Here is a 111,650-nt window from a genome sequence, read left to right on the forward strand (position 1 = left end):
GGCGCGGGCGTTGGGGGTCTGGCATCAAGGGCGTGAGAGCGGTGTGGCAGGGCGGGCGCTGGCCGGTGTGGCTCGTCGCTGGGGGCCAGGGCGGTCGTCCGTCGGCCCTCGGGAGAAGGGTTCGGGGCCGAACTGGAGATCCGGGTCGAATTAGCGTCGTATATCGGGGCTAACTCGACCCGGACCTCCATTTCGAGGTCCGGGTCGCTGAAGCGTCGTATATGCAGCTCCTAGCGACCCGGATCCCCGAAACCCGAAGCTTCGGGCCCGAATTGCCCCGGAGGTCACTGCCGTGGCCGAGCAATCGACTGGATGCGCGGTGCCCGCCAGCGCCGGCATCACCCCAGCGACGAACCACACCCCCAGCGCCGGCCCTGCCTCGACGGCCTCACGCCCTTGATGCCAAACCCCCAACGCCTCGCGCCGCCCGACACCGCCTGAGGTGAAACGCTCGGCGGCTCGCTCAGCCTTCGTCGTCGGAGTCCACCGGCGACGTGGTGGTCGTCGACGGCGGCGGCTCGGTGGTAGTGGTCGTCGCCGAAGGGGTCTCGCCGCCGGAGTCAGAGCCGGAGCTCGACCCGGAGTCGGTCGTGGTCGTGGTGGTCGAGCCAGAACCCGAGCCCGAGCCGCGGCCGGAAGACTTACTCGACCCCGATCCCGAGCCGGAGCCGGAGCCGCTCGACTCGCCACCGCCCTTGCTCGCGTCCTCGCCCTTACCCCCGCGGTGGGACGTCGGAGGCTCAGACGACGGTGAGCGGTCGCCCTTCTTCCCACGCTCCGACGACCCGCGCTTGTCGCCCTTCTCCTGCCGGCCACGGCGTGGCGGCGTGGCGCCACGATCAGCGTCGCGGCCGCGGTGCGAGTCCCGCTCGGACCGATCATCGTCGTGGGAGTCCGAGCCACCACGGCCGCGATGAGAAGTCGTCACCGGTGCGACGGGCGCCGCAGGCGACGAAACGGGCGCCTTGGCCTTCGGGCCGCCGCCGTCCCGCGGCGCCGAGCGGCGCTCGCGCCGCGGAGCCGGCGAGGACGCCTTCTTCTTCACCGGCGCTGGCGCCGCGGTCGCCGCGGCAGGCGTCGCCTCCGCCGGCACCGCCACGACAACCTCACTCGCCCGCTTGACCACCCGCTCAGCAGAGCGCTCCGCGGCCCGAGGGAGCTCCGCCGCGCCGGCGCTCACGCTTGCGCCCGACCCTCGGTGCACGACGTGCTCCGTCCCGACCGCGGCGCCGCCCACTAGCGCGCCCGTAGCGGCGAGGCCGGCGGTCAGCTTGGCCAAAGACGCCCCAGCGCCGGCGGTGGCGGCGGCGTCGACCCAGCCGGATCCGCCCGCCGCGCTCGCCGACGCCCACTCCGCCAGCCGAACCACGAGCGGGTACGGCGTCACGGCCGTCACCGCTGTGCGCACGGCGACGCGCGCTCGCATCAGGTGCTGGCGCGCGCTGCCCTTGGTCACGCCGAGCGCGGCGGCGATCTCCTCGTGCGAGCGGCCTTCGAGCTCCCGCAGGACCAGCGCCGCGCGCTGGCGCTCGGGCAGCGCCTGGAGCGCGGCCAAGGTGGAGCGGAACCGCTCGGACCGCTCAAAAGACTCGGCCGGCCCGGCCGCGGCGGCACTCGCGCCACCGCCGCGTGAAGCTGCCAACTCGTACTCATCCAAGGGCACGTCGTCTCTCACCGCACGCAGCACGTTCAGCGATGCGTTGTGGGCGATCCGGTACAGCCAAGAGCGAAGGTTGCGCACGTCGTCGATCCGTTGCAGGGCGTCGTGGGCGTTGATGAGCGCCTGCTGCACCGCGTCTTCGGCCCGCGATGGGCCGACGATCCCGGTGCAGTAGCGCAGCAAGGGCGTCCGGTAGCGATCGACGATCGCGTCGAAGGCGGATTCGTGACCGGAGCCCGCGAGCTCCGCCAGCCGCTCGTCGCTCTGCAGGCGCAGCAGCGACGCTCCCGCCAGACGGGCGGGGTGGCGCAAGGCAGACGACTTCATCGATGTCCTGACCCAGTTCCTCCGACGGCGATCACCCGATCGTACTTCCCTCAAACCCCACCCCGCCCACGGCCCGGGGGCCATTCGGGCCGCGGCGGAGCAGGATGTCGGTCGCTAGGAGACGACGATGACCTTCTTCCAGATCACCGTGTCGCCCTTCAGCGACAGGCGAGCGTCGGAGACCTTGGCTCCGGCGATGAGCTTGTCGGTGCCGCAACGGCCCTGGCTGTTATCCGGGACGGTCGCCGGCGGCGTGGTCGTGGACGGCGGCGCGGTGGTGGTCGCGTCGTCATCGCCGTGCTTGCCCTTGCCCGGGCCATCGTGCGAGGCCTTGGCGGCGGGCGTCACCGGTGCCGCTGCGGTGCGGCAGATGATCACGCTCCGGTCGGTGACGTCGGCCGTGAACGTCCGGCCGCTGGGCAGCGAGAGCGTCAGCTCGCCGTTGGCGAACGACTGAATCGTCGCGACCGCCGTGCCGGTCACGTCACGCGGGTGCTTCTTCTTGTGGTGGTGCTTCTTGCCGTGCTTGCCACCGTGATGCCCGTCGCCATGAGCGACGGCCACCGCCGGAGCGGCGAGCAGGGCCAGTGCGCCAACGGCGCCGACGATGCGGGTGCGGAGCATGTGCGTCCCCTCCTGTCTCGTGTGCGGTTCACCGTGCTGACACACCCCGCGAGGAAAGATCACGAAATCCGGCCAGGCACCCCGCTGACCGCCTGAGCGACCGGTAGCGTTGGGCGTGTATGGCAAGTGAACCGTCCGTCGTCACCGTTACCGGCCCCGATCGTTCCGCTCTGCTGACGGACCTGACGCTGCGCTTCGGCCACATCGAGCTGGTCAGCGAGCGCGAGATCGTCCTGCCCGGCGGCGGCCGCGGCCACGAGCTGACCGTGCGCCACCGGCCGTTCACCTCCGAGCTGGGCGGCGTCGTCCCACCGCCTCCGCCGCCCGCGCCGCTTCAGGCCGCGCCCGAGCCGCCGACGCAGCTGCACGTCGCGCCGGAGCCGGTCGCCGCGCCGCCGGAGCCGCCCGCGCTCGTGCCCGACCTCGCGCCGCCTGCGCCCACCGCCGTGCCCACGCCCGGCGCCGCGCCGCCCGCGCCGGATCCGGCCGCCGCCGAGCGCGCCCTTGCCGAGGCCCGCGAGCAGGCTGAGGCGCTGCTTGCCGAGGCACGCGAGCAGGCGCAGCAGGCGCTGGACCAGGGCCGCGCCGACGCCGAGCAGCTCCGCGCCGACGCCCGCAACGAGGCCGCGCGCGTCGCCGCCCTGGCCGCGGAGGAGCAGGCCGCCGCGGTTGCCGCCGCCCGCGCCCAGGTCGAAACCGAGTTGGAGGCCGCTCGCGCCGAGCACCAGCGCGCGCTCGCCGAGCACCAGGCCGGCGAGGAGCAGCGCGTCCAGGCCGCGGTCGCCGCCCGCGTGCGTGACCTGGACAACGCGTCCGACGGCCGTCGCGTCGGCGCCGAGCACGAGGCGCGCCGCGTGATCCAGGCCGCTCAGGAGGAGGCCGTCCGCATCAAGCAGACGGCCGAGAAGGACGTCACCGAGGCGCGCGTCGAGGCCCGCGGCATCACGCGCGAAGCCCGCGAGCAGGCCGACGCGCTCCTGCGTGAGGCCCGCGCCCAGGCCGACCTGGCCGGCGTCGAGTCCAAGGCCCTGTCCGAAGCGGTCCGCGACGCCCAGCACCGCCTACGCGAGCTGAGCAGCCAAATCACCTCGCAGCTCCAGGCCGCCCAGAAGGACCTCAACGACCGGACGTCGCTGCACTCCGTCCAAGCACGGATCCGCGCCGGCGGCAACGAGGGCAGCGCGGTCGAGATCGCCGAGCACCTCTCGAAGATCCTGCGCGGCGCGGGCAGCGCCGAGGAGCAGTAAGCCCCTGCTCAACCGCACCCAGGCGCGGCTCTGGGCCCAGAAGTGGCGCTGGTACGAGCAGAACCACTTCCCCTGGAACCGCGCCCGGATCCACTACGAGCTGGCCAAGCGCGAGTCGTTCGCGCGCTGGCCGATCCACGGCAACGTCCTCGAGATGCTGCTCCAGGACCGCCTGAGCCTCGGCCCCAACGTGATGTTCGAGCCCAACGTCTGGCTGACGGCGCCCGGCGACGCCCGCATCCGCATCGGCGGCGGCTCGTTCCTCAACATGGGGGTGATGGTCGCCGCGACGCACGAGGTGACGATCGGCAACCACTGCATGTTCGCTAACGGCTGCTTCGTCACCGACGGCAACCACCGCTTCGACGACCCGGAGGCGCCCGTGCCGTGGCAGGGCTTCACGTCCAAGGGCCCGACGCGGATCGGCGACAACGTGTGGTGCGGCGCCAACGTCGTCGTCACCTCCGGCGTCACCATCGGCGAGCGCTGCGTGATCGGCGCCAACTCGGTCGTCACGACCGACATCCCCGCCTTCTCGATCGCCGCCGGCGCGCCCGCCCGCGTGCTCAAGACGATCACCTACAAGTAGGCCAGACCTACTTGTGGATGATCACGGTGACGCCGAAGACGACGACGCCGACGAAGCCGATCGTCGCCGCGACGCCCAGCGCGCTGTAGGCCACCGCGCGCCCTCCGGCGCCGCTCTGGCGCGCCTCGCCCGCGCGCGCCCAGCCGACGATCATCAAGGCGTAGGTGATCGACACCGCCAGCCCTGCCAGCGGCGCGACGTACAGCAGCTCGCCGATCTTGTCCCACTCGATCGTGGCGCCGATCACGACGACGGCACCTCCGCCGTGGCCGTGGGCGCGGTGATCGCCGGGCCGCGGCGCAGGCGCGACCCGAACGCGGCCGCGATCAGGCCGATGACCAGCAGCGCGACGAGCACGACGCCGACCGCGTCACTGCCAAAGATCTGCGTCAGCCCGTAGGCGACGCCGCCGATCACCGCAGAGCACGGCAGCGTCAGCAGCCACGCCAGCGCGATGTTCCCGGCGACGCCCCAGCGGACGGCGCTCAGGCGCTTCGCCGCGCCCGCGCCCATCACGCCGCCGCTGATCACGTGCGTCGTGGAGAGCGGGAAGCCGAGATGCGACGCGGTCAGCACGATCGCCGCGCCGGAGCCCTGCGCGCTGAAGCCCTGGGCCGGGTCCATCTTGATGATCCGCGAGCCCATCGTTCGGATGATCCGCCAACCGCCGGAGTAGGTGCCGAGCGAGATCGCGCTGGCGCTGCACACCACGACCCACGTCGGCACGTGGAAGTCGTTGGCCGCGATGTCGCCGTGGGCGATCAGCGCGAGCGTGATGATGCCCATCGTCTTCTGCGCGTCGTTGGTCCCGTGCGCGAGCGAGAACAGCGAGCCGGTGATGATCTGCCCGAGCCGGTAGCCGCGGTTGACGACGCCTGGTCGCTGCCGGCCCACCACGCGGTAGGCCACCAGGATCGAGATCCCGGCGACGATGAACGCCAGCGTCGGCGCGATCAGCGCGGGCAGGATGACCTTCTCGACGACGCCGTCGCCCTCGATCACGTCGGCGCCCTTGGCGACGAACGCGCTGCCGATCATCCCGCCGATCAGCGCGTGCGAGGACGACGACGGCAGCCCGAACCACCAGGTCGCGAGGTTCCAGGCGATCGCGCCGATCAGGCCGCCGAAGACGATCGTCGGCGTGACCGCGTCGGCTTCGACGATGCCCTTGGCGACCGTCGCGGCGACTTCAAGCGAGATGAACGCGCCCGCGAAGTTCAGGACCGCGCTCATCAGCACGGCGGCGCGCGGGGACATCGCGCGCGTCGAGATCGACGTGGCGATGGCGTTGGCGGTGTCGTGGAAGCCGTTGGTGAAGTCGAACGCCAGCGCCGTGGCGACCACGATGTACAGGACGATGTCGGAGTCCATGGACTACAACTACGAGTTCTTGATGACAATGCCCTCGAGCACGTTGGCAACGTGCTCGCAAGCGTCGATCGCCTGCTCGAGGCGCTCGTAGATGTCCTTCCAGCGGATCACGACCATGGGGTCGATCCCGTGATCGAAGAGCGACGCCATCGCCTCGCGCGAGACGCGGTCGCCGTCGTTCTCCAGGCGGTTGATCTCGACCGTGTAGTGGCTGAGGTCCTGGAAGCCGCGCATCCGCGGCAGCGCCTCCGACACCTGGCGCGTCGCCTGGACCAGGATGTGCGACAACCGCACGGCCTGCTCCATCGGCGCCTCGATCCGGTAGAGGCCCATGTAGTCGGCGACCTCCTCGGTGTAGTCGATGATGTCGTCGAGGGCCGAGGCGAGCGCGAGGATGTCCTCGCGGTCGATCGGCGTGACGAACGTCGCGTTGAGGCGGTGGATGATGTCGTGCGTGATCCGGTCGCCCTCCTGCTCGCACACGAGGATGTCGCGCGCCAGCCCCTTGCGATCCGGCCAGGCGGCCAGCATCTGATCCAAGAGGTCGGCGGCGCGGGCGATGTTCTGCCCGGCCTCCTCGAAGAGATCGAAGAACTCGCGGTCCTTCGGGGCAAAGACCTGAGACAGACGGGCCACGGGCGGCAGAGTAGCGCGTGAACACGATGTGAAAGCACGCGGCCCCCGCCCCGGAGGGCGGAGGCCGCTTGAAGTGCCTAGGAGGACAGCGACGCCTTGAAGGCCGCCAGCTCCTCGTCCGGGATCGAGTAGCCGTGGTCGGGACCGGGGTAGCGCTTGGTGCGCACGTCGTCGGCGTAAGCCGCGACGCCGGAGACCATCTCGTCGAGGATGTCGGCGTAGCGCTGCACGAAGCGGGCGCCGCGACCCTCGCGGATACCGAGCAGGTCGTGGAACACGAGCACCTGCCCGTCCGTGGACGGACCCGCGCCGATGCCGATCACCAGCGCGTCCATCTTCGGCATGACGGTCTCGGCGACGGCGCTCGGAATCGCCTCGAAGACGACGCTGAAACAGCCCGCCTCCTGCAGCGCGAGCGCTTGACGGGCGACCTCGGTCGCCGCCTCGGCCGTCCGGCCCTGGGCGCGGTAGCCGCCGAGCGCCGTCGAGGTCTGCGGCGTCAGGCCGACGTGGCCCATGACCGGGATCCCGGCCTGGACGATCGCGCGGGCCCGTGCGACCGACACCTCGCCGCCGCCTTCGAGCTTGACGGCGTCCGCGCCGGCTTCCTTGACGAACCGGAACGCGGTCTCGACCGCTTGGGCATCGGAGACCTCGTAGGACCCGAACGGCAGGTCGGCGACCATGAACGGGGTGGTCAGGCCGCGGCGGACCGCCTTGGCCAGGACCATCAGCTCGTCGAGGGTCACCGCGACCGTCGACGGGTAGCCGAGGACGGTCATCGCGCCGGAGTCGCCGACCAGGACGAGGTCGACGCCGGCCTTGTCGACGGCCAGCGCCGACGGGTAGTCGTAGGCGGTGACCATGACCAGCGGCTCGCCGAGGCGCTTCTTCTCGGCGATTCGCGGGAGCGTCACCGGCAGGCGCGAGGCGTCGGCCGGGACGGTGATGCTGCGCATCGTGGACATGCTTTCCATTGCCTCCTGTGGATCTGACTCGGTTGACGCCCTCTAGCTGAGGAGGGTCGCCACCGCCGCATCCACGTCGATGATGGTGTTGGTGTCCTTCTCGACGTGGACGACCTTGGGCTCGTAGCGCTCCAGGTCGGCCTCGTCGTACTGCCCATATGAGATGACGATGATGGTGTCACCGCGGTGCACGAGACGTGCCGCGGCGCCGTTGACCTTCATCGCGCCCGAGCCACGCTCGCCCGCGATGGTGTAGGTCTCGAAGCGGGCGCCGTTGTCGACGTCCACCACGTGCACCTGCTCGTGCTCCAGGATGTCGGCTGCTTCGAGCAGATCTGGATCGATCGTGATCGACCCGACGTAGTGCAGATCGCAATCCGAGACGGTCGCTCGGTGGATCTTTGACTTGAGCATGACGCGCTGCATGAGCGCTCAGTGCCTCCCGTTCGCAGCGCCGTTCGATGACGGCGGCGCGAGGATCGTGTTGTCGATGAGTCGTACCCGTCCGACGTGCGCCGCGACCGCCAGGAGCGTCTCCTGGTCGACCGCGGACACGGGGGACAGGTCTTCGGGATCGACGAGCGCGAGGTACTCGGGCTCGACGTCGAAGGGGGTCATCGCGGCGCGGGCCGCGGTCAGGATCTGTCGGGCGTCGGCCGTTCCGGCGGCGACGGTGCCCTCAGCGGCGCGCAGCGCGCGGGACAGCGCGAGCGCGCGCTGTCGGTCGTCCGCCTCGAGACGGACGTTGCGCGAGGACAGCGCAAGGCCGTCGGGCTCGCGCACGGTGGCGCCGATCTCGATGCGGACCGGCAGGTCGAGGTCCGTCACCAGACGGCGAATCACAAGCGCCTGCTGGGCGTCCTTTTGGCCGAAGAGCGCGACGTCCGGCCCGACCATGTTCAGCAGCTTGGTTACGACGGTCGTCACGCCGTGGAAGTGCTCGGCGCCGCGGTGGGCGCCCTCGAGCGACTCGGTGAGCGGGCCGGCGACGCGGACCTGCGTCGCGAAGCCGGGCGGGTAGACCTCGTCCGGCGTGGGGGCGAAGAGGAGGTCGGCGCCGGCGTCGGCGGCCAGCTCGGCGTCGCGAGCCTCGTCGCGGGGGTAGTTGTCCAGGTCGGACGGGTCGTTGAACTGCGCGGGGTTGACGAACAGCGAGACGACGACCTGGTCGGCCTGGTGGCGCGCGGCGCGGATGAGGCTGAGGTGGCCGTCGTGGAGGTAGCCCATCGTCGGGACGAGCGCGACGGACTCGCCGGGGCGGCGGGTGGCGCGCAGCTCGGCGACGGTGCGGATGGTCCTCATGACGCCGCCAGCTCCCTGGTGGAGTCGGAGAGGGCGTCGAAGAGCGCCACCGATTCGGGGCTGCGAGCGAGGACGGCTTCGCGCTGGCGGGCGACTGTCGCCTCATCGCCGCGGGCGATCGGGCCGGTGAGCGCGGAGCGGGGGCCTTCGGCGGCCCAGTTCTCGACGGTCGCCCGGACCAGCGGCGCGAGCGCGGCCCGGTCCACGTTGCCTACGCGCTCGGCGGTCCACTCGAGCGTGATCAGGAAGTTCGAGGCGATCGAGGCGGCCGCGTGGTAGGCGGCGCGGTCGTCGTCGGCGACCTCGAAGGGCGTCATGCCGAGCGTGCGGGCGAGCTGTTCAGCGGTGGCGCGTGCGGCGTCGTCGCTGCCGGCGACCGCGGCGTGAGCGCCCTGGAACACCGCGCCGCGCGTGGTGATCGTCATCAGCGGGTGCAGGCTGAAGGCGCGCGTGTGGCCGGACGCGAGCAGCGGCTGGAGGGTCGTCGCGCCGGAGCAGTGGCCGACCAGGACGCCCTCCGCGATACAGGAGGCGGCGTTGGCGATCTCGGCGTCTGGGACCGCGAGGATCACGAGGTCGGCGCCGTCCGCGGAGGCGCCGCGACCCAGCGGGCCGTCGACCGGCATGCCGGCAGCGCGCAGCGCATCGGCGAGCGCCGTTCCGAGGCGGCCGTGACCAACGACCGCGCAGGCGGGAAGGACAGGAGTCATGAGCGAAGCGTCTTCGGTCCAGCTCCGGACGGCCCGGATGCCGGTCGCGAACTTTGCGTTCAGCGCGCAGTGTATCCACGCAGATTGCGGGATGGAACACCCCGTGGTCCGGCCATCGGTCTAGTGTCCAGGCCGTGGTGTCGGCCGACGAGCGACGCGAGGCCCTGAAGGGCCTCTTCCACGAGGCGCGCAACTGCACGCGCTGCCCGCAACTGGCGCAGACGCGCCACACCGTCGTGTTCGGCGGCGGGAACGCCAACGCCGACCTGATGTTCGTTGGCGAAGCGCCCGGGCGCAACGAGGACGAGCGCGGTCTGCCGTTCGTCGGACAGGCCGGGAAGCTGCTCGACCAGCTGCTTGGCGAGATCGGGCTGACGCGCAACCAGGTCTTCGTCACCAACGTGCTGCGCTGCCGGCCGCCGGGCAACCGGGACCCGCATCCGGTCGAGATCGAGAACTGCCAGGAGTGGCTGTTCGGGACGATCGAGCAGGTGCAGCCGACGATCATCTGCACGCTCGGGAACTTCGCGACCAAGCTGCTGCGCGGCGACCCGACGGGGATCATGCGGATCCACGGACGGGCCGAGGAGCGCCTGGTCGGGCCGCGGCGCGTGCGCCTCTTCCCGGTCTTTCACCCGGCCGCCGCGTTGTACACGCCCGCCAACGTCGAGGTGTTGCGGCGCGACTTCCAGCAGATCCCGGGGCTGCTGGCGCTGGGCGCGCCGGAGCAGCCGCCGCCGCTGGTGGAGGCGCCGCTGGAAGTGGCGGAGGCCGAGGTGGTCGAGGCCGACGCGGTGGACGAGCCGCGCGAGCCCGGCCCGCCGACGCTCGCCGAGGAGCTGGAAGCGGTCGTCGCGCCCGCCGCGTCGCCGCCACCGGGCGGGGAAGAGCCCGAGCCCGAGCCCCAGGGCGACCAGCTGGGGTTGTTCTAGGACATGCCGCGCCAGGTCGCGCTGCTGCGCGGGGTCAACGTCGGGCCGACGACGAAGGTCGCGATGGCCGACCTGCGCGAGGCCTTCTCCGAGCTGGGCTTCACGGAGATCAAGACCTACGTGAACTCCGGGAACGTCGTCTTCAACGGCCGCAAGGCGAGCCTGACGAAGGTCGAGAAGGCGATCGCGGCGATCGCCGGCTGGGACGTCCCGGTCGTCCTGCGCACCCAGGACGAGCTCAACGACATCCTGAAGGCCAACCCGCTGAAGGACGTCGCCAGCAACGCCTCGCGCTACCTGGTGCTCTTCGGCGACGGCAAGCTCGACGCATCCAAGGCCTCCGACCTCGACCCGAAGGACCTCGCGCCCGAGGCCTTCGCGATCCGCGGCCGCGAGGCCTACCTCTGGCTCCCCAACGGCGTCCAGAACTCACCCCTCGCCAAGGCCATGAACGAGAAGCGCTTCGGCGTACGCCTGACCGGCCGCAATTGGCGGACGGTCGAGAAGCTCTCGGCGCTGTAGCGGCGACGAGTGGCACCTGACCCGCGCGCATATCGCGGGTTTCACGCGTTTGGCGGGCGCTCTAGGCGTCGAAGAGCGTCCGCGAGTCCGGTCCCTGGTGGGTCTCGGCCATCGCGGTGATCGCGTCGACGGTGCGGCGGAGCTCGTCGACGTAGGGCTGGGCGGCGGGGCCGAGGCGGTCGCGTTCGCGTTCGAAGGCGGCGGCGAGCTCGCGGTAGTAGACGCGGGTCGCGAGACCGAGGCCTTGGCCGAAGCGGGCCCAGAGGTCGTCGCCGTGCGTGCGGTAGTCGGTGAGGATCGAGCGGGCGTTGTGGATCTTGTCGGCCAGCGACACGCGCAGGGCGGCGGGCGACTTGTCGGCGAACGCGTCGACGTAGGCGCGCTTGCGCTGGTACCAGCCGGGCCGCTCGTCGGGGTCGAGCGTGTCGCTGTTGGCGGCGACGATCGCGGCGACCTCGACGCCGAACTCCCGCGTGATCTCCTCCAGCGCGTCGCGCCCGCCGCCGTCTTCGACTACGTCGTGAAGCAGCCCGCCGATCGCCTCGTCCTCGTCGCCGTGCATCTCCAGCACCAGCGACGCGACCGCCAGGATGTGGGCCGCGTACGGGATCGGCGTGCCCTTGCGCAGCTGCCGCGCGTGGTGGCGCGTCGCGTAGTGCAGCGCCGCGTCAAAGCGCGCGGTCAGCAGCGGCGTGTCGGTGAACTCCTCGGGCACGGGCGCGGATCAGCGTGCCACGCGGCGCGGCCGGGCGCTGAGGTCTGCCAGCAGCGCGTCCCACGCGGCGGAGTTGGGCGGCGTGCGCGCCGGGACGCCGGGCGGGAGCGGGACGGCGTCGAGGATCGCGACGTCGGCGGGGGCGGAGGGGACCGCGGCGAGCGCCTCGCGCGCCGCCTCAGGCGTGCCGCGCGTGAGGGCGAAGACGAGCACGCCACGCGAAGCGAGCAGCGCGGCGGCGACCGGGACGGTCGTCTCCGCCTCCGTTGCGCGGGCGTCGAGGATCGCTGCGCCGCCGGTCGCCGCGGCGGGGAGGTAGAGCGTGCCGGCGACGCCGTCCTTCCACCGCCGCGCACGCACGCCCTCGGCCAGGAGCGTGCGCTTGAGCGTGCGGGACGCCGTGGCGCCCTCGGGATCCTCCACGCGGACGTCGAGGTCGACCGGGCGCAGCGAGCGCAGGGCGGCGACGTCGCCCGCGGAGGCCTTCGCCGGCGTCCACGCCAGCGCGTCGACGCGCGTGCCGCTCGCCCGCCAGACGAAGCCGTCGTCGTCGCGTACCCGGGCGCGCCAGGTCAGCGCCGCGTTGGGCGGCGCGCCGCCGACTTCGAGCAGCAGGGGATCGTCGAGGAGGCCGGGTGCGGCCCCGCGGAGTTCCAGCATCGACCCCCAAGCATGGCGGTCAGGCCTGGCGAGCGGCGTCCACGTCGCGCGAGAAGCGCTCGCCGCCGCCTCCGCCGCCCAGTGCGGGGAGGACCTCTTCGCCGTAGCGCCGGATCGAGGTGATGGGGTCGAGGTCGCCGATGCCCTGCAGGCAGATCACGCTGACGGCGTCGTCGATCGCGATCATCTCCTTGATGCGGCGGATGTGCTCGTCGACGTCCGCGCTGACCAGAAAGCCCTCGTGCGCGAACTCCTCATCGCTCATCCGCTCCTCCGCGGACCGCGCCATCTTCTCGAGGTCGTGGTCGGACTCGAGGTAGTACTCGGGGAACTGCGTGGTCTTCCACTTCTTGGTGTGCTTGATCAGCGCGGCCTCGTCGTCACCGAGCGCGAAGCCCGCCTGCAAGATGATGTCCCCGACCTCGCGCCCGTTCTCCGCGCACGCCTTCTTGTAGGCCTCGATCACCTCAGGCGCGCTCTCGGGATCGCCGAGCGTCCACAGGCCGTCGCCGTACTTGCCGGCGATCGCCGCCGCGTCCGGCCCGAACGCGCTGACGATCATCCGCGGCCGCGTCGGCGCCATGGTCATCAACTTCGCGTTGTCCAACTTGAACCAGCCGCCGTCCATCGTGACGGTCTCGCCGTCCCACAGGCGCGTGATCGCCTCAAGGCCGCTCTCGAACCGCCGCAGCATCTCGCCGGGCTCCGGCCAGTCCAGCCCGAGCGGCACCTCGCTCAGCGCCTCCGCCGAGCCCACGCCCAGCACCACGCGGCCGGGGTACAGCTCCTCCAAGTTCATGAAGTACTGCGCGACGACCGCCGGGTGGTAGTGATGCAAGATCGGCGTGACGCTGGTGAACAGCGGCTTGTCGGTGACGACCTGGCCGGCGGCCGGCAGGAACACCCACGCGGCGCTGCCCTTGCCCTCCGGGAACCACGAGTGGAAGTGATCCGACGAGCCGATCGCGTCAAAGCCTGCGCGGTCGGCGGCCTTCGCGTGCTCGAGCATCTCCGACGGGGTGAACTCCTCCGTCGCTGCGGCGAACCAGAACTGGGTCATGCGTTTGCGCTACCCGCGACGGGCGGCGCGCAAAGCGCGTAGCTGCGCCCATTCGCGGCCGGCGTCGCGGCGCAGCGCGGCTCGGCCGGCGCCGCGCGTGGCGAACGTCAGCGCCTGGGCGGCGTCGTCCAGCGAGACGGCGCGCGCGCCGAGGTTGGCGCGCACCACCTCCCGCCGCCGCACGGCCAGCAGCTCATGCGGCTCGCCGCCGTACGCAGGCCCCGTCGAGTGGCCGCCGCGGTGCTCCATCGTCACGCCCGGATGCAGGATCGTCGGGACGCCGGCCGCTCGTGCGCGCAGGCAAAGGTCTAGGTCTTCGTAGAACAGGAACTGGGCGGGATCGAACGGGCCGAGGCGACGCAGGGTGTCGGTACGCGCAGCGACGGCGGCGGCGATCGCCCAGCCGACGGGACGGTCGTCGGGCGCGTCGGCGCGCCACGGGTCGGCGGCGTGGCGCAGCGGCCCAGGCAGCGCGCGGGGATGCACGATGGCCGGGAGGAGCGCCGAGACACGTCCCGGGACCGGATGTGCGCTGCGCTGAACCGACCCGTCCGGGTTGAGCAGCCGTGGCACGTGCAGCGCGTCCTCGCGGCGGGCGTGGCGGGTGAGCTTCTCGATCGCCGTGACGTCACCGACCACGATGTCCGGGTTCAGCAGGAGCGTGACGCTCGCGTCGATCCGCTCCAACCCGATGTTGTTGGCCGCGCCGAAGCCGACGTCGCCGGCCTCGACCACCTCGGCGCCCCAATCACGCGCGAGCTGCGGGCCGTCGTCCTGGGACCCCGCGTCGACCACGACCACCTGCGGCGCGACCGCGACCGCGGCCAGCGACCCGAGCAGCCGCCGCAGGTCGTCGGCGGAGTCGTGCAGGACGACGACGATCCCGGTGCCGCTCACGGTCCGGCCGCCCCTTCGAGCACCGCGCGCAGCTCGGTGGCCGCCTCGGCCCACGTGCGCGTCGGTGGGATCTCGGAGACCAAGCGCGCGCGCTCGGGAGCGTCGAGCGCCTGGAGCGCCTCGGCCAGCGCGCCGGAGTCCCCCGGCGGCACCCGCAGCGTCCCGGGCAGGCGCAGCGTGGGGAGGTCGGAGACGATCGAAGGCGTTCCGTGCGCGGCGGCCTCACGCGGCGTCAGGCCGAAGCCCTCCAGCAGCGACGGCAGGACGATCGCGCGCGCCCCCGCATAGAGCGAATGCAGCTCAGCATCGCTGACGTGCCCGAGCAGCGTCGCGCCTGGAACTGGTTCGCGGCCCTCGCCGGCGACGAGCAGCTCGACGCCATCACGCGCCAGCCCCGCCCGCGCCCAGGCCGCCGCGAGCACGTCGAGCCCCTTGCGCGGCTCCAGCGCGCCGACGTACAAGAAGTACTCGCCGCCGCGCGCCGTAGCCGCCTCCTCAGGCGGCGCGTCGATCCCCGGCTCGACCACCCACGCGTTGACGCCCCACCGCGCGCGCACCTGCTCGGCCACCGACGGCGCATCGCACACGACCGCCCGCGCGCCCCGCGCGATCGCCGCCGGCCGCGCCGCGCGGTGCCACAGGCGCTCGTAGCGCGTGAAGTCCTGCGGCCGGTCCTCCCACGAGAGGTCGTGGACGGTCAACACGTAGGGGTCGCCGGCCGCGACCGGCGCCGGGGCGGGCAGCCACACGACGTCGACGTCGTCGCCCAGCAGCGTGTCGACCCGCGGGAACCCGGCCACCGCGCCCGCGAGGTGCACGACCCGCGACGGCGCGCGCGTACGCACGATCTCCACGCCCTCCACCGACTCCACCGGCTCGCGGCCGGGAACGAGCGCGCGCACGCCGACGCCATCGAGCGCAGCCAGGGCCTCGACCATCCTGCGCGTGAACCGCGCGACGCCGCGCCGAGCGGCCAGCGCGCGGGCGTCGACCCCGACGAGCATCGGGCCGCACGCTATCGCGACGAAGAAATCGCCACATCCGTGATCCGAGAAGCGGGGTTGGCACGAAACCCCAAGCGTGAGGATCGCCGTCATCGGCGCCGGGATCTCCGGCCTGGTCGCCGCCTACCAGTCGCATCGCGCGGGGCATGACGTCCATGTCTTCGAGGCGGGCGCGTACGCAGGCGGGCACACGAACACGATCCGGGTCGATGAGCCGGAGGCGACGCTCGACGTCGACACCGGGTTCATCGTGTTCAACGACCGCAACTACCCCAACTTCGAGCGGCTGCTCGAGCAGCTCGGCGTGGCGTGGCAGCCGTCGGACATGTCCTTCGGCGTGGGCGACGAGCGCGGCGACTTCGAGTATGCGTCGACCTCCCCGAACGGGCTGTACGCCAAGCGCGCGCATCTCGCCTCACCGGCGTTTCACCGGATGGTGCTCGACGTGCGGCGCTTCCAGCGCGAAGCCAAGACCTTGCTGGAGTCCGACGCGGACCCGTCGCTGGCGGAGTGGCTGGACCAGGTCGGCTTCAGCGAGGCCTTCGTCGAGCGCCTGATCGTGCCGCAAGCCGCGGCCGTCTGGTCGGCGGATCCCGCGCAGATGTGGACCTTCCCGGCACGCTTCCTGATCCAGTTCTTCGACAACCACGGGATGTTCGAGCTGCGCGACCGGCCGCAATGGCGGGTGATCCAGGGCGGCTCCAAGCGCTACGTGGAGGCGCTCACGCAGCCGTTCGCCGATCGCATCCGACTGAGCACGCCGGTGCGCGCGGTGGTCCGCGACGAGGACGGCGGCGTCACCGTCGACGGCGAGCGCTTCGATCACGTCGTGCTCGCCACCCACGCCGACACGACCCTGAAGATCCTCGGCGACGACGCCACGCCGCAAGAGCGCGAGCTGCTCTCCGCGTTCCCCTACGCGCCCAACGAAGCGGTCCTGCACCACGACCGCCGCCTGCTGCCGCGCCGCCGCCGCGCGTGGGCGAGCTGGAACTATCACTTGCTCGACGAGCCCTCCGGCAAGCCGACCGTCACCTACCACATGAACCGCCTGCAGTCGCTGCCCAGCGCGCGGCGGCAGTGGTGCGTGACGCTCAACCGGACCGAGGCGATCGACCCGGAGACGATCGTGCGCCGCATCCAGTACGCGCACCCCGTCTTCACGCAGGAGGGAATGGCCGCGCAGGGCCGTGTCGCGGAGATCTCCGGCGGGCGCAGCCGCACGCACTTCGCCGGCGCCTACTGGGGCTGGGGCTTTCACGAGGACGGTGTCGTCTCGGGTTTGCGGGTGGCCCGCGAGCTGGGTATCGAGACGCCATGAGCGTGGTCTACGAGGGCACCGTGCGCCACCGGCGCTTCGCCGTCCGGCCGCGCGAGTTCGCCCACAAGATCTCGATGGTCTTCGAGCCGAGCGAGTCGGCGGCGGTGCGCGAGGCCGTCGGCCCCGAGGCGGATGGCGCGATCTACGTGCTCACGCAGCGGCGCGTGCTTGGCGTCGGCTTCAACCCGGTGTCCTTCTACTTCGCCTATGACTTGGTCGGCGCGCTGCGCGCCGTCGTCGCCGAGGTCACCTCCACGCCCTGGGGCGAGACCGCGCGGTACGTCATGTCCACCGACCCGGACGCGCCGATCCAGCGCGTCGACGTCGCCAAGCGCATGCACGTCTCGCCGTTTCAGCCGATGAACCAGCGCTACGCATGGACGACGACGCAGCCCGGCGAGCGCCTCTCCGTCCACATCGCCGCACGCGAAGGCGACCGCACGGTCTTCGACGCGACCCTCAACCTCCGCCGGCGCCCGGCGACCCGTCGCGCGCTGGCCCGCCACGCGCTGCTGCGCCTCCGGGTGCTGCCGCTGATCTACGGCCACGCCGTCGTCCTGGCGCTGAAGCGCGTCCCGATTCACCCCCACCCGCAGGAGTCCCACGCCCCGTGACCGCCGTCGCCCGCCGTACCGTCCTCGCCATCCTCGCGCGCAGCGTCCGCACCGGACGCCTCACGCTCGTCGAGCCCGACGGCACCCGCCACGCCTTCGGTCGCGGCGCGCCCGAGGCGACCGTCGCCATCCACGACCTGCGTGCGTACCGCATGACCTTGCTCGGCGGCAGCCGCGGGATGGCCGAGGCCTATCGCGACGGGCTCTGGGACTCACCGGACCTGACCGCGGTCGTCCGCGTCGCTGCGCGCAACGTCGCCGGCCTGGACGCGCTGCGCCGTCGCCTGACGCCGCTGCGCGAGCCGTTCCAGCGCGGCCGCGCCGCGTTCGTGCGCAACACGCCGCGCCGCGCGCGCCAGGACATCGAGGCGCACTACGACCTTGGCAACGATCTGTTCTCGCTCTTCCTCGACCCCACCATGATGTACTCGAGCGCGGTCTTCGACCGCCCGCACATGACGCTGGAGGAGGCGTCGGTCGCCAAGTTGGACATGATCTGCGACAAGCTCGCGATCGGGCCCGACGACCACGTGCTGGAGATCGGCACGGGCTGGGGCGGGTTCGCGCTGCACGCCGCGAGCACGCGCGGCTGCCGCGTGACGACGACCACGATCTCGCGCGAGCAGCACGACCACGCGGTCGCGCGCGTCGAAGCCGCCGGGCTCCAGGATCGTGTCACGGTGTTGATGGAGGACTACCGCGACCTCAAGGGTCAGTACAGCAAGTTGGTGTCGATCGAGATGATCGAGGCGGTGGGGTGGAAGGACTTCGACACGTACTTCCGCGTGTGCAGCGAGCGGCTGGCCGACGACGGCTCGATGTTGTTGCAGGCGATCGTCATGGACGATCGCGCCTACGCCGTCGAGCGCGCCAGCCGGTCCTTCATCCGGACGCTGATCTTCCCGAACGGGTGCCTGCCGTCGCGCGAGGTGATCGCGCGCTGCGTCGCGCGGTCGACCGACCTGCACGCGGTGCACCTGGAGGACCTGACCCCGCACTACGCCGAGACGCTGCGGCGCTGGGGCGTGAGCTTCGAGGCAGCCGAGAGCGAGTTGGAGGCCTTGGGCTACGACGAGCGCTTCCGCCGGCTGTGGCGGTTGTACCTGGCCTACTGCGAGGCGGGCTTCGCCGAGCGGCGGATCGGGCTGGTCCAGACCGTGCTGGCCAAGCCGCACTGGCGCCCGGAGACATCAGCGGTGCCGGCCGCGACCGAGGTGGCGGCATGAGCGAGCGCACCGTCGTCCGCGCGCGGACCACCGCGACCGTCGCCGTCTTCGGCCTGCGGATCGCCTACGGGGTGGCGCTCGTCGCCGCGCCGGAGCGCCTGGCGCGCCGCTGGCTCGGCCCCGCCGCCGCGACCCCGCCCACCCAGGTGCCCTTGCGCGCGCTCGGCGTCCGCGAGGTCATCCTGCACGTGGGGGCGCTGGAGGCCGCGCTGAACGACCGCCCTGTCCGGCCCTGGCTGGCGGCCTCTGCCGCGGGCGACCTCTCCGACATCGTCGCGACCCTCGTCGCCCGCCGCGGCCTGCCCGGCGGAGCGCCCGCGGCGACCGCGATCGTCGCCGGCGCCTCGGCGGCGCTCTCGGCCGGCCTGGCCGCCATCACACCCCGTTGACAAATACACTCGCCGACGCATGTCGCCGTCGGAACCCAGGGTCGCGCTCGTCCACGATTTCCTCTTGGACCTGCGCGGCGCCGAGCGCGTGTTCCTGGTCTTGGCGGACATGTTCCCCGAGGCGGACATCTTCACGGCGGTCTACGACGAGGCCGGGACGGAGGGGCGGTTTGCGCACCGCAACGTCCACACCACGTTCCTGCAGAAGCTGAAGCCCAACGCGACGTCGTTCCGGCGGCTGCTGCCGCTGTACCCGTACGCCATGGAGGCGCTCGACCTGTCCGGGTACGACCTCGTGCTCAGCAGCTCGAGCGCGTGGGCGCACGGCGTGCTGCCCTCGCCTGACGCTGTCCACGTCTGCTACTGCCACAACCCGTTCCGCTATGCCTGGAACGCGCGCGAGACGACGCTGCGCACGCAGCCGCCGATCGTCCGGCCCGCCCTACGGGTCGTGCTGCAGCGCTGGCGGCAATGGGACTGGATCGCCGCGCAGCGCGTCGACCGCTACATCGCCAACTCCGAGACGACGCGGCGCCGGGTCGCGCGGTACTTCACGCGTGAGGCGGAGGTCGTCTACCCGCCGGTCGAGGTCGGCCGCTTCGCGCCGGGCGTCGTCGGCGAGCACTACGCCGTGCTCTCGGAGCTGATGCCGCACAAGCGGATCGACCTGGCGGTGCGCGCGTTCAGCGAGCTCGGCCGGCCGCTGGTCGTCATCGGCGACGGGCCGGATGCCCGGCGCCTACAGCGGCTCGCAGGGCCGAACGTGCGCTTCACGGGGCGCGTGAGCGACGCGGAGGTCGCGCGGCTGCTGGCGACGTCGCGCGCGCTGGTCGTGACCGCGACCGAGGAGTTCGGGATCGCCGCCGTCGAGGCGCAGGCCGCGGGCCGGCCGGTCATCGCGCTCGACGAGGGCGGCGTGACGGAGTCGGTGCAGGAGGGCCGCACCGGCGTGTTCTACGACGAGGCGACGCCCGCGGCGCTGGCGAAGGCGGTGGCGGCGTTCGATCCGCTCTCGGTCGATCCGGCCGACTGCGTGGCCAACGCGCAGCGCTTCTCGGTCGACGCGTTCACGCAGGAGATCCGCGCGAACGTCGACCAGGCGCTGGCGGCGGGCCCGAGCCCGCGTGGCGACCGCCGCCGCCCGGCGCGCGGCCTGGCGCTCGCCGGGCGCCGCGCCGCGTGAGGGTCGCCCTCATCGTCCCCAACAAGGACGGGCGCCGCTGGCTGCCCGGGATGCTCGCGTCCGTGCGGGCGCAGACGCGCGCGGCGGATCGGGTGGTCGTCGTGGACGACGGCTCGCGCGACGACAGCGTCGCGTGGTTGCGCTCCGAGGGCGTCGAGGTGCTGGAGCGGGGCGCGAGCGGCGGCTTCGCAGCGGCGGTGAACGCGGGCTGGCGGTTCGTGGGCGCGGACTCCGACGCGATCGCGCTGGTCAACACCGACGTCGAGCTGGCGCCGGACTGGCTGGAGCGCACGACGGTCGCGCTGGCGGCGGACGACGGCGCCGCTGCCGTCGCCTGCAAGATGGTGGGGATGGACGACGCGGGCCTGATCGATGACGCGGGCGACGTCCTGCGCCGCGACGGCGTCTGCGAGCAGCGCGGCCGCGGGCACCGGGACGCCGGCCAGTTCGACGCGCCCGGCGAGATCTGGGGCGCCTGCGCGGGCGCGGCGCTCTATCGGCGGGCCGCGGTGGACGCGGTCGGCGGCTTCGACGAGTCCTACGGGATGTACTTGGAGGACGTCGACTTGTCCTTGCGGTTGCGCCTCGCCGGCTGGACGACGCGCTATGAGCCCGCGGTCGCGCGCCACGCCGGCGCGGGCAGCGGCAGCGCGGTCGGGTACTTCGTCGCGCGCAACACCATCATCTTGGCCGCTCGCTGGTTTCCGGCGAAGTGGTGGCCCTACGTCGCCTACCGCCAGGCCTCCTGGCTCGCCGACGCCGCCCGCCGCGGTCCGGGCGCGCTGAAGCAGCACCTCCGCGGCCTGCTCGCCGCGCTGCCGCTCCTGCCCGGCGCCTTGCGCGCCCGCCACGGCGTCGCCGGCACGCAGCACGCGGCCATGGAGCGCGCCGTCCCGCACCGTCCCTGGCGCGGCCCGCTGGCCGGTGGTCATCCGGAGGGGCGGGAGTGAGCGGCGAGACGCGCCCGCGGCGGCCCTCGTCCGACGGCTTCTTCCGCGTCCACGTCGAGGCGACGCCGATCCGGCTGTTCGTCCTGGCGTTCCTCGCCTTCGCGTTCGCGACGATCGACCTGAAGGCCGGGATCGGCCCGCACGACGAGGGGCTGATGGTGCAGTGGGGGCGGCGGATCGGCGCGGGGGAGTGGCCGTACCGCGACTTCTGGTGCAACTACATGCCGGGCGCGCCGTTGTTGCAGGCGTTGCTCGGCGACTCGCTGGTCACGTGGCGGTGGGTGCGGGCGGCGATCGCGGGGATCGCGGCGTTGCTCGCCTACCTGCTCGTACGGCGTGAGACGACCAACGACCGCTGGGCGCTGGCCGCGTGGGCGGGCGTCGCGGCGGCGATGGCGTGGCCGCTGACGCCGGGGCCGAACGCGCCGGCCGTGGCGCTGGCGCTCGGCGCGCTGCTTGCGGGCCGCAAGCGCAGCGGGGTCGCGGGCGGGCTCGCCGCCCTCGCGTTCCTCTTCCGGCCCGAGGTCGGCGTCGCGGCAGCGATCGGGGCCTACATCTTGGGTGGGCGCGCGCACGGCGGGAGGCGCGTCTGGCTCGTTTTCGGCGGCGTCGCGTTGGCGGGGATGCTGCCGTTCCTGGTCGTCGCGCCCGGCGACTTCCTCTCCCAGACCTTCGGCTTTGCCACCAAGCAGCACCTGCAGCGGCTGCCGTTCCCGCTCGCGCCGCACACCATGGACCCCAACAAGATCCTGGAGCGCGACTTCCCGGCGATCTTGGTGCTCTTCACCGCGCTCTGGGCCGGCGTCTCGCTGCCGCGCCGCCCGACCGGCTGGGCGCTTGTGCCGCTGCTGCTGGTCGGTCTCGCCTACCTGCTCGCGCGCGCCGACGAGTTCCACCTCGTCCCGCTCGCCGCGGTCCTGGCGATCGCGCTGGCGGCCGGCGCGTCGCGGGAGCCGCGCACGGTCTGGAAGATCGTCCTCGGCGCCGGCCTGGCGCTGATCGTCCTGCACGGCGTCGACCGCCAGTTCGCGAAGGTCACCGACGGCACGCGCATGGGCGGGATCGACCTGCCCGCGCTCGGCGGCGTCCGGACCACGTCCGACGACGCGCACGCGCTGGAGGAGCTCGCCGCCGCCGTCGCCAAGCGCACGCGCCCCGGCGACTACATGCTCTCCGCGCCGCCGCGCTACGACCGCGTCCGCGTCGGCGACACGCTCCTCTACGTCGCGCTGAACCGTCGCAACCCGACGCGCTACGACGTCGTCCAGCCCGGCGTCGTCACGACCGCGAAGGTCCAGCGCGAGATGGCCGCCGACCTGGAGCGCACCCGCACGCCGCTCGTCGTCCGCTGGCTCGCGCCGGCCGCGACCATGACCGAGGACAACGGCTCCGGCCGCTCCAGCGGCGTCACGCTGCTCGACGACTACATCAACCAGCACTACGCGCCCGCCGGGCGCTTCGGCGACTACCTGCTGCTGGCCCGCCGCTAGGCGGTGAGGACGAGCGGTGCGCCGTCCTGGATGACGATCGTGTGCTCGGCGTGCGCCGACAGCGATCCGTCCGCGGTCTTGACGACCCACTTGCCGTCTTCGATCACGTCGCCGTGGCCGGCGGCGATGATCGGCTCGATCGTGATGACCAGGCCCTCGGTCAGCACCGGCGACGGGCCGGGTTGAGCGACCGAGAAGACCGTCGGCTCCTCGTGGATCCGGCGCCCGATGCCGTGGCCGGTCAGCGAGTGGCAGACCGAGAAGCCGCGCTTCTCGATCTCGCCCTGGACGGCGATCCCGATGTCGTTGACCGTCGCGCCCGCGCGCGCCACCGACAACCCCTGCTTCAACCCCGACTCCGCCGCCCCGACGAGCTTGGTGGCGCTGGGCTTCACCTTGCCGACCGCGACCGTCCGGCACGCGTCCGCGTAGAACCCGTCCAACTCGGCCGTCACGTCGAGCTTGACCAGCTCACCCTCGCGCAGCCGCCGCGGGCCCGGGATCCCGTGCACCGCCTCGTCGCCGACCGAGATGCAGGTCACGCCCGGGAAGTTGTAGTCCAACTGCGGACCCGACCGCGCGCCGTGCGCGGCGAAGATCCGGCCCGCCACCGCATCCAGCTCACCGGTCGTCACGCCCGGCCGGACGAGCTTGCGCAACTCCCGCAGCGTCTGGGCGACGACGCGTCCGGCGGCCTTCAGCGCGGCCAGTTCCTCAGGGGTGTCGACGGACATGGCCTACACGTTAGAGCGTCAGCGAACGTGGTTGGATGGTGGGGTGAGCACCGACGTATCCACCCCGTCCGCCGCCGACGAGTCCGAGCTCTGGGACCTCGAGACGCTGGCCGGGGCCCGCAAGCTCGGCGACTGGATGTTCGAGCAGTTCGCGCCGCTGGTGCGCGGGCGGGCCGTCGAGGTCGGGGCCGGGATCGGGACGTTCAGCGAGCGGATGCTCGCCCACGGCGTCGACGACGCGCTGCTGATCGAGCCGGAGGCGCCGTGCGCCGCGCGGCTGGAGGAGCGTTTCGGCGCGCGGCCGAACGTCGCGGTCTCGCGCGACCTGATCCCGGGCTCGCCGGCGCTAGACGCGTGGGCCGGCAGCGTCGACTTCCTGCTCTGCCAGAACGTGCTGGAGCACATCGCCGACGAGCGCGACGCGGTCGGCGCGATGGCCGAGGCGCTTGCGCCGGGCGGCGCGCTGGGGCTGCTGGTGCCCGCCCACCCGTGGCTGTTCGGCAACCTCGACCGGCGCTTCGGCCACGAGCGGCGCTACACGCGGGATCACCTGCGCGGCGTGATCGAGGGCAGCGGGCTGCGGGTCGAGCGCCTGTACTCCTTCAACATGCTCGGCGTCGCCGGGTGGATCGTCAACCGGCAACGCCGCAACCCGTCGATCGACGCCCGCGCGCTGCGCGCCTACGAGCTGCTGCTGCCGCCGTTTCGCGCGCTGGAGCGCCGCCGCACGCCGCCGTTCGGCCTGAGCCTGGTCGTCCACGCGCGCAAGCCCGCATGAGCGCGGCGGTGCGGATCTTGCCCGTCGTTGTCGGCCTCGCGCTGGTCTTCGTCGGCGTCCGCCGCGAGCAGGGCCACGACGCCTGCGCCTCCGCGCGGTCCGACACCTTCAACATCGCGCTCAAGCGCGCCCCGGCGACCGACGCGCCCGCGGTCGCCCGCCGCGTCGCCGCACACTGCCGCGACACCGCGGTCCTCTCCGAGAGCGCGGTCGCGCTGCTAAGGGTGAACCAGACGGCGCCGGCGATCGCGCTGGCCACGACCGTCACGCACCGCGAGCCGGACGTCCGCAACGGCTGGGTCGCGCTCTCGCTGGCCCAGCGCAAGGCCGGCGACGCGCGCGCCGCCGACGCCGCGCTACAGCGCGCGCGCCAGCTCGACCCGGTCGGCCTGCGCCGCTGAGGGCTCGGGCTCGTCGGTGGCCGTGGGCTCCGGCGCGGGCCGCCGCGGCCGCGGGTCCTTGAACTTCAGGATCGGCCGCTCGAGCAGGTAGTAGCTCAACGTCGCCGCCGTCGTCGCCACGCCGAAGACGACCAAGGTGTAGATGATGAAGCTGCCGTGCGCGGTCCAGTCCTGCACGCCGATGAACTTCTCGGTCAGTGGGTGGTGCCAGAGGAAGATCCCGTAGGAGATCAGCCCGAGCCAGGCGACCGGCCGCCACGCGAGCAGGCGGTGGGGCAGCGAGCGCGGCGCGGCGATCGCCACCGTCGCGGGCACCGCGACCGCCACGGCGATCAACCCGTACAACAGGTGCTCCCAGAACCAGTCGCGGGCCGTGTAGACCTGCGGGGCGGTGGTCGGCAGGCCGATGTGGGTGACGATCGCGAGCAGCCCGGCGGCGGCGATCCACGCGATCCACGGGCGCCGGTCGAGCGCCCGCAGCGCGGCCGGCCTCTCCGCACCCGAAGCGTGGTGGAAGCGCGCGCTGATGACCGCCAGCGACATCCCGAAGGCGAACCACAGGAACGTGCCGCCGATCGTCCACGAGACCGTGTTCGGGTAGGTCGAGGAGCGGTGGTAGGCCCACATCCGCGTGGCGAACGACGCGGCGCCGAGCAGCGCCAGCCCGATCAACTCGGCGCGCACCTGGACCTTCAGCGAGCGCCCCTCCAGGATGCGTGAGGCGCCGATCGCCAGGAACGGCAACACGATGTAGAACTGCATCTCGCAGGCCAGCGACCACACCGTGTTGATCCCGCCGCCGATCCACGCGACCTTCAGGTTCTGCAGGAAGCCGTAGTAGACGTAGAAGTTGCCCCAGACGTCGCCGCGCAGCCCGGGCCAGATCGCCAGGACGGTCAGCGCCAGCCAGTAGGCGGGGATGATCCGCAGCGCCCGCCGCCGGCCGTAGCGCAGGACGCCCGGCGCCTGCCGGCCCTCCAAGCGCGCCGCGACGAACGGGCGGTAGAGCAGGAAGCCCGAGATGATGAAGAACAGCGCGACGCCCATGTCGAAGCGCGAGATCACGAGGCCGAGCTGACCGTGCCCGTTGAACCCTGAGATGAACGACGTGTGGCCGATGAGCACCATCAACGCGGCCACGGCGCGGAGGCCGTCGACGAGCGGGAAGCGCGGGTTGCCGGGCGGTGGGCGGAGGGCGTCGGGGGCCTGGGCGGGATCGGCGGTCCCGGGGGTCTCGTGGCCGTGCATCGGCCGCCGAGTCTACGCTTGGCCGATGCGGTTGACCTTCCGGCGCGCGCTGCCGGCCATCGCGCTGCTCGCGCTCGTCGTCCGGGTCGTCTACGTGCTGACCAACCCGGACTTCCCGGTCGTCGGCGACGCGCTCGCGTTCCACTTGGAGGGGCAGCACCTGGCCGACGGCGAGGGCTTTCGCCGCGCGCTGGAGGACCAGCCGACGGCCGAGTACCCGCCGCTGCACATCATGTTGATCGCGCTCGCCGACCTGCTCGGGCTGCACTCGATCGAGGCGCAGAAGCTGTTCTTCTCGGTGCTCGGGAGCGGGACGGTCGTGTTGGTGGCGCTGCTGGGCCGCGACGCGACGCGCTCGGCGCGGACCGGCGTGATCGCCGGGGTGATCGCGGCGCTCTACCCGATGCTGTGGATGCCCGACGGCGCGCTGATGGCTGAGACGACCTACGGGCTGCTGGTCACCGCGACGCTCCTGGCGGCCGTCCGGCTGCTGCGGGCGCCTACGACCCGCGGCGCGGTCGCGCTGGGCGTCCTGGGCGCGCTAGCGGCGCTTACACGCGGCGAGGGTGTCGGCCTGGTCGCGCTGCTCGGCCTGCTCGTCGCCTACAAGACGCAACCGAGTTGGGGTGAACGCGCACGTTTGGTCGCGATCATCGGCTTCTCGGCGGTCGTCGTGATCGCGCCGTGGACGATCCGCAACCTGGCGACCTTCGAGGAGCCGGTCCCGATCTCGGCCAACGCCAACGAGATCTGGGTCGGCGCCAACTGCCACGACGTGTACTACGGGCCGCTGATCGGCTCCTGGAAGTTCGACTGCTACGGGGCGCGGCCGGCGGGCGACGAGTCCCAGCGCGCGGCCGAGTACCGCAAGCGCGGCATCGACTACATGAAGGACCACGTCGGGCGGCTGCCGCTCGTGGTCGTCGCGCGCGTCGGGCGGCTGCTGGACGTCTACCAGCCGTGGCGGCAGGGGGCGTTCATCAGCGCGGGCGAGGGCCGCCACCCGCGCGCGACGCACCTCGGCCTGGTCGCCTACTGGCTGCTCGTCCCGTTCGCGATCTGCGGGGCGCTGCTGCTGCGCCGGCGTCGCGAGCCCGCGCTGGCGGTCCTGCTGACGCCGGTCGTCCTGGTCTTCCTGGTCGCGATCGCGACCTACGGCTCGACGCGGTTCCGGTTCGCGGCCGAGCCGGCGCTGGTCGTGCTCGGCGCGGTCGCGGTCGAGGTCCTGCTGCGCGCGAGCATCTGGCCGGCCAGGACGACGGCGACCAGCGACAGCGCGGGCATCTCCCAGTCCCAGTCGATCGAGGCGTGGAAGGCGTAAGCGACGAGCGCCGCCGCCGGGCCGGCGGCGAGCACGGGATCGGCGCGCAGGACGCGGCGCGTCGCGATCGCGATCCCGGCGATCAGCAGCGCCAGCGCGGCGGCGCCGATGATGCCCAGCTCCGCCAGCGTCTCGATCGGCAGCGAGTGCGCGTCGCGTGCAGGGTTTGCTTCGGTGCGCTCGCGCAGCCACTCGACCGCGAAGCCGCCGGCGCCGACGCCCTGCACGGGATGGTCGGCAAACGACTCGATCGCGACGCGCCAGTACTCGTAGCGCGGCGAGTCGGCCGACGCCAGGCGGCTCGTGGAGGAGCCGAAGCGCGGGTCGACGGAAGACGGCGTGTCGCTGCCGGCGGCGATCGCGACCGGGACGACGAGCATGGCTGCCACCAGCGCGGCGGCGACGTAGCCATGGTGGCGCGGCAGCGGCAGACGGCCCAGGCGCGTGGTGCCGTCGCGCTCGACCCGGACGGCCCAGGTCTGCGTGAGCGCGGCTAGCAACATGATCGCCAGCAGCGCGATCAGGACCGCCGCGCCCTGCAAGCCGGGATGGCTGCCGTGGAGCGTCCGGACGTAGGGCGATGCCGCGGCCAGGGCCGCGCCGATGACACCGGCCTCGGCGACGATCACGGCGGCGCGCAGCTGGGTGAACGAGGGCGCGACCGCGAGCAGCACGACCAGGCCGGCGACGCAGGCGGCGATCGCGCCGCGCGAGAACGTCAGGTAGAGGCCGACGAGCAGCGGGACGGCGGCGGCTGCGGCGGCGCTGCGCAACATGGGTGCGCGCGTGTCGTCGCCCGCGAGGCGCGCCGCCAGGACCGTGCCGACCGCCGCCAGTGCTCCCACGGCGTTCCAGTAGGTCAGCGGCTGGTCGAGGCGCCCGCCGGCGCTCGGCGAGGAGACCACGTTGAGGATGTCGGGCAGCAGGCGGCCGAGCAGGCCGTAGCCGATGACCACCACGATGCCCGCCAGCAGGACGGGCTCGACCAGGCGTGCCAGCGCCCGGGGCTCGGCGAGCAGGAGCGTGGTGGCCGCGAGGGCGGCGAGGTAGAGCGCGTCGCGCTCGGCGGTGGCCCAGGCGGGATCCGAGGACGGCGCCCAGGACGTGCTGATCGCCGTCCACGCGGTGAGCGCGGCGAGACCGCCGAGCGCGAGCAGCGCGGGACGGCTGGGGATGAGGTCGCGGGCGGGCACCACGAGCGCCGTCAGCACGCAGACGAGGCCCGCGCCGACCAGCGCGACGGCGCGCGCGCCCTCGAAGTAGCCACCGTCGGCGAAGGCGATCGCGGTCGGGGCGACCAGGGCGATCAACGCGACGACGAGACGGCCCGCAGGCGGCGTCAGTCGGGGGGAGGGCAGGCGCATCGGCGGGCCAGCGTATCTTTCGCGCCGCCGCATGCGCCGTCGTCCCGTCGTCCTGCCCGTTGCCCTCGCGGCGCTGTCCTACGTCCTCGCTCTTGTCCAGCGGCCGGGCGAGGTCGTCGCCGATACGAAGGTCCACCTGTACCTCGACCCGTCGCGGTTCCTTCGCGACGTGCTCTCGCTGTGGTCGTCTTCGCCGGACCTCGGACACGTGTGGGCTTCGCAGTACGGCGGCTACGCGTGGCCGATGGCGCCGTGGTTCGCCGCGGGTGACGCGCTGGGGCTGCCGGTGTGGCTGGTGCATCGGCTGTGGCTGGGGACGATCTTCTTCGTTGCCGCGTGGGGCGTCGTGCGGTTGTTGGACGCCTTGCTGTCGCGCGAGCGCGGCGTGGTGCACGTGGTCGCGGCCGCGCTGTACGTGGTCAACCCCTATGTGACGGTCTACGCCGACCGCGCGTCGGTGACGCTGCTGGCCGCCGCGGCGCTGCCGTGGCTGCTGCTGGCGACCCACCGGGCGCTGCGCGAGCCGCGCGGGTGGCGCTGGCCGATCGTCTTCGCGTTGGTGATGGCAACGGCGGGCGGCGGGGTCAACGCGGCGACGACCGCGTGGGTGCTCGTCGGCCCGGTGTTGTTGGTGCTGTACGAGGTGGTGTGGTGCGGTGTGCGGTGGCGCGGCGTGGTGACGCCGGTGCTGGCGCGTGTGGTCCCGCTGGCGCTGGTGGCCAACTTGTGGTGGTTGATCCCGCTGCTGCTGTCGGGCCGCGGCGCGCCCAACTTCCTGGTCTTCACGGAGCAGCCGGGCACGATCTGGTCGACGACGTCGCTGCCCGAGTCCTTGCGGTTGATGGGGTTCTGGACGTCGTACGTCGGCGTCGGGTACGGCGGGGTGCTGCGGCCCTACCAGGGCTCGGCGCCGGCGATGTTGATGCTCTTGCCGGTCGTGCTGGCGGGGCTGACGTGGCCGGCCGTCGCGCTCGGGACGTTCACGTGGACGCGGCGCTGGCGGTACGCGCCGTTCTTCTTGGTGTTGCTGCTGGTCGGCGTGTTGGTGATGGTCGCGGGGTGGCCGGAGGGGACGCCGCTGCGGACGGTCATCACCGGCGCCTACTACCGCGTTGACTCGCTGCAGCCGCTGCGGACGACCTACAAGGCGGGGGCGTTGGTCGCGCTGTCGCTGGCGGTGCTGTGCGCGGCGGCGGCGGGCGTGGCGTGGGCGCGGTGGCCGCGGGTGCTGGTTGGCGGCGCGGTCGCGGTGGTCGCCGTGCTGGCGGCGTGGCCGCTGGTGACGGGGCGGGCGATCGAGCGCCAGCTTGCGTTCGACGTGCCGAGCGCGTGGCACGAGGCGGCGGCGGACCTGTCGCGCGAGCCGGACGACAGCCGCGCCATGATCCTGCCGGGCCAGTTGTTCGCGTCGTATCAGTGGGGCGGGACGGTTGACGCGGTGCTGCCGGCGTTGACCGACCACCCGGTGACGACGCGCTGGATCGTGCCGTTCGCCGACCTGCGCTCGACCGAGTTGCAGTTCACGGTGGACAACCTCGTGACGCAGGAGCGGCTGCGGCCGGGACAGTTATCACCGCTGTTGGATCTGATGGGCGTCGGCGACGTGCTGGTGGCCAGCGACGGCGACCGCTCGCGGTCGGGGGAGATGACGGTGGCGGCGGCGAAGCGCGAGCTTGCGTCCCAGCTGCCGTCGACGGGCGTGCGGACCTACTCCTCCACCTTGAAGAAGATCCCCGTGAAGACCGGCGGGCTCGTGCGGGTGTTGCCGCGCGATCCGCTGACGGTGGTCGACGGCGCGGCGGGCGGATTGGCGGCGCTGGCGTCGTTCGGCGCGCTGAACCCGGACCAGGCCTATGCCTACGCGCCGGACACCGACGTGCGCGCGGCGGCGGGCCGCGGCGCCGCGTTCGTCATCAGCGACACCAACCGGCGGCGCGCGTTCGTGGCGGCGCGGTTGAAGGGCGCGGTCGGGCCGACGCTGCCGCGCGACGAGGGCGTCAGCGTCGACGGCACGATCCTCGATCCGTTCGGAGACCTCGACCAGCGCGTCCAGACGACCGCGGAGATCGGCGGCGGGATCGCGAAGGTGACGGCACCGGCGTCGCCGCAGGTCACGCAGCTCCCCGAGCAGCGGCCGTTCGCGGCGGTCGACGGCAATCCGGCGACGGCGTGGATCGCCGACCGCGCGCTGGTCCCGGCGCGGCACACGCTGACGGTGGAGTTCCCGCGGCCGCGCGACGTCGAGACGCTGCGGCTGCTGCCCTACAGCGACTCGCGCGGGGTCGTAAAGGCGGTGACCGTCAACGGACGGCGGTACGACGTGCGGCGCGGGTGGAACACGCTGCGCGTCGGGCTGCGTGGTGTGCGCTCGGTCGAGGTCCACCTCGCGAAGGTCACCAAGCCGAAGGTGGCGCACGCGGGGGCGGGCGGGATCCGCGAGCTGGAGATCCCGGACGTGCAGGCGACCGAGACGCTGCGGCCTCCGACCGACGTCGAGGACGCGCTGCGCGGGACCGACCTGTCGCACAACGCGTTGACCTACATGCTGGATCGCACGACGACCGACGTGCCGTTGACGCAGCAGAAGGTGGTTGGCGAGCGCGGGGCGGGGGCGGTGCGCGACGCGCAGGATCCCGAGCCGGTGCTGCGCCGCGTGATCCGGCCGCCGGCGGCGCGTGAGTATGCGGTGGACGGCTGGGGGAGCGTGAGCGCCGACCTGCCGGACACCGTGTTCGCGCGGCTCTCCGACTCGCCCGACGATGCCGACTTCACCTCGTCGTCGCGGTTCGAGGGCCTTGGGCGCAACCGCGCTTCTGGTGCCTTTGACGGCGCCGGCGGGCGCGCGTGGATCGGCCAGTGGGTGCCGGGCCACGCGGCCTGGATCGCCTGGTCGACCGACGTCGCCACCACCGTCCGCACGCTCCACCTCACGCGGCCCTCCATCCGCGTGCGGGTGCCCACGCGCGTGCGCCTCACCGTCGACGGCACGGCCTCCGCGCCGCTGCCCGTCGGGAGGGACGGCACCGTCACGCTGCCCGCGCCGCTGCGCGGTCGCGTCTTCCGCCTCGACGTCCTCGCCGCGCGCTTCCCCGCAGGGACGCCCGCGCAGACCAAGCAGCGCCGCGCCGTCGGCATCGGCGAGATCACCGGCGACGGCATCCCGACCGCGTCGATCCCACGCACGGGCCGGGTCTCGCTGCCCTGCGGGATCGCCACCGCGACCGTCGGCGCCACCACCTACCGCCTGCGCGCCACCGCCGACCGCGCCGCCCTCGACGCCGGTCGCCCGATCCGTCTGACCGGCTGCGGCACGCTCGACGTGCCCGCGCGCGACACCACCATCATCGGCTCGACCAGCGCGCTGCGCGTCGACGCCCTGCGCCTCGACTCCACCGCGCCTGCCCCGGCCAAGCGCGCGGGCGGCGGCGGAACGGTGATTGACGCTGGCGAGGACGACCACGGCGGCCGCACCGGCGTGAAGCTGGATGTCGCCGGGCCGTCATACCTGCTGCTCGGCCAGTCCTATGACAAGAACTGGCGCGCGACCTGCGACGGCCGCGACCTCGGCACGCCTCAGCCCCTTCAGGGCTACGCGAACGCGTGGCCGGTCGACAAGGGCTGCACTGACGTCAGCTTCTCCTTCGCGCCCCAGAAGCTGGCCGACATCGGCTACCTGATCTCCGGGGTCGGTTGCGCGGTCCTCCTCGCCGCCCTGGGGCTCTTCGCCTTCCGCCGCCGTCGCACGGCCGCGACGCCGCACGCGCCCGATCCCGGACCGGCCTCCCTCGCCGACCCGCCGCCCGCCACACCACGCACGCCACTCGCCGCGCTCGCGATCGCCCTCCCGTCCGCGGTCCTCGTCGCCGGCGTCTTCGGCCTCCGCGCCGGAGCGGTGGCGGCACCGCTGCTGGCGCTGATCTTCTGGCGCGGGCTCTCCGACCGGACGCTCGGCTTTGCCGTCCTCGGGCTGCTTGGCGTCGTGGTCCCGGGGATCTACGCCGGCGTCGCCGCGTTCGGCGACCACGACGTCCTCGGGGGCAACAGCACGCGCTTCTCCGCGGACCGCCTCGCCGCCCATTGGGTCGCGGTCGCGGCGTTCGTCCTGTTGGTGGTGGTGTTGGTCCGGACCCTGGCGGCCGCACGCCGGCGCGATCGCCTACCGTCTGCGCCGTGAGCGCCACCGCCGTCGACCTGCCCCGCGGACCCGCGAAGTTCCGCACCCTCTGGCGCCTCTTCCGCAACGAGCGCCAGGATCCGGAGCCCTTCTACCGGCTGCTCGCGGGCTACGCCGTCGAGGACCTCGACGCCCATCACGGCCCACTCACCGGCCAGACGATCGCCGACCTCGGCTGCGGCCCTGGCTACTACACCTACGCCTTCCGCGACCGCGGCGCGCAGGTCATCCCCATCGACAACTCCACCGACGAGCTGGAGCTCGGCGGCACGCCGCCGCCCGGCTACGTCCTGGGCGACGCCGGCAACCTCCCGCTGGAAGACGGATCCGTGGACGGGATCTTCTGCTCCAACATGCTCGAGCACACGCCCTCCGCCGTTCCGATCCTCAACGAGATCGATCGCGTGCTGAAGCCCGGCGGCTGGGCCTACGTGAGCTGGACGAACTGGTACTCGCCCTGGGGCGGCCACCTCATGGCGCCCTACCACTACCTCGGTCCCAAGCTCGGCCCGCGCCTCTACGAGAAGCGCCACGGCAAGCCCGAGAAGCACGCCTACGGCGAGACCCTCTGGGCCTGCCACATCGGCCCCACCATCCGCCTCGTCCGCTCCCACCCGACCGTCGAGATCACCTCGATCGAGCCCCGCTACTGGCCCTGGGCCAAGCCCATCATGAAGATCCCAGGCCTCCGCGAGCTCATCGCCTGGAACTGCGTGATCCGCATCCGCAAGCGCTGACCCGGTCATCCGTCCAAAATCGGGCGCATCGCCTTTGCGGTGAGGCATCATCACCGCTGCATGCCCGAGTACCGATATGTCCCGCGCTACGTCGACCTCCTGATCTGCGCCGCGGTGACACTGGCCGCGCTGTGGCTCGCCTACCAGAGCGGCCTGGCCGCCGCGCTTTACCAGCGCCTGGATGACCTGGCGCCGCACTCGGCGAGCGTGCTGGTGGTGCTCGCCACGCCGCTCGCGGTGTGGATCCACGAGCTCGGCCACTGGGCCGCCGCGAAGGGCCTGGTCGGCGGCGAGGTGCAGATGTCCGTCCGGTTCTTCCACGGCAAGGTCTCCTACGGCGAGGGCGGGATCACGCCCGAGCAGCACCTCCTGGTCACGCTCGCCGGGCCGTTGGCGTCCGCTGTGGCGGTGGTCGCCGGACTGGCGGCGCTGCCCTCCTTCGCGAACGGCACCCTGGCTCACCTCGTCCTGTACGGCACGGTCGTCACGAGCGTCATCGGCGTGCTGAACCTGATCCCGTTCCGCTTTCGCTTGGACTCGAGCGAGGGCAGCCAGGTCGTGACGTCGGACGGGCGCGCCGCCTTCGACGCGCTCTTCGCCCTCTGGGCGTTGCGCCGTTAGAGGGCCTGCAGGTAGTGCTCGACCGTCGGTGGGCGGTCGGTGAGGGAGAGGACGTCGTCGAGGCGGGTGCGGTCGCGGATGGTGAAGCGCTCGTGCTGGCGCTCGTGGTCGATCCAGGAGGCGACGAGGAACTCTTCGATGATCCGGGTCGGGTCGGCGGTGTCGCGCCAGAGGGTCCAGGCGAGGGCGCCGGTGCGGCGGCGGAGCTTCTCCAGATCCGCGACGGCGGCGACGAGCTCCTGCTCGCGGCCCGGCGCGGCGTGGCGCTCGATCCGGACCTGGATCGGGCCGGACTCGGCGTCGGCGGCGGTGAGGACGTGGGGTGCGGGCTCGCCGCCCGCGGGGAGCAGCTCGTCGGGCTCGAAGCGGCGAATGGTCGTGACCAGCGACAGCAACGGCGTCAGCGCCAGCGCGACCGCGGCGCCGGCCAGGACCTCGGTCACCCCGAGCCAGCCGGCCAGGATGCCCATGATCGCGCTCCCGATCGCGGTGCCGCCCTGGAAGACGATCAAGTAGTAGGACAACCCGCGCGCCTTGATCCAGCCCGGGAGCAGGGCCTGATAGCTGCTGTTCAGGGTTGCCAGTGCGACGATCCAGCCGCAGCCGGCGACGACCAGCGCCACCGCGGCGATCCCGACCACATGGACTTCCGCCAGCACGAAGGCGGAAGCGGCGACGAGCAGCGACCCGACGGCCAGGGTGGGGTCGGGCGCCCAGCGTGCGCGCAACCGGGGCAGGGCGATCGCGCCGCCGACGGCCCCAACGCCGACGCACCCCAACAACAAGCCGTAGCCGCCGCTGCCGAGCCCGAGCGGCCCGTTGGCGATCGCCGGTAGCAGCGCCCAGAGCGCGCTCGCGCAGACCATGAACGCCGCCGCGCGCCCCAGCACGGTGCGGAGAGCCGGCGAGTTGCGCACGTAGCGCCCGCTCGCGCGCATCGCGGCGACCACGTGCTCGCGCGGCAGCGACGAGGACGACGCCGCGGGCCGCGGGGCGGTGCGCCAACGCCACAGCGTGAACACGACCGCCACGAAGCTCGCGGCGTTGACCAGGAACGTCACGGAGGGCTCGGTCAGCGCCACCACGACGCCGCCGATCGCCGGCCCGGCCGCCCGTGCGAGGTTCTGGTTGACGCTGCCCAAGGCAATGGCCTGGGGTCGTTCCTCGGTCGGCACCAGCTCGGGCTGCAGCGACTGCCACGCGGGCGACGTCCACGCCTGGCCCGCGCCCACGGCGAACAACAACGCCAACAACACCCAGGGCGTGACGAGGTCGGCCAGCGTCAGCGCCGCCAGCAACACGCTGGCGAAGATCATGAACGTGGTCGACCACATCAACAGCTTGCGCCGGTCGACCAGGTCCGCCAACGCACCCGCCGGGATGGCGAACAACAGCACCGGCAGCGACGCCGCCGACTGGATGAACGCCAAGTACGCCGCGCTGCCCGACAGCGACAACATCAACCACTGCGCGCCGACGGTCTGCATCCAGCCGCCGACGTTGGACGTGAACTGCGCGATCCACAGACGCCGGAACGTCGCGTGGCGCAGCGGCGCGAACCCGCCACCGTCGCCGCGTGCGCCGGCCATCAGGACGTCGCGGTCGAGACGGTCGCGGGCCGCGACGTGCGCAGGCCCAGCGCCAGCACCGCGCCGGCGGCCACCAGCTGGAGGCCCAGCACCACGGTCGCGAACGACAGCAACGTGAAGTCCCCGGCACTCAGCAAGAACGGCTCGATGATCGCGACCACGCCGAGCACCCACACGAACTTCAGCTCGCCCAAGGCCACCATGTACTGGACGGTCAGGTACGCGACGGCCAGCAGCGTCATCGCGACGCCGAGCACCGGCAGCGCGTCGGAGGCCAGCGTCAGATCCGGCCCGAAGGCGACCTTCATCAGGAAGTGCGGGATCAACGCGAAGATGATCAGCGCAGGCGTGGCGATCACGGCCAGCACACCTAGAGCGCGCAGCAGCGCCGGGCGCGGATCCAACCCGGCGGCCGCGCGCCGCGTCGCCTCAGGCAGCAGCTGCAGCCCGACGCCGATCGCGACCCACACCACCGACTTGGCCGCCACCGCCGCCGCGGCGTAGGAGCCGCTCGAGTCACCGCTGAACTGGTGGCGCCCGACGATCACGTCGACGTTCTGCAGCGCGGCCAGCAGCAACAGCCCGACGATCGGGATCCAGTTGTCGCCGATCAACCCCAACAACGGGCGATGCGACGCCTCCTCGGTCGGCGGGCCGAGCTCCCGTGACAGCACCCGGCTCAACCACAAGGCCATCAGCACGAAGGCCAACGGGTTGCCCAGGTACGCACCGGTGACGCCCGCGCCCACGCCGAACAGCACCAGCGCGCACACGACGCGGCCCAGCGCCTCGCCGACGATCGAGATCCCGACGGGCCCGAACAGGCTCAGCCCCTGCATCACGCCGCGCTGCAAGGACAACAACAGCCACAGGGCGCCCGTCGCGGGCAGCCCGGCGACCGCCCAAGGATGTTCCGAAACCCCCAGCAGATCGGCCAGCGGTTGGCGGATCAAGGCGCCGAACACGCCCAGCACGACCGTCGCGAGCACGAGCTGCCGCGTCCAGCGGTTCAGCGTCGCGCGCATCCGCCCGCCGTCGCCTAGGTGCCCGAGCGTCGCCTCGCGCGCCGCCGCCACCTGGATCGACTGGCCGCCGACCATCAGGATCAAGAACCCGGAGATGATCGCCGCCAGCGCGCCGTAGCCGTCCGCGCCGAGCAAGCGCGTGAACAGCACGACGAAGACGAGCTGGATCGCGTTGTTCAACAACGTCGCCGCGGCCAAGCCCGCCGCCGCGCCGGTCTCCGACCGCCGCACGGCATCGCGCAGCCGCGCGCGCTCGGCGCCTGCGACCCGGTCCAAGACCTCCAGGTTGGCCTCGGCGGTCGCGTCCCACGTGAAGCCGCGGGCCCGTGCACGGGCGGCGTCGCCGAGCTCGTCGCGGCGCACCGGGTCGGCGACCAACGCCTTGACCTTGGTCGCCAGCTCCTCCGGTGTGTCCGCCAACAGACCCGTCTGCTCGTCGACGATCGACTCCGGCAGCCCGCCGACGGCCATGGCAGCGCTCGGCGTCCCCGCGCCGGCTGCCTCCATCACCGTCAGGCACCAGCCCTCGGCCGACGACGCGGTCAGGTTGATCCAGGAGCGGGCGTAGAGGTCGCGCTTCTCCTCTTCGGACACGAAGCCATGCAGCACGACACGGTCCTCGAGCCCACGAGCAGCGATCTCCTCCTCCAGCACCGGCCGGTGATCGCCGTCGCCCGCGACCTCCAGCACCGCGTCCGGGATGCCCTCCAGGACATCGAGCAGGATCTCCAGGCGCTTGTACTGCTTGAGTCGGCCCAGGTAGAGCAACGTGGGCCGCGCCTCGCGGCGGGTCTCGACGAACGAGTCCGGCTCGACGCCGAGGTAGGCGACGTGGATGTTCGACGCCGGGATGCCCAAGGCCATCATGTCGCGCCGGGCGGAGTCCGAGATCGTCAGGAACGGGTGGTGGCGGTAGAACGTCGACAGCGGCAGGCGCTCGGCGACGAACGCCGCCACGCGGCCAGTCCAGCCCATCTCGGCGACGTAGTGATCCTGATGGACATGGTGGACGAGCGTCACGCGCGGCGCGCGCAGCCACCACCACAAGGGCGTGAAGAAGGCAATGCCATTGACGACCTCTAAGACGACGTCGGCATCGCGCCCGATGCCGCGCATCGACGCCATCGCCGCGCGCCCAAAGACCGTCATCCGCCCGCCCATGCGGTGGATCTCCAGCCGCTCGTGCGGGCGGGAGACCTTCTCGGCGCCCGGGTAAGAGCCGGCGATGACCGTGACCCGATGGCCCCAGGCCACCCATCGCGACACCTGCCCGTACAGGTTGGTGCCCGTGCCGCCGCCCTGGGGATGGGTCCAGTCGCGGTCGGTGAGCAGCAGGATATGCCGCGTGGTGCGGTTCTCGGCGTGGGGCACGGAGGCCGTCGAATGTACTCCAACACCCGGAAGGGTGGGGTCGTCCGCGAGATCCATAGAATGCGTCCACGTGCCGTCCGTTTGCCGCCGGATCGTCGTGCTGCTGTGCGCTGCCCTCCTCTGTGTGGGCGCGTTGCCGTTGAGCGCTGCCCACGCCCAGGGAGCGGGGGACCAGCAGTACTCGGATCCCTTCGGGGACAGCGACTCTGGCTCGTCCAACAGCGATGACAACTCGTCGAACTCGGGCTCCGGCTCGTCGGGCTCTTCAAGCGACCCCGAGCCGCTGACGCCCGCGCCGCAGACCTCGGGCGGTGGCTCGTCGGGGTCCTCCGGGTCGTCCGGCACGGCCGGGACGTCGTCCAACAGCACCGGCACCACGACCCCCGCGCCCGCCGCGACGCTGCCCAACACCGGCCTCGACACGCGCGTCCTGCTGCTCGGCGGCGCCATCCTGGTGCTGCTCGGGCTGGGCCTGCGCCTGCGCAACGCCCCTGAGCGGTTCTAGCGACAGCCCGACGACGGTCACCGCCGACGCGGCCGGGACCGAGGCCGCGGGCGCCGCGCTGGCGGCGACGCTCGCGCCCGGCGACGTCGTCCTGCTGCAGGGCGAGATGGGCGCGGGGAAGACCACGTTCGTCCGCGGCGCCGCCCGCGCGCTGGGTTTCGACGGCCCCGTGACGTCGCCGACGTTCACGATCGGGCGCCGCTACGAGCCGGATCCCGGCGGCGACGCGCCCGCGATCTCGCACCTCGACCTGCACCGCCTCAGCGGCTTCGAGGACGAGGATCCCGCCCTCCTGGACGACTACCTCACGCCCGACGCGATCGCGTTCGTGGAGTGGCCGGAGATCGCCGAGGACGCCGCGATCCTGCCGAACGTCAAGGCCCGAGTGCACCTAGAGCACGCCGGAGGGGATGCGCGGCGCATTACCGTGTCGCCAACGTGATCCTCGCGCTCGACACCGCGACCCCCGCCACCGTCGTCGGAGTGGCCCATGACGACGGCACGCTGCTGGCCGAGCGCCGGCACGATCCCGAACCGGGAGAGAAGCCGGGTCACACCCGGCAGCTCCTGCCGCTCGCGCACGAAGCGCTGACCGCGGCAGGGGCGGAATGGGGCGACGTGACGATCATCGGGGCAGGCGTCGGGCCGGGCACGTTCACCGGGATCCGGATCGGCGTCGCGACCGCCCGCGCGCTCGCACAGGGCCTTCAGGCCCGCACCGTCGCGATCCACACGCTGCGCGCGCTGACTCTGAACACCGGCGAGCAGGACGACGCGGCGATCGCCCACACCATCGCCGTCCTGGACGCCCGCCGCGGCGAGGCGTTCGTCGCCGCCTGGACCGACGACGGCGCTGCGATCCTCGAGCCCTCCGCATGGCGCCCCGAGCGCCTCGCCGAGGTCCCGGATCTGGCGCCCGGACAGTGGCGAGCCGTGGGCGACGGGGCGGTACGCTTCCGGGCAGAGCTGGAGGCGGCCTCCGTCACGGTGGCGCCGGACGACGCGGCCGTGCACCGCGTCGCCGCGGGGCCTTTGTGCCGGCTCGCCGCCGAGGCCGGGGAAGTGGACCGCGACGCGCTCGTCCCCGAGTACGTCCGCGCCCCTGACGCCGAGCCTCGGAAGGTCCGCCGGCTCCGCCCGACGACCGCTCAGCCGTGACGACCACGCTCCCCGCACCGACGATCCGCCGCCTGACCTACGCCGACCTGCCGCAGGTCATCGCGATCGAGCGTCGCGCGTACCCGACGCCCTGGTCGCTGGCGATGTTCGTGCTGGAGCTGTCCAAGCCGTCCGGCGTCTGCCTGGCTGCGACCGGCCCTGACGGCGCGATCACCGGCTACACGATCTGCTCGCGCTACGACACGGTCTGGCACATCATGAACGTGTCGACCTCGCCCGATCACCGCCGCCAGGGCATCGCCACCACCATGTTGCGCGAGCTGTTCGAGCGCGTGGAGGAGTCCGACCCGCGGTTCACGCTCGAGGTCCGGCGCTCCAACCAGGGCGCGATCGACCTCTACACGGCGCTCGGCTTCCGCGGCGCCGGGCTGCGGCGGCGCTACTACCAGGACAACGGGGAGGACGCCGTGATCATGTGGCGGACTCCGGCGACCCTGCGCGGGACCCTCGACGACATCCCCAACGCGGTCGACCCGTTGCGGCAGACGGGCTGAGCGGAGGCAATCACATGTCCTTGATCCTCGCCATCGAGACGTCGTGCGACGACACCTGCGCGGCGGTCGTCACCGGCGACGGCGTCATCCGCTCCAACGTGATCTCGTCCCAGGGCGTGCACGACGAGTACGGCGGCGTCGTCCCCGAGATCGCCTCGCGCCACCACCTGGAGCTGGCGACGCCGGTCGTGGAGGACGCGCTGCGGCGCGCGGACACGTCGCTCGACGACGTCGACGCGATCGCGGTGACCGCCGGCCCGGGCCTGGTCGGCGCGCTGCTGATCGGCGTGGCGACCGCGAAGGGGCTGGCCGCCTCGCGCGGGCTGCCGCTCGTCCCGGTCGACCACCTCCAGGGCCACGTCGCGGCGAACTTCCTGTTCACGGAGGACGACGGCGGGGAGCCATTAGAGCCCCCGTTCGTCTGCCTGATCGCGTCCGGCGGCCACACGTTCTTGGCCCGTGTGGACGACCACGCCGGCTTCACCGTGCTCGGCCAGACCCTGGACGACGCCGCTGGCGAGGCGATCGACAAGGGCGCGCGCCTGCTCGGGCTGCCGTTCCCGGGCGGCCCGCACTTGGAGAAGCTGGCTCGCGACGGCGACGTGACGCGCTTCGCGTTCCCGATCTCCAAGAACGTCGGCGGCCTGGACTTCTCGTTTGCCGGGCTGAAGACCGCGCTGCTCTACAAGGTGCGCGACCTCGGCGAGGAGGAGGCCACTGAGGCGCGCGCGGATCTCGCGGCGGCCTACCAGGCGGCGATCGTCGAGCAGCTCGCGGTGCGGGTGGAGCGCGCGCTGGAGCAGACCGGGCTGGATCGCCTGGCGATCGGCGGCGGCGTCGCGGCCAACGGGCCGCTGCGTGAGCGCCTCTCAGCGCTCGCCCCGACCGTCAAGATCCCGCCGCGCGCCCTGTGCACCGACAACGCCGCGATGATCGCCAGCGCCGCGCGCTACGCGGACGCCGTCGCGTTCCCGGGCTACCTGGATCTTGAGGTCCACGCCACGGGCCAGCGGGCGCTGTAAGCAGCCATGCCGGTGGTCGACCTCTACGGCCGCCCCGGCTGCCACCTCTGCGACGACGCGCGGGCGATCCTGGCCCCGCTCAGCGCCGATCTCGGCTTCGAGCTGCGCGAGCACGACATCGAGGCTGACGACGACCTCCACAAGCGCTACCTGGAGCGGATCCCGGTCGTCCTGCTGGATGGCAGCCATCTCTTCGACTTCTTCGTGGACGAGGCCGTGTTGAGGGACTCCCTCGGTAGAGTTGGCGGCGGATGAGCTTGAGCGATCTGGCCAACGGACGCGGTGCCGACCGCCCCAACGAGGCGGCGGCGGAAGTCGGCTTGCCGGAGCGGCTCTCGCTCGGTGTGGCGGCCCGGCTGGCCCGCTACCTGCAGGTCCTGACGAAGGCCAAGAAGGAGGGCAAGGAGACGATCTCCTCGCAGGAGCTCTCCGCCTTCACGCAGGTCAACTCCACGCAGATCCGGCGCGACCTGAGCGGCTTTGGCAAGTTCGGCAAGCGCGGCGTCGGCTACAACGTCGACGGGCTCGTCTCGCAGATCCGCAAGATCCTGCGCACCGCCGGCCAGCACAACATCGCGCTCTTCGGCGCCGGCCACCTCGGCCGCGCCATCGCCTCCTCGGACGTCTTCGCCGACCACGGCTTCCGCGTCGTCGCGATCTTCGACGCCGACGCCGAGAAGATCGGGATGCACGTCGGCGCGCTCGAGGTGCGCGACGTCAAGACTCTCCAGCAGGTCGTCGAGGACGAGGACATCGTCGTCGGCGTCCTCGCCGTTCCGTCCGCCGCCGCGCAGGCCCTCGCCGACCAGCTCGTGAAGGCCGGCGTGAAGATCATCTTCAACTACAGCGAGTCGCTGCTCCGGGTCCCGCCGGAGGTCACGGTGCACACGTCAAGCCCCGCAGTCGACCTCCTCTACGCGCTCTACTTCTACCTCACCTAGGCGCCCGAACCCATGAGCTTGGACACCGACCGCGCGGCCGCAGCCTTCGCGGCCTCGACCGACTGGACGGTCGGCCTCGAGGAGGAGTTCGCGATCCTCGACTCCGAGACGCTGGACCTCGTCCCGCGCTTCGAGGACCTGCGCGACACCGCCGCCGCGGGCGATCCCGTGCTGACCGAGTCGATCTCCGGCGAGCTGATCTCGTCTGAGATCGAGATCCGGTCCGGGCGCGGGGAGGACCTGGCGGACGCACTGGCGCGCCAGCGCGATCACCGGCGGCGGCTCTTCGAGCTGGCGGCGGCACGCGGCGTCCTGCTCGGCTCGACCGGCACGCACCCGTGGGCCGACTACCGCGAGCAGCCGAACATCGACACCGAGCACTACCGCCGCGTGGTCGACGGGCTTCAGTACGTCGCGCGGCGCAACAACACGTTCTCGCTGCACGTGCACGTGGGGGTCAAGGGCGCCGACCGCGCGATCCGCGTGTGCGACCGGCTCCGCGCGGTGCTGCCGACGCTGCTGGCCGTCAGCGCGAACTCGCCGTACCTCGACGCGCGCGACGCGGGCCTGCACAGCGCGCGGTCGCAGTCGTTCACGAAGTCCTTCCCGCGCTGTGGGATCCCGGACGCCTACGGCTCGTGGGACGAGTACGCCAAGTACATCGACTTCCTCACTCACACCAACTCGATCGTCGAGTACACGCAGGTGTGGTGGTCGGTGCGGCCGCACTTCTCGTTCGGGACCGTCGAGGTCCGGATCTGCGACGCGCAGGGCACCGCGGCCGAGAGCGACGCGCTGGCGGCGCTGATCGTCGCGTGCGTGGCCCAGGCGGCGCGCGACGAGGATGAAGGCCGTGCGGGTGGCATCGCCGACGGCGCGCTCTCGCGGCGCCTGTTGGAGGAGAACTTCTGGCGCGCGATCCGGTTCGGGATGGACGGCAAGCTGATCGACTACGCGACGGCCACGGAGAAGCCGGCGCCCGCCGTGGTCGCGGACCTGCTTTCCTGGACGGCACCGATGCGCGCCGAGCTTGCGTTGCCCGAGCCCGCGCTGCCGGCGCTGAACGGCGCCCAGCGCCAGCGCCGGGCGATCGAGGCTGGCGTGTCGATGGAGGAGGTCTACATAACCTCCGTGCAGGAGACCCGGCAGACCTACGCCCAGGAGGTTCCGACGCGATGAGCGACCAGCAGCAGCCCCCAATCGACCCCAGCAACATGAGCGAGGAGGAGCTGCGCGCCGCCTACGAGGCGCAGCTCGAGGAGCAGCTCAAGCAGCTGCGCGTCGAGGACGTCATCGTCCAGACGATCGTGACGCTTGTGAATTTGGGCGGCCGTCGCGCGGGGCTGGCGCCGGGCACCGAGGCCGAGCGCGACCCGGAGCAGCTGCGGCTGGCCATCGAGGGCGCGCGTGCGCTGCTGGGCCTCATTGAGGCCGAGCTCGGGCCGGACGGCAAGGCGATCCGCGACGCGCTGTCGCAGCTGCAGGTGGCGTATGCGCAGCTGGCGGGCGGCGGCGGTGCTCCGGGCGTTGAGGGCGGCGGCGAGCCGGGTGGCGGCGGCGAGCCGGGTGCCGGTGGCACGGGCGGCGCTGGCGGTGGCCCCGCGCAGTCGTCCGGGCGGTTGTGGGTGCCGGGCCAGTAGCTCCTGGCGGCATGTAGGGGCGGCGAGGAGCGTGTCACGAGGGTGGCTGAGCGCCGCCGCTCGGGGTGTGGCTCGTCGCTAGGGCGTGGTGGACCGGCGGCGCCCGAGGGGCTCAAGGCACGATCGGCGTTGGGATCGGGTAGCCGGATCGCGGCCGTGGTCGTGGTGGCAGCGCGCAGGGATCGATTCGGGTCCGAAGCACCCTGATTTGTGAATCCGGGTCGCTGAGAGCTGCAAGGTGCAGCTCCTGGCGACCCGCATCGCCGATTTCGGGATCCGGGTCGCTCTATCCCCAATAATTACGGCTAACGCGACCCGGATCTCTGATTCGGACCCGAACTTCGCCCCTGCGTCCCGGAATCGGCGTTTCGGGGCCGCGATCCGGCTACCCGATCCCAACGCCGATCGTGCCTTGAGCCCCTAGGGCGCCGCCGGTCCGCCACGCCCTAGCGACGAGCCACACCCCGAGCGGCGGCGCTCAGCCGCCTCCGTGACACGCTCCTCGCCGCCCTTCCGCGCTGCTCCCAGACTCGCAGTCGGCACGCGGACGTTCCAAATCGCAAACCGCGCCTCCGAGCGGTCTAGCCAACAGACCTTTGCAACGAAACGCACACGTCCCTCCGGGAGTCTGTTTAGGATGGCGCGGCTGTCAGGGCCCCGGCGCCCGTCGTAGCGCCTCCCAAGGCCCGCTCCACCGGACTTCGCTGTCCCGCGCGGTTCGATGGAACAACCAGACCCGGAGGAACTGCGTTGACCGATTTTCTGACCGACCATGGGGTGATCGTGGCGCTGGTATGCGCCGGGCTGGCGGTGGCTTACGGCCTCGTCACGACCCGGCAGCTGCTGGCGCTCTCCCCAGGCAACGCCGAGATGCAGCGCATCTCGGGAGCCGTCCAAGAGGGGGCCCAGGCCTACCTCAACCGCCAGTACACGACGATCGGCATCGCCGGGATCGTCCTGGCGATCGCGTTGATCTTCATCCAGGACGGCTACGTCGCCGTCGGCTTCGTCATCGGCGGCCTGCTGTCGGGCGCCACCGGCTACATCGGGATGAACGTCTCGGTGCGCGCCAACACCCGTGTGGCTGAGGCGGCCCGCGGCGGCGTCTCGCCCGGCCTCGACGTCGCCTTCCGCGGCGGCGCGATCACGGGCATGCTCGTCGTCGGCCTGGCGCTCCTGGGCGTCGCCGGCTACTACGGCATCCTCACCGCGTTCCTGGACCGCTCCCAGAAGGAGGCCGTCGACGCGCTCATCGGCCTCAGCTTCGGCGGCTCGTTGATCTCGGTCTTCGCCCGTCTGGGCGGCGGCATCTTCACCAAGGCGGCCGACGTCGGCGCCGACCTGGTCGGCAAGGTCGAGGCGGGCATCCCGGAGGACGACCCGCGCAACCCGGCGACGATCGCCGACAACGTGGGCGACAACGTCGGCGACTGCGCGGGCATGGCGGCCGACCTCTTCGAGACCTACGCGGTCACCGCGGTCGCCGTCATGCTGCTCGGCGTCCTGACCTTCGTCGGCGAGGACGCGACCGCCGCCGCGCTCTACCCGCTGGTCCTCGGCGCCGTGGCGATCGTGGCCTCGATCATCGGCACGTTCTTCGTCAAGACCTCGACCGACAACGTCGAGGGCGCGCTCTACAAGGGCCTGATCGCGTCCGGCGTCATCGCCGCGATCCTGTTCTACCCGGTCACGAAGTGGCTGATGGACGGGGTCCAGTACAACGGCGGCATCGAGACGCCGGGCGTCGGCAAGCTCTACCTCTGCGCGCTCATCGGCATCGGCGTCACCGCGCTGCTGTTCGTGATCACCGACTACTACACGTCGACCCGTTTCGGGCCGGTCAAGAAGACGGCGGCCGCGTCCCAGACCGGTCACGCGACGAACATCATCTCCGGCCTCGCCCAGGGCTTCCAGGCCACGGCGCTGCCGGCGGTCGTGATCTGCCTCGGCATTCTCGGGGCGTGGAAGCTGGCCGGCGGCGAGACCGTCGGCATCTACGGCATCGGCGTCGCGGTGATGGGCCAGCTGTCGCTGACCGGCCTGATCGTCGCGCTCGACGCGTTCGGCCCGATCACCGACAACGCGGGCGGTATCGCCGAGATGGCGGAGCTGCCCGAGGAGGTCCGGACGATCACCGACAAGCTCGACGCGGTCGGCAACACCACGAAGGCCGTCACGAAGGGCTACGCGATCGGCTCCGCCGTACTGGCGGCGGTCGTGCTCTTCGCGGGCTTCCGCTTCGAGCTGGCCGACGCGGGCGTGAGCGCGCAGACGCTCAACTTCGACGTCGGCAACCCGGCGGTCCTGATCGGCCTGATCCTCGGCGGCCTGATGGTCTGCCTGTTCGCGGCGATGTCGATGGAGGCCGTCGGCCGCGCCGGCGGCGAGGTCGTCGAGGAGGTGCGCCGCCAGTTCCGCGAGAAGCCGGGGATCATGGAGGGCACCGACCAGCCCGACTACGCGCGCTGCGTCGACCTCGTCACCAAGGCCGCCCAGCGGGAGATGGTCCTCCCGGCGCTGCTGCCGATCGCGATGACGTTCATCGTCGGCATCATCGACGTGCAGGCCCTCGGCGGCCTGCTCATCGGCGTCATCGTCGTCGGCTTCTTCTTCGCGGTCATGATGACCGCGGGCGGCGGCGCGTGGGACAACGCCAAGAAGCTGATCGAGGACGGGGCGTTCGGGGGCAAGGGCTCCGAGGCCCACGCCGCCTCGGTCACGGGCGACACGGTGGGTGACCCCTTCAAGGACACCGCCGGCCCGGCGATCAACCCCATGATCAAGGTCGCCAACATCGTGGCGATCCTGATCATCCCGATCATCACCTGACACCTGGTTCCGGGGCGGTGCCCGCTTGGGTACCGCCCCGACCATGGCCCCGGATCAGGAGAAGGACCCGCTCGACGTCGACGCCGCGATCGAGCGCCTCAACCGCGCTCTCGCGCTCCAGTACCGCTCGACGCTCGGCTACACCGTCGCGGCCGGGTCGGTGATCGGCTTCGAGCACCAAGGGGTCGCCGACCTGCTGTGGCGCTTCGCCCAGGCCGAGCTGGACGACACGCGCCGGGTCGTCGAGAAGATCGTCACGCTCGGCGGCGAGCCGGTCGTCGCGCCCGCCGAGGTGGTCCTCCACACCGCCCCGGAGGACATGGTCGCCTGGCTGGTCGAGGTGGAGCGAGAGACGCTGGAAGCCTTCCAGGACGTCATCCCGACCACCGGCCACACCGCGGACTCCGAGGCCCTGGAGCACCGCCTGGAGCACCTGATCATGCGCAAGCAGGAGCAGGTAGACGCGCTGGAACGCGCGCGACGGCGCTCCTGACCGCGCGCACGCCTACACTCCGCAGCGCTCGATGGCCGAACGCCGCCTTCATGGCCTCCAGCGCGTCCTGGGGGTCAACGCGCTCTTCTCGACCGCCTACGGAAACGTGGGCTCGTCGATCTATTACGCGTTGGGTCTCGTGGCGAGCTTCGCGCTCGGCCTCACGCCGGTGGTGTTCGTCATCACCGGGTTCATCTTTTATCTGACGGCTGCCACCTACGCCGAGGCCACGGCGATGTACCCAGAGGCGGGCGGCTCGTCGTCGTTCGCCCGCCACGCGTTCAACGAGCTCGCGAGCTTCTTCGCCGCCTGGGCGCAGATGCTCAACTACACGATCACGATCGCGATCTCCGCGTTCTTCGTGCCGCACTACCTCGGCGGCGTCGCGCACGTCGACGCGCTGCGTCACGCGCCGGGCGACATCTTCTTCTCGATCGGCTTGATCATCGCGCTGTCGTTGGTCAACGTGCGCGGCGTCAAGGAGTCCGCGGGCGTCAACATCGGCCTGGCCGTCGTCGACTTCCTGACCCAGCTGCTGCTGGTCGCGGTCGGGATCTTCCTGGTCTTCTCGCCGTCGACGCTGATCGACAACGTCCACTTCGGGCTCGCGCCGACGTGGAAGGACTTCTTCGTGGCGATCCCGGTCGGCATGATCGCCTACACCGGCATCGAGACGATCTCGAACATGGCCGAGGAGGCCAAGGACGAGGAGAAGACGATCCCGGCGGCGATCAACCGCGTGGTGATCGCCGTGTTCGCGATCTACTCGCTGCTGCCGATGGTCGCGCTGAGCGCGCTGCCGGTCACCCAGAACCCCGACGGCGAGTACGTCACCAAGCTCGGCCTGCCCGAGGACCAGGGCGGTTTTGCGGGCGACCCGGTGCTCGGCGTCGTCAAGGGCTTCGACCTCGGCTTCCTGCAAGGACCGACCGAGGTCTACGTCGGCATCCTCGCCGCCACGATCCTGCTGATCGCCTCCAACGCGGGGATCATCGGCGTGTCGCGGTTGGTGTACTCGATGGGCGTCCACCGGCAGATGCCCGACCGGATGCGCCAGCTGCACCCCAAGTACGGCACGCCCTACATCGGGATCCTGATCTTCGGGGTGATCGCCTGCATCGCGGTCATCCCGGGCAAGGCCGAGTTCCTCGGCAACATGTACGCCTTCGGTGCCATGTTGTCGTTCACGGTCGCGCACGTCGCGGTCGTCAAGCTGCGGCTGTCCAAGCCGGATGCGCGGCGGCCGTGGCGCGGGCCCGGCAACATCGAGCTCAGCGGTGGTCGCTCGATCCCGCTGTTCGCGGTCTTCGGCGGCATCTTCACGCTGCTGGCGTTCATCGTCGTGACCGCGCTGCACGTCGACGTCGCGATCGCCGGCATCGGCTGGCTGGCGCTTGGCATGGCGATCTACCCGGTCTACCGCAAGCGCCAGGGCCTGGACCTGACGACGACCACCAAGGTCGCGATCCAGCGCCCGGTGCTGGAGCACGAGGCCGAGTACGAGTCGGTGCTCGTGGCGCTGGACGCCACGCAGGGCTACGCGAAGGGCACGATCGCCACGGCGGCCAAGCTCGCGGCGCGCCGTCGGCGCGGGATCCACGTGCTCGTCTACATCGCGGTCCCGCAGTCCTCGCCGATCAACGCCTCGCTGCCGGAGGCCGAGGCCGCTGCCGAGTCGATCATCGAGCAGGCGCGCCTGCAGGGCGGGCGGCGCGTGACCGGCCACGTCGAGAAGGTCCGCGCGGGCGGCGCCGGGCGGATGATCGTCCAGGAGGCGCGCCAGCTGCGCGCCCAGGCGATCGTCGCGCCGCTGCCGCCGCGCACCGGCGGCACGCTCTTCGGCAAGACGCTGGAGACCGTGCTGGCCGAGCGGCCGTGCCGTGTGATCATCCAGTCAGACCCAGTGAAGGGGCCGATCTCCAAGCGGCCCATCACGGTGCTGGACTAGATGCGCGACTTCCACAAGAACATCTCGAACCTGCTCTCGCTCGTGCTGATCGTGCTCGGGGCGATCATCACGATCCGGACCCTGTTCGGTGGCGCTGATGGCTTCGCGCTCGGCTTCCTGCTCGGGCCGCTCTTCGTCGCGGCCGGGATCGGGCGGATCTACATCAACAAGAAGCTGACGCGCGGGGGCGAGCGCTAGGTGCTCGGCCGCGGCCTCGGCCAGCCCGCGCTGTTCGCGATCGTCTACACGGCGGTCGCCTCGTCGATCTACTTCTCGCTCGGCGTCGTCGCCGACCACGCGCTCGGGCTGACGCCGATCGTCTTCCTGGTCGCCGGGCTGTTCTTCGCGCTGGCGGCGATGACCTACGTCGAGGGCGCGTCGCTGCACCCCGAGCGCGCCGGCTCGACGGTCTTCGCCCGCTACGGCTTCAACGAGCTGGTCAGCTTCATCGCCGGCTGGGCGATCCTGCTCGACTACACGATCCTGATCGCGGTCACCGCGTTCAGCGCCACCAACTACATGGCGGCGTTCTGGGGCGACCTCGGCCACGGGTCGCTGGAGATCGTCCTGGCGCTGGGGATCGTCGTCTACGTCGCGGTCCGCAACGTCCGCGGCTTCTCCAAGACGCGCGTCAACCGCGTCACCGCGCTGGTGATCGCCGACATCGGCCTGCAGCTGCTGCTGATCGTCATCGGGCTGGCGACGTTCTTCAACTACGACGAGCTGGTCAACCCGATCCACCTCGGCACCACGCCGAAGTGGAACGACGTGATCTTCGCCCTGGGCGTGGCCACGGTGGTCTTCACCGGCCTAGAGTCGGCGGCCGGGCTGAGCGGCGAGGTGACCGCCTCGCGCGGCTCGCTGAAGCGCCTGATCGGCAGCGCGACGATCGTCGTCATGGTGGTCTACGTCGGCATCGCGCTGGTGGCGATGACCGCGTTCCCGGTGGCGGGCAACGCGACCGGGCTGTCGCGCTACTACCTCGAGGCGCCGGTCCTGGGGATCGCCGAGTCCTTCGACAACGACTGGCTGTCGGACTTCTTCAAGTACACGATCGCGATCGCGGCAACGGCGACGCTGATCGCCGCGGCCAACAGCGCGATGCTGGGGCTGTCGCGGCTGGCGTACTCGCTGTCGCGCAACCGCCAGATCCCGAGCGCGCTGGGGCGGCTGCACCCGACGCGGTCGACGCCGTTCGTGCTGATCGTCATCGCCGCGGCGATCGCGGGTGCGCTGATCGTGCCGGAGGACCTCGACTTCCTGGTCGGGATCTACGCGTTCGGCGCGCTGATGGGGCTGACGATCGCGCACCTGTCGATCATCTCCCTGCGCTACAAGGAGCCCGACCGCGAGCGCTTCTACTCCGTGCCGTTGAGCGTCCCGTTCCGTGGCGGATCGCTGCCGCTGCCCGCGGTGGTCGGCGCGCTGCTGAGCGCCGCGGCGTGGGTCTCGGTGGTCGTGACGCATGCGGGCGCGCGCTACGTCGGGTTCGGGTGGATGGCGTTCGGGCTGGCCACCTACGTGATCTACCGGCGCGTCGAGGGCAAGTCGCTGCTCAAGCGCGTGATGGTGCCCGAGGCGGCCCTGAAGCTGGAGCGCGAGGAGCTGGAGTTCGGGTCGATCCTCGTGCCGCTGACCGGGACGCCGCTGGACGACGACATGATCCAGACGGCGGGCCGCCTGGCCGGCGAGGAGCGCGACGAGGGCCTGGGCGACGAGGCCGGGTCGACGATCGAGGCGCTGTGGATCTTCGAGGTCCCGATGGCGCTGCCGATCGACGCACGGCTGCCCGACGCGCAGCTGGAGCGCGCGCGGGCGGCGCTGCGGCGCGCGAAGGCCGTGGGGGAGGAGTACGAGGGCGTGGAGGTCGCCACGGCGACCGTGCGCGCCCGGCGCGCGGGCGCGGCGATCGTCGAGGAGGCGCGCCGGCGCGGCGTGCAGGCGATCGTGCTGGCGGCCGAGGAGCCGTCACGGATCCGCGGCGGAGCGCTGCTCGGCGGGCGCGGCGGGCCGATGGACAACTTCGTGGGGGACGCGACCAAGTACGTCGTCTCCAAGGCCGCGTGCGAGGTCATCCTCACCGCGCCGCCGTCGTCCGATCCGCCGGTCGCGGAGCCGGCCCCGCCCGCTGCGCCTAGCGCGACGGATCAGGGCATCAGCGCGGCGCCGCCGCTGCGCGAAGACTGACCGCCAGCCCTCTGGGTAATGTTCGCGAGGATGTTCATCCTCATCGTCGGTGCGGGCCGCGTCGGATCGTCTGTCGCCCGGTCCGCCCTCGCCCTCGGACACACCGTCTCGGTCCTCGACGAGGACCCGCTGTCGCACGAGCGCCTAGAGGTCGGGATGGACCGCTCGTGGGAGGAGGCCGGCGGCCGCTTCACCGTCGGGCACGGCATGGAGGTCGACGCCTTGACCGAGGCCGGCATCCAGGAGGCCGACGTCTTCATCGCCTCGACCGACGGCGACAACACCAACTTGACGATCGCGCAGATCGCGCAGAAGCACTACGAGGTCGAGAAGGTCATCGTGCGCGTGATGGACCCGGCACGCGCCGCCTGGTACCGCGAGCAGGGGCTGCACACCATCTGTCCCACGCAGCACGCGATCGAGATGTTCACGTCCGCGCTGTCCGAGATCGCCTAGGTAGGGGAGAGCGACATGTACGTCATCATCGCGGGCGGCGGCAAGGTGGGGTGGAACCTCGCGCGGGAGCTGATCGACAAGGGCAACGAGGTCACGCTGATCGAGTCGCGCCGGACCCGGTACCTCACGATCGAGCAGGAGCTCGAGCACGCGATCCAGTACGGCGACGCGACCGAGCTGTGGGTCCTGGAGCGCGCGGGCATCCAGCGTGCGGACCTCTGCATCGCGGTCACGGGCGACGACGAGGACAACCTCCTGATCTGCCAGATCGCCAAGGAGAAGTACCTCTGCGAGCGGATCATCGCCCGCGTCAACAACCCGCGCAACCGCGCGTGGTTCGAGCTGCTCGGCATCCAGCCGGCGGTCAGCGCGACCGACCTGATCCTGCGCCTGATCGAGCACGAGGTCCCGTCCTACGGGCTCGTGCACCTGCTCGACCTGCGCGATGAGCAGCTGGAGATCATCGAGGTCGAGGTGACGGAGACGTCGCCCGCCGCCAACCGCGCGGTCCAAGACATGGCGCTGCCCGAGGGCGCGCTGATCATCTCGCTGCTGCGCGGCGGCCGCGGCTTCGTCCCGAAGGCCGACACGATCATCGAGGCCGGCGACGAGGTCCTGCTCGTGCTCGATCCGGGGCTGGAGGACGCGATCACCGCGCAGTTCGCCCCGAGTTCGCGCGACGCCGCCTGACCGTCACCCCGCGGCCGAGGCCCTATACTTTCCCACCGCAGTGCCCTTTGCCGGATGGTGTAATTGGCAACACGGCTGGTTCTGGTCCAGTTATTCTAGGTTCGAGTCCTAGTCCGGCAGCTCGTTTGAGAAACCGCCTCTTTGCAGGCGGTTTCGTCGTTTTATGACAGCTGCTGGTCCGCTGGGTGACCGAGCTGCTCTCGCAGTGCGCAGGCTCGTCGTTCGTCACGGGCGGCTTCGGCGTACCGGCCCACACGTCGACCGATGGAGGCACGGGATCGAAGCGATCGTGCTTCGCGGAAAGGGTCCTGAGCCAGGACGTACCAACGCAGCGCGGCATCGACATGTCGCAATGCCTCCGACGGGAGCGTTGCGGCGAGGGCGTTCGCCGCCTCATGGCGAATGAGCGCGGCCTGCATGTTGGCTTCGCGTGCTTCGGCCTCGGCCGCGAACTCATCGGCCTCCTCGTCGAGCCGTGCGCCATGACCGTCCGAGATCGCTGTGAGGCGAGCGAAGCGCCACCGCGCCGTCAGCGAGAGATCGAAGGCGTCCAGATCGTCGGCACGATCGCGGATCGCCTCGAGTTCCACGCGTAGCTTCACCGTGTCGCCGCGCTCGTCCTGTCCTTGGAGATCGGCGAGCGCCAGGCGCGCGAAGAGCTCGTGCGTCTGCATGCCGCGTTTCCGGGCCTCCTGGGCAGAAGCAGCCAGCCGTTCTGGCGCGTCTGCCCTGGAACCTTCCATCTCATCGATCACCGACAGGACGGATCGGGCATAGGCGACTTGCGGGCCCGCAGACGATTGCACGATCTCGGCGACGATCGCTCGGTCGATAGCGCCGCGGTCACGCCGGCGTGAGGCGATCCACCACCACATCATCCGAGCGGTCTCGCGCTGATCGGGCCGCACGTCCCCTTCGGCTAGGCGGTTCAGCTCCGCGCAGCATTCGAGTGCGATACGAAAATCCCCACGGTAGGAAGCGAGGTTGAGCATGGAGAGCGTGTGGTCGAAAGCCAGGGACGGGAGCCGTTTCGCAAGCGCCTCAACATCTTCCAGATGCTTGCGAGCGACTCCGAAATCGCCCCGGTTCTCTGCGAAGCGAACGCGCGTCGTATAAGCCCGCAAGAGGCTCAGCGCATCTCCGATCTCCTCGCCTAGAGCTACGAGCACATCGAGGCGCGCCGAGCACGAGCGAAAGTCTCCGCAGCCGATCTCCACACCAGCGGTGATGTGCTGCAGCTTGAACCGCAAGAACGGGTCATCGAGGTTCCCGAGGCGTTCCGCGGCGCGGACGCAGTGGGCACGCGCCGTGCGCAGCTCGGCTAGCTGGTCGGCACGAAGCGCCCGGCTCAGCTCCTCGTGGACGGCGATCCCACGTAGTGATGGGACCTGCGTGAGCCGGAGGACTTCGTCGCTGAACCCGTGCGACCGCGAACGATCGTTCTGGGTCCAGGCGATCTCGGCGCGTAGCGACAGCCCATGAGCCTCCGCTCTCCGATCGACCGGTCTCGCTGTCCGGGCGAGACCCACGAGACGCTCAGCCGTGGCGTCGGCGTCCTCAGGGCGACCGGCGTGGATCAGAGCGAGTGCCCGTCGGCCGAGCGCGGATCGTGCCGATCCGGATAGCGAGTGCTTAGTCGCGAGCGTCCACCAGCGATCGATCAGCTCAAGCGCTTTCGGCCACTGGTCATTGGCGAGCTGCTCGACTGCCGCACGCTCCAAGCAAGCACACGCGTTGGGCACCGACGCCGGTCCTTCGATTGTGTCGAGTCGCTCGATCACCTGCTGTGCCTGCCATTGCACGATCACCGCGTCGATCTCGGCGTCGGCCACGTGCTGGAAATGGCGGGCTCGGTCGTGGTCACCGGCCGTCCGTGCCAGGCGCGCACCCAAGGCGGCAGCCGCTTGCCGGGATCCGCAGACCAGATGTACCAGCGTCCGATCGACTTCGAGGAGGTTCGCGGCGACGGTCCGCTGCTCGTCCGCGGTCAACGCTGTCCGGCGCAGGAACGGGACGAGCCTGGGACGCGCGAACTCGTACATCCACGCTCCGGCCGGCTCTCCCATCCCGAGGCGACCGATCTCGGATACCAGGCCGGTGGCGCAGAGCCGGTCGTCCAACAGGTCGATGACCTCGTCTGGATCGATGCGAAGGGCGGCGGCGACCAGCTCGGCGGGGAAGCGACGAGCCCACAGAGCGGCGGCTCCTAGGATCAAGCGTGCTCGGTCGATCTCGGCGACGCCGGCATCAGGGAGAAGTCGCTGGAACAGCCCGCGGTGACCCAGATCTTCGATGGCCTCGATGCTGACGTCAGCGCACGGGACGAGGCCGTCGCAGGTCTCGGACACGAGGCCTTGAGAACGCCACTGGCTGACGAGCTCATCTGCGACATCGGCAAGGCCGCTCGACTGGACCTCGAGAACCGTCGCGAGCGCGTCTGATCCGATCCTGAGCCACTCCGCCAACGCGTCGGCGCGCACCGGGCCTACGTGGCACCAGTCCGCCATGCCCGCGGCGACGAGGCGTCGGATCGCCAGGAGCCAAGCAGGATCGTCCGGGCGCTCGGGCGGACAGCTGACTCCTCCCGGAACCATCATGTAGATGAAGACCGGAAGATCCCGGGTCATCATCGCGCCGAACTCGGCGACCAGGTCGATCCACCATGAGCCTGGCATGGCCTCCACGTCCGCGATGCGGAGCACGAACGGATCCGACCGGCCACGCTCCGCCGCAAGATCTTGCAGGTTCGCGATGGGGTCTGCGGAGCGTGAGCGGAAGGCGGCCATCAGCGTCGCGCTCGGACGACCGATGCCGATCGCCCCAGCAAGGGCACCGAGGAATGGGTGCACGACCGCGCTGCCGAGCGCGAGGGTGCCCTCTGCGAGTTCCGCGATTTGTCGCGATGTCTCTGAGGAGTCGAACCGATCCGGGGCTTCTGCGACAGCCGGCAGACGAGGTGCCGGTTTCGTCTCGGCGAGTCGCTCTCCGAGCGCGTCGAGGATCCGATGGCGTCCGCTGCCAGGCGAGCCTGCGAGAACGACGATGCGGCCGCGACCGAGCAGGCTCCTGCGTTCGTATCCGACGACAAGCTCGTCGAGCAGCGCTTGATGGGGACGGGTAAGGCCCGCGGTCATGGGCGCGGGTATTCTGCACCGAAGCACGGACGTCCGCGCGAGATCGAAGACGCTCAATGCCAGGCACGCGTTCCACAGCGGGACGGCCGAGCCGCGGCTGCGCGAGGCGTGCGCGGCCCTGCTGGCAGTGGCGAGGCAGGACGGCGCTCAGCGGTCGGCGTGCGGACCGCCCGGGAACTGTGGGCCGCGTGGTGGGCGGCCCGAGGCGCACCAGGTGCCGTACCACGTCCCGTTCGAGACCTTCAGCGCGGTGAAGGCGATGAGGAGGACCAGCAGGATCGCGTAGAGGATCTCGGACATGGCGTCGGCTCCGGATGCGGCGGTGAGTAGTTGGCGAATGGTGGCGCGTGGAGGCGGCGGGTGCAAGGTGCGACGAGCGAGTCTTGAGCGGGACGCCGGGGCGCAAGATCGGCTGGATGCGGCCGATCATCTGGGGTGCCGTGCACGAGCTGCCTCACGCTGATCCTTCCCTGCTGCCCGCGATGCGGGAGCAGGGCGGTGAGCTGGGTCGCCAGTTTGTCGACGTCTTCGTCGGCTTTCGCCTGTCCTTCTACGACGAGCGCGAGGCATACCAGTTCTCCCGGCACTTCCGGTTCGCGTCGCCGCGCAGCGCGCTGCGCGAGGAAGGCGGAGGGGTCGTCTGGGTCGGCTTCCACGGCTGGGCGTTTGACGGCGGCGATGCGCAGATGCAAGCCGCGCTCGCGATCCGGCACAGCGCGATCAAGGCGAAGGTCCGCCACATCCCCGCGGCCACCGACGCCGAGATGCGTCCGACCGGACGTCTGCTGACCAACCCGCAGAAGGCGCGCAAGGAGCGCGAGGACCTGCTGGCCAAGGTCGACGAGGCCATGCCGCACATGCTCGACACGCGCCGTACCGCGCTGGCGGGTTCGGCGTCCAAGCCGCGGCAGATCGGGTCGGGCGGCGCCGCTCCGGCCGCGCCGTCGTCGGCGGGCATGGGCGCTCCCGGCCACTCGACCTCCAAGGCACCGCCCGGCTTCACCGCGGCCGGCGCGCCCGCCGCCAAGCCGGGCAAGAAGCGCAAGCTCTTCGGACGCTAGGCCGCGCCGTCCCCGCACGGTGGTTCGGGGCCGAAGCGCAACGCTTCGCATCTAACCCGCGATATGCGCGGGTTAGATGCGATTCATCGCTGGCTGGCGGCGCCGGTCCAGCCCGCGCGGCGCGCGACGCCGCGTTGCACCGTGATCGCGCGCGCGTCGCGGAGGGTGCGGAGCTCGCGGTAGGTCGTGGCGCGGGAGGCGTCGACCAGCGCCGACAGCTCGGTGACGTGCGCCGGGCCGGAGGCCAGGCGGGCGAGGATCGCGCGACGGCGGCGCGTGCGCTTCGGTGAGCTTCCTATCGTCTCACTTTGTGTCTCAGACTGAGACGAACCAACCGCATGTAAGAGCGAGCGCAGCGGCGCCGCCAGCGCGCTCTCGTCGGCCGGCGCGCGCCAGCGGCCGGCCCCATCGCGTTGGAGCAACCCCCACGCCTGCGCGCCGTCGAGCGCATGACGCAGGCCACCACGGGCAACGCCAACACGGCGTTCCAGCTCCCGGGTGGTCCAGCCGGCACCGGGTTCGCGCGTCAACAACACGGCTTCGAGGAGGCCGCGGCGGGCGGCGGAGCCGAAGGGCCAGTCGGCGAGCGTGAGCGGATGGGGGCCTGATCGCTTTCCGTCCACAGCGGAGATATTATATCGCTCCATGTTGAGAGCCTCCCTGACGCCGTCTGACTCCGTACCGCCCTTCGCGGTCCCGACCTTCGACGATGAGATCTCCGTCTGGGACGTCCGTCGGCCCGGCGAGCTGCACGAGGCGCTCACGCTGGACCCGACCGCGGCGGCGCGGCTCACGGCGGAGGCGCTGGCGGATGGGACGTCGCCGTCGGTGGCGCTGACGGTCAAGCTGGAGGCGGCGCTGGCGGTCGAGCAGCTCCGCGGCCGCGGCATCGCCGATCCCGCCGGCCTGCTCGACGCGATCGCCCGCGCGCAGCGCCCGATCCACGCGCTCTCAACGGCCGAGGCCGACTACGCGCGCTCGCTGACGCTCGACCGGATCGGCGGCCACGCCGACGGCCTCACGATCCCGATCCGCCTCCACAGCCGCGTGCGGACGCACGACGTCGAGGCGCTGCTGGACGTCGTCGGCCTCGAGCGCGCGATCCGCTGGGAGCTCGCAGCCCTCCGCGCGGGCGCGACGCTCGGCGAGTGGGCCGCGCTGAGCGTGATCGACGCCACGGCGACGGCGACGGCGACGGCGTGGGCGCCGCCGCCCGTGGCGATCTAAGCCGCCGCCTGCTCCGCCCAGTCGCGGTACAGGCGCCAGTAGTGGCCCTGCGCCGCCAACAACTCGTCGTGCGTGCCGGACTCGACGATCTCGCCCTGCTCCAGCACCACGATGTGCCCGGCCTGGCGAATGGTCGAGAGGCGGTGGGCGATGACGATCGCCGTCCGGCCGGCCAGCAGGCGGCGCAGCCCGTCCTCGATCACGGTCTCGGTGCGCAGGTCGACGTTCGACGTCGCCTCGTCGAGCACCAGGATCCGCGGGTCGGCGACCAGCGCCCGCGCGAAGGCGACGAGCTGGCGCTGCCCGGCGGAGAGCTGCACGCCGCGCTCGCCGATCTGGGTGTCGAAGCCGTGCTCGAGCCGCTGCACGAAGTCCCAGGCGCCGACCGCGCGGCAGGCGCGCTCCAGGACCTCGTCCGACAAGGTCTCGCCCTCGGCGACGCCGAAGGCGATGTTCTCCCGCAGCGTCCCGCTGAACAGGAAGCCCTCCTGCGGCACGATCCCCATCTGCGAGCGCAAGGACTTCATGGTGACCTCGCGCAGGTCGATCCCGTCGACGCGCACCGCGCCCGCCGTCGGGTCGTAGAAGCGCGCCGCGAGCTTGGCCAGCGTCGACTTGCCGGCGCCGGTCGCGCCCACCAGCGCCACCGTCTGCCCGGGCGGGACGTGCAGCGACACGTCGTTCAGCGCGGTCTTGGTGCCCTCGGCGGTGGAGTAGGAGAAGGTCACCGCGTCGAACTCCACCTCGCCGCGCAGCGGCCGCGGCAGCTCCCGGGCCCCCGGAGCGTCGACCAGGTCCGGCTTCTCATCCAACAACGCGAAGATCTTGTCCAACGCCGCCATGCCGCTCTGGTAGGTCGTGTACACCTGCGAGAGCTGCGAGATCGGGTCAAAGAACCCGTTCAGCGCCGCGATGAACCCGACCAGGACGCCGACCGTCACGTCGCCGTCGACGACCTGGTGACCGCCGTACAAGAGGATCCCGACCGTCGCGACCGCAGACACGAACTCCACCGCGGGGAAGTACGCGGCGTTCAGGTTGACCGTCGTCATGTTCGCCGCGCGGTTGTCGGCGTTGAGCTCCGCGAAGCGCCCGACGTGCCGCGGCTCCTGGGCGAAGGTCTTCAGCACGCGGATACCGCTCAAAGACTCCTGGAGGTACGCCGTCAGCCCTCCGATCGTCTCGCGCGTGCGGCTGAACGCGTCGGCCGAGGCCAACCGGAAAGCGAACGACCCAATGGCCATAACTGGGAAGATCAAGAACGTCAACAACGCCAGCTCGACGTCGAAGAGCAACAAGATCACGATCGACCCCACCAACGTCAGCGACGCCTGGAACAACGTCGTCACCGCGTCGGTGACCATCTGCTCCAGCGCCTCGACGTCGTTGGTCAGCCGCGAGATCAGCACGCCCGCCGGCCGCCGCTCGTAGAACCCGACCGGCATCTCCTGCAAGTGGCGGAACACGTCCAACCGCAGGTCCTGCAGCGCGCGCTGCCCGACCCAGTTGGTCAGGTAGGTCTGCGCGTAGGAGGTCACCCACACGACCAGCGCGCTGATGATGAACAACACGACGATGACCGTCAGCGCGTCGGTGTCGCCCTGGGTGATGCCGCGGTCGATGGCCTGCTTGGCCAGCGGCGCGGGCGCTAGGGCCGCCGCGGTGCCGAGGACCAAGGCCACCATCATCAGGCCCGTCTGCCGGCGGTAGGGCCGCAGCAGCTCGACGATGCCGCGCAGCTTGCGCCCGCGTCCGCTGGTCGCCGCCAGGCGCCGCCTCAGATCGTCTCTGCGACTCATAGCCCCGCCACCTCGCGCTCGGGGTCCTCGCGGTTGAGGAAGACCTGGTCCGGCAGCCCCTTCTCCACGATCTCGCGGTACAGCGGCGAGACCTCCAGCAGCTCGTCGTGGCAGCCCTGGGCGACGATCTGCCCGTCCTCGACGACCACGATCACGTCGGCCAAAGCGATGGTGGAGAGGCGGTGCGCGATGACGAACGTCGTGCGCCCGGCCATGACCTCGCGCAGCGCGTCCTTGATCTGCTGCTCGGTGGAGGCGTCGACGGCGCTCGTCGCGTCGTCCAGGATCAGGATCCGCGGGTCGGCGAGCAGGGCGCGGGCGATCGCCACGCGCTGGCGCTGGCCGCCGCTCAGCGTGAGGCCGCGCTCGCCCACGCGCGTGTCGTAGCCGTCCGGCAACGACACGATGAACTCGTGCGCCTGGGCGCGCCGAGCCGCGAGTTCGATGTCCTCGCGCGCCACGGCGTCGGCGCCACCGCGCGCGTAGGCGATGTTGTCCGCGATCGTCGAGGAGAACAGGAACGGCGCGTCGTCGACGACCGCGATCGCGTGGTGCAGCTGCACCGGGTCGAGCGCGCGGACGTCGACGCCGTCGATCGACACGCTGCCCGAGTCGACGTCGTAGAGCCGACCGAGCAACTGCACCAACGTGGTCTTGCCCGAGCCGGTCGCGCCGACCAACGCCACCGTCGTCCCCGCGGGCACGTCGAGCGAGACGTCCCGCAGCGCCGGCCCAGGGGCGTTGGTGTAGGTGAACGTGACGTCGTCGACCTCCACGTGCCCGTTGCCCTCCGGCAGCGGGGTGGGAGCCGCAGGGGCGGTGATCGCCGGCCCGCGGTCGAAGATCTCGAACAGCCGCGCGCCCGACGCCGTCGCGCGCTGCGCCAGCCCGAGCGTCATGCCGAGCTGGCGCATCGGCACCAGCAGCATCAGCAGGTAGGAGTAGAACGCGGTGAAGTCGCCGAGCGTCATGTGCCCGGCCACGACCCGGCGCCCGCCGATCAGCAGCACGCACGCCAGCCCGATCTGCGGCAGGAACCCGATCAAGGGCTGGTAGAACGCGCTCAGCCGCGTCGCGACCATCTCCTGCTCGAACACGCGCCCGGTCGACGCCTTGAAGCGCGCCAGCTGCCGGTCCTCGCGGGCGAAGGCCTTGACGACGCGCACGCCGCCGATCGACTCCTCCGCGTCAGCGGTCAGCTCCGCGATCCGCTGCTGCACCGCCTGCTGGGCCGGCCGCGCGCGGCGTCCATACCGCGATGCGATCACGACCACGAACGGCACCGGGACCAGCGAGATCACCGCGAGGATCGGGTCGACCAGGACCATCGCGACGCCCGCCAGCACGATCGTCAGCGCCGACTGCATGATGAACACGAGGCCGTAGCCCAGGAAGAACCGGACCGCCGCCAGGTCGACCGTCGCGCGCGACATCAGCTGCCCGGTCTGCTGGCGGTCGAAGAACGACAGCTCCAGCGAGAGCAGGTGCGTGTACAGACGCTGACGCAGGTCGTACTCGACGCCCAGCGAGACCCGGCCCGCGACCAGCCGCCGCCCGACCGTCAGCACCAGCCGTGCCACGCCGGCGCCCGCGACCAACAACCCGTACTTGTCCAGGTCGCTGCTGTCGCCCTCTCGGATCGAGTCGATCGCCTGGCCGGTCAGCCACGGGATCAGGACGGTCGCCGCCATCGCGATCGCGGCCAGCAACGCGGACACGGCGACGCCACGCCGGTAGGGCGCGAGGAAGCCGAGAAGTCGCCGGAAGATCGCCAAGATCCTTCAGTGTAGTTGCACGGGAAACGAACTTGTGCCGGATGGCAGCGCCCGGTCCGTGTACGAGCCTGGCAAGCTCCCGGATCGATGCCGCACCCGCCGCCCACCTTCGGCCTCTGTGACCAGTGCGCCCACCAGAAGCTGGTGAAAAGCGGCCGTGGCTCGCAGTTCAGCATGTGCCTGCTCGGCCTCAAGGACCCCAACTGGCCGAAGTACCCGCCGATGCCGGTGTCCGCCTGTCCGCGCTTCGAACGCGAGGTCGGACAATCGCAGGTGTGAAGCCTCAAGGTGAGGCAATGGAAGCGGACCATGAACGACCGATTCCTCCGGGCCTTCGGGCTCGGGTGCGCGCTCAGCGCGCTGGCAGCCACCACGGCCGGGGCTGCCACCAACACATCCACGACGCGCTTCTCGGCTGACACGGCCGGAGCGCAGACGCTGGTCCGCAACCCGGATGGCGCGGTGTCGACCGCCGTCGGCTCCGTCAAGGCCAGCGCCCTGGGCGTCGCCTCCGGCGCCTCCTCCACGACGGTCGCGCGTGCGGCCGTCGACCGCTACGCCTCCATGCTGGGCCTGGGCAGCGGAGCCCAGCTGCATCAGGTGGCGTCGCGCGCTGACGCCGACGGCACGACGGTCGCCTACGACCAGGTCGCCGGCGACGTCCCCGTCTACGATGGGCGCGTGCTCGTCCGCGTCGCCAAGGGCGGCACGGCGATCAAGTCCATCACCTCGTCGATCGCCCAGACCGCGCCCACCAGCGCCGGCACCGCGACGATCTCGGCGCCCGACGCCCAGAACGCCGCCACGGCCGGGATCGAGGGCGCGGCGATCAACGCCGCTCCCAAGTTGGTGGTCTACACCGGCGTCCCGTTTGGCGCCAAGCCCGCGACGCTGGCCTACGTCACCGACGTGCGCTCGACGACGCGCGCGCTGCGCCAGCTCGTCGTGACCGACGCCAAGACCGGCGCCGTGATCGACCGGCTCGACCGCCTCGAGGCGGCAAAGAACCGCACCGTGTACGACATGAACGGCGGCACGTCCACCGGCTCGTTCGCACGCGGCGAGGGCGATCCGGCCACCGGTGACGCCGACGTCGACGGCGCCTACAACGGCACCGGCGCGACGTACGACTACTACGCCCACTCGTTCGGCCGCGACTCCTACGACGACAACGGCGCGGCGCTGCTGAGCTTCGTGCACTACGGCGTCGGCTACGAGAACGCGTTCTGGGACGGGGCCGAGATGGTCTACGGCGACGGCTTCGCGGTCCTCGACGTGACGGCCCACGAGCTGACGCACGCCGTGACCGAGCGGACGGCCGGCCTGGAGTACGCCGACCAGTCCGGCGCGCTGAACGAGGCGCTCTCCGACATGGCCGGCTGGGACGTCGACCCGGGCGACTCGACGATGGGCGAGGACCTCCCGATCGGGGCGATCCGCGACATGAGCAACCCGGGGGCCTACGGCCAGCCGGCGACCGCGTCGCAGTACGTGTGCACCTCATCCGACAACGGCGGCGTGCACACCAACAGCGGCATCCCGAACAAGGTGTACGCCAACCTGGTGAGCTCGCTCGGCCGCGCGACGGCCGCGCAGGTCCGCTACCGGGCCCAGACGACCTACCTCACGCCGCAGTCCGGCTTTGCCGATGCGCGTGCGGCGTTCGTCTCGGCGGCCGGCGACGTCGGCGCCAACGCGACGACGGTCGCCAACGCCTGGCAGTCCCAGGGCGTGACGTCCACGTGGGCGCCGTCCTGCTGAGCCACCCGACGCGCTAGCGCGTCTCATCGACCGACCGGCGTGCCTCCAACTCATACGGGTTGGAGGCGTAGCCGCGGTAGAGGTAGCTCAAGGGCATTGACAACGGCTTGTGCTGCATCTGCCAGACGTGGCAGAGCTCGTGGCAGATCAGGTCGGCGGACACGTCGGCCAGCGGTGCGCGCAGCAGGATCAGGTCCCACATCGTGTAGCCGTCAAAGCGCGAGAACCACGGCAGCCGGAAGAGCCACGGCACCGTGAGGATCCGGACCGTCCGGCGCAGGCGGACGGGGCGCGGGTACCAATCCAGTCGGTCCAGCCGCGCCTTGGCCGCCGCCAGCGCGGCGCGTTCGTCGCGCGAGGGGCGGAGGCTCAGCGTAACCGGATCGGGTTGAGCACCAAGAACAGCCGCAGGTCGGTGTTGGCTTGCTGCAGCTTGTAGGTGTAGAGCTTGTCGCTGGTGATCGACGAGACGGTCCGCGCGTCGGCAGAGCGCGAGATGCCGTTGACCGACGGCGTCTCCTTGGCCAGCGTGGACTTCAGCGGGTGCGCGAGCGCGGTCTGCACGTCAGCCTGGTCGCGGCGGAACAGCAGCGCAGTCGGCGCCGTCTTGGTCTGCGTCAGCTTGCCGGTCGCGGCGCTCTTGCTTTCGGCCACGGTCGGCGGGAACAGCACGACGGTCTCCGACACGCCCAGGTAGCGGAACGAGTAGAGCGCCAGCTCCAGCGCCTCGCGACGCACCAGCAAGCCGCGGTTCTGCGACGCCTTGCCCGGGATGTGGCCGTCGCTGGTGCCGATGCCGTTGAGGCGGTACATCACGCCGGCGCCGTCGTCGAGCAGGTCGACCGAGCCGCCCCGGGCGGCCGGCTGCTGGATGGCGATCGTCACCGGCACCTGCTCGACCTCGAGCGCGCCGCCGGTGACCAGCACCAGCTGCTTGCCGTTGGGCAGCTTGTACTGGGTGCCGACGTGCTTGGCGATCTGCTCGGCGGCGTCGACGCCGCCGGTCGCCGTTGGGCGCCACTCCGACCACGCGGGCCCGGCCTTGACGATGATTTTGGTGTCGTTCTGACCGCCGGCCACGACCGCGACGAGCAGCGCGATCGCGGCGGCTCCAACCGCCAATAGCGCTCCGAGCAGGAACTGGAAGCGCGCGGAGTAGCGCGAGTAGCTCGGCTCGTCGTCGTCGTCAGACGGCGTCGCCGCTGCGGGAGGGGAATCGACGGGCGCAGGCGCTTCGGCGACCGCGGAGAACGCCGCCGTCGCGGTCTCGCCTTCTGCCTCAGTCGCCCACAGCCGGCCCGCGGCCGCACGGGGCGTCTCCTTGGGCAGCAGGCTGTCCGGATCCCACTTCGGCTGCGTGCCGGCCGGATCCGGCGGGCGCTTGCGCGGGTCCGGGCGGTCGCGCCCGGGCGACGCTTCCTCGTCGTCCGCGGCGCGCGGCTCGTCGTCGATGTCGTGCTCGCTCACAGCTTCGGCCAGAGGGTCTCGTCGGTGGGGTCGATGGTCGGCGCTTCGAGCTCGGCCTGGTCGAGCAGCTCGAGGACCTCGTCGCCGAAGATCTCCTTGCGCTCCACGAGCACGTCGGCGATGTAGGCGACCTTGTCGCGGTTGTGGCGGACCACCGCGATCGCGGTGATGTAGGACTGCCCGATGATCTGCGCGGCCAGCCGCCGCTTGTGCGGGTCCTGCAGGATCGTCGCGATCGAGTCGCCGCTCTGCGTCATGCCGCGCGAGCGGCTGATGATCTTGAGGCCGATCTGCTCGTAGCGGTCCATGATCTTCTGCTCGGCGGTCTCGCGCTCCTCGTCGGAGGCGAAGTCGTGGGCCGACAGGTCGACCGGCACCGGGCCCATGCTCGAGAAGCCGACCATCACCGCGGCGCGCCACGTGACGTGCTGGACGTCGCCGCCCACGCCCGTGCCGTTCTCCTCGTAGAAGACGTGCTCGGCGGCCATCGCGCCCAGGCCCCAGACGACGTCGGCGACTTCTTGGTGGCGCCACTTGACGAAGCGCTCCTCGGTCTGCATCACCTGGTGGTGGCCGAGCGACCCGCCGCGCTTGCGGATCGACAGGCGCGTCGACATCACCGAGGGCATGTACACGTGCGCGGCGACGGCGTGGCCGGCCTCGTGGATCGCCACCGACCGCGTCTCCTCGGCGATGTAGTCGATGTTCTGGGCGGTGCCGGACTCGATCGTCGTCATCGCCTCGACGATGTCGTCCCACTCGAAGAACGTGCGGCCCGAGCTGTGCGCGTAGGTCAGCGCCATCGAGCAGACCTGCTCGATCATCGCCGGCGAGTAGCCGTTGGTGATGCGGGCCAGCTCGTCGCGCTTGCGCGGCGCGTCGAGCGACGGGTCGTGGTCGACGCGGGCGAGGTAGAGGTCGAAGATGTCGGCGCGGTCGTCCTTGGTCGGCGTGCGGAACCAGACGTGGCGGCCCATCCGGCCCGGGCGGATGAGCGCCGGATCGAGGCGGTCGATCGGGACGTTGGTCGCGCCGATGAAGTAGATCTGCTCCGGCCGCGGCTTCGGGGACGGCAGTCGCAACGACCGGCCGAACAGCCGGCGCGGGACGAAGTAGGAGGCGTCGACGATGTTGTTGATGCGGTTGGTCCAGAACTTGGCCCAGAACTTCGGCTCGTCGACGCCGTCCATCTGGATCAGGAGCTGGTTGAGCGCCATGCCGCCGCCCGCGCCGCCCATCCCGCCGGGCACGATGAAGTCGTTGATCCGCCCGTACATGCGCGCGAGCGCGGGCGGCAGGACCGGCACGACGCCGGGCGCGCGACTGGCGAAGAGGTGATCGCGCCAGGCGGCGTTCTCCATGACCATGTCGCCCGACGCGGAGACCGCGCCCCACGGGCCGTAGTACTGCTGCTCGACCTGCTCGGAGAACAGCGGCTGCATCGTCGAGCTGGCGCCGTTCAGCGCCTGGCGGCGCAGGCCGACCGCGTCGATCTCGTCGATGAAGATGATGCACTGCCCGCCCCACTTGCGCGCGAGCTTGCGCGCCTTGCGGATCAAGAACATCACGATGATCACGTCCATGCCGATGAACGTCTGCGCGAAGCCGGAGCCGGGCATCGTGACGATCGGCGAGTTGAAGGACGTGGCGATCGCCTTCGACAGCATGGTCTTGCCCGTGCCGGGCTGGCCGATGAACAGCAGGCCGCGCTCGGGCTTGCCGCCGGCCTTGCGGAACTCCTCGCCGCTCTGCCACAGCTCGATGACGCGGGTGACGTCCTCCTTGGGCTCGGTCTGCCCGCGCACGTCCTCCAGCCGCACGCCCCAGTCGGCGTCGCCCGGCTCGTAGCCCTTCATCTGCTTGAGGCCGAAGATGAGCATCGGCCCGAACAGGATCAGGAAGTTCGCCAGGAACAGGAACGAGAGCTGGAAGCTCATGTAGGCGCCCATGACGAGCACCTGCGGGTCGCTGAGCCCGTCGCCGATGTCGTCCAGCAGGCCGCCGATCGAGTTCCCCGTGATCAGCGCGATGATCCCGAGCACCCCGAAGACCAGCCCGAAGACCCAGACCAGGATCTTGTACTTGCCGCGCCAGAACCAGAGGCGGCGGCGGCCGGTGGCGTCATCCAGCAGCGCCTCGCGGTCGGCGCCGTAGAGGCTGGGACGGGGGATGAAGCGGTGGGCGATGATGTCGATCAGCCCGCGGAAGGCCGCGACGGACACGATCGTCGCCAGCAGCGCCCAGCCCCAGGGCCAGTTGTCGACGCTGACGAGGATCGCGAACAGCGCCGGGCTGGTCAGGACCGCGACGACGGTCGCCGCGCGCGACAGCCTGCGCCACTCGGACGCCAGCACCTGATGATGGGTGGCCGCGTCAGCCGGCCCGCCGCTCGTCCCGGTGCTCCCCTCGGACTCCATGAGCGCAGAGGGTAGTGGGGTGCGGGCCGAAGTCCAGCCGCCCGGCGGTCCGGGCGCTTTTGGCCCTTCCGGCCTGCTCACGCGCGGTTTATGGCGCGCTTCGGTCCGGCCTCAGATGCGAGGGATGCTGGGCAACCCGCGTGCGAAAGGTCGCGGTGGGTGCCGTCGCTAGATGCGCGGGATGCCCAACACCATGTGCGGGGCGGCAGAGACGTCGGCGTCGCGCTGGTCGGAGGCCGCCGGCGGGGCGGGATCCTCGTCCTTGAACTCGAGCGTGCCGCGGCACTTGGGGCAGGCGCCCAGCACGCGCAGACCCTCGGCCATGGCGGGGGTGTTCCAAGTGAACTCGCAGCTGGTGCAGCGCACGGCGAAGTCGTCGGACATCAGGAAGGGCATCGGCGGATTGGCGCTCGCCCTTGACTCGGCCGTTCGTCCACCTTTTGGGCCCGAGGCTCAAGGGCGCGGACATGCACGGCCGATCCCTAACGGTCGCAGGCAGTACGGTCCCGGCTCGATGTCGCGCCGTGTCCTGCCTGCCGTCTTTGCCATTGCTGCGTTCCTGGCGGCAGGAGCCACGCCCGCCGGAGCGCTGACGCTGGGTCGTTGCGCGAAATCTTCCGGTTTTCGGTGCGGCACATTGGCCGTGCCGCTGGATCGCACCGGGAAGGTCCCCGGGACGGTCAAGCTGAAGGTTGCGGTCGAGGCGCCGCGCAAGGGCGCAGACGGGTTCCTGCTCGCGCTTTCGGGCGGCCCCGGCCAGCCGTCGGTCCCGTTCGCCGAGTCGTTCAAGCTCTCGCTGTCGCCCGCGCTGCGCCACCGCCGGCTCGTCCTGCTCGACCAGCGCGGCACCGGCGACTCGGGCGCGATCACGTGCCCGGGCGTGCAGAAGCTCGGCACGCTGGACCCGGTCAACACCCACCTGGTCGAGGCGTGCGCCAACAGCCTGGGCCCGGCGCGGCAGTTCTACTCGACCACCGACACGGTCAACGACATCGAGGCGCTGCGCGCGGCGATCGGCGCGCCCAAGCTCCAGGTCATGGGCGTCAGCTACGGGACCTACGTCGCGGTCCAATACGCGCGGCGGTACCCCGCGACGACCGACGGCTTGATCCTCGACTCGGTCGTCGGCCCGGCCGGGATCGACGCCTACTTCCTGGACACGTTCGAGCGGCTGCCGCGCGTGATCGCCGAGCAGTGCGCGGGCTCGCGCTGCCGGACCGCGACCGATGACGCGGTCGCCGACCTCGGGACCGTCGCGCGGTCGTTGGCGGCCAAGCCGCTGCGCGGGACGATCCCGGGCACCCGCGGCGCCCCGCGCCGGACCGCGATCCACGACGAGTCTGAGCTGCTGTTGTTGATCATGTCGGGCGATCTGAACCCGTTCATGCAGGCCGCGCTGCCCGGCGCGCTGAACGCCGCGGCCGACGGCGACCCGGCGCCGCTGCTGCGCCTGCGCCGCCTCGCGCAGGGCCCGTACACGCCGGTCAAGGACTTCAGCGTGGGGTTGAACGTCGCGACGACGTGCGCCGACGTCGCGTTGCCCTACACCTTGCTGACGCCGTTCAACGACCGCTGGACGGCGTGGCTGCACGGGCCCGACGCGCTGCCGGACAGCGCGTTCGCGCCGTTCAGCCGCAAGGCCGTGATCGACACGTCGGTCGCGCACGACTGCCTGCGCTGGCCGCAGGGCGACACGCCCGCGGCGCCGTCGGCGGCACCGCTGCCCGACGTCCCGACGCTGCTGCTCAGCGGCCGCCTCGACACGCGCACGCCGGTGGAGAACGCCAAGGAGCTGCTGCCGTCGCTGCCGCACGGCCAGCTGCTGACCGTGACCGGCACCGGCCACGACGTGCTCGACAGCGACATCACCGGCTGCGCGGCCAAGGCGCTGAGCCGCTGGGCCGATGGCAAGGCGATCGGCACGCCGTGCCAGGGCAGGGACAACGCGGTGACCGTCTTGTCGCGCCCGCCGGTCACGTTGTCGGCCTACCGCCGCGCGCCGGGCGTCGCCGGGGAGCGTGGCCGTGAGCTGTTCGCGGTGCTCGACACGCTCGTCGACGCGCAGATCGCCTCGTTGCAGACGATCTTCGCGGGCTTCACCACGATCCAGGGCGGCGGCCTGCGCGGTGGGTTCTTCTCGTCCTCGAGCGACGCGGGGAGCCTGCGGCTGCACCGCTACGCGCTGGTGCCGGGCCTGCGGGTGACCGGCGCGGTGCGCTCGACGTCGGCTGGCGGCTCGGGCACCGTGACCGTCGACGGGCCCGGGACGCTGGACGGCACGCTGACGATCTCCTCCACCGGCACGGTGACCGGGACCCTCGGCGGCAAGCGCGTGCGCTACCGGCCTGGCGCCTCCGCATCCTCCGGCGCGGGTCGCGTCCCGCAGCGGGTCGCGGTGCCGAGCGCGGCGACGCTGAAGCGGCTACTGGCCGTTCGGCGCGCCGGGCTGTAGGCCGTCGGCGTCCGCCGCGCGGCGCCGACGCTGGCCGATCGCGACGACGCTGCCGACGATCAGGCCGATCAGGATCACGAACGCCATCGGCAAGATGATGCCGTCGCCCTGCTTCAGCGTGGTCGTGCCGACCGCGACCGCGAGGCCGATGACGAAGACGAGCACGCCCATGAGCGGACGGGCGCGGTAGAAGTCCAGGACGGAGCGCATCGCCCCGGACGGTACCGGTCTGCGGGCCCGTGGCGTCAGTCGCCGACGACGAGCGCCGCGTGGATCAGGCGCGTGACCGTGTCGGTCAGCCGCGGCAGGTCCTGCGCGCGGTCCTCGGCGAGGTTGAGCAGGACGAGCTCCTCCATCGCCTCGGCCAACTCGATCGCCATGTGCGGATGCACGGCGTAGCCCGGCGGCAGCTCGTCGGCGTGCTGCTCGGCGAGCGTCACCATCATCTGCGCGAACTGCTGGAGGACCGCGCGGCGACGGCGCAGCGCCTCCGGGCCGGCGCGGTGGACGTCGCGCACGAACGCGCGCGCCAGGCCGGGCTCCTCGGCGAGCGTGCCGAGGTACGCGCTGACGCCGGCGGCGATCCGCTCCTCGTAGGGACGCCCGGCGCTGCCGAGCACCGCGGCGGTGGTCTGCGCGCGCAACAGGTCGCCGCAGGTCGCGTAGGCCGCCAGGTAGCAGTCCTCGACGTCGTCGAAGTGCTGGTGGAACGTCGCGCGCCGCAGGCCGGCCCGCTCGACGACGGCCTCGACGGTGACCTCGGTATAGGTCATCGCCGTGAGCGCGTCGGCCATCCCGGCGATCAGCCGCGCGCGCTCGGAGCCCGCAGCCTCGTCGCGCAGGGCGCGGACGAAGCGGGAGCTGGCGAGGGCGGACCGGGGCACTGCTGGGTACCGTAGCGTTCCTGACCAGTCCGTGCGCCAGTTGAGACACGCGCGTCTACCTGTCCGGGTAGGGTCGGCGCGTGAGGCCCCTGGTTCTGGTCACATCGGCGCTCGTCGCGCTGCTGGCGCTGCCCGCCGCCGCGGGCGCGCGCCGCGACGACTTCCCGACCGAGGGCCGCAAGCCCGCGCCCGGCGCGACCATCAAGGACGCCACGCAAGGCGTCGTGGTGCAGTTCACCTGCCCGGACTACCACCCGGACACCAGCGACGAGATCGTCAACCGCGGCGGCGACGGCTACCACGTGATCCTCGCGACCGCGGGCGACGTCGGCGCCGACGGCCTGCTCCTTGCGCCGGACCGGATCGACGTCCGCACCGCGGTGGAGGTCGACGGCGTCGACGGGATGTGCACCGCCGCGCCTGACGCGTCTGACCGCGGCCTCATGCCGCGCGAGCCCGGCACCTACTGGTGGCAGTCCTACCGCGAGTGCCGGACCTACATCTGCCCGTTCGGGACCGAGATCAGCGACACCTACAACGTGACGGTCGTCAAGACCGTCTGCACCGTCGACCGCGCCGCGCTCGCCACGGCGCGCCGCGCGCTGACCACCGCGCGCAACGCCTACAAGAAAAAGCGCACCGCCGCGCGCCGCGACCGCGTCGCCACCTTGCAGGCGCGCGTGACGCGCCTGCAATCGCGGATCCGCGTGGTCGACCGCTGCGCCAAGTCGTAGGCCTAGGTCCTAGGCCTACGACTGGATGGCCGCGATCTCGACTCGCAGCCGCTCGATCATGGTGTCGATCCGCCGGGCGATGTCGCGCGGGTCGGCGCGCAGCGTGTCGGCGACCTCCGCGGGCGGCGTGCCGTCGACCATCATCGCCAGGATCGCCAGGTCCTCGGGGTCGACGCGCGCGCCCGCGGCCTCCAGCAGCTCGCGCGGAACGGGCGGCAGGACGCGGTCGCCGCGGGCGACGGCGCGCAGCGCGTCGAAGAGCTCGGGCGCGGGCGCCGACTTGTTCATCAACCCGTCGGCGCCGGCGAGGATCGCGGGGACGACCATCGCGCTGTCGGCGTAGGCGGAGTACAGCAGGACGGCCGGCGCGGGGACGTCGCGCTTCAACCGCCGGCAGAGCTTGAGCCCGTCGGCGCCGGGGAGGTGGTAGTCGAGCAGGATCACGTCGGGACGGGTGCGCGCGAGCATCGCGGGCAGGTCGTCCTCGGAGGACGCCGCGCCCAACGGCACGATCCCGGGCTCCGCCCGCAGCACGGCGGTCAGGCCGGCACGCATGGCCGGGTGGTCGTCGACGATGAGCAGGCGGATCATGGGGAACCTCCGGGGTGGGGGAGAGCGAGGGCCACGGAGGTTCCGTGCCCTCCGGGGCCGGGCCCGATGCGCAGATCGGCGCCGATCGTCTCGGCGCGCCCGTGCATCGAGCGAAGGCCGTGGCCCCCGGGGCGGGGCTCGGCCGGCATGCCGATGCCATCATCGGCGATCGTGAGGGAGATGGTCTCGGGCGTGGTCGCCAGGGTGACGTCGATCGCCGTACAGCGCGCGTGGCGCACGGCGTTGGTCAGGGCCTCGGCGGCGATCCGGTAGGTGTGCGCGGCGACCAGCGGCGGCAGCACCGGCAGCCGCCCGTGGACGTCGATGCGCGCGACGCCGGTCCGGGCCAGCTCGGTCGCGCGCTCGCGCAGCAGCTCGTCGACCGGCCGGCCGTCCAGCGGCGTGCGCAGCTCGGCGACGCTGGTCTCCATGTCGGCGGTCGCGTTGCGCAGCTCGGCCAGCGCGCCGTCGAGCAGCAGCCGGTTCTGCTCCTGCGTGGAGTGGCCGTCCAAGGACGACAACATGAGATGCGCGGCGTGGACGCGCTGCTTGGCGGAGTCGTGCAGCTCCCACGCGATGCGCTGGCGCTCGGCCTGCAGCGCGAGGCGCTCGGAGTGCGAGCGCGCGGTGCGCAGGCGGTCCAGCAACAGCGACGAGTAGGCGAGCGTCGTCGTCACGATCACCGGCACGAACAAGTGCGTGGCGAGCGTCTCCAACCTGATGGTGTTGGTCAGCGTGTCGGCGGGGAGCTTCTCGGTGAGCTGCGCGACCGCGCCATAACAGGCTGAGTAGCCGATGCCCCAGGCGACTGCGGCGCGCCACGGCAGCGACGTGGCGGGCAGGATGAGCGTCGTGAGGGCGAAGACGTAGAACGGGCTGCGCCAGTCGCCGCCGGCCAGGACGAGGGCGAGCGCGGCAAGGCCGTCGAGTGCCCAGATCGCCGGCGCCCAGACACGGTCCTCGGTCCAGCGCAGGAGCCACAGCGACGTCGGCGTCCACGCGGCGGTGATCAGCGCCAGCAGCGGGTCGGCGTGCGTGACGCGGTGGGCGAGCAGCAGGACGATCGCCAGCGCCGCGCCAAGGACGCGGGTCATCGTCAGCAGGGCGAACCAGCGGTGCGCGCGCAGCGCGCGCATGGCGATTCGCTCCCGTCCGGCGCCGCCGTTCACAGGCGGGAACCTTTCACGCGGACCTTAGGATCGGATGAACGCCGTGTGAGCGTCGCCCCAGAACGAGACGTATCCGCGCACGCGCTCGGACTCCGGGTACGGGTCCTCGTAGGACCAGGCGGCGTCCTCGAGCTTGGTGCCGTCTTGGAGCTCCACGGTCCAGTACGTGGCCGTGCCCTTGTACGGGCACCAGGACGTGGTCGCGGTCGGGCCGTGCAGCGTGGCGGTGACGTCCTCGCGCGGCAGGTAGTAGCGGTTCGGTACCGCGGTCTCGCTGAGGACGAGCGCGCGGGTGGAGTCCGCGATCGGCGCGCCGGCCTCGGTGGTGACGGTGGCGCGACCGCCGATGGGGCGGACGTCGACGCGGTGATAAGGATCCGGGAAGCCCTGGACGGGCTCGTCCTCGTCGAGCCAGCGGTCGAAGCGCTCGAGGTAGACGCCGGCGTAGCCGTCGAGCCAGGCGGCGGTCTCGATCGGCGTGTCGTAGACCCAAAGCGCGTTCTCGGCGACGCGGGCGCCGTCGCCGGCCGTGACCGTGCGGTACGACGCGTCGCCCTTGAACGGGCAGTGCGTGGTGTGGTCGGTGCGCGTGAGCGCGTCGGCCTTCACGTCGGCCAGCGGCACGTAGAGCTGCGGCTTCAGACCGGTCTCGTGCAGCAGGAACGCGCCCTCGGTGTCGATGACGGTCTCACCGCCCAGCTCAGCGCGCACGCGGCGGGGCAGCGGGGTAGCGAGGAGGCGGTGCTGCGGACCGTCGATCGCGTAGTTGGTGTGGCCGGAGGAGCCCGCGAGCGGACCGGGCGCGTGCGTGAGGCTCATGACCTCGACGGTAGCTCACGGCTCGATCATGTAGGCCTTGCCCTGGCCGTCGCCGATCCACAGGCGGCGGTCGGTGGCGGTCAGCGTCCGGGCGTAGGGGCCGAGCGTCGTCGTGGAGCGGAACGTCGCGTGGTCGGCGAAGCGGTGGATGGTCAGCGTGGACGAGCTGTAGTCCGCCATCCAGGCGACGTAGCGCCGCGTCAGCACGAGCCGCAGGTCGCCGGGCGCGCTGGAGATGACGCCGAGGTCGCGGACCGTCCGCGTGCCGCAGCGCTTCAAAAGCACGCGCCCGCGGCGGATCGTCACCAGCCACGGCGCGCGGTAGTAGGACGCGTCGTAGGCGGTGTACCTGTAGGGCGCGCGGTCGAAGTCGTCGTAGCCGGACACCACGTGCGTGCCGACGGCCAGCGGCGCGCAGAGCTTCACGGTGCCCGAGGCCGCGTCGAGCGAGAGGGCGCGGTGCGCGGAGGGCTTTGGCCTGACCGTGCGGCCGTCGGACAGGCGGCGGTACTCGGTCTGCTCGTCGACGTGCGCGCCGCCGGTGGTGTAGATCGTCCCGAGCGCGGCGCCGATCCCGCTCAGCTCGTAGGCCTCGCCGCCGGCACCGGAGTTCAGGAAGCCGATCGCGTTGGAGCGCAGCGCGGTCGTGCCGCGGTCCTGGAGCCAGACCCGCAGGAAGTCGGGGCTCTCGGTCGGGCAGGCGTAGGCGACGTCGGTGGCGGTCAGCCCGCCGAGGCGGCAGCCGGCGGGCGGGTGGAGGACCGCCTCGCCGCCGAGCGGCTGGTCGTCGCGCAGCACGTGGGTCCCGTCGGCGGACTGCCAGGCGGCGGAGGCGGCGGTCGCCGCGGTCGGGGCTTTGGGGACGGCGATGAGCGGCGGGGCGGTCGGCGCGACGGGCGCGGCGTGGACGGCGCTCGCGGGAAGGGCGAGCGCAAAGGCGATGGTGAGCAGGAGCGCGCGGTGCATCGTCTCCATCCAACGGGCGGAGGCGGACGGAGTTGCGCGCTCAGTCCAGCTCGGCCATGCGCGCCTTGACGCGCGTGCGGCGCTCGTCCAGCTCGCGCTCGAAGGCGGCGATCTCGTCGCGGCGGCGCGCGAGCAGCTCGGACTGGCGCTCGACGTGGGCCAGCGCGCGGTCGAGGATCTCGCGGCGGCGGCGCTTGCCGGGGTTGCCGTGGTGCCACTCCTCGCGCAGCGCGGCGCGGTCCTCCTCGGCGGCCAGCAGCTCGCGCAGCTCGTCCAGCGAGACGCCGAGCAGCTGCTTGAGGCGCAGGGCCTCGCGCAGGCGCTCGACCTCGGCGTCGCCGTAGGTGCGGTGGCGGCCGGCTTCGCGATCGGCGCCCGCGTCGCCGAGCAGTCCGATCTCCTCGTAGTAGCGGATCGTCCGCGTGGTCGTGCCCGTGAGCTTGGCGACCTCGCCGATCTTCATGCCGAGACCTTGACGGGCTCGCCCGCCGACGCCCCCGCCGGGCTCGTGCTCGGGCGCAGCAGCGAGACCAGCGCGCCCGCGATCGCGGTGCCGGCCAGGACCCACAGCGCGACGTGCATGTTGTGGATGAACGGTGCGAGCGCGGCGTCGTCGAGGCCGCTGGTCACGCCGGAGAAGATCGACAGCAGGACGGACGTCGGCACGGCGGCGGTGATGATCGCCAGCACGAACGCGATCGACAGGACCGACCCGGTGTTCTGCAACATCATCCGCGTGCCGCCCGCGATCCCGCGGCGGTGCGCGGGCACGGTGCCCATCATCGCCGCGGTGTTCGGCGAGTTGAACATGCCCGAGCCGAGGCCGTTGAGCAGCAGCCAGAACGCGGCCAGCGCGTAGGACGAGTCGGTGCCGAGCATCGTCATCCCGCCGAGGCTGATCGCCACGACGACCATGCCCAGCGCGGCCAGGGATCGCGCGCCGTGCTTGTCGGCGTAAGCGCCGGCCAGCGGCGAGGAGATCAGCATGCCCAGCGCCATCGGTGCGAGCTTGATGCCGGCCAGGATCGGGTCATCGCCCAGCGCGCCCTGGAAGTACAGGACGAAGACGAAGGTGAGGGCGAAGCGCGACAGACCGTTGAGGAACGCAGCGCCGGTGGCGGCCGCGAAGCCGCGGTCCTTGAAGAGCGACAGGTCGAGCATCGGCGACGGCGAGCGCCGCTCGACGACGATGAACGCGGGCAGCAGGACCGCCGCGGCGATCAGGGCGATGATCGTGTTGGTGTCGTTCCACGCGACGATGCCGCCGCGCGAGATCCCATAGGTCAAGCCCGTGAGGCCGATGACGAACGTGAAGGTCCCCGGCCAATCGAAGCGGTGGTCGACCTCGGGCCGGATCAGCTCCTGCAGGACGGTCGCCGCCCAGAACGTGCCGGCGATCCCGAACGGCACGTTGAACCAGAACACCCAGTGCCAGGAGATCTCGACCAGCGCGCCGCCGAGCACCGGCCCAAGCACCAGGCCGATCCCCGCGACCATCACGTTGGTGCCCATCGCGACGCCGAGCTGCTCCTTCGGGAACGCGTCGGTCACGAGCGCCGACGCGTTGGCGAACAACAACGCGCCACCGATCCCTTGGACCACCCGCCAGATGATGAGGTCCGTGCCGCCGGTCGCGAACCCGGCACCGAGCGACGCGACGGTGAAGACGGCGAACCCGGCGACGAACGCGCGCTTGCGGCCGAAGAGGTCGGAGAGACGGCCGAAGGTGAGCACCAGGACGGTGCTCGCGATCATGAACGCGAGGATCACCCAGACGAGCGTGAGCAGCCCGACGCCGAGGGCCTTCTCGAGGTCGGGGAGCGCGATGACGAGGGTGCCGCTGTTGACGGTAGCCAGGAGCATGCCGAGCGACGTGCAGCTGAGCGCCCACCATTTGTAGTGCTCGTGATCGGCGTCGACGCCGATGCGGCGTTTGCGTGGGGCGGGGAGGGCGGACATCGAGTTCGATGGTACCCGAACCTCTATTTTACGTGCACGTGAGGTTTGGAGGGCGCGGGTTGTGGGTGGCGTTCAGTGCGGGGTGTGGGTGGGGGTGCGTCGCGTTGGAGAGGGGGCGGCGAGGGAGTGAAGCCGGGTGGGCGTGGCCGCCGTTTGGTGTCGTCCTCGGGCTGTCTCCTGGGCGCGGGGCGGGCGGTTCGGGGCCGAAAGAGTAATGCGGGTCGAGTTGACCGGCACTATTGCGGTCAACTCGACCCGCATCCCGAAACCGGCCCTCATGGAGCGCCGCCAGGGATCCGGGTCGCGTAAGCGTCGTATATCGACTATTAGGCGACCCGGATCGATCCCTTCGGCCCCGAACTGCCCGCCCCGCGCCCAGCCACACGCCCGAGGACGACCGACAGCGGTCGCCACGCCACAACGCTCTCACTCCCTCGCCGGATCCTCTCCAACCCGGAGCACCACCCTCAACGCCCCGCACCGAGCGCCACCAACGCCCGCGCCCCGGCAAACGAGCGCCACCAGCGAGCGCGCCGCGCCGGACGCCCACCACGAACGTCCGGCGCAATCGCGATTTGCCGCGCCGCGGAACCGCACTCCCGCGGCGCGGAGCTTGTGAACCGAGCCGGGCCGCGCCTACGCCGGGACCTTCACCCGGTCCCGCTCGTCGACCGCATCCTCCGCCGGTCCCTCGATCGACAGGCGCGGCAGGCGCGAGTCCAGCCACGCCGGCATCCACCACGAGGCGCGGCCGAAGAGGTGCATCAGCGCCGGCACCAACACCAACCGGATCACGAACGCGTCGAACAACACGGCGCTCGCCAAGCCAACGCCGAAGAGCTTGATCGTGCGGTCGTCGCCCAACACGAACGAGCCGAAGACCGAGATCATGATGATCGCCGCGGCCATGACGACCTTGCCGGTCAGCGCCAAGCCGTGGCGGACCGCGAAGCCCGAGTCCTTGGTGCGCTCCCACTCCTCGTGCATCCGCGTCACGAGGAAGACCTCGTAGTCCATGGACAACCCGAAGATGATGGCGAACAGCATCACCGGTAGGAACGGTTCGATCGGCGCGGTCGTCTCCACTCCGATCCACGAGGCAAGGTGGCCGTCCTGGAAGATGAAGGTGATGACGCCCAACGCGGCGCCGATCGACAGCAGGTTGAGCACCGCGGCCTTGGCCGGGATCAGCAGCGAGCGGAAGACGACCGCCAGCAGCAACAGCGACAACCCGATCACGACGCCGATGAACAGCGGCAGCTTGCTGGACAAGACGTCGCCGAAGTCGACGGTCGAGGCCGTCGCACCGCCGATTGAGACCGCGGCCAGCGCGGGCGCCTCCTTCGTAACACCGGGCACCACGCGATCCCTCAGCGTCGACAGCAGGTCCTTGGTCGCCGAGTCCTGCGGCTTGGAGGTCGGGATCACGGTTAGCGTCGCCGCGTCGCCCTTCTCATTGACATTGGGTTGCGAGACCGCAGCCACGCCCGGCGTCCTCGCCAGCGCGCTTCGCAACTTCGCGAGCTGCGCCTTGCCGTCACCGCCCGTCTTCACCTCAGCCACCACCAACAGCGGCCCGTTGAAGCCCGGCCCGAAACCCTTGCTGAGCAAGTCATAGGCCTGGCGCGTGGTCGACGATGGCGAGTTGTTGCCCGCGTCGCCGGAGCCCAGCCGCATGCCGGTGATCGGCGAGGCGACTAGCAGCAGCACGACCAGCGACCCGACGGCGAACGCCGCCGGACGCCGCGCGATCAGCGCGCTCCAACGACCCCAGCCGCGCGGTTCGGCGTCGTCGGCGACCGCCGTCGGCACCTTCACCCGCTTGCCCCAGAAGCCGAGCAGCGCGGGCAGGAACGTCAGCGAGCTGATCATCGTCAGCGCCACCGCGGCGGCCGACGCGATCGCCGGGCCGTTCAGGAACGACACGCCCAGCAGCAACATCCCCAACAACGCGATAACGACCGTCGTGCCGGCGAAGAGCACCGAACGCCCCGCCGTATCCATCGCGGTCAGCGTCGCCTCGCGCACGTCGGCGCCTTCGGCGCGCTCGCCGCGGAAGCGGTTGATCACCAACAACGCGTAGTCGATGCCAACGCCTAGGGCGATCATCACCGCCAGGGTCGGTGCAAAGTCCGCGATCGAGAACGCGCCGGTCGCGGCGTAGACGAGGCCCATCGCGGCGGCGATCGCGGCGAACGCGGCGAGCAGCGGCATCACCATCGCCACCGCGGAGCCGAGCACCAGGATCAGCACGACGATCGCGACCCCGATGCCGATCAGCTCGCCGGCGCCGGTCTCCGGTTGCTCGGCCATCTGGATCGCCTGGCCGCCGAGCTCGACCTGAAGCCCGTCGCCCGCGCCCTTCTTGGCGGTATCGACCACGCGCTCCACGTCGGCCTTGTCGAGGTCGACGGCCTGTTGGTCAAACAGCAGCGAGGCGTAGGCGGTCTTGCCGTCCTTGCTGATCGTGCCGGCGTTGGCGTAGGGGCTGACGGCGCCCGCGACCGAAGGCAGGCCGGACACCGACTTGACGACGGCGTTCACCTTGGCCTTGGTCGCGGCGTCGTTCAGCGAACCGCTCTGGACGTGGAACACGATCTGGCTCGTGTCACCCGCCTGCTGGGGGAAGCGGTCGCGGAGGAGGTCGAGGGCGCGCTGGGACTCGGTGCCCGGCAGCGTGAAGTTGTTGACGTAGCCCGAGCCGACGCCGGAGGCGAGGGCCCCAGCGGCGGCGATCAGGACGATCCAGGCCGTCGCCACGAGGCGACGGTGATCGTGGGAGAAGGCGGCAAGGCGGCGCATTCCTCTAGCGAAGCACACTCCGCGCAGATTTGCAATGAGTGCAGAAATGCGCGATGTGCATATGGACACATAGTGCAGTTCTGCACTTCCATCAGCTAGACTGCAAAGGCCCATGGGTCTGCGTGAGCGCAAGAAGGAACAGACGCGCCGCAACATCGAGGACGCCGCGATCCGGCTCTTCGAGGAGCGCGGCTACCAGGCGACGACCGTCGCCGACATCGCCGCGGCCGCGGACATCGCGCCGCGCACGTTCTTCGCGTACTTCCCGTCGAAAGAGGCCGTGCTCTTCGGCGACTTCGACACGAGCTTCGAGGGCTTGCACGCTCACATGGACGAGCGCGCCCCCGAGGAGACGACGTTCGACGCGGTCCGCGCCTGGATCGGCGACCTCATCGACGCCGAGGACCACGACCACGAGCGCGAGCTCTGCCGCCGTCGTCTCATCGCCGACAACGAGGCGCTCACCGCCCACGAGCGCCACCTGATGGGCCGCTTCGAGCGCCTCCTCGCCGAGAACGTCGCCCGCGACCTCGGCGACGACCCCGACGACCTCCAGCCGCGCCTCGTGGCGGCGGCCGCGATCGCCGCGCTGATGGCGATGTCCGACAAGGGCGCCGAGGATCACAACCACAAGGGCGCGATCGACGAAGAGGGCCTGGCCCAACTCGACGACGCCTTCGCCTTCCTGCGCGGCGGCATCGCGGCGCTCCAGGCACGCCGCGCCGAGCAGGCGCGCTCCGCCGCCGCGTAAGCGAACCCAGCGGGTGCGGTTGCCCGCACTCGTGCCACCACCCGGTCAACTTGGGGGACATCCCTGATGCGGGGCGGACGTCTGACGGCGAGCATTCCCGTCGACCCGCACCCCTCCCCGAGAAGGACCTCACCTTGATCACCTCCGCCCGTCCGGCCCTCGCGCTCGACACCCTCCGCGAGCAGTTCACCGGCAACCTCCACGTCCCCGGCGACGACTCCTACGACGAGGCGCGCCAGGCCTGGAACCTCGCGGTCGACCAGCGCCCCGCGCTCGTCGCCGAGCCGTGCACCGCGCAGGACGTCTCCGCCGTCGTCCGCTTCGCCCACGAGGCCGGGCTGCGCATCGCGCCGCAGGGCACGGGCCACAACGCGAGCGCCCGCGCCGGCGCCGCCGCCGACCAGATCCTGCTCAGCACGCGCCTGATGCGCGGCGTCGAGATCGACTCTGAGAACCGCTCCGCCCGCGTCGAGGCCGGCGCGCTGTGCGCCGACCTGACCGCACCCGCGTCCGAGCTCGGCCTCGCCGCGCTGGGCGGCTCGTCGCCGGACGTCGGCCTCGTCGGCTACACGCTCGGCGGCGGCCTCGGCTGGCTCGCGCGCGCCTTCGGGTTGTGCTGCAACTCGGTCCTGTCCTTCGACGTCGTCACCGGCGACGGCGAGCACCTGCACGTCGACGCCGACCACCACCCCGAGCTGTTCTGGGCGCTGCGCGGCGGCACCGGCAGCCCGGCGATCATCACGCACATGGAGCTCCAGCTGATCGCGATGCCGGAGCTGTACGCCGGCGCGATGCTGTGGCCGTGGGAGCGCGCGAGTGAGGTCCTGCACGCGTGGCGCGAGTGGACGCTCGACGCGCCCGAGTCGGCGACGACCTCCGCGCGCATCCTCCAGGTCCCGCCGTTCCCGGACATCCCCGAGATGCTTCGCGGCAAGCAGTTCGTCTGCATCGACGGCGCGGTCGTCGGCACGCCGGACTACGCCTGCGAGGTGCTGTCCAAGCTGCGCGGGCTGGAGCCCGAGATCGACATGTTCGCCCCGGCGCCGCCCGCGGTCTTGAGCCACCTGCACATGGATCCCGAGCACCCGGTGCCCGGCATGGGCACGCACGCGATGCTCGACGAGCTGCCGGCCGAGGCGATCGACGCGCTCATCGCGGTCGCCGGCCACGAGTCGGGCTCGCCGCTGCTGGCGGTCGAGCTGCGCCACCTCGGCGGCGCGCTGTCGCGGGTGCCGGCCGGCGCGGGCGCCCGCTCGCGGCTGGAGGCGGCCTACGTCCTGTTCGCGGTCGGCGTCCCGGTGACGCCGGAGCTGGCCGCGGCGATCCCGCCGCACCTGGCCCGCGTGAAGGCCTCCGTGTCCGAGTTCCACGCCGAGCGCGTGTACCTCAACTTCGCCGAGTCGCCCACGGACGCCAGCCGCGCGTTCGATGACGACGCCTTCGCGGCGCTTCAGGCGGTCAAGGCCAAGTACGACGCGCGCGACCTGATCTGCGCCAACCACGCGATCGCGCCCGCGGGGCGCTAGCGGGAGCGCAAGCGCTCACCGCTGAGCAGGTGCGGTGCCCGCGGCGTCGAACGCCGTGGCACCATGCCTTCGCTCGGCCGAACGGACGGCGTCGCGACGCACCGCTACGGGCGCGTCGCGACCGCCACGGTGGTGGTCGTCGTCGCGACGATCGCGCTGCCGGACGACGACGTCGGCCGCGGCGTCGCGTTGATGTTGCAGGCGTTCCTGCTGACGATGGTGACGATCGCCGCGCGCGATGCGAGCGGTCGCGCGCTGACCGCGATCGCGCTGGCGGCCGCGGTGCTCGGCGCGGTCGGCGCGGTGGGCGCGGACCTGCCGACCTGGCTGGTGCTCGGGCTCAGCGGCGCGCTGGCCGGCGCGATGGTCGCGACGATGGCGACCGGCGTCGTCGCGCTGGTCCGCAGCGAGGGCGTGACCGTCCACGCGGTCGGCGGCGGACTGGGGATCTACCTGCTCGTCGGGATGCTGTTCGCCGACGTGGTCGGCGCGGTGGCGGCGGTGGGCGACAACTCCTACTTCGCGCAAGGCACCGACGCGACCTCGGGCGAGCGCATCTACTACTCCTTCACGACGCTGACCACGACCGGCTTCGGCGACCTGACGCCGGGCACCGAGGTCGGCCGGGCGCTCGGGGTCCTGGAGATGCTGACCGGCCAGATCTACCTGGTGGTCGTGGTCGCGTTGTTGGTGGGGAACCTCAGGCGACGAGTCGCGTGAACAGGCGGTCGAGGACCGCCTCGGGGTCGTCGCACAGCCCGGTGTGGATCGGCGACGGCTGCACGATCGTCGACGACGCGGCCGTGAGCCACCCGAAGCGCTCAGACTGATCGAGCTGGGCGACCGCGCCACCCGCGGGGTCGCCGGCGGCGACGCGGACCATGCCGTCGAGGTGACGCGCGAGCGCGTCGACGTCGAGCGCGGGGGAGAGCGATCGAAGCCGGTCGGAATCGAGCAGCGTGCGCGCCTTGAGGAACGAGCGTCGGCGGCAGAAGACGACGACGCCGACGTTGAGCGACTCGCCGCGCTCGACGGACGGGACGACGCGCCAGATGGCGTACTGGAAGGCATCGCGCTCGCGGTCAGGCGGCGGCACGGCGCGCCTCCTCGGCCTCGGCGGCGAACGCGCGCGGCGCGGTCAGGCGCTGCGCGAAGTGGTCGGCGTACTCGGCGCGCGCTCGCGCCGGATCCTCGCCCAGCCAGTCGTCCGGCAGCTGCGCCGCGATCGACATGATGATGTCGCGATCCAGCCGCGGCGCAAGGCGCTCGTCGGCCTCCAGGATCGACCCCGCGAACGGCAGCAGCACGTGGTCGGCGATCAGCGGGAACGTGGCGCCCGCCGCGCCTTCCGGCCACGATGGCGCGTGGTGGCGGTACAGAGCGGCGCCGTGGTCGATCAACCACAACTCCCCGTGCCAGATCAACATGTTGGGGTTGCGCGGCGTGCGGTCGACGTTCGCGCACAGCGCGTCCAGCCAGACGACGTCAGCGGCCAGCTCCGGCGTCACGCCCGTGGGCGCCGCAGGCGAGAACGGCAGCGCGCTGGGCAGGAAGTCCAGCGCGGCGTTCAGCCCGCCGCTGGCGTGCACGAGCTCCTGGATCTCGGGGTCCGGCTCGGCGTCGGCCAGCCGCGGGTCGACGTCGATCAGCACGATCTCCGGCACCCGCAACCCGAGCGCCCGCGCGACCTCGCCGACCACCACTTCCGCGATCAGCGCCTTGATCCCCTGGCCCGCGCCGCGAAACTTGACGACGTACAGCCCGTCGTCGTCGGCCTCCACGAGGCCCGGCATCGAGCCGCCCTCGCGCAGCGCCTCGGAGTACCGCGTCGCGTGGACGGTGCGCAGGTCGGCCATGAGCGGGGCCTAACACTAGCCCGCTACGGTGCGCCGCAGCCGTGTGGTTCGAGATCGACAACATGGTGCTGACGACCGCGCAGGCCGCGTGCGTCGCGCTGCCCGCGGCGGGCGTGCCGAAGGCGCTGGAGCGGTTCCGCAGCGGCTGGTGGACGCTGGTGCTGCCGCTGTGCATCGTGGTGGTGATCGTCGCGATCAACACCACCTCGACCAGCGCGGACGTGCTGACGTGGGTCGCGCTGATCCTCGTGCCGATCGGGTGCGCGCTGGCGCTGGGGTGGGGGATGCGCGGCGCGCGCTGGTGGCTGGCGCCGCTGGCCGCCGTGCTGCTGGCGATCGCGTGGGCCGACCAGGAGACGCGCGCCGGGCAGGTCGCCACGATCCTGTTGATCATGGGGTCGTGCGTGACGGTCGGGCGCTTGCTCGGCGGCGCCGCACCGCCGCTGCTGCTCAAGCTCGGCCTGATCGCGATGGCGATCTCCGACGCCATCCTCGTCTTCGGCAACACCTTGCAGGCTCCCAACGCGGTGTTGATCGCCGCCGAGCCGGGCGCCGGATTGCCGCAGTTGCAGTCTGCCGGCTTCCACTTCGCGTCGATGGGCTACGGCGACTTCTTCGCTGCGGGCGTGCTCGGCGGGCTGCTGGCGATCGAGCGCCGGCCGCAGCTGATCCCGGCCATCGCGCTAGCGCTCGTCTCGCTCGCGTGGGACCAGCTGTTCCTGGTCGTCGACACGATCCCGGCGACCGTCCCGCCCGCGATCGTGCTGATCGGCGTGGAGGTCTGGGCGCAAGTTCGGGCGCGAGGTCGCGTCGGCGCCGGCCCGCTCGCGAAGCTCTAGTTCAGCAGCGCGTGGATGCGGGCGGCGCTCAGCTCGCCCTTGGGCACGAAGCCGCTCGCGCCGCTCGCCCCGACCAGCGGACCGAACTCGCGCGGGTCGCGCGAGGACGTCATCACGATCTTCGGCGTGTCGTCGCGCTCGGCGCTCGTGATGCGCGTGGCGACGTCGAAGCCATCGAGGTCGGGCAGGTTGACGTCGAGCAGGACGAGGTCCGGGTGCAGGCCCCACGTGCGCTCAATGCCGGTCGCGCCATCCTCGGCCTCGCCGATGACCTCGAAGCCCTCGTGCTCCAGCAGCAGCCGGGCGGCGGAGCGGAAGCTCGGGTGATCGTCGACGATGAGGACCTTCATGGGCACACCTCAAGCGTGCCCATCTGCGGGGATTTTGAGCGTGCGGTTAGCCCTACTTGTCCCCGTGGGTGTCAGGTCTCCGACGCGACCGGCTATCCACCGGACAGCGTTCGGCCATCACAGGAGCCCGCGTTCGTGGGCGCGCGCGACGGCCTCCTCGCGCGATCCCGCGTGCAGCTTCATGTAGATGTTGCGGCAGTGCGTCTTGACGGTGTTGACCGACAGGAACAGCTCCGCGCCGATCTCCCGCTGCGACAGCCCGGATGGCAGTAGGCGCAGGATTGAGCGCTCGCTCGGGGTCAGCAGGGCGGCGTCGCGACCGGCGGTCGCGGCCGCGGGAGCCACCGCCGCGGCAAGGCCTGCCAGACGGCCGTGGTCTGGCGCCACGCCCAGGATCTCCCGCGCCTCGCGCTCCAGCGGCTCGGCTTCCTCGGGCCGGTGGCAGGCGCGGTGCACCGCGGCCAGTCGCAGGCGCGGCTCGGCGCGTTCAAACGGCGATCCGCCACGCGCCGCCAGCGCGATCGCCCGACGCAGCGGCGCGGCCGCGCTCTCCACCGCGCCCGCCAGCTCCAGCAGGCGGCCTTCGGCCAGGACGCCGGCGACCGCGACCGGATGCTCGCCGGCCGCCGGGTCGTCGTCGCGCAGGTCTTCCAAGCGGTCGAGACGGCGCCGGGCCGCGCTCTCGTCGCCGCCCTCGGCCGCGAGGATCGCCAGGTAACCGGTCGCGGCGGTCATCGCGAAGCGGTCGCCGTGGATCGCGGCCAGCCCCGCGGCGCGCGCGAAATGGCGATGCGCGACGCGCGGGCGGTTACGCCAGAACGCCTCCTGTCCGTGCAGCAGCGCGTCGAAGGTGTGCCAGAAGCCGTCCTGCGGATCGTGGCGGGCGGCGCGGGCCAGACGGCGGGCGAGCGCCTCGAGGTCGCCGTGGCGCAGCGCGTCATGAGCGTGCAGGAGCAGGCCGCGGGCGCGCACGGCGGGCGGGACGGCCGCGGCGTCGGCTCCGGCCAGACGCGCGGCGGCGGTCGCGTCGTCGCCGCGCTCCAGCGCCGCCCACAGCGACGCGAGCCAGAGCTCCGGCTCGTCGCCGAGCGCGTCCATCCACGCCAGGACGGTCATCCGCTCGCCGCGGCGCAGCGCACTCTCCCACGACATGGCCACGATCCCGGGATCCAGCGGCGGTGCGACGGCCATCGGTCCGGGGCGCAGCTCCAGCCGGCCGCCGAGCGCGGCGAAGCGCTCCAGCGACGCGGCGGCTGCACGCGACGGCGTGCCCTCGATGACCAGCAGCGGCGCGGGTTCGCGCAGCTCCAGCTCGGCGACCAGCAGCGGCAGGACGGCGTCCTGGAGCGCGTCCGGACCGGCGGCGAGGATCGCCTCCGCGTCGCGACCGAACCCGAGCAGCCCGGCAGTGCGGGCAGCGGCGATCGCGTCGCGCCAGAGGCGGACCGGATCGTGATCCTCGGGACCGAGGGACAGCCGGACGAGCGCAGCAGCGCCACGCTCCGGGACAAGAGCGGCGTCCACCGGCCGACCCTATCCGCCCCTAACACTCGGATGAAAGGGTGAACGGGTGTTGATCCTCGTCCTGCTGAGCGCGGTCATCGGCGCCGGGACGGCACTTAGTCCCTGCGCGCTGCCGGTTCTGCCCGCGCTGCTCAGCGCCGGCGCGGCGGGTGGGCGGCGCCGGCCGGTGGCGATCGTCATCGGCCTGTCGGTCACGTTCATGTTGTCGATCGTCGGCGGCGGAGTGCTGTTGCGTCACATCGGGCTGGGCGGCGGCACGCTGCGCGATCTGGGCATCGCGGTGCTCGTGATCGCGGGCGTTGCGGCGCTGGCGCCGGGCCTCGCGCAGCGGCTGGAGCGCCCGCTGGCCGCCCTCAGCCGCTTCGGCCCGCGCCGCGCGGGCGACGGCTTTGCCTCCGGGCTGCTGGTCGGCGCCGCGCTCGGGTTCGTCTACGCGCCGTGCGCGGGGCCGGTGCTCGCGGCGGTCGTCTCGGTCTCGGCGGTGACCGGGAAGACGGTCGTGGTGGCGCTGGCCTACGTCGCCGGATCCGCGGCGGTGTTGATGGCGATCGCGATCGGCGGGCGGCGTGTGCTGGAGCCGATCCGCCGCGCTGGGCCGCTGCGCGTGCAGCGCGCGCTCGGCGTCGTGCTGCTCGCAACCGCGGTTGCGTTCATCGCCGGGTTGGACATGGACTTCGAGACCGCGCTGGCGCGGCACACCTCCTCGGCGACGCTGACCGGCGGGCTGGAGTCCTCGGCGGGCGTGATCACGCGCCTGGACGAGCTGCGCGGCCGCGCGAAGTTCGACGACAAGAACGCCAAGCCTGCGGCGAAGACCGCCACCGCGACGCGCTCCTCGTTGCCCGACCTCGGCCCCGCGCCGGACTTCACCGGCACACAGCGCTGGTTCAACAGCGCGCCTTTGGACCTCGCCAAGCTCCGCGGCCGCGTGGTGCTGATCGACTTTTGGACCTACACCTGCATCAACTGCCTGCGCACCTTGCCCTACCTGGAGGCGTGGGACGCGCGCTACCGCGCGGCGGGGCTGACGATCGTCGGCGTCCACGCGCCGGAGTTCGGCTTCGAGCACGACGCGGGCAACGTCGCGCGGGCGATCTCCACCAACCACATCAAGTACCCCGTCGTCCAGGACAACGACTTGAAGACCTGGGACGCCTGGGGCAACCAGTACTGGCCGGCCGAGTACCTGATCGACGCCGACGGGCACGTCCGCGAGACGCACTTCGGCGAGGGCGACTACGACAAGTCGGAGGCCGCGATCCGCTCGCTGCTGGCCGAGCGCGGGGCCAAGCTGGCGGCGGCGCGGGCGCGGCCGCACGGCATCACACCGGTCGGGACGGAGGCGACGCCGGAGACCTATGTGGGCGCCGCGCGCGCTCAAGGCTTCACCACGGCACCGTCGACCGGGACCAAGACCTACACCCTGCCCGCGGGGCGCCTGCCGGTCAACGCGTTCGCGCTCGGCGGCCGCTGGAAGATCGGCGACGAGCCCGCGACCGCGGTGTCCGGCGCGACGCTCGCGGCGACCGTCCACGCCCGCTTCGTCTACCTCGTGTTGAGCCCGCCGGATGACGGCAAGGGCGGCGAGGTGACGGTCGCGATCGACGGCGGCCGGTCGAAGCGGATCGCGGTGAAGACCCAGCGGCTTTACACGCTGGCGTCGTTCGGTGCCGCCGGCGACCACGCGCTGAAGCTGCGGTTCGCGCGGGGCACGTCGGCCTACGCGTTCACGTTCGGCTGAACCTCATCCCAACGAGATTCTCAGGCTCGCTTAAGCCTTCTCCCGCAGGATGCGCGTATGAGGGTCAAGCGCTATGTCCTGGTCTCCGCCGCCGTCCTCGCCGCTGGTGCCGGCGGAGGAGCCGCGATCGCCGCTTCGTCAGGCGACGAGCGGCAGAAGACCGAGCAGTCGATCCTGGCCGACGCCGCCAAGCGGCTGAACGTCACGCCGGAGGCGTTGAAGTCCGCGCTCGGCGAGGCAGAGGACGCCCAGCTCGACCAGCAGGTCAAGGATGGCAAGCTCACCCAAGAGCAGGCCGATGCGATCAAGAAGGCGCGCACGCAGAGCGGGACGGTGCTCGGCGGGCCTGGCGTGGGCGGCCACCCGCGCGGCGGCCCGGGCGGTCCGCCCAACGGGAAGCCCGGCGGTCCGGGCGGTCGCGGCGGATTCGGGTTCGGCTTCGGCGGCCTGCGCTTCCACACCGACGCGGGCGGCGCGATCGACGCCGCCGCCACCGCGCTGGGCCTCAAGCGCGACGAGCTCGTCGACAAGCTGAAGGACGGCAAGTCGATCGCCGACATCGCCAAGGACCAGGGCAAGTCGCTGGACGACGTCAAGGCGGCGATCACCGCCGCGGTCACCAAGGAGCTCGACGCCCGCGTCGCGGACAAGAAGCTCACCGCCGACCAGCGCGACAAGATCCTGTCCGAGCTGAAGGACCATCTCGACGACCTGGTCACGCTGAAGCCGCCGACGCCGCCTAACGGCAAGGACCACCCGGCGCTGCCGTTCAGACATCCCTAGGGTGCTCGCAGCAGCTTCCGGGCAAGCTCCCAGGAAGCTCCAAGGAAACGCGCCGACACTGTTGAGCGTGATGACCACCGCCACGCCCGAGAGCCACCGCGTCCTAGTCGTCGATGATGAGCCCAACATCGCCGACGTCATCTCCATGGCCCTGCGCTTCCAGGGGTTCACGGTGGAGTCGGTCGGCGACGGCCGTGCGGCGCTCGACGCGGTGTCGTCGTTCAAGCCGGACCTGCTCGTCCTCGACGTCATGCTGCCCGACATGGAGGGCTTCGAGGTCGCCAAGCGCCTCAGCGCCGAGCGCGTGCAGATCCCCATCATCTTCCTGACCGCCCGCGACGCGACCGAGGACAAGGTCCGCGGCTTGACGATGGGCGGCGACGACTACGTGACCAAGCCCTTCAGCTTGGAGGAGCTGGTCGCGCGCATCCGGACGATCCTGCGGCGCGCGGGCCTCGCGCAGCCTGACTCCTCGAAGCTCGTCTTCGAGGACTTGGAGCTGGACGAGGACACGCGCGAGGTGACGCGCGGCGGCGAGCTGATCGAGCTGACCGCGACCGAGTACCGGCTGCTGCGCTACTTGATGCTCAACCCGCGCCGCGTGCTGACGCGCGCGCAGATCCTCGACCAGGTCTGGGACTACGACTTCGGCGGCGACGCCCGCGTGCTCGAGACCTACATCTCCTACCTGCGCAAGAAGATCGACAAGCAAGGCCCGCCGCTGATCCACACCGCCCGCGGTGTCGGATACGCGCTGCGCGCGCCGAGGACGTAGGCGGAACAGCACTTGTCCTTGCGGACGCGCCTCATCGCGGGGCTGTTGGCGCTGGCGGCGGTCGGCCTGCTGCTCCTTGCCGGCGTCACCTACTACGAGCAGCGCCACTTCCTCGTCAGCCGGATCGACGACCAGGCCCGACAGGCGGCGCGCTGGACCCAGCCGCGGGGCGCTGGCGGCCTGCCGAACGGCGGCATCGGCGGCTACGGCAACCCGCTGCCGCCCGCCGACGGCGATGACGACGACCCGGGGCGCGGCGGCGGCGGTGGCGGCCGCGGCGGCCCAGGCCCGGTGGCGGGCACGTGGGTGATCACGCGGTCCTCCAGCGGCGACGACCCGCAGTGCCTGGCGTGTCAGTACGCATCGACGGCCACGGCGCCGGCGCTCCCGTCCGGCCTGAAGGCGGGCGAGGCCAAGACGGTCAAGGCCACCAACACGGGCGACTCCTACCGCGTCTACGGCGTGACGCTGACCGACGGCAGCGTCCGCTTCTCCGCGCTGCCGCTGGAGGACACCGAGGCGACGCTGCACCGCCTACTGCGGATCGAGGGCCTGGTCATCGCGGGCATCCTGATGGCCTTGGGCGCGTTGGCCTGGTGGTTGGTCGCGATCGGTCTGCGGCCGTTGGAGCGCATCGGCCGCACCGCGGGCTCGATCGCTGCCGGCGACCTGTCGCGTCGCGTCGAACCGTCCAACGAGCGCACGGAAGTCGGCCGCCTCGGACTGGCGTTGAACAGGATGTTGGAACGGCTGGAGGAGGCGTTCGCCAAGCAGCGCGCCTCCGAGGACCGGCTGCGGACGTTCCTGGCCGACGCGTCACACGAGCTGCGCACGCCGCTGGCGTCGATCCGCGGCTACGCCGAGCTGTTCCGGATGGGCGCCGCGAGCGACCAGGAAGCGACCGAGCGCTCAATGAGCCGGATCGAGTCCGAGGCCGCGCGGATGGGCGTCCTGGTCGAGGACCTGCTGACGCTGGCGCGCCTGGACGAGGTCCGCGAGCAGATCCGCGAGGACGTCGACCTCGGCCGCTTGGCCGGCGACGCCGTCGACGACGCCCGCGCGACCGCCCCCGACCGCGAGATCGAGCTCCGCACCGCCGGCCCGGTGCACGTCGTCGGCGATCCCCATCAGCTCCGCCAGGTCTTCGCGAACCTGCTGCGCAACGCGCTCGTCCACACACCACCAGGAACGCCGGTCGAGGTCGACGTCCGCGACGACGGCACCATGTCCGTGTTGGAGGTCCGCGACTTCGGCCCTGGGCTGCCGACCGACGAGAACGACCTGCTCTTCGAGCGCTTCTGGCGCGCCGAAGGCGGCCGCAAGCAAGGCAAGGCCGGTGCCGGCCTCGGCCTGGCGATCGTCTCCGGGATCGTCGCGGCCCACCAGGGCGAGGTGGCCGCCGACAACGCCCCAGGTGGCGGCGCCCGCTTCATCGTCCGCCTCCCGCACGACGCGCCCGCGCCCTCCACGCCGCAGACCTGACCGGTCGTCCGCCCGGTCGCCCATCCGAAGGGCCAGGATGCGCAGCGACGCACAGCGCTGTGTGGTTACGGTCGCTCTATGAGCGTACGCGTCTTGGTCTGTTCCGCCGCCGGTCTCGTCGCGCTTGCGGCGGGGACCGCGGTTGCCACGGCGGACGGCAGCGACGGGCGGGCAGCGAGGCCGCCCGTCGCGCATGCCGCCGCCAAGGCCCGGGTGCCGAACGAGGTCGGGCGCAACCACCAGAAGGCGCAGGACGACCTTCAGGCGCACGGCTTCTACAACTTGCGCGAGAAGGACTGCAGCGGCCGCGATCGCTCGTTGATCTGGGACCGCAACTGGAAGGTCGTCAAGCAGACCCCGGCGGCCGGCAAGCGCGTGAGCAAGAACCGTGTCATCACCCTCTGCTCGGTCAAGTACACCGACTAGGGGTCCGAGCACTACCGCATCGGGGTCCGGGTCGAGTTAGCGTCGTATATCGACGCTAACTCGACCTGGATCGTCAATTTGCCGCCTAGACGGCCTCCGCCACCGGCGCCTCGAACGCTTGGCCCTCCTCTGACGCGGGCGCCAGCGCGGCAAGGCGGCTGACGGCCGCGTCGAGATCCTCGGGCGGCAGGGTGAACGGCAGACGTAGGTGGCGCTCGAAGGTCCCGTCCACGCTGAACGCCGGGCCCGGCACCACCAACAGCCCTTCGCGCGCGGCGGCGGCCGCCAGGCGGGTCGCGTCGGGACCCGGGAGGCGGACCCAGAAGGAGAGGCCGCCGTGGACGCGCGGGACGTGCCACGTCGGCGCGTGCTCGGCCAGCGAGGCGGCCAGGGCGTTGCGGCGAGACTTCAGCAGCGAGCGACGCGAGGCGACGACGGCGTCCCAGTCCTTGAACAACTCGACGGCGAGGAGCTGGTCCAGGACGGGGGAGGACATGTCGACGGTCGCGCGCAGAGCGGCGAGCTCGCGGACGGTACGGGCGGTCGCCCGGATCCAGCCGACGCGGACGCCGCCCCAGGCGGACTTGCTCATCGTCCCGATCGTGATCACCGCGCCGGGCGGCCCGAACGAGCCGAGCGGCGGTGGCAGCGCGGGGCCGTCGAGGCGCAGCTCGGCGCACGTCTCGTCGACGACCAGGACGGTTCCGGCGCGGGCGCAGGTCGTCGCGATCGTCTCGCGCGCCGCGGCCGACATCGTCAGCCCGGTCGGGTTGTGGAAGTCGGCGACGGTCACCGCCAGGCGCGGCGAGGCGGCGCGGATCGTGTCGGCCCAGGCGCCGGCGTCCCACCCGCGCGCGCCGAGCGGGACCGGCACCGCGCGGGCGCGTGCCGCCCGGATCGCCGCCAGCGTGCGCGGGTAGGCAGGCGCGTCGACCAGCACGCGCTCGCCCGGACCGGCGAGCAACCCCAGCACCAAGTTCAAGGCGTGTTGCGCGCCGCTGGTCACCAGCACCTCGTCGGCCGTGGTCGCCAGCCCGCGCTCGGTCAGGCGCGCTGCGACCGCCGCCCGCAGCGCCGGTAGCCCGGCCGCCGTGTAGCCGTGCCCGGCGAGGTGGCGCGGCAGCACCGCCACGGCCCGCTCCGCCGCGTGCGCCACCAGCGGGTCCGGCGCCGGCAGCGCGGCTATTGACAGGTCCAGCGACCGGATCGAGTCCGCGTCGTCACCCGACGGCAGCGGCGGCACGCGTGCAGTCGCGGCGCCGCCCGCGCTCGCCGGCAGCGTCAGCCAGCTCCCCGCGCCGCGCGCGCTGAGCAGGAACCCGTCCTCGCGCAGGCGATCATAGGCCCGCGACACCGCGCCGCGGCTGATCCCCAGCTCCGCCGACAGCGCGCGCTCGCTGGGCACACGTGTCCGCGCCGCCAGCCGGCCGTCGACCACGAGCGCCCGCACCGCGTCGGCCAACGCGTGCGACGCCTCGCCCGGACGCCGCCAGCCGTCGCCCAGCAGCGCCGCCAGCGCCGGGGCCAAGACCTCTCGATTGGCTCTACTCATAGGAGACCATTCGCGCGACCATGGACCCATGCTACTCCGGCGCCTTGCCCAGCTCTACTTCGGCCTCGTCCTCTACGGCGCCAGCGCCGCGCTGATCCTGCTCTCCGGCCTGGGCAACGTGCCGTGGGACGTCTTCCACCAGGGCCTGGCGAACCACACGCCGATCGGCACCGGCCTCTGGGTCTGCATCGTCGGCGCGCTGCTGCTCCTGCTCTGGATCCCCCTCAAGCAGAAGCCCGGCCTCGGCACGGTCTCCAACGTGATCGTCCTCGGCGTCGTGCTCCAAGTCATGGTGGATGCCTTCGATCAGCCGAGCAGCGCCACCGAGCGCACGGCACTCCTCCTCGGCGGCATCCTGCTCAACGGCATCGCGACGGGCCTCTACATCGGCGCGCGCTTCGGCCCCGGCCCGCGCGACGGCCTCATGACCGGCCTCGCGGCCCGTGGCCACTCACTGCGCGTCGTCCGGACCGGGATCGAGCTCACCGTGCTGGCGAGCGGCGCGCTGCTCGGCGGCACCGTCGGCATCGGCACCGTCCTCTATGCGCTCTCGATCGGTCCGCTGGCGAAGGTCTTCGTGCCGCTGCTAGACAGCGGCAGCCCGGCTCAGCGCCGCGACGCGAGGTGGCGCAGGAACGGGGCCGCGTCCAGCCCGCGACCGGTCGCCGACTCCACGATCGGCACCGTGTCCAGCCGCCGCCCGTGGCGGTGGACCTTGGTCCCCAGCCAGGTGCGGATCGCGTCCACGTCGCCGAGCGCGAGCGCGTCGGCCTGCGGGCCCAGCTCGGACTCCAGCGACTCCCACAGCTGAGCGGCGATCATGCAGCCCAGCGCGTAGGACGGGAAGTATCCGAACGCGCCGCCGGACCAGTGGACGTCCTGCAGGACGCCGTCGGCGTCGGACGGCACGTCGACGCCGAGCAGGCGCTTCATGCCGTCGTTCCACGCGGCCTGAAGGTCCTCGACGGCGAGCGTCCCCTCGATCAGCGCGGACTCCAGCTCGAAGCGCAGGACGATGTGCAAGGGGTAGGTCGTCTCGTCGGCGGACACGCGGATCAGCGACGGCTGCACCGCCGTGACCGAAGCGAAGACCTCGTCACCGGTCACCGCAAAGCCGGCCGCGCTCAGCTCGGCCGCCAAGACGCCCGTGAACGCCGGATGGCGCCCGACGTGGTTCTCCCACAACTTGCTCTGCGACTCGTGGATCGACATCGACGTCCCGTCGCCCAACGACGTGCGCGCCAGCTCGGGCGCGATCTGCCGGTCGTAGATCGCGTGGCCGAACTCGTGCATCGCGGCCAGCAGCGACTCGAGCTGGCCGTCGGTGTAGCGCGTGGTGATGCGGCTGTCGAGCAGGCCGAAGTTGGTGGAGAACGGGTGCGACGAGACATCCAGGCGCCACGAGTCCTCGGTGACGCCGAACTTCGCGAGCACCGCCTTCACCGCCTGCTCCTGCGCCGCGATCGGCACGTCCAGCGACTTCGGCGCCGGCCGCCCGGCCAGCTCCTCGACCAGTGGCGGCAGCTCGCGCGTCAGCTCGGAGAAGACCTCCGTGATGCGGTCATAGGTCAACCCGTAGTCGAAGTCGGCCAGCAGCGCGTCGTAAGGGCGCGCGAACTCGTCGGCGAAGCACGCCGCGTACGCGCGCGCCAGCTCGACGTTGCGCTTCAGCGCGGGGACGAAGCGCGCGAAGTCGTCGTTGGCGCGCGCCTCCTCCCAGATGTCCTGCCCCTCGGCGCCGGCCTGCGCCAGCTCCGCGGTCAGCTCGCCCGGCACCTGGCGCTGGCGGTCGTAGTCGCGCTTGGCCAAGCGCACGATGTCGACGTCGAGCTCGTCGAGCTCCGCGTCGGCCAGCGCGTCCAGCCACTCGCCGACCTCCGGCCCGGTCGCCCGCTCGTGGTGCAGCCGCGACAGCGTCGCCAGCTGGTCGGCGCGGCCCGCGCCGCCGGCCGGCGGCATGAACGTCCGCTGGTCCCACGCGGCCAGGGCGCCGAGCGCGCCGAGGTCGGACAGCTCGGCCAGGCGGGCGCGGAGCCGGGCGATGGGCGTCGTGGGCGGAGCGTCGATGGCCATGTCCCGCAACTTAGATGGTCGATGCGGAATTCGCGCGGCCGTGCTCGCACGTCGTGCGGCGCTGGATCGCCACGCGGCAGCTTGCCGATCCAACCAGGATCGGCTGCGCTGTCGCGTGGCGCCCAGCATCCACACGACGCACGATCACGACCACGCTCGATTCCGTATCGACCATCTCGCGCGCCGTGCTGCCGCTAGGCCGGCGCGGCAGCAGGCTCGGGCAGCGGCGCCAGGCGCGACCCGCCGCGCGGGATGCTCAGGAGCGCAGCCGACGCGAGCAGTGCGCCCGCGAGCGCGACGACGAACACCGCGGTGCCGGTCGCGCGCGCCGGGTCGTGGCCCGCGGCGTAGACGGTCTCGGCCGCGGCCAGCGCGATCGCGCCGCCCGTCTGGCGCAGCAGCAGGAGCGTGCCCATCGCGGCGCCGATGTCCTGCGGCGCGACCGTCCGCTGGAGCGCGATCTGGAGTCCGGACAGCGACGGTCCGACGCCGAACCCGATCAACCCCATGAACAAGAGGCTGAGCCCGTCGGGCGTGTCCGCGTCGAACGTCGCGAACCCGAGCGCGCCGAGCATGACCAAGCCCATGCCGATCAGCAGCGGCGTCCGGAACTCCAGCCGCCGAACGATGACCGCCGCGCCGACGTTCACCGAGAGCAGCACGCCGAGCAGCAGCGGGTAGATCAGCAGGCCGGAGTGCGTGGCGCTGACGTCGCGCGCCAGCTGGAAGTAGCGCGGCAGCAGCAGGACGCCGGAGAAGAGCGCGAAGCTCGCGAACGTCCCGGCCGCGCAGATCGCGCCGACGCGACGGTCGGCGAGCAGCCGCATGGGGATGATCGGCGCGGGCGCGCGGCGCTCGGCGCGGAGCAGCAGGACCGTGAGGATCAGGCCCGCGGCGATCAGCCCGCCGACGTTCCACTGCGTCCACGCTGGGAGGTCGCCGGTGACGGGATCGGCGTGCGTGCGCTCGTTCAACCCGACCAACAACAGCGACGCGGCGGCGGTCAGCAGCGCGATCCCGCGCAGGTCCAGTGGGATCTCGCGGCCTTCGCTGCGCCCGACCTCGCGGGGGAGGAGGCGGGCGATCGCGAAGAACGCCACGGCTCCGATCGGCAGGTTGACCGTGAAGCACGCGCGCCAGCCGACGTGATCGGTGAGCAGGCCGCCGATCAGCGGCCCGGCGAGCAGCGCGAAGCCCATCATCCCGGCCATCGCGCCCTGCAGCGCGGCGCTGCGCCGCCCCGCGAAGAGGTCGGCGATCAGGATGAAGGACAACGACTCCAGCGCGCCGGCGCCCGCGCCTTGCAAGGCGCGGGCGCCGACCAGCCACTCCATGGAGGTCGCGACACCGCTCAGCGCGCTGCCGACCAAGAACAAGGACATGCCGGTGAGGAGGAGGTCGCGGCGGCCGAAGCGATCCGACAGCCGCGCGTAGAGCGGGAGGGTGATGGTCGCGGGGACGAGGTAGGCGGTGACGACCCACAGGTAGAGGTCGCGCCCGTCGAGGTCGGCCACGATGCGGGGAAGGGCCGTGCCGACGATCGTCTGGTCGAGCATCGCGAGCAGGAGGCCGGACATGACGGCCGCGAGGAGGAGTCTCTGGCGAGGCATACATGCAAGTTTTGACATGTAAGAACTTGCATGTCAAGCTCGGGTTATGCTTCTTGGTCATGTCCCTGCGTCACGCGGTGCTGGGGCTGCTGACCTGGCAGCCGATGACGGGCTACGAGCTGGCCAATAAGTTCGACGTCTCGCTCGGCAACGCCTGGCACGCGAGCCACAGCCAGATCTACCCCGAGCTCGGCAAGCTCGAGGACGAGGGGATGATCGAGGTCGTCGCCCGCGGCGCGCGCAACAGCCGGACCTACGGCGTCACCGATGCCGGCAGCGAGGAGCTGCGGCGCTGGCTGGTTGACGTCGAGCCCAACCGCCAGCAGCGCAGCGAGTCCGGGGTCCGCTCGTTCCTCGCGCCGCGGCTGCTCAAGCCGAAGGACTCACGCCTTGCGCTGGAGCGCGATCTGCGCGATATCCGCGCCCAGCAGGAGATGCTGGAGGAGATCCAGCGGCGGATGGACGAGGACCCCGGCGGGAGCCATCCCTTCGCTCCCGCCGTCGACCTCGGCCTGCGGATCAACCCCGTGATCGAGGGCTGGATCCGCGACCAGCTCGCCGAGCTGGCCGACACCGCCGACTAGCTAGCTCTTCGCCGTGCCCAGCTTGGCCGTCGCCGTCTGCGACGCGCCGTCACGCGTGTAGGTGACCTTCAGCTCGTCGCCAGGCTGGTGGGAGGCGATGAGCGACGCCAGCGCGTCCGCGTCGCTCACCGCCTGCCCGTCGATCGCGGTGATCGTGTCGCCGGCCTTCAGTCCCGCCTCCGCGGCTGCGCCGCCCGCGGTGACGGCAGCCAGCTTCACGCCGCCGCTCGTGCCGTCCTGGATCTGCACCCCGAGCTGCGGGTGCTGGACCGTCTCACCGGCGATCAGCGCCGCCGCTACCGTGCGCACCGTGTCGGAGGGGATCGCGAAGCCGACGCCGTCGTTGCCGCCCGAGTCGGACTCGATCTGCGCGTTGACGCCGATCACCTCGCCGTCCTGGTTGAGGAGCGGCCCGCCGGAGTTGCCGTGGTTGATGGAGGCGTCGGTCTGGATCGCGCCGCCGATCGTCTTGTCTGACGGTGACGTGATCGTGCGATCGAGCGCGGAGACGATGCCGGTGGTGAGCGTCTCCGAGAGGCCGAACGGGCTGCCGATCGCCAGGACGCCGTCGCCGACCTCGACGTCGTCCGAGGCCCCGAGCGTGAGCGGATGCAGCTTCGACGCGCTCACGCCAGAGACCCGGACGACGGCCAGGTCGGTTGCGGTGTCGGTGCCGACGACCGAGGCCTTGGCCTTGGTCCCGTCGCTGAACGTCACGCTGACCGCGGACGCGCCGTCGACCACGTGCGCGTTGGTGACGATGTCGCCCTTGGCGTCGACGACGAACCCGGAGCCCTCCGCCTGGCCCTCCGACGTGGTGACGATCAGGTCGACCACGCCCTGCGACGCCGTCTTGTAGACCTCGCCGACGGTCTTGGAGTCCGACGAGGTCGTGGCGCTGGCGACCGCGGTCGACCCGCCGGAGGCCGTGGTGGTGGTCGCGGTGGTGGTTCCTCCTTGGGCGTCCTTGGTGGACGCCACGACGGCGCCGCCCGCGCCACCGGCCAGGGCGGCGACGCTGAGGAAGATGGCTGCTGCGGGCTTGACGTTCATGGCGTTCACCTTGCGCCCGGATCCTGCGGTGTCGCCAAGCGCTTCCTGGGAGAGCGCTGGGAGCAACGTCCTTATGAAGTCTTGGGGTTCCCTTGAAATTCAGACAAGCGAGCGGTCGCAGACTGTCTGACATGACCCTCCCCTCGAAGCTTGCCGCTGTGGGTGCCTGCGCATTGATCGCCGGCGCCGGCGGCGCGGGCGTCGCCGCCGTCGCCACCAATGGCCACGGCGGCTCCGGCACCGCGACGGCCGCTGCGCCGTCTGCGTCCGGCACCCCGCAACCGGTCTCTGAGAAGACCACCAACGACACCGCGAAGGCCGTCTACGACGACGCCAAGGACGCGGTCACCTACATCAGCGCCCAGACCAGCCAGGGAACGGCCACCGGCTCGGGCTTCGTCGTCTCCAGCGACGGCAAGATCATCACCAACGAGCACGTCGTCGACGGCGCCACCGCCGTCACGGTCAAGCTCGGCACCGGCGGCAAGACGCTCTCCGCGCAGGTCGTAGCCGCCGATGCCTCCAAGGACCTGGCGTTGTTGAAGGTCGACGGCACCGACCTCAAGCACTTGGACCTTGGCGACTCATCGTCCTTGCAGGTCGGCAACGACGTGTACGCCATCGGCAACCCCTACGGGTTGGACCACACGCTGACCAGCGGCATCGTCTCCGCCCTGAACCGAGAGATCGAAGCCCCGGACGGCACGCCCATCACCGGCGCCATCCAGACCGACGCCGCGCTGAACCCCGGCAACTCCGGCGGTCCGCTGCTCGATGGCAATGGCAAGGTGATCGGCGTCAACTCGCAGATCGCGTCGAGCGGCTCGTCGAGCGGCGAGGCCGGCAACGTCGGCATCGGCTTCGCGATCCCCGCCAAGACGGTCGCGGACTTCGTCGCCAACCCGACGACGTCGTCCTCCTCGACGCAGCAGTCCCAGCAGCAGGTCGATCCGTCGCAGCAGCAGGGCCAGCAGGTCGACCCCTCGCAGCAGGGCCAGTCCCCGTGGGATGGCCAGCAGCAGGATCCGTCGCAGGCCGATCCCTACGGCCAGGACCAGACCGATCCTTACGGTCAGGACCAGACCGATCCCTACGGCCAGCAGGCCGATCCGTACGGCCAAGACCAGCAGTCCTCGCCGTACGAGCTGGTGCCCTAAGCGCTAGCGCTCGACGAAGTAGGAGCCGTGACCCTGGCCGTCTGAGAACCAGCGGCTGGTCACGGTCTTCTTCTTCGTGAAGAACTCCACCGCGTCGGGTCCGTGCGCGTGGAGGTCGCCGAGGAACGAGTCCTTCCACCCTGAGAACGGGAAGAAGGCGACTGGCGCCGCTACCCCGATGTTGACGCCGACCATTCCGGCCTCGACTTCATGGCGGTAGCGGCGCACCGCCGCACCCGACTCGGTGAAGATCGACGTGCCGTTGCCAAAACGCGAGGCGTTGACGATCGCGGTCGCGTCGTCCAGCGACTCGGCCTTGACGATCGCCAGGACCGGCCCGAAGACCTCCTCCTTGGCAATGTCCATCTCCGGCGTGACGTCGGTCAGGATCGTCGGGCCGACGAACGCGCCGCCCTCGGCGAGCTCGCCCTCCGGCGCACGGCCGTCGACGACCACCGTCGCGCCGTCCCGCTCGCCGCGGTCGATCCACTCGCGGATCCGGTCGCGCGCCTCGCAAGAGACCACCGGCCCGACCTCCGTGGCGTCGCTCAGCCCGTCGCCCACATGCAGCGCGCGCGTCGCCTCGACCAACGGCCCCAACAACGCCTCGTGCGCGTCGCCGACGGTGACGACGACCGACCCGGCCATGCAGCGCTGGCCCGCCGCGCCGAACGCGCTGGCGATGATCCCGTCGACCGTCTTGCCGACGACCGCGTCGGGCATGACCACCATGTGGTTCTTGGCCCCGCCGAGCGCCTGCACGCGCTTGCCGGCCTTCGCTGCGCCTTCGTAGACGAGCTTGGCGACCGGGGCGGAGCCGACGAACGAGACCGCGTCGATGCCCGGGTGCTCGAGGATGCCTTCAACGATCTCGCGCCCGCCGTTGACGAGGTTGACGACGCCGTCCGGCAAGTTGAGGGAGTCGATCACCTCGAAGGCGATCTGCTGCGTGAGCGGCACCTGCTCGGACGGCTTCAAGATGAAGGTGTTGCCGCAGCCGATCGCGAACGGCAGGAACCAGAACGGGACCATGGCGGGGAAGTTGAACGGCGCGATGGCGGCGCAGACGCCGACCGGCTGGCGGATCGTCTCCGCGTCGATGCCCCGCGAGACGTCTTCGAGGATCCGGCCCTGCATCGTCGTTGGGATCGCACACGCGGCCTCGACCATCTCGATCATGCGCGCGACCTCGGCGCGAGCGTCGCCGATCGTCTTGCCCATCTCGGCGGTGACGCTGCGGGCCAGATCCTCGTGGCGCGCTGACAGGCCCTCGCGCAAGGCGAACAGGCGCCGCGCGCGCTCGATCACGCTGACCGCGCGCCACTCCGGCAGCGCCGCGCGCGCGGCGGCGACGGCGGCATCGAGGTCCGCGCGGCCGCTGAGCGGCACGCGCGCCAGCACCGCGCCGGTCGCGGGGTTGGTGACGTCCAGCGCGTCAGCCGCGGCGGCAGCCGGCGTCCAGGCGCCCCCGACGTAGTTGTCCAGCAGGCGGGTGGCGGTAGCGGACATGGAGCCGACGGTAGCACCGGGCCCCGGTCCTGAAGAGGCCGTGAAGTCGTCCTTGAAGAAGGCGGTGAGAGGCCGTTCAGCGCTTGTCCTTGCGCTGAAGGACGATCACCGTCCGCCACGTCGCGCCCGCTTCGGTCCCCGCGAAGCGCAGCGTGACGCGGCGGGCGCGGAGCTTCGCTGGCGCGACATCGAGCGTCTCGGTCTCCTCCCATCCCGGCTCGTCACCACCGCCGTGCGAGCACTCGGTGCCCAGGTAGGCGTTGGTCAGCGTCGCGCGGACGGCGACGAAGCCGACCAGTGCGTGGCCGGGCCGGCGGGCGTTCGGCGCGACGGTCAGGTCGAACGGCGCGGGCGCGACGATCGGGTAGGTCGTGTCGCCGGTCGCGGCCGTGAACGCGCAGTGGCCGGGGAACGGCGTCGTCACGTCGATCGCGTACGTGCCCTTCACGTTGATGCGGCCGCTGCCGGAGTAGAGGCCGCCCGCCATCCAGTTCATGCGAAAGCGCGACGCGCGGCTGAGCTTCCAGGTGGTCGTGGAGACGCCGTGGTAGCCGTCGGCGCTCGAGCGCTCGATGCGCGACTCGTGGGTGACCTTGACGACCTGGAAGTCGACGGGGCCGGGCGGGGGCGGGGCGATGAGCATGGCGCAGATGCTGCGCGCCGCCCGCGATCCGCGCATCGGGGAGGCCCCGCTTTGCGGCCACGAGTACGGCTAACCGAACCGTTCGGCGGTACCCTCGTTAACAAGATGCTGACCGCGACCGACCGCAGCACCGCGCCCGTCCGGCGCGTCCGGATCCTGACCGCCGGCGGCACGATCGCCATGGTCGGTGAGGGCGATGGCGCCAGGCCCGAGCTGGACGCCGAGGGCCTGGTCGCCTCGGTGCCCGGCCTGCAGGCGTTCCCGGACCTCGAGGCAATCACGGTCCTCAACAAGCCGTCGGCGCACTTGACGCTCGACGATCAGCTGCGGATCTGCCGCGCGGCGCGCGATGCGTCCCGCCGCGGGATCGGCGTCGTCGTCACGCACGGCACCGACGTCCTGGAGGAGACCGCGATGTTGTGCGACGTGTTGCACGACGCGGACGCTCCGATCGTCTTCACCGGCGCGATCCGGCCGGCGTCGGCCGCGGGCGCCGATGGTCCCGCCAACCTGGTCGACGCGGTGAGCGTCGCGGCCTCCGCGCCCGCGGCGGGCATGGGCGTCCTGGTCGTCTTCGGTGGCGAGATCCACCACGCGCGCTGCGCGCGCAAGACGGACACGACCTCGCTGGTGGCGTTCTCCTCGCCGCAGACGGGGCCTTTGGGCCGCGTCACCGAGGGCCACCCGACGATCTGGTCGCGGATCCCGCGCAACCCGCCGCTCGACCCGCCGTCGCTCGAGAAGCGCGTGCACATCATCCCGTCGAGCGCCGGCGACGACGGCACGCTCGCGCGCGCCGCGCTCGGGACCGAGCCCGACGGCATCGTCCTCGGCACGCTCGGCGCGGGGCATCTCGCGCCCGAGGTCCTGGAGGTCTGGGCCGAGGCGGCGTCGGACATCCCGATCGTCGCCTACTGCCGCCCGGAGCGGGGCGTGGTGCTGAACGCGACGTATGGCTACGCGGGGTCGGAGCGGGATTTGCGTGGGACGAAGATCATCCCCGCGGGGTTCTTGTCGCCGCAGGCGATCCGCATGAAGCTGCTGGCGTGTTTGTCGGCTGGGCTTGATGTGGACGAGACGCGCTGGGCGTTTTCGCAGGACGACGGGTAGGCGGGGCGCGGTGCGGTGCGGCTCGGGCGTTTGTGGCGTTCAGCTCGCGGCGTTGGTGGTGGTGCGTTGCGTTGGAGAGGGGCGGCGAAGGAGTGAAGCCGGGTGGGCGTGGCCGGCGCCTTCGGTCGTCCTCGTGCCGTCTCTCGGGCTCGGGGGGAGCGTTCGGGGCCGAAAGGATGGGTCCGGGTCGAGTTGACCGCAACTATGCCGGTCAACTCGACCCGCATCCCGAAACCGGCTCCTTATGGAGCGCCGCCAGGGTCCGGGTCGAATAAGCGTCGTATATCGACCATTAGGCGACCCGGATCGACCCTTCGGCCCCGAACCGCCCTCCCGAGCCCGGCCAGACGCCCGAGGACGACCGAAGGCGGTCGCCACGCCACAGCGCTCTCACTCCCTCGCCGGATCCTCTCCAACCCGGAGCACCACCACTCCGCTCCGAGCCTGAGCGCCATGAACGCGTCGCACCGGCCCGCCACCCCCGGCGCCGCATCTGAATCCGGATTCAGGTTAGGGTCCACACCCATGCGCGCCCTCCAGATCACCGAGCTGACCGGTCCCGACTCCGCCCTCCAGCTCGCCGACGACCTGCCCGAGCCCACCGAGGCGATGCTCACGCCCGGCGCTGGCGTGATCGTCGACGTGCACGTCGCGGGCGTCTCGTTCCCCGAGGTGCTCCAGACGCGCGGCGAGTACCAGTTCAAGCCCGAGCTGCCGTTCGTCCCCGGCTCCGAGGTCGGTGGCGTCGTGCGCAGCGCGCCCGAGGACTCCAACTTCAAGCCCGGCGACCGCGTCGCCGCGTTCTCCATGCTTGGCGCCTTCGCCGAGGTCGCCGCGGCGCCCGAGTACCTGACCTTCAAGTTGCCGCAAGAGCTGGACTTCGCCCAGGGCGCCGCGTTGATCCTCAACTACCACACCGCCTACTTCGCGCTGAAGCTGCGCGGGCGCCTCGAAGCCGACGAATGGGTCCTCGTCCACGGCGCGGCCGGCGGGGTCGGGACCGCGGCGATCCAGGTCGCCAAGGGCCTCGGTGCCAAAGTCATCGGCGTCGTCTCGACCGACGAGAAGGAGGCCGTGGCGCGTGAGGCCGGCGCCGACGCGGTCGTCCGCTCGGACGGCAGCTGGCGTGACGAGGCCAAGGAGATCTCCGGCGGCGGCGTGCACCTCGTGCTCGACCCGGTCGGCGGCGACCGCTTCACCGACTCGCTGCGCTCCCTGCGCGAGGGCGGTCGCCTCGTCGTCGTCGGCTTCACCGGCGGCTCGATCCCTGAGGTCAAGGTCAACCGGCTGCTTCTCAACAACACCGAGGTCATCGGCGCGGGCTGGGGTGCCTACATCCTCTCCAAGCCCCAGGTCAACGTGGAGATCGGCCAGGAGATCGACAAGCTGATCGCCTCCGGCCACGTCCGACCGATCATCGGTGCGCGCTTCCCGCTGACCGCGGCCGCCGACGCGCTGAAGCTGATCGACGGCCGCGGGGCGCTGGGGAAGGTCGTCCTCGACGTGCGCGAGTAGTCCTACACCTCGACCAGGACCGCCTCAGCGGCCTCGGCCTTCTCCTCGGGCGTCGTCGGCGGGGTGGCCTTGCGGCGTGGCAAGAACGCTGCCGGAATGAACGCCAGCAGCAGGACGCCCGCGGCGAACCAGAACGTGTGGCCGAACGCCTCGGCGATCTTCGGCGTGACCTGGTCGCGCGCCTCAGCCGGGATCGACTGCGCCGCGCCGAGGCCCTCCTCGCCGGCGCCCGGCAGGCGCGACGAGAGCTGGTGGGTCAGCACGACCGACAGGAACGCCGTGCCGATCGATCCGCCGACGCGCTGGATGATGTTCAACGCGGTCGTCGCGCGGGCGATTTGCGGACGCGCGAGCGTCTGGTAAGCGGCGCTCATCGCCGGCATCATCGCCGCGCCCATGCCCAACCCCATCAGGAACTGGGAGCCGGCCAGGAACACGAGCGAGGTGTCGGCGCCGACCTGCGTGAACCCGAGCATGCCGAGCAGCAGGAACGCGAGGCCGCCGAGGACGACCTTGCCCGGCCCGATGTCGTCGGTGATCTTGCCGGCAATCGGCATCATCAGCGCCGCGCCGACGCCCTGGGGCGCGAGCAGCAGGCCAGCGTCGAGCGCCGACTTCTCGCGGACCACCTGGTAGTAGAGCGGCACCAGGAACATCGCGCCGAACATCGCCAGTGCGAACGAGCCGGTCGTCAGCGACGACGCGGTCATCGTGCGGTTCTTGAACAACTTGACGTCGATCAGCGGCCACGCGTGGCGCGCGGCGTGGTAGATGAACGTGGCGATCAGGATCGCGCCGGCCACCATCGGCAGCCACGCCTTGGTCGCGCCGAGGCCGCCGGACGACGACGTCTCGGCCAACCCGTACACGAACGCCGCGAGGCCAGGGGAGAGCAGCGCGAGGCCGAGCGTGTCGAGCTTCTGGTGCGCGGCGGGCTCGTCGCGCGGCAGCAGCCGGGCGGCGGCGAAGAGCGCGACCGCGCCGACCGGGATGTTCACGTAGAAGATCCAACGCCAGGACACGTCGTCGACCAGCCAGCCGCCGAGGATCGGCCCGACGATCGGGCCCATCAGCATCGGGACGCCGACGACGCCCATCACGCGGCCCATGCGCTGCGGGCCGGCGGCCTGCGACAGGATCGTCATGCCCGCGGGCATGATCATGCCGCCGCCGAAGCCCTGCAGGACGCGGAACGCGATCAGCGAGCCCGCCGACCACGCGGCGCCGCTGGCGATCGACCCGATCAGGAAGAGGCCGATCGAGATCATGTACAAGCGCTTGGTGCCAAAACGATCGGCGGCCCAGCCGGTGAGCGGGATCACGGTGGCCAAGGCCAACATGTAGCCCGTCGAGACCCACTGGATCGTGGCCAAGTCGGTGTTGAAGTCCTTGGACAGCGTGTTGATCGCGACGTTGACGATCGTCGTGTCCAAGATGGACATGAACGTGCCGAGCACGACCACGGCCGAGACGCTGATCAGCGCCTTGTCGAAGACCTTGTCCTTGGCGGGCGGGGGATCTGCGGAGGTGGAGGTCATGAGGAAGTGCACCCAGGGGAGTCGGGGAGATCGGGGAGGAGAGGGGCCAGAGCGGCGCTGAGGGCGGCGCGCTGGGCGTCGTCGAGGTCTTCGACGACGCGCGCGAGACCCGCGATGCGGGCTTCGGTGATCCGGGCGACGGCGGCGAAGCCGTCCTCGGTGAGCGCGAGGCGCTTGACGCGGCGGTCTTGCTCGTCGTCGCGGCGCGACACGAGCCCGCTGCGGGACATCGCATCCACCGCGCGGCCGGTCGCTGCGGGGGAGAGACCGACGTACTGCGCCAGCTCAGACGGCGTCAGCTCGTGGTCGGAGTGATCGAGGATGTGCAGGATCTTCAACTGCGTCATCGAGAGCTCGAGCTCGCCGACGATCTGGAAGACCTCGGTCTGCGCGGTGCGCATGGCGCCCATCAGGAAGCGCGTGATCTGCGCCGCCAGCTCCTCGGAAGACACGGTCGTCCGTTGCATCGGCGCAAATAGTAACGCGCACGCAAACTTCGCGTCAACGCGGGTCTTTGCGCGGACGCGAGGAACGAGTTGCGATGGCTGGTTTGCGTACCTATGCTCAGTGGGCGATGGCACGCGCGCGGACCCGCACCCGTGACGAGCTCTTCCCCGCCGACCGCGGCCTGATGGCGCGGATGGTGTTGGTGTCGGTGCTGACGCCGCTGATCGTCGTCGGGACGCTCGGCACGCTCGCCCTGGTTCTGCCGACGAAGTTCGCGCTCGGCCTCGTGGGCGTTGGGGCGCTGGGGATCGTGCACGTCGTCCGGGACGCCCGCAGGCGGTCGGACGAGGCGCTGCTCGGTCCGGGCGAGGAGCCCGAGCTGGTCGAGATCGTCGAGCGACTCTGCCTGCTCGCGGACCTGCCGGTGCCGGAGATCGCCGTCCACGCCGAGCCGCAGGCCAACAGCTGGATCGTCGACCCGATCGGTCGGCCGCCGCGGCTGCACGTCACGCGCGGGCTGCTGGCCCTCCTCGACGCGGCCGAGCTGGAGGCCGTCGTCGCGCACGAGCTCGCGCACGTCGCCAACCGCGACGCGACCGTGATGACCGTGGTGGCGACGCCCGTCGCGGTGCTGATGCGCGGCGCGACGTCCAACGGGGCGGGCTACTGGTTCCCGATCATGGTCGGGAGGCTGCTCAGCGGCGCGATCGCGTTCACCGCCGGGTTCGGCAGCACGGCTCTGTCGCGCTACCGCGAGCTGACCGCCGACGCCGGCGCCGTGGCGCTGACCGGCCGCCCGGCCGCGCTGGCCTCGGCGCTGCGCAAGGTCTCCGGGACGGTCCCGCCGGTGCCGACCTACGACCTGCGCCTTGCCGCGGGGCAGGACGCGCTGCACCTCGTCGCGACCGAGACGCCGGGCGGACTGCTGAAGCTCCACGGGCCCACGCACCCGAAGGTCGAGCGCCGGATCGCCGCGCTGGAGCGCATGGAGCACGCGTTGGCGCACGGGCGCCGCGTCGTCGCCTAGCGCTGTCGTAGGCTGCCGCGCCATGCCCACCCTGGATCGCGACGGCGACGTCTACCTGCTCAACCTCGGCGACGACGAGAACCGCTTCAACCCGGAGTGGGTCGGCGCAGTGAGCGCGCTGCTGGACGAGGTCGCGGCGGCCGAGGGCCCGCGGGCGCTGGTGACGACCGCGACGGGCAAGATCTGGTCCAACGGCCTCGACCTGGAGTGGATGGGCCAGAACGCGGGCGCGATCCCGGAGTTCGTGCCGACCGTGCACGGGCTGTTCGGCCAGATGCTGGCGCTGCCGGTCCCGGCGGTGGCGGCAATTCAAGGACATTGCTTTGCCGCGGGCGGGATGCTCGCGGTCGCTCATGACTTCCGGGTGATGCGCGCCGACCGCGGGTTCTTCTGCCTGCCGGAGGTCGACATCAACATCCCGTTCACGCCGGCGATGGCCGCGCTGATCCAGGCGCGGCTGTCGAAGGCGACCGCGCACGAGGCGATGACGACCGGGCGCCGCTACGGCGGGACCGACGCCTTGGCGGCCGGGATCGTGGACGACGCGGTGGGCGAGGAGGAGGTCGTGGCGCGCGCCGTCGAGCGAGCGGCGGCGCTGGCGGGCAAGGCCGGCCCGACGCTCGGCGCGATCAAGGAAGGGATGTACGGGCCGGCGCTCGCGCTGCTGCGCGACACGACGCCGATCGCCCTTGGCTGACGCGCTCGACCTGCTGCGGGCGTCGCTGCGCGAGCGGCTGGTGGAGCTGCGCGGCGGCGACGCCTTGCCACCCGCGTTGCTTGACCTCAGCGTCCAGCGCTTCACGGTCGGTCAGACCGCGCCGCAGGACGTGTACCTGGTCGCACCGCGCGACTGGGAGCAGCTGCGCCATGAGGAGGGCGGCGCGGGGCGGCCGGTGCCCTACTGGGCGCGGCCGTGGCCGAGCGGCCTGGCGCTGGCGGGCGCGCTCGCCGACGCGCCAGTGCCTGCCGGCGCGCGGGTCCTGGAACTGGGCTGCGGCCTGGGCGCGCCGAGCGTCGTCGCAGCCCGGGCAGGCGCGGACGTCCTCGCGACCGACGGCGCCGCCGACGCGGTCGCCTTCGCCGCCCATGCGCTGGCGCTCAACGAGGTCACCGCCGAGGTCGCACAAGTCGACTGGGCCCAGCACGGCGAAGCCCTCGTCGCCCGCGGCCCCTTCGACGTGGTCTTGGCCGCCGATGTCCTCTACCTCCAGGCCAACGTCGAGATCGCCCTGCGGCTGTGGCCGCGCCTACTCGCGCCCGATGGCGTGCTGCGCGTCGCCGACCCGCACCGCGCGGGCACCCGCGACTTCCTCGCCGCGGCGCGCAGCATGTTCTCGATCGAGACCGAGCGCCGTGAAGACGATGGCGTGGCGCTGCACGTGCTGCGGAGGATCGAGTGATGGTGGTTGGGGTGCTGCTCGCGGCGGGCGCGGGGGAGCGGTTCGGTGACGGGCCGAAGGTGCGGGCGAGCGTCGGCGGACGCGAGCTGTGGGAGTGGCCGCTGAAGGCGCTGCGCGGAGGTGGGGTGGACGCGCTGGTGGTGGTGACCGGCGCGGTGTCGCTGGACCTTCCCGATGACGTCCACGCCGCGCCGTGTGCGGACTGGCGCGAAGGGTTGTCGGCGTCGCTGCGCGCGGGTGTGGCAGCCGCTGTGTCGATGGGTGCGGAGGCCGTTGTCATCGTCCTTGCCGACCAGCCGTTGCTCGATGCGCGCGCGGTCGCTCGTGTTCTCGCGGCTCGTGGAGACGGGGCGGAGGCGGTGCGCGCGACCTACGAGGGCGTTCCGAACCACCCGACGTTGTTGGAGGTCTCGCTCTTCGGAGCGGTCGCGGCGCTGCGGGGCGACGAGGGTGCGCGGTCACTGCTTGGCGGTGCGCGGCTCGTCCCCTGCGACGGCCTCGGCGCGCCGGACGACGTCGACACGCCGGAGGACCTAGCGCGGGTGGATCGGGTCCGTCGTCTCGCGCAGGGGTGAGCCGGGGCGTTTGTTGCGGGCGGCGATGATCTCGGCGAGGACGGAGAGGGCCGTCTCGTCAGGCGTGCGGGCGCCGATGTCCAGGCCGCAGGGGGAGTGAAGGTGGGCGAGCTGCTCCGGCGTGGCGCCGGCCGCGAGGAGGCGGGTGCGGCGGTCGGCGTCGGTGCGGCGGGAGCCGAGGGCGCCGATGAAGCCGGCGTCGCTCGCCAGCCCGGCGAGGAGCGCGGGCTCGTCGTGCTTGGGGTCGTGCGAGAACACCAACAAGGTGTCGCTCTCCCGCAACCCCGCGGCGGCGACGAAGGGGCCTGGTGGCGACACCTCGACGTCGGCGGCGCGCGCGAAGCGGTCGGCGCGGGCGAAGGCGGGGCGGGCGTCGCAGATCGTCACGTCCCAACCGAGGGCGCGAGCCAGCGGCGCCAGCGCGGCGGAGAAGTCGGTCGCGCCGACGACGACCAGACGTGGGCGCGGCGCGCGGACGGCGACGAAGACGCGGGTCGCGGTGCCGAGCGTCTCGCCATCGGCACCGTAGCGGCGCATCGCGGTCTTCGTGGCCCCGCGCAGGTCGCGGACGATGTTGGGGTGCAACTCGGCGCCGACGACCGTGCCGTCGGGGAGCGCGGTGACGCGCGCGCCGGCGTCGGGTCCGTCGACGACGGTGGCCATCGAGGCGATCGGCGCAGCGAGGAACGCGAGCGTAGACGCCGGATCGACCAGCGCGTGGATGAGGACCTCGACGGTCCCGCCGCACGTCAGCCCCGCCTCGCCTGCGAGGTCATCGGAGATGCCATACCTCCGCAGGCGTGGGCGGCGGTCGGGCGACGCGAGCAAGGCCATGGCCTCTTGGGCGACGGCGCTCTCCACGCAGCCACCGCTGACCGAGCCCTCGATCGCGCCGTCGATGTCCACCAACATGGTCGCGCCCGCCATCAGCGGCGACGATCCGTCGACGGCGACCAGGAGCGCCTCGGCGACCACGCGGCCCTCCCTCAACCAGGCGCGGGCGATGTCGTCGTGAAGGGCGGCAACACCGATCATGGCCGGATCACGCGCCCGATCGGCTCACCGACGAGCGCGCCGTCGACGAACACCGTCTGCCCGCGCAGGATCGTCCGGACGACACGCCCGTGGAACGTCCGGTCGGCGAAGGGCGAGAGCTTGTGGCGGTCGAGGAGGTCGTCCACGGTCACGGTCCAGTCGGCGCGAGGGTCGAGCAGGACGATGTCGGCATCGGCGCCGATCGTCAACGTGCCCTTGGACGGCGTCAGCCCGAAGCGCGCCGCCGGCCAGGCGGCGGTGAGCAGGGCCAGCCGCTCGAGCGACAACCCGCGGGCCACGACACCCTCCGAGTACATCGACGACAACAACGTCTGCGCCCCCGGGATCCCGCCCCAAGCGGCGAACGCGTCGCCGCCGGTCTCCTTCAGCGCCGCAGGCGAGGGCGAGTGGTCGGTGGCGATCAGGTCGACGTCACCGGCCAGCACGCGCGCCCACAGCTCCTCGACCACGCCGCGCGGCCGCAGCGGCGGCGCGCACTTGGCGGCGGTTCCGATTGCCACTGCATCGTCGGCGTCGAAGACGAGGTAGTGCGGGCAGGTCTCGCACGACACGTTGACGCCCCGCGCCCGCGCGGCCGCCACCAGCGCCACGCCACGCCCGGTCGACACGTGCACGACGTGCAGCGCGCACCCGGTCTCCTCGGCGAAGAGGATCGCGCGCGCGATCGCCTCCAGCTCGGCGACGACGGGGCGCGACGCCAGGTAGTCGGCCATCGCGGTGCGGCCCTCGGCGACGGCGCGAGCGGCGAGCGTGCTGGTGATCGCGTCGCTTTCGGCGTGCACCGCGACCGGCAGGCCGAGCGCCGCCGCGCGCGCCATCCCCTCCAACAACGTCACGTCGTCCGCGGCCTCGAACTCCTCCACACCGCTCGCCGACATGAAGGCCTTGAAGCCCACGACACCACAGGCGGCCAACTCGTCGAGACGATCGAGCGGGCCAGGTGTCAGACCGCCCCACAGCGCGACGTCCACGCGCGCCACGCCCCGTGCCGCCTCCGCCTTCGCCGCGAACGACGCCGCGTCGAGCGTCGGCGGGATCGCGTTGAGCGGCATGTCGATCGCGGTCGTCGTCCCACCCGCGGCCAGTGCCGTCGTTCCGGTCGCAAAGCCTTCCCAGTCGGCACGCCCCGGATCGTTGAGGTGGACGTGCGCGTCGACCGCGCCCGGCAACACCACCAACTCGCGCGCGTCGACCTCCTCGCGCGCGCTGCCCTCCAACTCGGAGCCCACCGCCGCGATCACGCCGTCGGCGACCGCGACGTCCCAGGCAGACGACCGCACGATCAGGTCATACATCTCGCTTCATCTCCGCCGCCCAGTCGGTGACGAACGCGTGCAGCACGTCCAGCGCCTCTTGCGCGTCCTCCGGCGTGACCGACTCGCCCGGGTGATGCGAGAGCCCGCCGCGGCAGCGCACGAACAACATCGCGATGGGGCACAGCGCGGAGATCGCGACGCCGTCGTGGCCGGCGCCGGAGGCGAGCGACGGCGCCTCGGGAGCGACCCGCGCTAGGCGCGAGGTGAGCGCGGCGTCCATGGCGACCGCAGGGTTGTCGAGCCGGACATCCCACTCCACGTCGAGCCCGCG

The 111,650-nt window shown here is 71.7% G+C and carries 107 protein-coding genes, 1 tRNA gene and 1 pseudogene (1 of these 109 cut by a window edge); 57 read left to right on the plus strand and 52 right to left on the minus strand.

The window, feature by feature from the left end; genetic code table 11:
• Nucleotides 1-463 precede the first annotated feature (463 nt).
• Together ACT01A_RS26135 and ACT01A_RS26140 are read right to left on the minus strand one after the other, a co-directional pair.
• The gene (locus ACT01A_RS26135; RefSeq protein WP_445150045.1) at nucleotides 464-1,987 is read right to left on the minus strand and encodes a sigma-70 family RNA polymerase sigma factor; all 1,524 of its coding nucleotides are present in this window, start codon (nucleotides 1,985-1,987) and stop codon (nucleotides 464-466) included.
• 114 nt (nucleotides 1,988-2,101) lie between these two features.
• Nucleotides 2,102-2,611, minus strand: coding sequence for a hypothetical protein (locus ACT01A_RS26140; protein WP_445150046.1), 510 nt, complete (start codon nucleotides 2,609-2,611; stop codon nucleotides 2,102-2,104).
• 119 nt (nucleotides 2,612-2,730) lie between these two features.
• Here ACT01A_RS26140 and ACT01A_RS26145 point away from each other — a divergent pair, with 119 nt between their 5' ends.
• Complete coding sequence (locus tag ACT01A_RS26145) at nucleotides 2,731-3,858, plus strand: hypothetical protein (protein WP_445150047.1); 1,128 nt, start codon at nucleotides 2,731-2,733, stop codon at nucleotides 3,856-3,858.
• Nucleotides 3,859-4,012: 154 nt separating this feature from the next.
• The gene (locus tag ACT01A_RS26150; protein ID WP_445150048.1) at nucleotides 4,013-4,447 is read left to right on the plus strand and encodes an acyltransferase; all 435 of its coding nucleotides are present in this window, start codon (nucleotides 4,013-4,015) and stop codon (nucleotides 4,445-4,447) included.
• Nucleotides 4,448-4,454: 7 nt separating this feature from the next.
• Here ACT01A_RS26150 and ACT01A_RS26155 read toward each other — a convergent pair whose 3' ends face one another.
• From ACT01A_RS26155 to ACT01A_RS26185, 7 genes are all read right to left on the minus strand, one after another.
• Nucleotides 4,455-4,694 (minus strand): hypothetical protein, encoded by a 240-nt coding sequence (locus ACT01A_RS26155; protein ID WP_445150049.1) that lies wholly within the window; start codon nucleotides 4,692-4,694, stop codon nucleotides 4,455-4,457.
• Nucleotides 4,691-5,818: an anion permease gene (locus ACT01A_RS26160; RefSeq protein ID WP_445150050.1), complete on the minus strand. Its 1,128-nt coding sequence runs from the start codon at nucleotides 5,816-5,818 to the stop codon at nucleotides 4,691-4,693. Before ACT01A_RS26160 ends, ACT01A_RS26155 begins: the two co-directional genes overlap by 4 nt.
• 9 nt (nucleotides 5,819-5,827) lie before the next feature.
• Nucleotides 5,828-6,454, minus strand: coding sequence for a DUF47 domain-containing protein (locus ACT01A_RS26165; RefSeq protein ID WP_445150051.1), 627 nt, complete (start codon nucleotides 6,452-6,454; stop codon nucleotides 5,828-5,830).
• Between the two features lie 77 nt (nucleotides 6,455-6,531).
• Nucleotides 6,532-7,413, minus strand: a complete 882-nt coding sequence (panB, locus tag ACT01A_RS26170) for a 3-methyl-2-oxobutanoate hydroxymethyltransferase (protein WP_445150052.1) — start codon at nucleotides 7,411-7,413, stop codon at nucleotides 6,532-6,534.
• A gap of 51 nt (nucleotides 7,414-7,464) precedes the next feature.
• Nucleotides 7,465-7,848 (minus strand): aspartate 1-decarboxylase, encoded by a 384-nt coding sequence (gene panD / locus ACT01A_RS26175; RefSeq protein WP_445150053.1) that lies wholly within the window; start codon nucleotides 7,846-7,848, stop codon nucleotides 7,465-7,467.
• A gap of 6 nt (nucleotides 7,849-7,854) precedes the next feature.
• Nucleotides 7,855-8,724 (minus strand): pantoate--beta-alanine ligase, encoded by an 870-nt coding sequence (gene panC, locus ACT01A_RS26180; RefSeq protein ID WP_445150054.1) that lies wholly within the window; start codon nucleotides 8,722-8,724, stop codon nucleotides 7,855-7,857.
• Nucleotides 8,721-9,434 (minus strand): DUF2520 domain-containing protein, encoded by a 714-nt coding sequence (locus ACT01A_RS26185; protein WP_445150055.1) that lies wholly within the window; start codon nucleotides 9,432-9,434, stop codon nucleotides 8,721-8,723. The genes panC and ACT01A_RS26185 overlap by 4 nt, the downstream gene beginning before the upstream one ends.
• Nucleotides 9,435-9,568: 134 nt before the next feature.
• Between ACT01A_RS26185 and ACT01A_RS26190 the strand changes: the two genes are divergently transcribed.
• Nucleotides 9,569-10,366, plus strand: coding sequence for a uracil-DNA glycosylase (locus ACT01A_RS26190; protein ID WP_445150056.1), 798 nt, complete (start codon nucleotides 9,569-9,571; stop codon nucleotides 10,364-10,366).
• Between the two features lie 3 nt (nucleotides 10,367-10,369).
• Nucleotides 10,370-10,888: a DUF1697 domain-containing protein gene (locus tag ACT01A_RS26195; RefSeq protein WP_445150057.1), complete on the plus strand. Its 519-nt coding sequence runs from the start codon at nucleotides 10,370-10,372 to the stop codon at nucleotides 10,886-10,888.
• A gap of 61 nt (nucleotides 10,889-10,949) precedes the next feature.
• Here the strand turns inward: ACT01A_RS26195 and ACT01A_RS26200 are convergent, their stop codons facing one another.
• From ACT01A_RS26200 to ACT01A_RS26220, 5 genes are read right to left on the minus strand one after another with little or no spacing between them, the layout of a single operon-like run.
• Nucleotides 10,950-11,603 (minus strand): HD domain-containing protein, encoded by a 654-nt coding sequence (locus tag ACT01A_RS26200; RefSeq protein WP_445150058.1) that lies wholly within the window; start codon nucleotides 11,601-11,603, stop codon nucleotides 10,950-10,952.
• A 9-nt stretch (nucleotides 11,604-11,612) separates the two neighbouring features.
• On the minus strand, nucleotides 11,613-12,263 hold the full coding sequence (locus ACT01A_RS26205; RefSeq protein WP_445150059.1) for a hypothetical protein: 651 nt from the start codon (nucleotides 12,261-12,263) through the stop codon (nucleotides 11,613-11,615).
• A 19-nt stretch (nucleotides 12,264-12,282) separates the two neighbouring features.
• Nucleotides 12,283-13,323, minus strand: a complete 1,041-nt coding sequence (locus ACT01A_RS26210; protein ID WP_445150060.1) for an LLM class flavin-dependent oxidoreductase — start codon at nucleotides 13,321-13,323, stop codon at nucleotides 12,283-12,285.
• A gap of 9 nt (nucleotides 13,324-13,332) precedes the next feature.
• On the minus strand, nucleotides 13,333-14,220 hold the full coding sequence (locus tag ACT01A_RS26215; protein ID WP_445150061.1) for a glycosyltransferase: 888 nt from the start codon (nucleotides 14,218-14,220) through the stop codon (nucleotides 13,333-13,335).
• The gene (locus ACT01A_RS26220) at nucleotides 14,217-15,224 is read right to left on the minus strand and encodes a glycosyltransferase (RefSeq protein WP_445150062.1); all 1,008 of its coding nucleotides are present in this window, start codon (nucleotides 15,222-15,224) and stop codon (nucleotides 14,217-14,219) included. Before ACT01A_RS26220 ends, ACT01A_RS26215 begins: the two co-directional genes overlap by 4 nt.
• A gap of 76 nt (nucleotides 15,225-15,300) precedes the next feature.
• Here ACT01A_RS26220 and ACT01A_RS26225 point away from each other — a divergent pair, with 76 nt between their 5' ends.
• Genes ACT01A_RS26225 through ACT01A_RS26255 form a run of 7 tightly spaced genes read left to right on the plus strand, consistent with a single transcriptional unit; the run spans nucleotide 15,301 to nucleotide 22,397 of the window.
• On the plus strand, nucleotides 15,301-16,545 hold the full coding sequence (locus ACT01A_RS26225; RefSeq protein ID WP_445150063.1) for an NAD(P)/FAD-dependent oxidoreductase: 1,245 nt from the start codon (nucleotides 15,301-15,303) through the stop codon (nucleotides 16,543-16,545).
• The gene (locus tag ACT01A_RS26230) at nucleotides 16,542-17,159 is read left to right on the plus strand and encodes a DUF1365 domain-containing protein (protein WP_445150064.1); all 618 of its coding nucleotides are present in this window, start codon (nucleotides 16,542-16,544) and stop codon (nucleotides 17,157-17,159) included. The genes ACT01A_RS26225 and ACT01A_RS26230 overlap by 4 nt, the downstream gene beginning before the upstream one ends.
• Nucleotides 17,156-18,385, plus strand: a complete 1,230-nt coding sequence (locus ACT01A_RS26235) for a class I SAM-dependent methyltransferase (RefSeq protein WP_445150065.1) — start codon at nucleotides 17,156-17,158, stop codon at nucleotides 18,383-18,385. The genes ACT01A_RS26230 and ACT01A_RS26235 overlap by 4 nt, the downstream gene beginning before the upstream one ends.
• The gene (locus ACT01A_RS26240) at nucleotides 18,382-18,774 is read left to right on the plus strand and encodes a hypothetical protein (RefSeq protein ID WP_445150066.1); all 393 of its coding nucleotides are present in this window, start codon (nucleotides 18,382-18,384) and stop codon (nucleotides 18,772-18,774) included. The genes ACT01A_RS26235 and ACT01A_RS26240 overlap by 4 nt, the downstream gene beginning before the upstream one ends.
• Before the next feature lie 19 nt (nucleotides 18,775-18,793).
• Nucleotides 18,794-19,957, plus strand: coding sequence for a glycosyltransferase (locus ACT01A_RS26245; RefSeq protein WP_445150067.1), 1,164 nt, complete (start codon nucleotides 18,794-18,796; stop codon nucleotides 19,955-19,957).
• Nucleotides 19,954-20,907, plus strand: coding sequence for a glycosyltransferase family 2 protein (locus ACT01A_RS26250; protein WP_445150068.1), 954 nt, complete (start codon nucleotides 19,954-19,956; stop codon nucleotides 20,905-20,907). The genes ACT01A_RS26245 and ACT01A_RS26250 overlap by 4 nt, the downstream gene beginning before the upstream one ends.
• Nucleotides 20,904-22,397 (plus strand): hypothetical protein, encoded by a 1,494-nt coding sequence (locus tag ACT01A_RS26255; RefSeq protein ID WP_445150069.1) that lies wholly within the window; start codon nucleotides 20,904-20,906, stop codon nucleotides 22,395-22,397. The genes ACT01A_RS26250 and ACT01A_RS26255 overlap by 4 nt, the downstream gene beginning before the upstream one ends.
• On the opposite strand, the gene map is transcribed toward ACT01A_RS26255, so the two are convergent.
• Nucleotides 22,394-23,131 (minus strand): type I methionyl aminopeptidase, encoded by a 738-nt coding sequence (map, locus tag ACT01A_RS26260; RefSeq protein WP_445150070.1) that lies wholly within the window; start codon nucleotides 23,129-23,131, stop codon nucleotides 22,394-22,396. The two genes, ACT01A_RS26255 and map, sit on opposite strands and share 4 nt — an antisense overlap.
• Before the next feature lie 43 nt (nucleotides 23,132-23,174).
• Between map and ACT01A_RS26265 the strand changes: the two genes are divergently transcribed.
• Together ACT01A_RS26265 and ACT01A_RS26270 are read left to right on the plus strand one after the other, a co-directional pair.
• Nucleotides 23,175-23,909, plus strand: coding sequence for a methyltransferase domain-containing protein (locus ACT01A_RS26265; protein WP_445150071.1), 735 nt, complete (start codon nucleotides 23,175-23,177; stop codon nucleotides 23,907-23,909).
• Nucleotides 23,910-23,917: 8 nt separating this feature from the next.
• Nucleotides 23,918-24,310, plus strand: coding sequence for a hypothetical protein (locus ACT01A_RS26270; protein WP_445150072.1), 393 nt, complete (start codon nucleotides 23,918-23,920; stop codon nucleotides 24,308-24,310).
• Here the strand turns inward: ACT01A_RS26270 and ACT01A_RS26275 are convergent.
• Both ACT01A_RS26275 and ACT01A_RS26280 read right to left on the minus strand, forming a co-directional pair.
• Entirely contained in the window at nucleotides 24,266-25,558 is a 1,293-nt protein-coding gene (locus ACT01A_RS26275; RefSeq protein WP_445150073.1) for an acyltransferase family protein, read from the minus strand. The genes ACT01A_RS26270 and ACT01A_RS26275 overlap by 45 nt on opposite strands.
• A 1,152-nt stretch (nucleotides 25,559-26,710) precedes the next feature.
• Nucleotides 26,711-28,243, minus strand: coding sequence for an O-antigen ligase family protein (locus ACT01A_RS26280; protein ID WP_445150074.1), 1,533 nt, complete (start codon nucleotides 28,241-28,243; stop codon nucleotides 26,711-26,713).
• 31 nt (nucleotides 28,244-28,274) lie between these two features.
• Here ACT01A_RS26280 and ACT01A_RS26285 point away from each other — a divergent pair, with 31 nt between their 5' ends.
• From ACT01A_RS26285 to ACT01A_RS26295, 3 genes are read left to right on the plus strand one after another with little or no spacing between them, the layout of a single operon-like run.
• Nucleotides 28,275-32,417: an alpha-(1->3)-arabinofuranosyltransferase domain-containing protein gene (locus ACT01A_RS26285; RefSeq protein WP_445150075.1), complete on the plus strand. Its 4,143-nt coding sequence runs from the start codon at nucleotides 28,275-28,277 to the stop codon at nucleotides 32,415-32,417.
• Complete coding sequence (locus ACT01A_RS26290) at nucleotides 32,414-33,154, plus strand: class I SAM-dependent methyltransferase (RefSeq protein ID WP_445150076.1); 741 nt, start codon at nucleotides 32,414-32,416, stop codon at nucleotides 33,152-33,154. The genes ACT01A_RS26285 and ACT01A_RS26290 overlap by 4 nt, the downstream gene beginning before the upstream one ends.
• Before the next feature lie 60 nt (nucleotides 33,155-33,214).
• The gene (locus ACT01A_RS26295; protein ID WP_445150077.1) at nucleotides 33,215-33,775 is read left to right on the plus strand and encodes a hypothetical protein; all 561 of its coding nucleotides are present in this window, start codon (nucleotides 33,215-33,217) and stop codon (nucleotides 33,773-33,775) included.
• On the opposite strand, the gene ACT01A_RS26300 is transcribed toward ACT01A_RS26295, so the two are convergent.
• Nucleotides 33,772-35,364, minus strand: a complete 1,593-nt coding sequence (locus ACT01A_RS26300; protein ID WP_445150078.1) for an MFS transporter — start codon at nucleotides 35,362-35,364, stop codon at nucleotides 33,772-33,774. The genes ACT01A_RS26295 and ACT01A_RS26300 overlap by 4 nt on opposite strands.
• A complete protein-coding gene (locus ACT01A_RS26305) occupies nucleotides 35,364-37,760 on the minus strand; it encodes a glycosyltransferase (RefSeq protein ID WP_445150079.1) in 2,397 nt (798 codons plus the stop codon). Before ACT01A_RS26305 ends, ACT01A_RS26300 begins: the two co-directional genes overlap by 1 nt.
• 70 nt (nucleotides 37,761-37,830) lie before the next feature.
• Between ACT01A_RS26305 and ACT01A_RS26310 the strand changes: the two genes are divergently transcribed.
• From ACT01A_RS26310 to ACT01A_RS26390, 17 genes are all read left to right on the plus strand, one after another.
• The gene (locus ACT01A_RS26310; RefSeq protein WP_445150080.1) at nucleotides 37,831-38,265 is read left to right on the plus strand and encodes an LPXTG cell wall anchor domain-containing protein; all 435 of its coding nucleotides are present in this window, start codon (nucleotides 37,831-37,833) and stop codon (nucleotides 38,263-38,265) included.
• 58 nt (nucleotides 38,266-38,323) lie between these two features.
• On the plus strand, nucleotides 38,324-38,707 hold the full coding sequence (tsaE, locus tag ACT01A_RS26315) for a tRNA (adenosine(37)-N6)-threonylcarbamoyltransferase complex ATPase subunit type 1 TsaE (RefSeq protein ID WP_445152870.1): 384 nt from the start codon (nucleotides 38,324-38,326) through the stop codon (nucleotides 38,705-38,707).
• Nucleotides 38,704-39,423 carry a tRNA (adenosine(37)-N6)-threonylcarbamoyltransferase complex dimerization subunit type 1 TsaB gene (tsaB, locus tag ACT01A_RS26320; RefSeq protein ID WP_445150081.1) on the plus strand — a complete coding sequence of 240 codons (720 nt, stop codon included), beginning with the start codon at nucleotides 38,704-38,706 and terminating at the stop codon, nucleotides 39,421-39,423. Before tsaE ends, tsaB begins: the two co-directional genes overlap by 4 nt.
• Nucleotides 39,420-39,938 (plus strand): ribosomal protein S18-alanine N-acetyltransferase, encoded by a 519-nt coding sequence (rimI, locus tag ACT01A_RS26325; RefSeq protein WP_445150082.1) that lies wholly within the window; start codon nucleotides 39,420-39,422, stop codon nucleotides 39,936-39,938. The genes tsaB and rimI overlap by 4 nt, the downstream gene beginning before the upstream one ends.
• 14 nt (nucleotides 39,939-39,952) lie before the next feature.
• Nucleotides 39,953-40,960 carry a tRNA (adenosine(37)-N6)-threonylcarbamoyltransferase complex transferase subunit TsaD gene (tsaD, locus tag ACT01A_RS26330; protein WP_445150083.1) on the plus strand — a complete coding sequence of 336 codons (1,008 nt, stop codon included), beginning with the start codon at nucleotides 39,953-39,955 and terminating at the stop codon, nucleotides 40,958-40,960.
• 6 nt (nucleotides 40,961-40,966) lie between these two features.
• On the plus strand, nucleotides 40,967-41,215 hold the full coding sequence (locus ACT01A_RS26335) for a glutaredoxin family protein (protein WP_445150084.1): 249 nt from the start codon (nucleotides 40,967-40,969) through the stop codon (nucleotides 41,213-41,215).
• The gene (locus ACT01A_RS26340; protein WP_445150085.1) at nucleotides 41,212-41,901 is read left to right on the plus strand and encodes a redox-sensing transcriptional repressor Rex; all 690 of its coding nucleotides are present in this window, start codon (nucleotides 41,212-41,214) and stop codon (nucleotides 41,899-41,901) included. Before ACT01A_RS26335 ends, ACT01A_RS26340 begins: the two co-directional genes overlap by 4 nt.
• 12 nt (nucleotides 41,902-41,913) lie before the next feature.
• The gene (locus ACT01A_RS26345) at nucleotides 41,914-43,080 is read left to right on the plus strand and encodes a carboxylate-amine ligase (RefSeq protein ID WP_445150086.1); all 1,167 of its coding nucleotides are present in this window, start codon (nucleotides 41,914-41,916) and stop codon (nucleotides 43,078-43,080) included.
• Complete coding sequence (locus ACT01A_RS26350; RefSeq protein ID WP_445150087.1) at nucleotides 43,077-43,541, plus strand: hypothetical protein; 465 nt, start codon at nucleotides 43,077-43,079, stop codon at nucleotides 43,539-43,541. Before ACT01A_RS26345 ends, ACT01A_RS26350 begins: the two co-directional genes overlap by 4 nt.
• A 762-nt stretch (nucleotides 43,542-44,303) precedes the next feature.
• The gene (locus tag ACT01A_RS26355; RefSeq protein ID WP_445152871.1) at nucleotides 44,304-46,370 is read left to right on the plus strand and encodes a sodium-translocating pyrophosphatase; all 2,067 of its coding nucleotides are present in this window, start codon (nucleotides 44,304-44,306) and stop codon (nucleotides 46,368-46,370) included.
• Nucleotides 46,371-46,413: 43 nt separating this feature from the next.
• Entirely contained in the window at nucleotides 46,414-46,863 is a 450-nt protein-coding gene (locus ACT01A_RS26360; RefSeq protein WP_445150088.1) for a ferritin-like domain-containing protein, read from the plus strand.
• A 31-nt stretch (nucleotides 46,864-46,894) separates the two neighbouring features.
• Nucleotides 46,895-48,811 carry an amino acid permease gene (locus tag ACT01A_RS26365; RefSeq protein ID WP_445150089.1) on the plus strand — a complete coding sequence of 639 codons (1,917 nt, stop codon included), beginning with the start codon at nucleotides 46,895-46,897 and terminating at the stop codon, nucleotides 48,809-48,811.
• The gene (locus ACT01A_RS26370) at nucleotides 48,812-49,009 is read left to right on the plus strand and encodes a hypothetical protein (RefSeq protein ID WP_445150090.1); all 198 of its coding nucleotides are present in this window, start codon (nucleotides 48,812-48,814) and stop codon (nucleotides 49,007-49,009) included.
• Complete coding sequence (locus ACT01A_RS26375) at nucleotides 49,010-50,998, plus strand: amino acid permease (RefSeq protein WP_445150091.1); 1,989 nt, start codon at nucleotides 49,010-49,012, stop codon at nucleotides 50,996-50,998.
• Between the two features lie 30 nt (nucleotides 50,999-51,028).
• Nucleotides 51,029-51,454 (plus strand): potassium channel family protein, encoded by a 426-nt coding sequence (locus ACT01A_RS26380; RefSeq protein ID WP_445150092.1) that lies wholly within the window; start codon nucleotides 51,029-51,031, stop codon nucleotides 51,452-51,454.
• A 15-nt stretch (nucleotides 51,455-51,469) separates the two neighbouring features.
• A complete protein-coding gene (locus ACT01A_RS26385; protein WP_445150093.1) occupies nucleotides 51,470-52,144 on the plus strand; it encodes a potassium channel family protein in 675 nt (224 codons plus the stop codon).
• Nucleotides 52,145-52,192: 48 nt separating this feature from the next.
• Nucleotides 52,193-52,264 (plus strand) — tRNA-Gln (locus ACT01A_RS26390).
• A 41-nt stretch (nucleotides 52,265-52,305) separates the two neighbouring features.
• Here ACT01A_RS26390 and ACT01A_RS26395 read toward each other — a convergent pair.
• Both ACT01A_RS26395 and ACT01A_RS26400 read right to left on the minus strand, forming a co-directional pair.
• The gene (locus ACT01A_RS26395; protein WP_445150094.1) at nucleotides 52,306-55,278 is read right to left on the minus strand and encodes a hypothetical protein; all 2,973 of its coding nucleotides are present in this window, start codon (nucleotides 55,276-55,278) and stop codon (nucleotides 52,306-52,308) included.
• A gap of 147 nt (nucleotides 55,279-55,425) precedes the next feature.
• Nucleotides 55,426-55,578 carry a hypothetical protein gene (locus ACT01A_RS26400; RefSeq protein WP_445150095.1) on the minus strand — a complete coding sequence of 51 codons (153 nt, stop codon included), beginning with the start codon at nucleotides 55,576-55,578 and terminating at the stop codon, nucleotides 55,426-55,428.
• Between the two features lie 83 nt (nucleotides 55,579-55,661).
• On the opposite strand from ACT01A_RS26400, the gene ACT01A_RS26405 reads away from it, so the two are divergent.
• Nucleotides 55,662-56,339, plus strand: a complete 678-nt coding sequence (locus ACT01A_RS26405) for a hypothetical protein (RefSeq protein WP_445150096.1) — start codon at nucleotides 55,662-55,664, stop codon at nucleotides 56,337-56,339.
• 83 nt (nucleotides 56,340-56,422) lie between these two features.
• On the opposite strand, the gene ACT01A_RS26410 is transcribed toward ACT01A_RS26405, so the two are convergent.
• Nucleotides 56,423-56,962, minus strand: coding sequence for an ArsR family transcriptional regulator (locus ACT01A_RS26410; RefSeq protein ID WP_445150097.1), 540 nt, complete (start codon nucleotides 56,960-56,962; stop codon nucleotides 56,423-56,425).
• A 22-nt stretch (nucleotides 56,963-56,984) separates the two neighbouring features.
• Here ACT01A_RS26410 and ACT01A_RS26415 point away from each other — a divergent pair, with 22 nt between their 5' ends.
• Nucleotides 56,985-57,566 carry a hypothetical protein gene (locus tag ACT01A_RS26415; RefSeq protein WP_445150098.1) on the plus strand — a complete coding sequence of 194 codons (582 nt, stop codon included), beginning with the start codon at nucleotides 56,985-56,987 and terminating at the stop codon, nucleotides 57,564-57,566.
• Here the strand turns inward: ACT01A_RS26415 and ACT01A_RS26420 are convergent.
• Both ACT01A_RS26420 and ACT01A_RS26425 read right to left on the minus strand, forming a co-directional pair.
• On the minus strand, nucleotides 57,563-59,365 hold the full coding sequence (locus ACT01A_RS26420; protein WP_445150099.1) for an ABC transporter ATP-binding protein: 1,803 nt from the start codon (nucleotides 59,363-59,365) through the stop codon (nucleotides 57,563-57,565). The genes ACT01A_RS26415 and ACT01A_RS26420 overlap by 4 nt on opposite strands.
• A complete protein-coding gene (locus ACT01A_RS26425) occupies nucleotides 59,362-61,140 on the minus strand; it encodes an ABC transporter ATP-binding protein (RefSeq protein WP_445150100.1) in 1,779 nt (592 codons plus the stop codon). Before ACT01A_RS26425 ends, ACT01A_RS26420 begins: the two co-directional genes overlap by 4 nt.
• An 87-nt stretch (nucleotides 61,141-61,227) precedes the next feature.
• Here ACT01A_RS26425 and ACT01A_RS26430 point away from each other — a divergent pair, with 87 nt between their 5' ends.
• Nucleotides 61,228-61,419, plus strand: coding sequence for a hypothetical protein (locus tag ACT01A_RS26430; RefSeq protein ID WP_445150101.1), 192 nt, complete (start codon nucleotides 61,228-61,230; stop codon nucleotides 61,417-61,419).
• Between the two features lie 30 nt (nucleotides 61,420-61,449).
• Nucleotides 61,450-62,901 (plus strand): M4 family metallopeptidase, encoded by a 1,452-nt coding sequence (locus ACT01A_RS26435; RefSeq protein WP_445150102.1) that lies wholly within the window; start codon nucleotides 61,450-61,452, stop codon nucleotides 62,899-62,901.
• 13 nt (nucleotides 62,902-62,914) lie between these two features.
• On the opposite strand, the gene ACT01A_RS26440 is transcribed toward ACT01A_RS26435, so the two are convergent.
• The 4 genes from ACT01A_RS26440 to ACT01A_RS26455 form a co-directional block, all read right to left on the minus strand.
• Nucleotides 62,915-63,154, minus strand: coding sequence for a hypothetical protein (locus ACT01A_RS26440; RefSeq protein WP_445150103.1), 240 nt, complete (start codon nucleotides 63,152-63,154; stop codon nucleotides 62,915-62,917).
• 116 nt (nucleotides 63,155-63,270) lie between these two features.
• Nucleotides 63,271-64,368 carry a hypothetical protein gene (locus ACT01A_RS26445; RefSeq protein ID WP_445150104.1) on the minus strand — a complete coding sequence of 366 codons (1,098 nt, stop codon included), beginning with the start codon at nucleotides 64,366-64,368 and terminating at the stop codon, nucleotides 63,271-63,273.
• Nucleotides 64,365-66,785 (minus strand): AAA family ATPase, encoded by a 2,421-nt coding sequence (locus ACT01A_RS26450; RefSeq protein WP_445150105.1) that lies wholly within the window; start codon nucleotides 66,783-66,785, stop codon nucleotides 64,365-64,367. The genes ACT01A_RS26445 and ACT01A_RS26450 overlap by 4 nt, the downstream gene beginning before the upstream one ends.
• Before the next feature lie 168 nt (nucleotides 66,786-66,953).
• A complete protein-coding gene (locus ACT01A_RS26455) occupies nucleotides 66,954-67,181 on the minus strand; it encodes a hypothetical protein (RefSeq protein WP_445150106.1) in 228 nt (75 codons plus the stop codon).
• Between the two features lie 247 nt (nucleotides 67,182-67,428).
• Between ACT01A_RS26455 and ACT01A_RS26460 the strand changes: the two genes are divergently transcribed.
• Complete coding sequence (locus ACT01A_RS26460) at nucleotides 67,429-69,237, plus strand: alpha/beta fold hydrolase (protein ID WP_445150107.1); 1,809 nt, start codon at nucleotides 67,429-67,431, stop codon at nucleotides 69,235-69,237.
• Here the strand turns inward: ACT01A_RS26460 and ACT01A_RS26465 are convergent.
• Nucleotides 69,208-69,447: a hypothetical protein gene (locus tag ACT01A_RS26465; RefSeq protein ID WP_445150108.1), complete on the minus strand. Its 240-nt coding sequence runs from the start codon at nucleotides 69,445-69,447 to the stop codon at nucleotides 69,208-69,210. The two genes, ACT01A_RS26460 and ACT01A_RS26465, sit on opposite strands and share 30 nt — an antisense overlap.
• 35 nt (nucleotides 69,448-69,482) lie before the next feature.
• Nucleotides 69,483-70,121, minus strand: coding sequence for a TetR/AcrR family transcriptional regulator (locus ACT01A_RS26470; protein WP_445150109.1), 639 nt, complete (start codon nucleotides 70,119-70,121; stop codon nucleotides 69,483-69,485).
• A gap of 80 nt (nucleotides 70,122-70,201) precedes the next feature.
• Between ACT01A_RS26470 and ACT01A_RS26475 the strand changes: the two genes are divergently transcribed.
• Nucleotides 70,202-70,855, plus strand: coding sequence for a hypothetical protein (locus tag ACT01A_RS26475; RefSeq protein ID WP_445150110.1), 654 nt, complete (start codon nucleotides 70,202-70,204; stop codon nucleotides 70,853-70,855).
• Between the two features lie 15 nt (nucleotides 70,856-70,870).
• On the opposite strand, the gene ACT01A_RS26480 is transcribed toward ACT01A_RS26475, so the two are convergent.
• From ACT01A_RS26480 to ACT01A_RS26510, 7 genes are all read right to left on the minus strand, one after another.
• On the minus strand, nucleotides 70,871-71,446 hold the full coding sequence (locus ACT01A_RS26480; RefSeq protein ID WP_445150111.1) for a response regulator: 576 nt from the start codon (nucleotides 71,444-71,446) through the stop codon (nucleotides 70,871-70,873).
• Entirely contained in the window at nucleotides 71,443-72,582 is a 1,140-nt protein-coding gene (locus tag ACT01A_RS26485; RefSeq protein ID WP_445150112.1) for a sensor histidine kinase, read from the minus strand. The genes ACT01A_RS26480 and ACT01A_RS26485 overlap by 4 nt, the downstream gene beginning before the upstream one ends.
• Nucleotides 72,583-72,639: 57 nt before the next feature.
• On the minus strand, nucleotides 72,640-73,434 hold the full coding sequence (locus ACT01A_RS26490) for a DUF427 domain-containing protein (protein ID WP_445150113.1): 795 nt from the start codon (nucleotides 73,432-73,434) through the stop codon (nucleotides 72,640-72,642).
• A gap of 15 nt (nucleotides 73,435-73,449) precedes the next feature.
• On the minus strand, nucleotides 73,450-74,400 hold the full coding sequence (locus tag ACT01A_RS26495; RefSeq protein WP_445150114.1) for a hypothetical protein: 951 nt from the start codon (nucleotides 74,398-74,400) through the stop codon (nucleotides 73,450-73,452).
• Between the two features lie 40 nt (nucleotides 74,401-74,440).
• Nucleotides 74,441-74,863, minus strand: coding sequence for a MerR family transcriptional regulator (locus ACT01A_RS26500; RefSeq protein ID WP_445150115.1), 423 nt, complete (start codon nucleotides 74,861-74,863; stop codon nucleotides 74,441-74,443).
• Nucleotides 74,860-76,359, minus strand: coding sequence for an MFS transporter (locus ACT01A_RS26505; protein ID WP_445150116.1), 1,500 nt, complete (start codon nucleotides 76,357-76,359; stop codon nucleotides 74,860-74,862). The genes ACT01A_RS26500 and ACT01A_RS26505 overlap by 4 nt, the downstream gene beginning before the upstream one ends.
• Nucleotides 76,360-76,995: 636 nt before the next feature.
• Nucleotides 76,996-79,161, minus strand: coding sequence for an MMPL family transporter (locus tag ACT01A_RS26510; protein WP_445150117.1), 2,166 nt, complete (start codon nucleotides 79,159-79,161; stop codon nucleotides 76,996-76,998).
• A 112-nt stretch (nucleotides 79,162-79,273) separates the two neighbouring features.
• On the opposite strand from ACT01A_RS26510, the gene ACT01A_RS26515 reads away from it, so the two are divergent.
• The 3 genes from ACT01A_RS26515 (at nucleotide 79,274) to ACT01A_RS26525 (ending at nucleotide 82,158) form a co-directional block, all read left to right on the plus strand.
• Nucleotides 79,274-79,912 carry a TetR family transcriptional regulator gene (locus ACT01A_RS26515; RefSeq protein WP_445150118.1) on the plus strand — a complete coding sequence of 213 codons (639 nt, stop codon included), beginning with the start codon at nucleotides 79,274-79,276 and terminating at the stop codon, nucleotides 79,910-79,912.
• Nucleotides 79,913-80,046: 134 nt separating this feature from the next.
• Complete coding sequence (locus tag ACT01A_RS26520) at nucleotides 80,047-81,438, plus strand: FAD-binding oxidoreductase (protein ID WP_445150119.1); 1,392 nt, start codon at nucleotides 80,047-80,049, stop codon at nucleotides 81,436-81,438.
• Nucleotides 81,439-81,501: 63 nt separating this feature from the next.
• A complete protein-coding gene (locus ACT01A_RS26525) occupies nucleotides 81,502-82,158 on the plus strand; it encodes an ion channel (RefSeq protein WP_445150120.1) in 657 nt (218 codons plus the stop codon).
• Here the strand turns inward: ACT01A_RS26525 and ACT01A_RS26530 are convergent.
• Together ACT01A_RS26530 and ACT01A_RS26535 are read right to left on the minus strand one after the other, a co-directional pair.
• A complete protein-coding gene (locus ACT01A_RS26530; protein ID WP_445150121.1) occupies nucleotides 82,139-82,534 on the minus strand; it encodes a DUF3037 domain-containing protein in 396 nt (131 codons plus the stop codon). The genes ACT01A_RS26525 and ACT01A_RS26530 overlap by 20 nt on opposite strands.
• A complete protein-coding gene (locus ACT01A_RS26535) occupies nucleotides 82,521-83,294 on the minus strand; it encodes a HipA family kinase (RefSeq protein ID WP_445150122.1) in 774 nt (257 codons plus the stop codon). The genes ACT01A_RS26530 and ACT01A_RS26535 overlap by 14 nt, the downstream gene beginning before the upstream one ends.
• Nucleotides 83,295-83,335: 41 nt before the next feature.
• Here ACT01A_RS26535 and ACT01A_RS26540 point away from each other — a divergent pair, with 41 nt between their 5' ends.
• The gene (locus ACT01A_RS26540) at nucleotides 83,336-84,133 is read left to right on the plus strand and encodes a hypothetical protein (RefSeq protein WP_445150123.1); all 798 of its coding nucleotides are present in this window, start codon (nucleotides 83,336-83,338) and stop codon (nucleotides 84,131-84,133) included.
• Here ACT01A_RS26540 and ACT01A_RS26545 read toward each other — a convergent pair.
• Entirely contained in the window at nucleotides 84,130-84,483 is a 354-nt protein-coding gene (locus ACT01A_RS26545) for a response regulator (RefSeq protein ID WP_445150124.1), read from the minus strand. The genes ACT01A_RS26540 and ACT01A_RS26545 overlap by 4 nt on opposite strands.
• Before the next feature lie 117 nt (nucleotides 84,484-84,600).
• Nucleotides 84,601-86,007, minus strand: coding sequence for a LuxR C-terminal-related transcriptional regulator (locus ACT01A_RS26550; RefSeq protein ID WP_445150125.1), 1,407 nt, complete (start codon nucleotides 86,005-86,007; stop codon nucleotides 84,601-84,603).
• Between the two features lie 46 nt (nucleotides 86,008-86,053).
• Here ACT01A_RS26550 and ACT01A_RS26555 point away from each other — a divergent pair, with 46 nt between their 5' ends.
• From ACT01A_RS26555 to ACT01A_RS26575, 5 genes are all read left to right on the plus strand, one after another.
• Nucleotides 86,054-87,748, plus strand: coding sequence for a cytochrome c biogenesis protein DipZ (locus tag ACT01A_RS26555; RefSeq protein ID WP_445150126.1), 1,695 nt, complete (start codon nucleotides 86,054-86,056; stop codon nucleotides 87,746-87,748).
• Between the two features lie 57 nt (nucleotides 87,749-87,805).
• A complete protein-coding gene (locus ACT01A_RS26560; RefSeq protein WP_445150127.1) occupies nucleotides 87,806-88,531 on the plus strand; it encodes a hypothetical protein in 726 nt (241 codons plus the stop codon).
• Between the two features lie 70 nt (nucleotides 88,532-88,601).
• A complete protein-coding gene (locus tag ACT01A_RS26565; RefSeq protein ID WP_445150128.1) occupies nucleotides 88,602-89,306 on the plus strand; it encodes a response regulator transcription factor in 705 nt (234 codons plus the stop codon).
• Nucleotides 89,307-89,318: 12 nt separating this feature from the next.
• A complete protein-coding gene (locus ACT01A_RS26570; protein ID WP_445150129.1) occupies nucleotides 89,319-90,788 on the plus strand; it encodes a sensor histidine kinase in 1,470 nt (489 codons plus the stop codon).
• Between the two features lie 78 nt (nucleotides 90,789-90,866).
• Nucleotides 90,867-91,214, plus strand: a complete 348-nt coding sequence (locus ACT01A_RS26575; protein ID WP_445150130.1) for a PASTA domain-containing protein — start codon at nucleotides 90,867-90,869, stop codon at nucleotides 91,212-91,214.
• A gap of 85 nt (nucleotides 91,215-91,299) precedes the next feature.
• Here ACT01A_RS26575 and yczR read toward each other — a convergent pair whose 3' ends face one another.
• Nucleotides 91,300-92,766 carry a MocR-like transcription factor YczR gene (yczR, locus tag ACT01A_RS26580; protein WP_445150131.1) on the minus strand — a complete coding sequence of 489 codons (1,467 nt, stop codon included), beginning with the start codon at nucleotides 92,764-92,766 and terminating at the stop codon, nucleotides 91,300-91,302.
• 28 nt (nucleotides 92,767-92,794) lie between these two features.
• Between yczR and yczE the strand changes: the two are divergent.
• Nucleotides 92,795-93,289, plus strand: a pseudogene (gene yczE, locus ACT01A_RS26585) (membrane protein YczE); the annotation flags it as partial.
• Nucleotides 93,290-93,372: 83 nt separating this feature from the next.
• Here yczE and ACT01A_RS26590 read toward each other — a convergent pair.
• Nucleotides 93,373-94,839: a carboxypeptidase M32 gene (locus ACT01A_RS26590; protein WP_445150132.1), complete on the minus strand. Its 1,467-nt coding sequence runs from the start codon at nucleotides 94,837-94,839 to the stop codon at nucleotides 93,373-93,375.
• A 194-nt stretch (nucleotides 94,840-95,033) separates the two neighbouring features.
• Entirely contained in the window at nucleotides 95,034-96,449 is a 1,416-nt protein-coding gene (locus ACT01A_RS26595) for an MFS transporter (protein ID WP_445150133.1), read from the minus strand.
• Between the two features lie 59 nt (nucleotides 96,450-96,508).
• On the opposite strand from ACT01A_RS26595, the gene ACT01A_RS26600 reads away from it, so the two are divergent.
• Entirely contained in the window at nucleotides 96,509-97,033 is a 525-nt protein-coding gene (locus tag ACT01A_RS26600; RefSeq protein WP_445150134.1) for a PadR family transcriptional regulator, read from the plus strand.
• Here ACT01A_RS26600 and ACT01A_RS26605 read toward each other — a convergent pair whose 3' ends face one another.
• Nucleotides 97,034-98,086: a S1C family serine protease gene (locus ACT01A_RS26605; RefSeq protein ID WP_445150135.1), complete on the minus strand. Its 1,053-nt coding sequence runs from the start codon at nucleotides 98,084-98,086 to the stop codon at nucleotides 97,034-97,036. It abuts the gene before it with no gap.
• Between the two features lie 131 nt (nucleotides 98,087-98,217).
• On the opposite strand from ACT01A_RS26605, the gene ACT01A_RS26610 reads away from it, so the two are divergent.
• Nucleotides 98,218-99,243: a S1C family serine protease gene (locus tag ACT01A_RS26610; protein WP_445150136.1), complete on the plus strand. Its 1,026-nt coding sequence runs from the start codon at nucleotides 98,218-98,220 to the stop codon at nucleotides 99,241-99,243.
• A 3-nt stretch (nucleotides 99,244-99,246) separates the two neighbouring features.
• Here the strand turns inward: ACT01A_RS26610 and ACT01A_RS26615 are convergent, their stop codons facing one another.
• Nucleotides 99,247-100,752 (minus strand): CoA-acylating methylmalonate-semialdehyde dehydrogenase, encoded by a 1,506-nt coding sequence (locus ACT01A_RS26615; protein ID WP_445150137.1) that lies wholly within the window; start codon nucleotides 100,750-100,752, stop codon nucleotides 99,247-99,249.
• Between the two features lie 76 nt (nucleotides 100,753-100,828).
• A complete protein-coding gene (locus tag ACT01A_RS26620) occupies nucleotides 100,829-101,395 on the minus strand; it encodes a hypothetical protein (protein WP_445150138.1) in 567 nt (188 codons plus the stop codon).
• Between the two features lie 105 nt (nucleotides 101,396-101,500).
• On the opposite strand from ACT01A_RS26620, the gene ACT01A_RS26625 reads away from it, so the two are divergent.
• Together ACT01A_RS26625 and ACT01A_RS26630 are read left to right on the plus strand one after the other, a co-directional pair.
• On the plus strand, nucleotides 101,501-102,505 hold the full coding sequence (locus ACT01A_RS26625) for an asparaginase (RefSeq protein WP_445150139.1): 1,005 nt from the start codon (nucleotides 101,501-101,503) through the stop codon (nucleotides 102,503-102,505).
• A 525-nt stretch (nucleotides 102,506-103,030) separates the two neighbouring features.
• Nucleotides 103,031-104,020, plus strand: coding sequence for an NADPH:quinone oxidoreductase family protein (locus ACT01A_RS26630; RefSeq protein WP_445150140.1), 990 nt, complete (start codon nucleotides 103,031-103,033; stop codon nucleotides 104,018-104,020).
• A gap of 2 nt (nucleotides 104,021-104,022) precedes the next feature.
• Here the strand turns inward: ACT01A_RS26630 and ACT01A_RS26635 are convergent, their stop codons facing one another.
• Entirely contained in the window at nucleotides 104,023-105,558 is a 1,536-nt protein-coding gene (locus ACT01A_RS26635) for a DHA2 family efflux MFS transporter permease subunit (protein ID WP_445150141.1), read from the minus strand.
• A complete protein-coding gene (locus ACT01A_RS26640) occupies nucleotides 105,555-106,025 on the minus strand; it encodes a MarR family transcriptional regulator (RefSeq protein WP_445150142.1) in 471 nt (156 codons plus the stop codon). The genes ACT01A_RS26635 and ACT01A_RS26640 overlap by 4 nt, the downstream gene beginning before the upstream one ends.
• A gap of 107 nt (nucleotides 106,026-106,132) precedes the next feature.
• On the opposite strand from ACT01A_RS26640, the gene ACT01A_RS26645 reads away from it, so the two are divergent.
• Genes ACT01A_RS26645 through ACT01A_RS26660 form a run of 4 tightly spaced genes read left to right on the plus strand, consistent with a single transcriptional unit; the run spans nucleotide 106,133 to nucleotide 109,007 of the window.
• Nucleotides 106,133-107,032, plus strand: coding sequence for a M48 family metalloprotease (locus ACT01A_RS26645; protein ID WP_445150143.1), 900 nt, complete (start codon nucleotides 106,133-106,135; stop codon nucleotides 107,030-107,032).
• 22 nt (nucleotides 107,033-107,054) lie between these two features.
• Nucleotides 107,055-107,729, plus strand: a complete 675-nt coding sequence (locus tag ACT01A_RS26650; protein ID WP_445150144.1) for an enoyl-CoA hydratase-related protein — start codon at nucleotides 107,055-107,057, stop codon at nucleotides 107,727-107,729.
• Nucleotides 107,722-108,432, plus strand: a complete 711-nt coding sequence (locus ACT01A_RS26655; RefSeq protein ID WP_445150145.1) for a class I SAM-dependent methyltransferase — start codon at nucleotides 107,722-107,724, stop codon at nucleotides 108,430-108,432. The genes ACT01A_RS26650 and ACT01A_RS26655 overlap by 8 nt, the downstream gene beginning before the upstream one ends.
• On the plus strand, nucleotides 108,432-109,007 hold the full coding sequence (locus ACT01A_RS26660; RefSeq protein WP_445150146.1) for a nucleotidyltransferase family protein: 576 nt from the start codon (nucleotides 108,432-108,434) through the stop codon (nucleotides 109,005-109,007). The genes ACT01A_RS26655 and ACT01A_RS26660 overlap by 1 nt, the downstream gene beginning before the upstream one ends.
• Here ACT01A_RS26660 and ACT01A_RS26665 read toward each other — a convergent pair.
• The 3 genes in view from ACT01A_RS26665 to ACT01A_RS26675 are tightly spaced (each overlapping or abutting the next) and all read right to left on the minus strand, a layout consistent with a single transcriptional unit that may run on beyond the window.
• Nucleotides 108,966-110,042, minus strand: a complete 1,077-nt coding sequence (locus tag ACT01A_RS26665; protein ID WP_445150147.1) for an XdhC family protein — start codon at nucleotides 110,040-110,042, stop codon at nucleotides 108,966-108,968. The two genes, ACT01A_RS26660 and ACT01A_RS26665, sit on opposite strands and share 42 nt — an antisense overlap.
• Complete coding sequence (gene allB, locus ACT01A_RS26670) at nucleotides 110,039-111,358, minus strand: allantoinase AllB (protein WP_445150148.1); 1,320 nt, start codon at nucleotides 111,356-111,358, stop codon at nucleotides 110,039-110,041. The genes ACT01A_RS26665 and allB overlap by 4 nt, the downstream gene beginning before the upstream one ends.
• Nucleotides 111,351-111,650, minus strand: partial view of an allantoate amidohydrolase gene (locus ACT01A_RS26675; RefSeq protein ID WP_445152872.1) — the final stretch only. The gene runs 930 nt beyond the window's last position; only the last 300 of its 1,230 coding nucleotides appear in the window; its start codon lies off the right edge, out of view — the gene reads right to left on this strand; its stop codon occupies nucleotides 111,351-111,353. The genes allB and ACT01A_RS26675 overlap by 8 nt, the downstream gene beginning before the upstream one ends.

The organism is Baekduia sp. Peel2402 (assembly GCF_052567285.1).

What these genes read in the sequence shown, in the direction of transcription:
- ACT01A_RS26560 (WP_445150127.1), top strand. Translation starts at nt 87,806, where the DNA reads ATGAGGGTCAAGCGCTATGTCCTGGTCTCCGCCGCCGTCCTCGCCGCT.
- ACT01A_RS26510 (WP_445150117.1), bottom strand. Translation starts at nt 79,161, where the DNA reads ATGCGCCGCCTTGCCGCCTTCTCCCACGATCACCGTCGCCTCGTGGCG.
- ACT01A_RS26160 (WP_445150050.1), bottom strand. Translation starts at nt 5,818, where the DNA reads ATGGACTCCGACATCGTCCTGTACATCGTGGTCGCCACGGCGCTGGCG.
- panB (WP_445150052.1), bottom strand. Translation starts at nt 7,413, where the DNA reads ATGCGCAGCATCACCGTCCCGGCCGACGCCTCGCGCCTGCCGGTGACG.
- ACT01A_RS26385 (WP_445150093.1), top strand. Translation starts at nt 51,470, where the DNA reads ATGTACGTCATCATCGCGGGCGGCGGCAAGGTGGGGTGGAACCTCGCG.
- allB (WP_445150148.1), bottom strand. Translation starts at nt 111,358, where the DNA reads ATGTATGACCTGATCGTGCGGTCGTCTGCCTGGGACGTCGCGGTCGCC.
- ACT01A_RS26660 (WP_445150146.1), top strand. Translation starts at nt 108,432, where the DNA reads ATGGTGGTTGGGGTGCTGCTCGCGGCGGGCGCGGGGGAGCGGTTCGGT.
- ACT01A_RS26350 (WP_445150087.1), top strand. Translation starts at nt 43,077, where the DNA reads ATGAGCGACCAGCAGCAGCCCCCAATCGACCCCAGCAACATGAGCGAG.
- ACT01A_RS26380 (WP_445150092.1), top strand. Translation starts at nt 51,029, where the DNA reads ATGTTCATCCTCATCGTCGGTGCGGGCCGCGTCGGATCGTCTGTCGCC.
- ACT01A_RS26480 (WP_445150111.1), bottom strand. Translation starts at nt 71,446, where the DNA reads ATGATCCGCCTGCTCATCGTCGACGACCACCCGGCCATGCGTGCCGGC.
- ACT01A_RS26665 (WP_445150147.1), bottom strand. Translation starts at nt 110,042, where the DNA reads ATGATCGGTGTTGCCGCCCTTCACGACGACATCGCCCGCGCCTGGTTG.
- ACT01A_RS26545 (WP_445150124.1), bottom strand. Translation starts at nt 84,483, where the DNA reads ATGAAGGTCCTCATCGTCGACGATCACCCGAGCTTCCGCTCCGCCGCC.
- ACT01A_RS26500 (WP_445150115.1), bottom strand. Translation starts at nt 74,863, where the DNA reads ATGAAGATCGGCGAGGTCGCCAAGCTCACGGGCACGACCACGCGGACG.
- ACT01A_RS26650 (WP_445150144.1), top strand. Translation starts at nt 107,055, where the DNA reads ATGCCCACCCTGGATCGCGACGGCGACGTCTACCTGCTCAACCTCGGC.
- ACT01A_RS26600 (WP_445150134.1), top strand. Translation starts at nt 96,509, where the DNA reads ATGTCCCTGCGTCACGCGGTGCTGGGGCTGCTGACCTGGCAGCCGATG.
- ACT01A_RS26275 (WP_445150073.1), bottom strand. Translation starts at nt 25,558, where the DNA reads ATGCACGGCCACGAGACCCCCGGGACCGCCGATCCCGCCCAGGCCCCC.
- ACT01A_RS26455 (WP_445150106.1), bottom strand. Translation starts at nt 67,181, where the DNA reads ATGCCCTTCCTGATGTCCGACGACTTCGCCGTGCGCTGCACCAGCTGC.
- ACT01A_RS26450 (WP_445150105.1), bottom strand. Translation starts at nt 66,785, where the DNA reads ATGGAGTCCGAGGGGAGCACCGGGACGAGCGGCGGGCCGGCTGACGCG.
- ACT01A_RS26240 (WP_445150066.1), top strand. Translation starts at nt 18,382, where the DNA reads ATGAGCGAGCGCACCGTCGTCCGCGCGCGGACCACCGCGACCGTCGCC.
- ACT01A_RS26565 (WP_445150128.1), top strand. Translation starts at nt 88,602, where the DNA reads ATGACCACCGCCACGCCCGAGAGCCACCGCGTCCTAGTCGTCGATGAT.
- ACT01A_RS26435 (WP_445150102.1), top strand. Translation starts at nt 61,450, where the DNA reads ATGAACGACCGATTCCTCCGGGCCTTCGGGCTCGGGTGCGCGCTCAGC.
- ACT01A_RS26645 (WP_445150143.1), top strand. Translation starts at nt 106,133, where the DNA reads ATGGCACGCGCGCGGACCCGCACCCGTGACGAGCTCTTCCCCGCCGAC.
- ACT01A_RS26485 (WP_445150112.1), bottom strand. Translation starts at nt 72,582, where the DNA reads ATGCGCGCGCTGCGCGCGCACCGCTGGTTCGCCCTGCTGACGATGACC.
- map (WP_445150070.1), bottom strand. Translation starts at nt 23,131, where the DNA reads ATGTCCGTCGACACCCCTGAGGAACTGGCCGCGCTGAAGGCCGCCGGA.
- ACT01A_RS26505 (WP_445150116.1), bottom strand. Translation starts at nt 76,359, where the DNA reads ATGTCCGCCCTCCCCGCCCCACGCAAACGCCGCATCGGCGTCGACGCC.
- ACT01A_RS26620 (WP_445150138.1), bottom strand. Translation starts at nt 101,395, where the DNA reads ATGCTCATCGCCCCGCCCCCGCCCGGCCCCGTCGACTTCCAGGTCGTC.
- ACT01A_RS26635 (WP_445150141.1), bottom strand. Translation starts at nt 105,558, where the DNA reads ATGACCTCCACCTCCGCAGATCCCCCGCCCGCCAAGGACAAGGTCTTC.
- ACT01A_RS26370 (WP_445150090.1), top strand. Translation starts at nt 48,812, where the DNA reads ATGCGCGACTTCCACAAGAACATCTCGAACCTGCTCTCGCTCGTGCTG.
- ACT01A_RS26360 (WP_445150088.1), top strand. Translation starts at nt 46,414, where the DNA reads ATGGCCCCGGATCAGGAGAAGGACCCGCTCGACGTCGACGCCGCGATC.
- panD (WP_445150053.1), bottom strand. Translation starts at nt 7,848, where the DNA reads ATGCAGCGCGTCATGCTCAAGTCAAAGATCCACCGAGCGACCGTCTCG.
- ACT01A_RS26630 (WP_445150140.1), top strand. Translation starts at nt 103,031, where the DNA reads ATGCGCGCCCTCCAGATCACCGAGCTGACCGGTCCCGACTCCGCCCTC.
- ACT01A_RS26145 (WP_445150047.1), top strand. Translation starts at nt 2,731, where the DNA reads ATGGCAAGTGAACCGTCCGTCGTCACCGTTACCGGCCCCGATCGTTCC.
- ACT01A_RS26365 (WP_445150089.1), top strand. Translation starts at nt 46,895, where the DNA reads ATGGCCGAACGCCGCCTTCATGGCCTCCAGCGCGTCCTGGGGGTCAAC.
- ACT01A_RS26345 (WP_445150086.1), top strand. Translation starts at nt 41,914, where the DNA reads ATGAGCTTGGACACCGACCGCGCGGCCGCAGCCTTCGCGGCCTCGACC.
- ACT01A_RS26535 (WP_445150122.1), bottom strand. Translation starts at nt 83,294, where the DNA reads ATGGCCGACCTGCGCACCGTCCACGCGACGCGGTACTCCGAGGCGCTG.
- ACT01A_RS26610 (WP_445150136.1), top strand. Translation starts at nt 98,218, where the DNA reads ATGACCCTCCCCTCGAAGCTTGCCGCTGTGGGTGCCTGCGCATTGATC.
- ACT01A_RS26335 (WP_445150084.1), top strand. Translation starts at nt 40,967, where the DNA reads ATGCCGGTGGTCGACCTCTACGGCCGCCCCGGCTGCCACCTCTGCGAC.
- ACT01A_RS26640 (WP_445150142.1), bottom strand. Translation starts at nt 106,025, where the DNA reads ATGCAACGGACGACCGTGTCTTCCGAGGAGCTGGCGGCGCAGATCACG.
- ACT01A_RS26220 (WP_445150062.1), bottom strand. Translation starts at nt 15,224, where the DNA reads ATGCTCGTCGGGGTCGACGCCCGCGCGCTGGCCGCTCGGCGCGGCGTC.
- ACT01A_RS26525 (WP_445150120.1), top strand. Translation starts at nt 81,502, where the DNA reads ATGCCTTCGCTCGGCCGAACGGACGGCGTCGCGACGCACCGCTACGGG.
- ACT01A_RS26195 (WP_445150057.1), top strand. Translation starts at nt 10,370, where the DNA reads ATGCCGCGCCAGGTCGCGCTGCTGCGCGGGGTCAACGTCGGGCCGACG.
- ACT01A_RS26140 (WP_445150046.1), bottom strand. Translation starts at nt 2,611, where the DNA reads ATGCTCCGCACCCGCATCGTCGGCGCCGTTGGCGCACTGGCCCTGCTC.
- ACT01A_RS26595 (WP_445150133.1), bottom strand. Translation starts at nt 96,449, where the DNA reads ATGCCTCGCCAGAGACTCCTCCTCGCGGCCGTCATGTCCGGCCTCCTG.
- ACT01A_RS26340 (WP_445150085.1), top strand. Translation starts at nt 41,212, where the DNA reads ATGAGCTTGAGCGATCTGGCCAACGGACGCGGTGCCGACCGCCCCAAC.
- ACT01A_RS26490 (WP_445150113.1), bottom strand. Translation starts at nt 73,434, where the DNA reads ATGAGCCTCACGCACGCGCCCGGTCCGCTCGCGGGCTCCTCCGGCCAC.
- ACT01A_RS26230 (WP_445150064.1), top strand. Translation starts at nt 16,542, where the DNA reads ATGAGCGTGGTCTACGAGGGCACCGTGCGCCACCGGCGCTTCGCCGTC.
- yczR (WP_445150131.1), bottom strand. Translation starts at nt 92,766, where the DNA reads ATGAGTAGAGCCAATCGAGAGGTCTTGGCCCCGGCGCTGGCGGCGCTG.
- ACT01A_RS26185 (WP_445150055.1), bottom strand. Translation starts at nt 9,434, where the DNA reads ATGACTCCTGTCCTTCCCGCCTGCGCGGTCGTTGGTCACGGCCGCCTC.
- ACT01A_RS26245 (WP_445150067.1), top strand. Translation starts at nt 18,794, where the DNA reads ATGTCGCCGTCGGAACCCAGGGTCGCGCTCGTCCACGATTTCCTCTTG.
- ACT01A_RS26400 (WP_445150095.1), bottom strand. Translation starts at nt 55,578, where the DNA reads ATGTCCGAGATCCTCTACGCGATCCTGCTGGTCCTCCTCATCGCCTTC.
- ACT01A_RS26465 (WP_445150108.1), bottom strand. Translation starts at nt 69,447, where the DNA reads ATGCGCTCCGTCCTGGACTTCTACCGCGCCCGTCCGCTCATGGGCGTG.
- ACT01A_RS26575 (WP_445150130.1), top strand. Translation starts at nt 90,867, where the DNA reads ATGAGCGTACGCGTCTTGGTCTGTTCCGCCGCCGGTCTCGTCGCGCTT.
- ACT01A_RS26590 (WP_445150132.1), bottom strand. Translation starts at nt 94,839, where the DNA reads ATGGCCATCGACGCTCCGCCCACGACGCCCATCGCCCGGCTCCGCGCC.
- ACT01A_RS26430 (WP_445150101.1), top strand. Translation starts at nt 61,228, where the DNA reads ATGCCGCACCCGCCGCCCACCTTCGGCCTCTGTGACCAGTGCGCCCAC.
- ACT01A_RS26615 (WP_445150137.1), bottom strand. Translation starts at nt 100,752, where the DNA reads ATGTCCGCTACCGCCACCCGCCTGCTGGACAACTACGTCGGGGGCGCC.
- tsaD (WP_445150083.1), top strand. Translation starts at nt 39,953, where the DNA reads ATGTCCTTGATCCTCGCCATCGAGACGTCGTGCGACGACACCTGCGCG.
- ACT01A_RS26205 (WP_445150059.1), bottom strand. Translation starts at nt 12,263, where the DNA reads ATGCTGGAACTCCGCGGGGCCGCACCCGGCCTCCTCGACGATCCCCTG.
- ACT01A_RS26135 (WP_445150045.1), bottom strand. Translation starts at nt 1,987, where the DNA reads ATGAAGTCGTCTGCCTTGCGCCACCCCGCCCGTCTGGCGGGAGCGTCG.
- ACT01A_RS26285 (WP_445150075.1), top strand. Translation starts at nt 28,275, where the DNA reads ATGCGCCGTCGTCCCGTCGTCCTGCCCGTTGCCCTCGCGGCGCTGTCC.
- ACT01A_RS26625 (WP_445150139.1), top strand. Translation starts at nt 101,501, where the DNA reads ATGCTGACCGCGACCGACCGCAGCACCGCGCCCGTCCGGCGCGTCCGG.
- ACT01A_RS26605 (WP_445150135.1), bottom strand. Translation starts at nt 98,086, where the DNA reads ATGAACGTCAAGCCCGCAGCAGCCATCTTCCTCAGCGTCGCCGCCCTG.
- ACT01A_RS26420 (WP_445150099.1), bottom strand. Translation starts at nt 59,365, where the DNA reads ATGAGTCGCAGAGACGATCTGAGGCGGCGCCTGGCGGCGACCAGCGGA.
- ACT01A_RS26495 (WP_445150114.1), bottom strand. Translation starts at nt 74,400, where the DNA reads ATGCACCGCGCGCTCCTGCTCACCATCGCCTTTGCGCTCGCCCTTCCC.
- ACT01A_RS26295 (WP_445150077.1), top strand. Translation starts at nt 33,215, where the DNA reads ATGCCCGAGTACCGATATGTCCCGCGCTACGTCGACCTCCTGATCTGC.
- ACT01A_RS26300 (WP_445150078.1), bottom strand. Translation starts at nt 35,364, where the DNA reads ATGGCCGGCGCACGCGGCGACGGTGGCGGGTTCGCGCCGCTGCGCCAC.
- ACT01A_RS26415 (WP_445150098.1), top strand. Translation starts at nt 56,985, where the DNA reads ATGTTGAGAGCCTCCCTGACGCCGTCTGACTCCGTACCGCCCTTCGCG.
- ACT01A_RS26515 (WP_445150118.1), top strand. Translation starts at nt 79,274, where the DNA reads ATGGGTCTGCGTGAGCGCAAGAAGGAACAGACGCGCCGCAACATCGAG.
- panC (WP_445150054.1), bottom strand. Translation starts at nt 8,724, where the DNA reads ATGAGGACCATCCGCACCGTCGCCGAGCTGCGCGCCACCCGCCGCCCC.
- ACT01A_RS26395 (WP_445150094.1), bottom strand. Translation starts at nt 55,278, where the DNA reads ATGACCGCGGGCCTTACCCGTCCCCATCAAGCGCTGCTCGACGAGCTT.
- ACT01A_RS26210 (WP_445150060.1), bottom strand. Translation starts at nt 13,323, where the DNA reads ATGACCCAGTTCTGGTTCGCCGCAGCGACGGAGGAGTTCACCCCGTCG.
- ACT01A_RS26150 (WP_445150048.1), top strand. Translation starts at nt 4,013, where the DNA reads ATGCTGCTCCAGGACCGCCTGAGCCTCGGCCCCAACGTGATGTTCGAG.
- ACT01A_RS26280 (WP_445150074.1), bottom strand. Translation starts at nt 28,243, where the DNA reads ATGCGCCTGCCCTCCCCCCGACTGACGCCGCCTGCGGGCCGTCTCGTC.